Genomic DNA, 115,343 nt, shown 5'->3' on the forward strand with positions numbered 1-115,343 from the left:
AAAGCAACTTCGTGAAAAGTCATCCTGTCGGGCGCAATATGATCCAAAACATGACCCTATATAACTTGTGACTTATCTTTCTGATCCTGCCTGTCGCAACTTCCCTGATATGCCGCTTGATCAATTGACTACCCGGGCGGCAATGGCCATCTCATGGATGGCCATGCCTTCGCGCTAGAGTCGTCATCAAATCAGAACCGTCAGTCAATGAGAGCCATCAGCGGCGCGGCAGCTATCAGCGAAAGTAATGCTTCGCGAAGGTCGCCAGGTGGCCATGCTTCATGGCGACCGGCGCCTTGCGCAGGAAAAAGGCCAATGACAACGGCGAGAAACGACTGCCGGTGGCACGGGCAAACATGCGCCCCTTGGTGCGCGCCTTGGCCGGCGTGCTGTAGAAGTCGCTGCCGGAGGTGACCCCCGCATGGGCGACGATGCCCAGATTGGCACGCATCAGACGCGCGCCCTGACGACGCGCATCGCTCAGCACGATGAACTCCTCGCCGGAGGGCTGATCGGTGCCCAGGCCGAACTGCTCATCGAAGCGTGCATGGAACTGGCAGAGATCCAGCGCCATGTCGACCGAGCGCACGCGCGCCAGTGACATCAGGCTGTGGGTCTTGAAGGACACCGGCGGCGCGGGCCGATCCGGGTCTCGCTCATGCAGCGGGAAGGCCTTGACGTGGGGGAAGCTGATCGCGGCCGCTTCGGTGCAGGTGAAGGCTTCCATCACCAGCGCGACAGCCTGGGGATGCAGCTCAATGTCGTCATCCAGCACATAGGCGTAGCGCGTGGCACAGGCGGCCAGCGCCGTGTTGCGACTCTTCGACAGCCCCCGCCCGTCGATCGCCAGGTACTCGAAACGGCTGTCGAAATTGGCCAGCGCGTACTCGCGGTATTGCTCGCGGCTCGCGGGGTCTGACAGTTGATGCACGATCAGGAAACGCGCGCCGGGCAGCGCATCATGACGCGGCACGCTGTAGAGGCCGTCATCCAGGGTCGAGATCAGGAAGGTCAGCTCCGGCACCTGGCGACGCGTGCTGTCATCCACCTGGCGTGCCCCGACCAGCACGCGCGGGCGCGAATCGAGGGTCGGCTGCGCGCTTGCATCGGCATGGCGGGAAGCCGCCGTGGACTCGGTGGAAGGTGTCGCGGACGCCGCGACATCCTGTTCAACGATGTTTTGCATAACCGTTCACCGCGTAATGGACAAAGTTGCGACTGGCGCTGATCACATCCATCCCCAGCACCTCACGATACAGGCGCCACTGATAGGCGGCGGCCTTGAACTTGTTGGACGACACGCTGCTCTCGCGACGCGTATAGCGCGCCAGCGGTTCCGGCATGCCCTGCGCCGGGCCCAGCTGACCGATGATGATCAGCCACAGCGCCAGGTCCTGACGCTTGCGGATCGTCGGCATGTAGAAGCGCCCGTAGCGACCGGCGTCATAGATGGCGGTCAGGCAGCCGATGGAGTTGGAGCGCAGCATGTCGTCACGCGTCAGGCGCTCGGGCGGCGCGAAGTACGAGACGTGCTCGCCCTGCTCATCGACCATCTCGTAGCCGGTGTAGGAAAGCCCGGCGCCGGTGTCCTGCATGAAGGCGATCTGGCGTTCGATCTTCTCGGGCAGCCAGGCATCGTCGGCATCCAGAAAGGCGATGTAGCGGCCCTTGGCCTCGGCGATGGCACGGTTGCGTGCCCGGCCCGGGCCACCGTTGGTGTCGGTTTCCAGCACGCGGATCTCGACGCCAGCGGTGTCCAGCGCCGCGAAGTCGTCACGCAGACGACTGGCGGCACCATCCGGTGAGGCATCGTCGCTGATCAGGATCTCGCGTACCGGCTCGCTCTGGGCCAGTACCGAGTCGACGGCGGCGTGCAGGCGGCGGTCATAGCCGTAGTTGGGCATGATGACGGAGACATCAGCCATGGGCCTTCTCCTCAAGCGGCTGTCGCTGAACGCGACGCGAGTGTGTGTCTGGGCGCGTGTCTGCGGATGAGTCCTGATGCGCCCGCTCGGTAGTCGCCGCATCGCCGGGCGTCGGCGGCGCGAGACGCGAGATCAGACGCTGATATTGCGGCAGCACCGCGTGCGCGCTGTAGCGGTCAAAGCTCTGCCAGGCACCGCTTGAGAGGCGCAGCAGAAGCTCGTCATCGAACTCGAGGCGCGCCAGCTCGTGGGCCAGCTCCGCGATGATGGCGGCATCCTGACTGCCATCCGGTTCCGCGCTGAGCATCCCGTCGCGGCCATGCTCGATCAGCGCCAGCGGGCCGGAACGCACCGGGCGCGACAGGCATGGCAGCCCCTCACGCTTGGCCTCGATCACGTTCATCGGCAGGCATTCGCGCTCCGAGGTCAGCAGCAACAGGCGTGCACGCCGCAGCTCGTGGGAGACATCCCTGAGCGCGCCGGTGAACAGCACCTGAGTGCCGGCAGGCACCGTGCTGTCGTTGGCGCCCTGGAAGACGCGCAGGCCCAGCTCGTTGCACAGCGCCAGCAGGCGTTCACGCTCCGGGCCGTCACCGACCACCACCAGGCGACCGCGACGGTAGCCGGAATCCGCGAAGGCACGAATCGCCAGATCGAGGCGCTTGATCGGCGCCAGACGCCCGACCATCACCACATCGACCTGATGCTCGCAGCCGCTGCGTGCCTCGTCCGCCCGCTGGTCATCCAGATAATTGGGAATCACCGTCGGCGTGAGACCGCGGCGACTCCAGCATTCGGCATCGACCTCATTGAGCACCTGCAGCACGTCGAGGTGGCGATAGGCCAGCTGCTTGACGATGCGCTTGGCACGGCGGTCGTGATGATAGGCGCTGTGCTCCTGGGCGATGATGCGCGTGCGCGGACGCGGACGCCCCTCGCCATCGACGCCACCGGTACCGCGTGCCGCCAGCTGCGCCGCCAGATGGAAGGCGAAGTAGCCGCTGACCATCACCTCGATCCGCTCCTCCAGCATCAGGCGACGCAGGTGCGTCACCCAATGGCGGAAGTTCTGGCGCGTGCCGGTGGCCGGCAGTCCGAGGGTGCGATATTCGACACCCTCCAGACGCCCCCAGTACGGCTCGCCTTCGCGCACCGAGACCAGCGTGACCCGGTGGCTGGCGCTCAGGTCCCGCGCCAGACCATGCATCACCTTCTCGACGCCACCACAGGCACTGATGTCCTGAATCAACAGAGCGACATGTGCCATATCAGGCTCCTCGCACGACAGGCTCGCTGTCGTGAGCGGCAGTCGCGCTGTTGTCGCCGGCAGGCGCATCCGCGGCCATGGTATCGGCCGCTGCGGCATCGGCCGGCGCAGAATTGACTGGCGCAGCAGTGGTGGCAGTGGCCACCGGTGCCGGGAAGGCAGCGTCATTGAGCTTCAATTCACGCTGACCCCAGACGCCGGCACGTCCCGGTGCACGGCGCAGGAAGTCACGCGTGATGTCGGCGGTGATCGCCAGCTTCTCGGCGATGACCTTCTCGGCCAGCGCCGGGAAGGCCTTGTCGGCGACCAGCTGTTCGATATCGGCCACGATGCGCGCCGGGTCGAAGTTCTCGATGTCCTGCACGCTGTCGCCGAGACCGAAGTCACGCATGATGCCCGGCGCCTTGGGCCCACAGTAGGACAGCGCGTAGACCGGCGTGCCGGACATCAGCGCGAAGATGACCGAGTGGAAGCGGGTGCCGACCAGGAACTGGGCATCGCGGTAGAGATCGACCAGCGCATCCGGGCTCGGGTCGCCCTGCACCAGCTCGATACGCGTGGCGAGGTCTTCCCCGCCCGCCGTGGCCAACGCCTTCTGCAGATGATCGAACACCAGCTGGGAGATGCGCTGGTCATTCTCGATATCGGTCGGGCCCAGCACGTGCGGCACCACCAGCAGGCGCTCGATGCCCAGACGCTCGCGGGATTCCAGCAGTGAGCGCGACAGCACCTCGACACGCTCGGCGAAGGCTTGCTGATCCAGGCCCCACCAGTCGCGCAGGGTGATCACGGCGTACGGCGAGGCCACGCCATTCGGCGCCTTGACCGCGGCATGCTCGTCGCTGGCACGCGGGGCCATGGCGAAGGCCATGTCGGTGCCCAGCAGCGCGTGCGGCAGCTTCGGGTCGGCCTTCTGGGTCATGGCGTGGGTGATTTCCTCACGCGAGACCACCAGGCAATCGCTCAGGGTGCGCAGGAAGAAGCGCTCCTGGGCCGGGGTCTTGAACGGGCCGAAGGAGTGACCCAGCAGCAAGACGCGCTTGCCGGCCTTGCGGGCCAGCATCACCGGCGCCAGATAGCCGATCAGCGCCAGCCATGAGGACAGCGTCTTCTTGAAGCTGCCGTTGTGGAAGATATGACCGCCCTTGACGACCACCAGGTCCGCGGCGTCGATGATGTCGTTGCCACTCCTGCCCTGCTTGCCGAACATCATCTTGGCGCCCAGGCCAAGCAGCGAGGTCACGAAACGCAGCTTGTCACGCATCGGCGGCATCAGCGGCTGGCCGACGGTGACGCGTTCACGGTAGCGGCGACGAATATGGCGGAACGGGCCGCGCTCGGTGGCGAACACCTGATCATCGATGGGCAGGATGTCGATGCGGTGGCCTTCGGCCTTGGCCACACCGGCGCCGGAGACATCGCTGCGGCCCTGTTCGGCATCGATCAGCTGATCGAGGAAGTCGATGGTGCCCATCAGGATGGCGGAGTCGCCCTTGTTGTCGTCATGCCATCCGTGCGTCATGCATATCTTGGCCATGCTGTTCGTCCTTCTGTCCGTAATGTCGCGATTCGAACGCGCGATGCCTGAGGGCTGTGTCTGCATGCCCGGCATCGCCGTCATGTCATCAACCGGAAGGCACAGATGCTGACCTTCCGATTCCTGCTGCGCTCGTGAAGCCCGGTCAGGCACTCGCCGCAGCGTTGTCTTCGTGTGCCTTGCCGCCGCGGGAGAGGGATGGCTGGAAGAGGATCGCCATCGCCAGCATCACCACTTCGGCGGCGACCGGCACACACAGGAAGAGGCTGTAGAGATCGACGCCCAGAAGGCTGCCGGTGTCGCCGGACGCGTTGCCCAGCGAGTGATTGAGCGCCGCGATCGCAAGGCCCCCGCCGACCACCAGGGTGGCGCCGGTGCTCTGGCACAGCAGGCGCTTGCCGTTGAGGCGCAGCGCGGCCAGACGCGTGAAGGCGCAGGTGACGAAGGCGTGCACCAGATAGACCAGCGCGAAGGCGCGCAGCGTCAGGGTCAGGCGCGGGTAGGCGCCGCTCAGGAAGTGTTCCGCCAGCCACGGCGCGATCAGCGCCAGTCCTCCCGCCACCGGCAGCGCGAAGCCACTGGCGATGACCAGGTACTCCTTGAGGCGCGCACCGCCGTGGGTCAGCTTGGGCAGGTAGTAGCGATACAGGCTGGTGGGGAACACATAGAGCGCGAACACGATGGAGGTCACCACCGAGACACTGGCCACCTGAGCGGGCGCAAATGCCAGCCCGGCCAGAATCACCCAGGCCTGCAGGTAGGCGAACGACATCAGGTTGTTGTAGAGAAAGCCGCGACCGCGCGCGAAATCGGCCTTGCTCGGCAGGCGACGCTGGCCTGCACCCTCTTGCCCCACGCCCTCATCGCCCGCCGCCGCGTCGGCCTCGGCCCGGGCATCCGCCAGCGCATCTCGCGACAGCCACATGCCCAGCGCCATCACGATGACCAGCGCGATGGCGCTGACCATCACGAAGGTCGGCACCGGCGCCAGGCCGAACATGCCGGCGGGAGTGGTCAGGTCAGCGCTGAACTCGGCGCCGGTCACAAGCTCGACGCCCTGATGATAGAGCGCCGGCCCCGCGGCGCAGGCGACCGCGATCGCCACCGCCAGCGAGATCAGCACCGTCATCAGATTGACGCGACCCAGGCGCTCCTGACGCTGCAGGCGCGAGTTGATCATCTGCAGGCCGACCTGCTCCGCCGCGGCGCGCAGCGCACAGAAGGCGAAGATGAAGGCCGACAGGCCCAGCAGCGGCGCGATGCCGACAGCGAAGCCGATCGCCAGCAAGGCATACAGCGAGATACCGACGCCCATCCAGCGGCGCAGTGCCGACGCGCTGGCGCCGTCGCGGGTGACCAGCAACACCTCGTTGCCGCCCATGCGCGCCAGTACACCCAGCAATACCGCGTAGTTGAGGGCCAGCGCGTATTCACCGAAGGCCTCCGGTGCCACGGCACGCGCCAGCAGCAGGCCCGCGGCGGAGGACAGGCCGCGCGCCATCAGATTGAACAGCGAGAAGATCAGCGCTTCGCTCATGACTGGCCTCCGTTGCCGACGACCAGGGCTTCATCGCTGAGGAAATAGAACTCGTAGTTGTTCAAGAAATCGTGGTCCTGATTGCCGGCCGCCACCTTCAGCGACATGAAGAACAGCGCCATCATCAGCACGCCGCTGATCAGGCTGGGCAACAGCTTGTCGCGGAAGTGCTCGATCACGTCACAGATGACGAAGATGGCGAACGGCAGGAAATAATAGCTGGCACGTGCCACATGCTCACCGTACGTGATGAACAGGGTGTAGAGCGCCACGCCGATGAACATCAGGTTGAAGGCCCAGGGGTCCAATGACAGGCGGAAATGCTTCCACATCACCAGGGTGCCCAGGCAGATCAACAGGTAGATGACGTAGAGCTTCTCGCCACCGCCGGAGAAATCCTCGAAATAATGCGCATAGAGGCCCAGCGCACTGAGAATGCTCTTGGCCAGCGGCCCAGCCACGAAACACAGTGGCAGCAGCCCCAGGTAGAGCCAGAACGGGTAGGCACGACGCAGCAACGGATAGATCACCAGCAGGGGCAGATACAGTGCCAGGGTGTAGTGGAAGCTGGTACCGACGAGCATCAGCACCAGCGCGGGCAGCCGCATGCCGCGCTCCAGACACGCCATCGCCAGCATGAACAGCGCAATCGCCACGTGCTGCTTCACGAACCCGAAGGCCGACAGATAGATCAGCGGCAGGCAGACGAAGAACAGCAGGCACCAGGCCAGATTGCGACGGCTCATCACCAGTGCCGAGACGAAGCACGACACGTAGAGGATGGCGGTGATGATGAAGAACAGCTGCGGCTCGCCCCAGGCCCGCGCCATGCGTGCCAGGGCAGCAGGTGCGGGCTCGAGAAAGCTCAGGTCGACCTGCCAGGTGGCCATCTGGCGGTACGAGAAGTAGTCGTACCCTGCGTCGTAACGCAATGCCATGAACGCCAGACACAGCCCACCGGCCAACCAGGCACCCACCATGCGGGTGCGCTCGTTGGCGGCCAGCGGCAGGATTGCCACCAGCAGGGCCATGAAGCCGACGTAATAGCCACTGACGGTCAGCATGCTCAGCGTGCCCCGAAGCCGGTCAGCATGGTCTTGATGGTACGGCCGACGATCAGCAGGTCGAGCCACACGGAGAAGCGCTTGATGTAGTAGAAGTCGTGCTCGAGCTTCTCGCGGGTCTCGTCGGCGTCAGAGGCATAGCCCTGAGTGACCTGTGCCCAGCCGGTGATGCCCGGACGCACCACGTGACGGTAGTTGTAGAACGGGATCTGTTCGGCGAATTCGTTCACGAACTTGACCTGCTCCGGACGCGGGCCGATCAGGCTCATCTCGCCCTTGAGCACGTTGATGAACTGCGGCAGCTCATCGATGCGGGTCTTGCGGATCACGCGACCGATGCGGGTCACGCGCATGTCATTGGCCTGGGCGAACTGGGCGCCGGTCTTCTCGCTGTCGTGGCACATGCTGCGGAACTTGAACATGCGATACGGACGACCGCCCTGGCCGACACGTTCCTGGACGAAGAACACGCCACCCGGTGAATCGAGGCGGATCAGCACGGCGGTCACCAGGCAGATCGGCAGCACGAACGGTGCCACGGCGAGCACGGCCAGCATGTCGAACAGACGCTTGAACAGCTCATATTCACTGTTGGGAGCCAGCTGTCCGAAGCTGTTCTCACGCACCTGATCGAGCTCGACACGACCGGTCAGCGACTCGCGGACTTCGCTGGCGTCATAGACCGGAATGCGATGCAACACGCAGTTGGCCAGGAAACGCTGCCATTCTGCCGGCATGTCGGCTTCCAGATCGGCGACCACGCCGTTGTAGCGCTCTTCGCCGAGATCCGGCGCGCGCATCAGGTTCCAGCGTGCCCCACGGGTGGTGAACAGGCTGCGATAGTCACCGAAGGGCACCACGGCCAGCTTGCGGATGCGGGTGCGCTGCTCGGCCCAGAAGCCGATGGAGCAGATCAGCATCGCCGCCAGCCACGAGCTGCCGAGCACGATGCGGCTGAAGCGCAGATCCAGCGCGATCAGTACGCTCATCGCCAGCAGATAGCTGATGGTGATGGCCGGCAGCACGTAGGCGAACGCCTTGGCGCCGGGGTAGCGCGACATGTGACGAATCGCCTGCAATGCGAGCAGGAAGCCGCCGCTGGCGGCGATGACACTGTGCATGCGCATCTCGCTGACCCACGGGCGCAGGCCATTGATCAGCAGCAGCGGGACACCCACTGCCAGAATCAGACCGACGATGGCCTGACACAGCGAGTTGAACATCAGTCGCTCGTACATGCGGGAGTGGCGCTGACGCCCTTCCAGCCCGGAGCTTGCATGGTTCGTCGTGGTATTCATATGCCGTTACCCCCTTGGCTTGCGTTCGTGTTGTGGTTCCGTTCATCACGCTCGGAGCCGCTGGTGCCGTCGCTCGACGGCGTGCTACCCGATGCTTCACCCGTACTGCCTCGGCTCTCGCCTCGACTGCCGATCCCCACTGCCAACGAGGCACGCAGTCTCGGACATCGGGTTCGCGGGCTCTAATGCAAGTGGCCGCTAACCCTTGGCGCCACCCTGGTACTGATAATCGTGATAGCTGTAGCCGTAGCTGTAGGTCGTGGTGGCCTTGCGCTCGACGGCATTGAGAATCGCGCCATCGACGTGCACGCCACTGGAGGCGAAGCGCTCCAGCGCCGCTTCGATTTCCTTGGGCGAGTTATGCATGAAGCGCGTCACCATCACGCTGACACCGCACTGCTTGCCGACGATGGCGGCATCGGTGACGGCCAGGATCGGCGGTGTATCGACGATGACCATGTCGAAGTTGGCGCTGGCCCACGTCAGCAGGTCGCTGAAGCGTGACTGCAACAGCAGCTCCGACGGATTGGAGGGCGAGGTACCGCGCGCCACGTAGCACAGGTTGCTCGGCGCGCCATTGGCGGCCACCCCTTCGCCAAGCGCCGCAGAGGCGGTCTCGGACATCGCCAGACTCGGATCAGTGATGCCACGCACGATGCTGTCGCGGTCGGCCTTGCCGAGCAGGAAGTCGCTCAGGCCCGGCGCGGCGGCGTCGCTGTGCTGGACACCCGCCATGCTCTGGTGGACATGGCCACGGCGCATGTCGGCATCGATGACCAGCACCCGGTTGCCGGCCTGGGCACAGACGGCGGCCAGGTTGGCGGACACGAAGCTCTTGCCGATGCCCGGGCTCGGGCCACAGATCATCAGGCGATTGTCGGGGGCTTCCATCATCGCGAAGTGCAGGCTGGTGCGCAGACCGCGCAGACCCTCGATGGAGAGATCCGCCGGATTGCGGATCGCCAGCAGCCCCGGCGCGACATTGTCATTGGCCGCTGTGGCGACACCACGCCCGGTGAAGCGCTTGAAGCCACGCGCCAGACGACGGTTGAGGCGTGCCTGTTCTTCGGAGAGCGGCAGGGTCGCGTGGACATTGAGACCCAGGTCGGAAAGCTCCGACGGCGTCTCGATACCGCGATGCAGCATGGAGCGCAGCAGCACGAAGACCACTCCGAGCATGCCGCCCAGCAGGGTCGCGATCACCACGATCATCGCCTTGCGCGGGCTGATCGGATGCGGCTGTGCGACGGCCTCGTCCAGTATGCGGATATTGCCGATGGTGCTGGCCTGGGCGATGTTCATTTCCTGGGTCTTGTTGAGCAGCTGCACGTAGATCTGCTGATTGACCTCGACTTCACGCTCCAGGCGCAGGATTTCCTGCTGGGTGTCCGGCAGATCACCAACCTGCTTCTCCAGCTCCTTGCGGGTCTGCTGCAGGTCCGCACGCTTCTTGCGCAGCGCCACGTAGTTGGGGTGACTGGGGTTGAACTTGCCGGACAGCTCCGCTTCTTCCAGCTGGGTCTCGTTGATCTGATTGTCGATATTGACCAGCTGCTCGAGCACCGACTTGGTCTCGAGATCCAGATTCACGCTATCGCTCTTGCCGCGATAGGCATTGAGACGGTTCTCGGCCACTTCGAGGCGCTCACGCACCGTCGGCACCTGCTTCTTGAGAAACTCGAGCGACTTCTCGGCTTCGGCGGACTGACGCTCGATGTTCTGCTGCTGGTAGGTCTCGGTGATGCGCTGCAGGGTCTGCTGGGTGCGCAGCGGGTCTTCGCCAACCAGCGCCAGGCCCAGCACCCCGGTTTCCTTGCCCATCTCGGCCACCGCGAAGCGTGAACGCAGCGCATTCGTCGCTTCCAGGGTCGACTGATGCATCAGCGTGAATTCAGCGCCCCTGGCCGCGTCCAGTGCGCTGACCTTGAGCGTCACCTCGCCCAGCGGGCCATCGAAGCGTGAGGCTTCGCCGACCACACCGGTGCCCAGTGCATCGCCGTCGTACTGCAATTCGTACTCACCGCCCTCTCCCAGCGACACCAGCGTCAGCGGCACATCGTCCCAGGCCGCCGGCACTTCGAGACTGGCCACGTCGATCGACTCGCCGGCCCAGACCATGCTGGACCCGGCAAGCCAGCTCGGACGCGCGAATTCGTGGGTGCGCAGGAAGGTGCCGATCAGCGGGTACTGATACGGCTTGACCACCAGATCCAGCTGCTCCTTCTTGACCGTCTCGCCCAGCACCAGGCGTGAGGTGATGATCTGGATCTCGGACTCGGACGGCGGCGCCTCGCCACGCAGCAGGCTGGAGACATCACGCAGCGGGTTCATGTTGCCGCCGCCCTCCTCGACCTGCACCAGCGCATCGGCCTTGTAGATCGGAGTGGCCAGCAGCGCGTAGAGCACCGCCAGCACGGTGAAGGTGCCGGTGATCAACGCCAGCGTCAGACGGCTGTCATACAGCTGGCCCAGCATGCGGCCGAGATCAAGACTGGTGCGCGCGGGCACGCTTGACGACTCGCTGGCCGAGGCCTGACGCGTGGTGTGGGAATTGCGGTTCGACATCGTTGGGTCACTCTCCTGGTGTCCTGCCCGGCCACGGCGGTGCCGGGCAGGGACGCCTTGACGACCCCTCGCCTTACTGGCCGAGGGTATCGAGGTTGTCCTGGATTTCGGTGCTGTAGTAGATGGAACTCACCGTCGGCAGCAGCTGGGTAATCACACGGTTCCAGCGCGAGACCGGTGCAGCGGTGACATAGACGACGTCCTGCGGCTTGAGGCCGAAGTCCGCGCCCAGAATCAGCGCCGTGGAATTGCGTGCATCCAGCTGATAGACGGTGGCCAGCTTCTCGGGGTCTTCACGATCACGACGGATGACGAAGATGCCCGACGCATCGGCGGAGTTTTCCTTGATGCCGCCGGCACGCGCGATGGCATCGGTCAGCGAGATCGGGCTTCTGCCCAGCGGCAAGCTGATGGACTTGTCCACCTCGCCCATCACGAACACCTTCTGGGTACCGACGTCCGGCACGTAGAGGGTGTCGCCATCCTTGAGCAGGCGGTCATTGCCCGCCTCATCGTTGGCGCCATTGCGCTCGGCCAGCAGCTCATAGAGGGAGATGGTGGTCTCTTCGCCATTGCGCTTGAGTACCACGTTGTGCCAATCGGCGTCTTCGGACAGACCGCCCGCCGCCGCGATGGCGTCCAGCAGGCTCAGCGGCACATCGCTGATCGGTTGCACGCCGGGAGACTGGACCTCGCCGGTGATCCGCACCTTCTGACTGCGGAAGGCGGCGACCTTGACATCGATCTGCGGCGCATTGAGATAGGGCTGCAGCTTCTCGCCGAGATCACGGCGAATCTGGTCCAGCGTCATGCCGCTGACCTTGACGCGACCGACATAGGGATAGAACAGCGTGCCATCGGCGTGCACGACGTTGCCGGCTTCCTGCGCACTGCGCTCGGAACCCGTCGGCAAGGTCAGCTCGGGATGGTCATAGACAATGATGGTCAGGATGTCGCCGGGGCCGACACGGTACTGATAGTCCGGTGCCAGACTGGCGCGCGTGCTGCTGTTGAGCTCCTGGGCCAGCGCCTTTTCAAGCTCACGACGCTGCCTGTCATCGCCACTGGATTGGCGTGATTCGGCGTCTGCGCGCGCCTGGGCCTTGATCAGGCCAAAGGTGATCGGTTCCACATCGACGATGTCGTCCACCGGCGCAGCACTGGTGTCGTAGTCGATGTTGCCACCGGGGGCGAAGACGCACCCGGCGAGCCCGGTGAGGGCGCCGATGCTCAAGCTGGCGCCCAGAAGTCGTGCTATCAGTGCATTTTTCATCTGAAGTCCGTTGAGTCGACAGGCCCGGTGACCCGGCACCCCAGTGCCATGATCATCGCGCCTTCCCCCGCCGCACATGGCCGCCGGGATGGATTCGATAACGTCTTCAGTTCCTGCTGCGTCATGCGTGTCGCCGGCCTTGCCTGGCTGTCACGCGGCTGCCGAGGGTGGGCCCTCGTGCATTTAGGTACCGGACCCTGGCGGTCTCGGCGTCTTGGGACTGGTTGCTGCGACCTCATTCACGCTGCGCCAGTGTGACCCGCAACGCTTACAGCGATATTTCCGCCATATGAATCATGCACATGGCTTGTCATATCCCGCCGTCATCCCCAGTCAGAATGTAGGCGTATCGTTCAAGATACTCAGAACACGACCCTGAACCGCAACCGACGATGCTCAGACGGAAGGTGCATTCAATGTGCTTTCCACTTGCGGCTCTGACACCACTCTCTGCATGGCGGCCTTCATGCCACTCTTGCTGTCATTTGGGCAATATCTTCAGCGCCATTGCAGAGCAAACTTTCTGTAGTTTTTTTACCGAAATGCGGCACACCTCTTTCAACCACAGCCCACGACCCATGGAGCTGCCAGAGGATCTACCGCTGAATCAGTAATACCAATGCCGTGGCATCGCCGTGCATTGGATCACGCCATTCGTGGCGTTTTTGGCAAGGTGACCAAACCCTGTCTGCCGTGCATTTTACCTGATACACGCCTCCCGCCAATCAGCGCTCTGTTACAAAAATCCAATAAAAACATTGGTTTGTAGCGCCGCAAGTACGCTCGATGTCGCCACTTCCACGAAAGACGCGTTGCCGATGACAGACACCACGAGCCCCATTTCGTCGGCAATGCGACACACTAAAGCGCAGGATTCCAGTCGCCACGCGGACCCCGTCTGGCGTAGCGCCCGGTGGAACATCGACAGCCACGTCGCCAATCATCCACACCCCAATTACTCTTTTTTACATAAATAATCCTCAAGCGATCAACGCGAATAATACGCAAGGCTTCACGCTAGACAGTTCACATATTCTCGTTAACATGAGCCTCGCTTTGCCACGACTCATCGGCTTTGTGTCTGTGTGGAGAAGGGCTTCCTGCATCAACCGCTCTGCGGCTGACACCTGACAGGACTGTCAGGCGCAGACAACAAGGCGCAACGATGAATTTCGGCAAGCGCATGACCAGGGAATACGGTCATGACAGGAACACCTCAGGACGAGGTCGCGCCACGGAGGATGCCAAGGATGGTGTCAGGGACGGCGCTCTTCTCCTCTATCGATATCTTCAGCAGCAGGTTGGATGATCGCCAGCATCTGCTGGCAGCCTCTACGCCGATGCCTCAGTCCTTGAGTCATCACATCGTGGTCTGACATCCCTCCCTGGTCGGCTGACCGCCGACAATGCTCATCAAGGAGAGTTATCCATGCGCAAGACACACCTCGGAGCCATCATCGGCCTGACAGGTGCCCTGCTTCTCGCTGGCAATGCCATCGCGGAAGAAGAAGCGCCTCAGGGTGCGACTGGCACCACTGGTACGACTGGGACTACCGGCACGACTGGGACTACTGGCACCACTGGTACCACCGGCACGACTGGGACTACCGGCACCACTGGGACTACCGGCACCACTGGGACTACCGGCACGACTGGTACCACCGGCACGACTGGTACCACCGGCACGACTGGTACCACCGGCACCACTGGTACCACCGGCACCACTGGTACGACTGGGACCACTGGCACTACCGGCACTACCGGCACTGTGCCGACAGGTAGCGCAGCCGGCACCGGTACTGCCAGCCAGAATGCCACCGGCAGCGTGACGCCGAGCGCCAGCAGCGGCAGCGTCGCTGCAGGTGCGGCCACCGGCACCGTCGGCGGCGGCACCGGCACGACCGGTACCACCGGGACAACCGGCACCACTGGTTCAACCGGGACTCGCTGATGAAGACGGCACGTGCGACGCAACGCTTCACGTTCTCAAGCCCTGCGCGGGGCACGGCAGCTACCTCGGTGGTCTCCCGTGCTCTGCGCAGCAGGTCGTTGGCGGCCTTCGGTACCCTCGCGTGCCTGGTGTCGCTTTCCGGCTGTGCCCAGATCGTCTCCAGTTCGCTCGGTGACGTGATGGGCAAGGACGAGTTTGACGCCACACGTGCCAGCGAGCTGCCCTATGCCTCTCTCAAGCTGAAGCATGCCAACAGCACCGCGCTGGTGGTTCTGGCGACGCTGGAAGGCAATGGGCGCATCGCGCGTTTCGAGAGTCGCGACCGCGGCATCCTCGAATTGCGCGATGGCGTCCTGTCCGCCACTTCAGGCTTTGCGCGTGATGTGGCAGACAGGCGTGAGCAAAGTACTACCGGGCGCGCTCTGGCGCGTCCGGCCTGGTTGATGGCCAGTGGCACGACCTATCAGGTCAGTGTCAGTGCGCTGTCCCCCTACCCGCGTCGGCTGGAGCGTCAGGACGCCGCCTCCACCGGCAGCCAGCGCCAGGACGACGTCGCCGTGATGCAGGTACACGAGGCCACGGCGCGACTCGAATGCGAGACCGCCGCCCCCTATTCGCTGCCGCTGGCAGAACTGCCGCTGCAGCACTGCCGCGAGATTCTGAGCTGGGACGACGGCAGCACCACGCGCAATGACCTGTGGCGCGACGAGAATCGCGTCTGGGCGGCCGACATGACGGCCTGGCCCGATGGCCCGCGGTTCGGTTGGGAGGTCGCCAAGGCATGGTGACCCCCGTCTTCTCATCACTGGCCCGTCTGTCATCGCTGGCCCGTCTGAACAGCGCCGCCCGCCTGCTGCCACTCGGGCTGAGCGCAATGCTGGCCGCGCCCCTGTCGAGCGCCGCTGACACCCCACTGCCGTTCAGCGCCGCGAGCACGCCGCTGGCCAGTCAAGTGTTGCAAGCGCAATGGGATGGCCTGGCGCCGTCAAAAGCGCTGGATTGGCGCTACAGCTTCGTCAGCACGCCGCTGATTCGCCAGCAGATGGCCGCGCGGGCCAACCGCGTCAGCGCCGAGCTCGAACTGATCGCGGCGCGCTACGCCGTCGGCGCGAAGGACGCTAGCCCTCAGGCGCGTTACGCCGAGGCATTGCAAGCCTGGCAGGCCTATGTCGAGCAGGGCCGCGCGCCGGACACTGACGCCGTGGTGGCGCGACTGCACGGTCAGCTCGACCCGCGTCGCGACATGCGTGATGGCCCACAGGCGATCCGCATCGCCCCGGGCATGGTGGTCGGGGCCTGCCAGGCGCCGCGCAGCGTGGTGATTCTGGACGCCACCGGCGTTCACGAGCGCAAGTGGACGCCGAATCTCAGTCTGGACGCGCTGATCGATGAGCGCGCCGCTGCCGGCGGCATCGGGCCAGCCGTCGAGGTCAGCCTGGTGACGCCGCAGGGCCAGGTGCTGACCCGCCCGGTGGCGAGCTGGAATCGTCTGACCAGCGGCGATGCCGACCTGCCCGTTGCCCCCGGTGCCACCGTGGTGATCAGCACGCCGGGCATCGACACCGCGCAGCAGTGGGTGAACGAGGCGCTACCGGCCTGGCTCGCCAGCCGCCTGCCGGGCCATGCCTGCCAGAGCTGGCAGCTGGACGCCGCGAAGCTGCCGACGCCCCCGCGCTAGCCGTCGAGGCTGCCCCGGCGCAGCACACTGCGCCTGACCGCGAACCCAATCCCTTATTCACGTACGTGAGCCGCTGGCTTGCGTGCATGCGAGACGCCCATGTCGAGTCCTTTTCGCCCTGCCAATCACGTTACGCACTCAAGCCCCGAGCAGCGCCCCGCCCTGGCACGCAATGGCTGGCTGGCACTCGGCATGGCGGGCGGATTGCTGGGCGCGCAGATTGCCCATGCGGCGACCGGCGAATCCCAGAGCGACTTCGGTGGCGTGGGTCTGATGCAGACGCCCACGGCGCGTTTTGCGCCCCAGGGCGAATTGAGCTTCACCTACAGCCGCACCCAGCCCTACAAGCGCTTCAGCGTCAACGCGGCGCCCTTCGACTGGATGGAACTGGGCTTTCGCTATGTCTCGGTGGAAACCGTCAGCTATGGCGCGGCCGCCCCGGACCGCGACTACCTGGATAAATCCTTCGACACCAAGTTCCGCCTGCTGCAGGAAGGCCGCTATCAGCCCGAAGTCGCGGTGGGCCTGCGAGATCTCGGCGGTACGGGCCTGTTCAGCTCCGAGTATCTGGTCGCCAGCAAGCGCTTCGGCGACCTCGACTTCAGCCTGGGCCTCGGCTGGGGCTATCTGGGTACGCGTGGCGACTTCAGCAATCCGCTGGCAGTGGTGAGAAGCAGTCTCGAGACGCGCAGTGACTCGACCAGCGATGACGGCGGCGACTTCCAGCTCGGCAGCATGTTCAGCGGCAGCCCGGCCGTCTTCGGCGGCATCGAATACCAGACGCCCTGGGACCCGCTGACCCTGATGCTGGAATACGAAGGCAACGACTACTCCGACGAGCCACTGACGGTGGAGATCGAGCAGGACTCGCCGGTCAATCTGGGCGCGACCGTCAAGGTCAATGACAACCTGTCGCTGCATGGCGGCTGGGAGCGAGGCAACACCGCCATGCTGGGGCTGTCACTGTCGACCAATCTGGCCGGGCTCGCCCAGGCCAAGGACGACGGCACGCCGGAAGCGGTCGCCCCCAGCACCCACAGCCGTTATCGCAACGACCAGACACCCGAGGCCTTCCGCGTGCGCTCGCTCAACACGGACGCCTCCTCGGGCACGGCGCCCTCCGCCTCCACCGCCAGCGCTGCCCAACCGGCAGGCGTGACGGCAGAGCCGTCAGCCCATGAAGAGCCATCAGCGCATAAAGAGCCATCAGCTGATGCGAAAGGCACTCTGCTGACACTCGACTCGTTCGGCGGCGCACCCGCGGACTCCCCGCTCGAGCCGGGCGCGACTGACGGCCCAGAGACAGAAGATCTTCCGCGTCTTGCCGACGTCGACTGGGACGCGCTGGCCGATACCCTGCGTGCCCAGAGCGGACTTGAGGTGTCACAGCTGCGGGTCGAGGGCGACACCCTGATCGTCGAGGCCGAGGCGACGCGCTTCCGCGATGACCTGCAGGCCGAAGGCCGTGCCAACCGCGTGCTGCACAACCGCCTGCCCGCCGAGATCACCACCTTCCGCTATCGCCTGAGCAGCAATGGTCTGGCGCTGCGCGAAGATGAGCATCCGCGCCAGCCCTTCGTGGCCGCCGCCAATGACCGTCGCTTCGGCGCCGAATACGAGCACTCCATCACCGCCCATGCCGCCTCGCCCCGTGCCATCTCGCCCGATAGCGCCGATGATGCGGCACGCCAGGCGTCAGGGGATGGCATCAAGCTGGCGCGCGAGCCGTTCGGCTTCAGCTGGGGCTTCTCGCCGAGCCTCAAGCAGAACTTCGGCGGCCCCGATGGCTACCTCTATCAGCTCAACCTGCAGCTGGACGCCCTGTGGCGCACCGACCGCAATGGCTGGTTCACCGGCGTGGCGACCTATCAGCTCGCCGACAACTTCGACAGCTACGAGTACATCGCCGATTCCGAGCTGCCGCGCGTGCGCACCTACGTCGGGGAATACATCAAGGAAACCGACCTGGGCATCACCAGCCTGCAGTACAACCGCACCCACCAGTTCGGGCGTGACTGGTACGCCCAGGCCTACGGCGGCATTCTCGAGATGATGTACGCCGGGGTCGGCGCCGAGCTGCTCTATCGCCCGATGAACAGCTCGCTGGCGCTGGGGCTGGACATCAACCGCGTCCGCCAGCGCGAGTTCGACCAGCAATTCGGTCTGCGTGACTACTCGGTCACCACCGGTCACGCCACCGCCTACTGGCAGTCCGGCTGGCACGATGTGCTGGTCAAGGGCTCGGTGGGGCGCTATCTGGCCGGTGATGTCGGTGCGACGCTGGACCTGTCGCGCAGCTTCTCCAACGGGGTCAGCGTCGGCGCCTGGGCGACCCTGACCGATGCCGGCGATGACTACGGCGAGGGTAGCTTCGACAAGGGCCTCTACGTGAGCATCCCGCTGGATGCCTTCTTCACCACCTCCAGCAAGGGCAGCACCGGCTTTGCCTGGGCACCGCTGACCCGTGATGGTGGCGCACGCCTCAACCGCCGCTATCAGCTGTATGACATGACGCGCGATCGTGATCCCGAGACTTACTGGGAAGGCATCGACAAGGTCTACAAGTAATCCGTGCGTGAGTGTGTTTCACTGCCGGCTGAAGCGTGCCGATGTTGGCGCCTGACTCACTGTGGCTGACCCTGACCCGATGAATATTCCGATTACCGACGTATCGCCGGCCACTGCCGGCGCTGCGACACCTGCCAATCACGAGATCGCCTGCAGCAACTGCCAGGCCTGCTGCTGCCGGCTTGAGGTCATCCTGCTCACCGATACCGGCGTGCCGGACTACCTGATCGACGAGGATGAATGGGGCGGCGAAGTCATGCGCCGCCTCGACGATGGCTGGTGTGCCGCCGTCGACCGCGAGACGCTGATGTGCACCATCTACGACCGCCGGCCGCAGCTGTGCCGCGATTACGAGATGGGTAGCCCCGAATGCGAAGACGAGCGCCTGGAAAACGGCCTCGATCAGTAGGCCGCCTGCCAGCGCTCGTCCTGGTTGTTTCTCCCAAACACCCTGCCTGTGGTCGTCTCTCCCAAGCGCCCTGCCTGATGTGCGATCAGGCAGTGGCATCCGGCAGCGACGGGGCCTTCTCTTCAAGACTTGGCTCGGGTGCCGTGCGCATGGCGCGCATATGCCCCTTCACCTCTACCTCGCGATGCCAGCTCAGCGCCTGCTCCAGACAATGTGGCGTATGGCCGCCACGCTGGCACGCCTCCTCGAAGTAGGCGCGCAGCGCAGGGCGATAGCTCGGGTCCGAGCAGTTCTCGATCACCTGCACCGCCCGCTCGCGCGGTGCCAGGCCGCGCAGATCCGCCAGCCCATGCTCGGTGACCAGGATATCGACATCATGCTCGGTGTGGTCCACGTGGCTGGCGAACGGCACCACGCTCGAGATATCGCCGCCCTTGGCCAGTGACTTGGTGATGAACACCGACAGCTGGGCATTGCGCGCGAAATCGCCGGAACCGCCGATGCCATTCATCATCCGCGTGCCGCAGACGTGGGTGGAATTGACGTTGCCGTAGATGTCGAATTCCAGCGCCGTATTGACCGCGATCACGCCGAGGCGCCGCACGATGCCCGGATGATTGGACAGTTCCTGCGGGCGCAGGATCAGGCGGTCACGATAGCGCTCGAGGTCCTTCCACAGCGTGCGGCCACGCTCCTCGGTGACCGTGATGGAGGAGCCTGAGGCGAAATCGAGCTTGCCGGCATCCAGCAGATCGAAGGTGGAATCCTGCAGCACCTCCGAGTACATGGTCATGTGCTCGAAGGGCCCTTCCTTCAAGCCACTCATCACCGCGTTGGCCATGCTGCCGATGCCCGCCTGCAGCGGCAGCAATGCCGGTGTCAGACGCCCCAGCGCGACTTCCTGCTTGAGAAGTTCGACCAGATGGCCCGCCATGCGCTGGGTGCCGTCATCCGGCGGCGTGCAGGTCGAGGGGCTATCACTGCCGCGGGTCAGCACGATGGCGGCGATTCTGGCGGGGTCCATCGGGATATACGGCGTGCCGATGCGCGAATCCGGCGCGACCACTGGAATCGGCTGCCGGCTGGGGCGCATCTGCGGAATGTAGATGTCGTGCAGCCCTTCAAGTGCCGCCGGCGACTCGAGATTGAGCTCGATGATCACCTTGTCGGCGAGAATCGCATAACTGGCCGAGTTGCCCACCGAAGTGGTCGGCACGATGCCGCCATCGGCGGTGATGGCGCTGGCCTCGATCACCGCGACATTCATGTCGCTCAGCTGGTGATTGCGCAACAGCTCCACCGTCTCGGAGAGGTGCTGGTCCATGAACATGACTTCGCCGGCATTGATGGCGCGGCGCAGCACCGGGTCGACCTGAAACGGCATGCGCCGCGCCAGCATGTGGGCATCCGCCATCTGGCCGTCGAGGTCATTGCCCAGCGAGGCGCCGGTCATCAGCGTGATGGAGAACGGCTCGCGGCGCGCCTTCTCGACCAGCGCCAGCGGCAGAGCCTTGGCCTCCCCCGCTCGCGTGAAGCCACTCATGCCCACCGTCATGCCGTCATGAATCAATTCGGCGGCCTGGCTGGCGCTCATCTGGCGCGACTGCCAGTCAGGCCAGCGGCAGCGACGCGCGACCTCGGCGTGCTGCTCCGGGGTCAGCTCGCCGACCTCCATGCGCGCCAGCAGCGAGAAGACCTCGCTTGATGCAGCTGAAGCGGCAGGCGCGGCTGATGCCTCGGGAGATGGGGAGGCTGCGGAGACTAACGGAGCATGAGGCGTGACACTGGAGCGAGAACCGGATGAAGACACGACGGCAGGACCTCCTGATGGGCAAGACACCACGAAATGAGCAAACAAGGCGCTGGCAAGACGCTGACCAGACCAAGCATAGCCAAGCCTGAAATAGTCAGGGCTGTAATAAACAGGTCTGTAATAGCCAGGTCTGTAATCACCAGGCGCTGGCTTTCAGCATCCCACGCAGTACGCCGCCCCCGCATCAGGCCTTGGTCGCAAGGCGGCGGCAGCGGCTGGAACCAGGTGGTGCACAAAGGGCGACGGCGCATGCGGCGCAGATGGCGACGGTGAGACACGAAAAAGCCCGCTCATGAGGAGCGGGCTTTCGGGAGTCGCAGATGACGACGCGAGGCGTTACACCATGCTGTCGAAGTCCATGTTGTCGAAGCTTTCCGGCGCATCGGCGTAGCCGTAGAGCGTGTTGCGACGCTGCAGGCGGAATTCACCCAGCAGCTGCTCGTAGCGGCGCGGCACCTCGGCATTGTCACGCGTGACGATGTAGAGGTTCTCGTAGACGGCTTCGGTCAGCGGCATCTCGCGCACCTGACGCTGCCACGGCGAGGTCTCGAGCACCGTGCGCGAGACGACGGTGAAGCCCAGACCACGCGCCACGGCGTCCAACACCATGCCGATATCGTTGGTGAAGCCCTGCTGCGGGAAGTGGCTCATGGAGCGGAATTCACCGGCGAAGTTCTCACGCAACAAGGCACTGGCATTGTTGACGCCATCGGCGTAATTCATGAAGCCCAGCGCCATCAGCTCGTTGAGGCTGTTGCCGGCGAAATCGGCGGGCACCACCAGGCACAGCGGCTCCTGATGCCACAGCTCGAAGTTCAGGTCCGGATGCTTGACCGGCTCGGTGACGATGCCCAGGTCGAAGCGACCCGCCAGCACGTCCTGCACGATCTCGGAATTGAAGGCGAAGCTGTAGCTGACCGTCAGCCCCGGGTGCTGCTGCTGATAGCCCAGCGTGAACGGGTAGAACATCAGCCCGACGCTAGAGGGGCTGGCCACGCGACATTCGCCGCTGTCAGGGGAGTCATCATCCAGCGAGTGCATGAACTGGGTGTGCTCGGCGAACAGCTTGATGGAGTAGTCATAGCAGCGACGCCCCGCTGCGGTCAGCGAGAACTTGCGTCCCTGGCGATTGAGCAGCGAGCGGCCCAGATACTGCTCCAGCTTGCGAATATGCTGGCTGACGCCGGGCTGGGTCATCTCCAGCTTGCGCGCGGTATGGGTAAAGCTGCCGGTCTCCACCAGTGTGATGAAGGTACGAAAATACTGGGCGTTGAACATGAAGGCACTGACCACTCACGAACGGGGGACGCGACTCGGCGCATCGTGTTGCCGGCGACGACCTGCATGACGCAACTGCCATGTCTGCACAGGTGCCACCGACCCGCAAAGCACATGATTCTACCAGAGCTGGCCGCCATGCGCAGCGCTGCGCCCCGCCACTCTCGCGTGTTAGCATCATGGACAATGCCAGCTGCCACCTTGGCTGCGTCTGCCGTGTTCAACGCCACGGCGACGCGCCAGGGCCCGGCGCTTTACCCCTGTCCTGGCCAATCTTCGGACTGGCCCGAAACACGAGATGCTCTAGATGTCTGATGCTCTGGCTGCACGCGGCGAAGCCATTCACAAGGCGCTGCTCGCCATGGAAAGCGACTGTGCCGAAAATGACCTGTTCCCGCTGGGGTACATGATCCCCCAGGTGGAACTGGTGCTGGAAAACGCCGATTACGATCCCGAGGATGTGGTCGCGGAAGACTTTGACGCCACCTTTGAAGAGTGGATGCAGCACGCCTTTGCCCAGGACAGCATGAGCGTGGACGACCGCGAGCGCATTGCTGAACTCTGGGCAGAAGCCCGGAAACGCGTCCAGACCACCGTGGGCGCCTGACACAAGGAAGACAGTCATGAATTCTGTCACCAGCGAAGCGACGACCTATTCACGTGATGCCAGCTCCATGCTGGTCTCGACCATCATCTCGCCGGAAGGCAGCCTGGAAGTGCTCTCCCAGGATGAGGTCAATCGCCTGCGCGATACCTCCTCCAACGGGTTGCATGACATCCTGCGCCGCTGTGCGCTGGCCGTGCTCAACTGCGGCAGCCAGACCGATGACAGCGTCGCGGTGCTCAACGCACACAAGAATTTCGAGATCGAGGTGCTGCAGCAGGACCGCGGCATTCGCCTCAAGCTCGACAATGCGCCCGGCGATGCCTTCGTCGACGGCAAGATGATCCGCGGCATTCGCGAGCATCTCTCCAGCGTGTTGCGTGACATCGTCTATGTGGCCAACGAGATCCAGAACACTCCGCGTTTCGATCTCACGACCACCGAAGGCACCACCAATGCGGTGTTCCATATCCTGCGCAACGCCGGGGCGCTGAAGTCCTCGCGTGAGCCGAGTCTGGTCACCTGCTGGGGCGGGCACTCCATCAACCGCGAGGAATACGAGTACACCAAGGACGTGGGTTACCACCTCGGCCTGCGTGATCTCGATATCTGCACCGGGTGTGGCCCGGGTGCCATGAAGGGCCCGATGAAGGGCGCCAACGTCGCGCACGCCAAGCAGCGTCGCACGGAGGGTCGCTATCTGGGCATCTCGGAGCCGGGCATCATCGCCGCCGAATCGCCCAACCCGATCGTCAATGAACTGATCATCATGCCGGACATCGAGAAGCGCCTTGAAGCCTTCGTGCGCACCGCACATGGCATCATCGTCTTCCCGGGCGGCGTGGGCACCGCCGAAGAGATTCTCTATCTGCTCGGCATTCTACTGCACCCGGAAAACAGCGAGCTGCCGTTCCCGGTCATCTTCACCGGCCCGGCGTCCAGCGCCGAGTACTTCAAGCAGATCGACGAGTTCATCGCCTACACCCTGGGCGAGGAAGCGCGCTCGCGCTACACCATCATCATCGACAATCCGGTCGAGGTGGCACGCACCATGCGCGGTGGCATCGACGAGGTGGCGGAATTCCGTCGCCAGCATCAGGATGCCTTCTACTACAACTGGCGCCTGCATATCGCCCCGCACTTCCAGCAGCCCTTCGCGCCGACCCACGCCAACATGTCGGGCCTGGCACTGCACCGCAACCAGCCGGTGCATGAACTGGCGGCCAATCTGCGTCGTGCCTTCTCGGGCATCGTCGCCGGCAACGTCAAGAAGGAAGGCATCGAGGAGATCGAGCGCGACGGCCCCTTCCGCCTGACCGCCGAAGCCGAGCTGATGGAGCGTCTCGACGCCCTGCTCACCTCCTTCGTCGCCCAGGGCCGCATGAAGCTGCCGGGCAGCGATTACGTGCCCTGCTACACCCTGTGCAAGTAAGTGGCCCGGTGATGGCACGCTGAGGCGTGTCGTCACCTCATCAGCCATCACAAGAGCGCCATCACAAGAACGCCCCGATCATTGCTGATCGGGGCGTTCTTGTTGGTAGGGATGATCTTTTTACAAGGTCAGGCTAGCGGACCTGACGGGAATATCTTTCTGACAGCATCTCATGAGCCGCAAGAATCGAGGCTCAGCCTTCCTCACCACGGCGGCGCTGCATCCACATGCTGATCACATGCGCCAGCAGGCCCAGCGTCAGGCCATCGACCAGCACCTCGAGTGCACCTTCCTGAGGGCGGTTGAGCATCGGCGCGGCAAAGTTGAAGGCTGCCATCGCCGCCAGCCCCACCACCAGCCAGACCAGCAGACGACGCATCATCGTCGGCACCTTGGCCTTGGCGTTCTCTGACAGCTGGCGATAGATATAGATGCCCAGCGCGCTGACGGCGACGGCAAAGCCGACGATCAGCATCAGACGCGTATTCTCGCCACTCATCAGGAAACGCGGAATATTGGCGACCATTACCACCGCCAGACCCGCCAGCACGGAGACGCGCTGCGGCGTCAGGTTGCGGGCACGCGGATGATCAGGATTCAGTTTCGGCATGTGAAGCAGTCTCGATGAAAGAACGGACAACAGAAGAAGCAGGCGGCGGGTCAGCCCACCGCCGCAGAATCAGGCCGTGGCCGGCAGGGTCGGAATCCAGCTCTCGACCCACGGCAGCGCCGCGTCATCGGCCATGAAGGTTTCCATGGCGTCGATCTCGAGGCGCTCGCCGTGGCGCGTGGCGCCCAGGTCGGCCAGACGCTCATCCAGATGACGCCCCGCGCCACAGTAGGTCTCGCCGTAGGAGCTGTCGCCCAGGGCGATCAGACCGTAACGCAGCCAATCCAGCGCCGGGGACTCGGCAGACAGCGCATTGAGGAAGCCGGTCAGATTGCCCGGCACATCGCCACTGCCGGTGGTGGAGGTGACGAACAGCGCCAGATCAGGGCGCGCATCAGTCAGGTCAGCCAGTGTCGGCTGGTCGAGCACCTCGACCGTATAGCCGGCCTGCTCGAACAACGGCTGAACCTGCTCGGCCACATCCAGTGAACCGCCATACATCGTGCCGACAAAAATCTTCAGAAGCGCCATGCATCCTTCCTTATTCGAACGATCACCCGCCAGTGGCGGGAACGTGAGTGCAGTGCGAAGAGTCGCGCAGACGCTCTCCGACATTTGGTCGCGATGGTAGCACAGCCCGCCTGCGAGACGCAGGCGGGCCTGGCCCGATGAATCGCTAGCACAGCGTGGCCGCGAGACGCAGGCAGCAGGCGGGCCTGGTCTGATGAATCGATAGCACAGCGTGGCCGCGAGACGCAGGCAGCCCCTTCTGTGCGCCCCGCAAACGAAACAGCGCCACCGTGAAGAACACGATGGCGCTGCGAGGGTCTTGCCAGTGAAGCATCCTGCGTTGCGAGCCTGGATCACGATCGCTGGCGATGACACCCTGTCAGGTGCGAACTTGCGGGCTCAGAGCCTTCTGATCAGAAGCGATACGCCACTGACAGACGCACGTCACGCCCCGGGCTGGTGATGGCGCCCGTCGTGATGCCGCGTGCGCTGTTGGGTTCCAGGAAGTAGGTGTTCTGGTCGGTATATTCCTTGTCGAACAGGTTGTAGATACCGGCCGTCAGGGTCAGGTCCTGCATGTCACGCGGCACCCAGCTGGCGTAGACATCGTGCGTGGCATAACCGGCGCGCTCGCTCTGATCATCCGGCAGGTCGGTGAGGCGCTCGTAGGCGGTCACGGTCCAGCCGATCGTCATCTGCGGGTCAACGAAGGTGTAGCGGTTGTCCAGGCTCCAGCGATCACCGGTCTGGTTGCCCAGGCCCATGTCGTCGACCACGGTCTCGCCCTGGTTGTCTTCCAGGTCCATGGTCAGGTAGCCCAGCGTCATGTCCCAGCCGCCGATGCCGTAGGTGGCACGCGCCTCGACACCCTTGCTGGTGACGATGCCTTCCATGTTGTAGATGGTGGTTTCGCTGCCGACGGTCTCATCGGTGATGTAGTTGTCGAAGTGGGTATCGAAGTAGGTGACTTCCAGGCCAGCGCGGTCACGCTGAGTGAGGAGGTCATTGCCCTTCCAGCGCGCGCCGACTTCGGTGCTGCGCGAGGTCTCGGCCTCGAGACCCGGCTCGACGGTCAGCGTCTCGCCGACACCGACGCCATCGTCGGCCAGGATGGCTTCACGGCCCTTGTTGCCGCGCACTGCCGTGGAGTAGCCGGTGAACAGCTCGACACCGCCGCCGACACGCCAGTTGAGGCTCGCGTTCGGGCTGACATCGGTGTCATCCAGCGTCTCGCCATTGGCATATTCGGTCTTGTAGTCATCGACACGCGCGCCGAAGGACAGGTCCACCGCGCCGAGCGTCATGCGGTGCTGGGCGTAGAGCGCGAGGTTGCGGGCCTTCTCGTCGAAGCTGCCGGTGCTGGATTCGTCGTAGACGTAATCGCTACCCAGCGTCAGACGGTTGTTCATGTCCTCGGGGCCGAAACGGAAGGTGTTGTTCAGGTCACCGCCGTAGCTCTCGACATCGGCGTTCAGCTCAGCGCCGGTGGAGACGGTGGTGCGATCCAGCTCGGTCTTGGTGTGGAAGACGTTGGTGTGCACGTCCACCAGACGCGAGCCCGGCTCATAGTCATAGTTGGCGGTATAGGTGTCGCGGCTCAGCTCGGTGTCGACCTTCACGTTGTTGAACGGCTGACATTCCATGTTGGGACGCGTGCAGTAGATGCCGCTGTCCTCGTTGTGCTCGGCACTGATGCGCAGGCTGTGCGCGCCCTGGTCGAGCAGGCTGAACTTGCCGAAGTAGCTGCGCTGATGGCCGCCGGTACCTTCCTCTTCATCACCGCCGCCGGTGCGGTAGTCATCGCTGTTGCGTGCGCTGGTCGAGAACAGCAGGCCCGCGTTCGGCGCGACTTCACCGTAGACGGACAGCGTGCCCTTGACGGCATCTGCTGCGGACTCGGTGCTGCCCTTGACCATGCCGCCGAAGGTCTCACCCGGCTCGAGCAGGTCCTGGGCATCCTTGGTGACGAACTTGATGCTGCCGCCCAGGGCGTTGGGGCCGTTGTCGGCGGCGCCCGGTCCGGCCTGGACTTCGGCGCGCTTGAGCAGCTCCGGCTCGATGTTGAAGCTGGAGCTGTGGTGGAACAGATAGCCGTTCTGGCTGGCACCATCGACGCTGATGTTGAGGTTGGTGTCTTCCAGACCGCGCACGTAGATCATCTCCGACGAGGCGGTGGTGCCGCCGACGGTGACGGACGGCGTATCACGGAACACATCCTTGAGATCATGCGCCTGATGCAGCGCGATCTCTTCGCTATCGATGACCGCGGTCGCGTTGAGGCGATCGTCCTCGATCTGCAGCGTGTCCATCTGCAGCGTCTCTGCATTGGCAGTACTGGCACACAGCAGCGCAATGGCTGCCACCAGCGGACGCGGAGTGAAAGCAGTGGCGCGGGAAGCGCTGGCTGCCACGCACGGAGAGAGGCGATCGGTCATGAGCGGAGGGTTCCCAAGATTAATAATAATAATGATTCTCTTTGCGAACGAGATAATGCACGCGTTTGCACATTTGCGTCATCAACACTTCCCGCAACGCCGCTCTGCAACTTCTGCAATCAGGCCGCGTCATTTCTCGCCTCTTGCAGCGCCGGATTGTGCCTCAACTGCCAGAAACGGCCCGATTTGCACACTTTTTCACCCGTGCAGCCACCAAATTCACTTTTTTATCACCTGTCTGTCATCAGATACGGAACCATCGCCAGCCACTGACGTCTTAGCCGACATGCCTCGACAAGTGCCTGGCCCACGCAAATTTCTCGCTTCACGGCAGAGTTTCATCCTGCGGAGATCGGATTTGCGCAATGCATGCGACTTTGGATGCAACACTACGAGCAGAGTGATATAGTTAGCGTGCTCAGATTAAGGGCGCTTGCTGTCACGCCAAGGCAGTGCCCTGTCATGGCTTCGGCCCTGAGGATATCTGCAGTAGATGCAAGACCTGTCGCCGCGCGCTGAGGTGCTCGGCTGGCAGTGACGGTTGTTGATCGATGAGCGCGTCTTTGCCCGGGGAATCCCCCTGCGGCCCGAGGGGCACGGTCATCGACAGGCAATCCGTTGTGCAGCGACTGGCGCTGCAACGGGCCCGTTTGGCCCGTACAAGGTGGGTGTTTCCCTGACGGCGCACCCCGACCCTCTGAACAACCGGACCTATTCGATGAGCGATATCGACGCCTACAACACCTTCCTGATGGTCGCAGACCTCGGCAGCCTGTCCCGCGCAGCAGAACGTCTGCGCCTGCCCAAGTCCACCGTCAGCCGTCGCCTCGACGCCCTTGAGGGCCGTTTCGGCACTCGCCTGGTCGAGCGTGGTCATCGTGGCATTCGCCTGTCAGAAGCCGGCGAGACCCTTTACCGTTACGCACGCTCGATGGCCAATCTCGATGATGAAGCGCACCGCGCCATCGAAGACCGCCAATCAGACCTCACCGGTACCATCCGAATCCACGCCACGCCGTCGCTGGGTCGTCACTTCCTGGGTCACGCGCTGACCAGCTTCCTGTCGGAGCACGAAGGCGTCGATATCAAGCTGAAGCTGTGGCACAACGGTCGCGAGATTCTCGAGAATCAGCCGCACCTGGTAATCGGCTTCCCGCATCTGGCCGGCAGCACCCACGTCTTCCGCCCGCTGACCCACTGGCATCAGGCGGCCTACGCGGCCTCTCACGTCGAGAACCCGGAAGAACTGCCGTGGGGCGAGCTGGAACCGCTGGTGTCCGGCACCTCCCTCTCGCGTCACCCGGAAGACCCGCGCCCGAATCACATCCAGTCAGATGACCTCGAAGTCCTCACCGACTACGTGGCCGATGGCCTGATTCGTGCCGTGCTGCCGACTGACTGGGTCAACACCCTCAGCGAGCGCAACGGCCAGTCCTTCAAGCGTCTGGAATGCAGCGAGATCCCGCCGGTCGAGATCGGCATGCTGCTGCCGCGTGGCCCGATCCCGACCCGCGTGCGCATGCTCGCCGACTGGCTCGCCCGCGAGATCGGCAAGTCAGAGCCGGAGCGCGTCACCGCCAAGGCCGCCCGCCGCACCGTCAGCGAAGCCGCCACCACTGCCGGTTGATTCAAGCTTTGCAGCGCTGACCCTCACCCTCGCGGTGACATGAATCAGCGCGGCACGCAGCAAAAAGGCCAGCCCTCAGGGGCTGGCCTTTTGCGTTCTGGCTTGTCATGTTTAGCATGTACTGAATCAACGACAGGCAGGGCTTCTCATGTGGCAACGCGACACGCTCACCCTCTCCGCCCGCAAGCGCGGTTTTCACCTCATCAGTGACGAGGTGGAGCAGGCATTGGCCGAAATGCCGCCGGTCAGTGTCGGCCTGCTGCATGTGCAGCTGCTGCACACCTCCGCCTCGCTGACGCTCAACGAGAACGCCGACCCCGACGTGCGCCACGACATGGACGCCTTCCTGCGCCGTCTGGTGCCCGGCAATCTGCCCTACTTCCGCCACACACTGGAAGGCGATGACGTACGGGTTATATGAGTGTGCCTTTCCGGATATGGACATATACCTCCGTATGGACACATCCAACCCCCTTCACCTCAGCTTCCTGGCTAGAAGCCGCCTCCCATGAGATAACAGCCAAGTGATCGTGCCTACTCTTCATTTCTGGCCAAGAAAATAAACCTCGGCTATTTTCATTAGGGTGGCTGAATGTAGAAAAGCATTACACTATCCCTGCATACGTCACCACCTACGAGCAATCCACTCATCGCAAAAAAATTGTTAAAAAAGAGGTTTGATATGGCTGTCAAACACACACCTACTGGCGTGGTGCACAAAGGAACAAAAGGTGGAACCACAGGATGCGGATTTAACACCCGAGAAAACTCTCATCATTGGGTTTCATCATCTCAACGGATAACGTGTGACAAAAATGGCTGTAAAAACTAAAACCTAAGCCCTCAAGCCCTCTCAGCCATCACACCTAATGACTGAGAGGGTCGGTTTTTTAAAGCACAACAACACTAAGTTCGCAAATTTCTAAAAAATCTCAGACATACCTAAACGGCTTCTTTTTCTTCCAAAAGATCAGTTAACAAATACTCAAACCCACCATCATCAGTTCCCAGCACCATGTTAAAGATGATGCGGCTCAGGGAAGACTGAGGAAGACTATAGTTCCTGTTAAACGGCTTCACATCCCAGCCATTGGCCAAAGCCCGCTCCATGTTCCGTGAGATGTTTCCTACGACCGAGTTAGCTGCCTGCCTTTTGCTGATAGAACCTCTCATATAATAGGCGGCTGCGTCCTTAGCGGCTCGCCAAATGAAGTTGTAGACCTGGGCCACACTGAACTTCTCTAAGCACTGGCTTAGAACCTGCCGAGTTTTCTCCCCCGGCGACAGGTACAGTTGATGTTCCTCCAGAACAGTCTTCAGAAAACCGAGGCATTCATTCAGTTGGACTTCCTTGCATAGCGTTATGAATTCCGGCGCCTGTCGGAAGCTTTGTACGGTTTCCTCATCGAAAAAATCATTGATCAGCGCCGTGATCTGATCAGCGCCTAAAGCAAGGTTAAACGCGCACTCACCAAGATCGATACTGAACCGATCATCTTCCTGAAGTTCGACCGCCTCAAGACGCGTATCCAGGCAGATTAGCAGTAGGTGGCCGTCAATCAAATGCCGAAGAACTTTGTGGTCATAGACAAAATCGGGCGACAGAGTACAGGCGGGGTAATCATCTAGCGGCTCAATGATACTGAAGTTTTCATCGCCTAACGCCTGAATCACAGCTAAAAGGTAGATTTTGCTGGTCAGGTCTAGCATTGCTGGGTCTGGCGTGTTGTTTTCCGCCGACTGCCGCATTTTCAGGATCAAGTCCCTCTTCTTGTCGGCGATGGCTTGGCGCTCAGCACCCATACATGCTTTGCAGACCCGATCCTGAAGCCACCGGCGCTCCTGATACTGGCTGCGGGTGCCAAAGCGGTACGGCTGTTTGCAACGCCCACAGCAGATGTCTTCCAGCCATATGAAGGCGTGCTGCTCGACGAACCTACTGACCACATGGGGCTTCATTCCATGAGTGGTCGCAATCTCGCGTATCTTGAGCGCATACTCGCCTTCCTCAGTCTGTCGCCAGTAGTCCGCGCAGATGCGAGCGTTCTGCTCATCATCAGTGAGAATCTCCAACTGCATCCAGGCCACTCCAAATGAGAATTATAGTCCGTGGAATTGTATGCAGTGGGCCGTGATAGTTCCATCCTTTGGATGGAGCGGGACAGATGCGGAACGAGAAGCTGGTGGCATTCGGCCAGAGGGTCAGAGAGCTCCGCAAAAACAGAGGGTTATCTCAGGAGGCCATGGCTGCACTGGCCGGAGTGGACCGTAGTTATATGGGCCACATAGAGCGCGGTGAGAAGAACATCACCCTGACCAAGGTCTACCAGATCAGCGAAGCCCTCGGCATCGAGGTCGCCGACCTCTTCCCCCGCACCGCAACCCCTAGCGTGTCTTCTTCGGATTGACGATCCCTCGTCGCTTCTTCCTGAGCTGCGCTTTCATCCAGTGGCCCGCCTCACGCATCTCATCACGGAGATCCTGAAGCTCCTGTACGCTGAGACGCCGAAACTGACCGTGTTTCCCGGCCTCCAGCTCATCTGATCCGTGCGCCATACCTGCCCCGCTCAATCGATCAGTCGGCCTGCCATGTCATCCAGCCTGGCCTTGACGCCCTCCCACTGTGGCATCACTTGCCCCATCAGGCGATAGAAACGCTCGCTATGGTTATGCTCCGCGATGTGACATAGCTCATGCAGGATGACGTAATCCACGCATTCCCGAGGAGCCTTCACCAGGTGCGGATTCAGCGTCAGACGCCCTTGCGGCGAGCAGCTTCCCCAGCGCGTTTGCATGGCCTGCACCCGCATCGGTGGCTGCTCAGAGACCCAGAGCGCCTGTTCCAGCATGGCGTCGAGCCGCCGCCCAAACACCTCACCCGCACGCTCCCGATACCAGCGTGCCAGTAGCTGTTTGACCTTGTCAGGCCGCCTATGGCGAACGCGTACCTCCAGCCGACCGCGTAGCAGCTTGACACCTTGTCGCTCCGTCAGCGTCTCGATCACTTTCAGAAGGTGCTGCCTGCCCAGGTAGTAATGGCTTTCGCCACTCACATAGCGGCGTGGGATCACGTATTCATTCTGAGCGCGAAACTGGCGTAGCTGTTGATAGATCCACCGCGCCCGCTGCCGAACAGCATCGAGCACCTCATCGTCACTGGCTTCCCGTGGAGCCAGGGCTTCGACCCGGGTATCCGGATGGACCTTGATCAGCACCCGATTGATGCCTTGGGACCGGTCCAGGCGCCGGATGGTGATACATTCGTCGCCATAACGAAACACCAGCTCGCGACCATAGAGAGCGGCATCAGCGATCATGACGCTCATTATGTTGCCAATCCTACTCGGGTGATCTGAACAATGCTCTCCACAATCTGTTTCGCCTGATCCATGCCCGCGCCAACGGACTTGCACTGCCTGAAGACCACCGGCAACAGTTGCTTGCGTATCGCGGCTTCGATGTTCTGCGGATTGATGGAGTGAACGGCTACCGCGTCGTCGACCACCTCACAGGTCTCGAATGCCAGATTGATCCAGAGTTGCTGAACCTGGGAATCGTCACTGGACAGCACCTTAGGCAACGCCTGCTTGAAGACACCATACACCGCCTGCGCATGCCGATTGCCCTGAAAAGCGTCGGGCAGTTCATCTAGTCGGCGCTCGCTGACCTGCTGCTCGAACTCCTTGAACAGAAGATATTGTTTCAAGGGGTGGTCGAACAGCTTCTCGGCCTCCTCGATGGCCTGGCGCAGAAGAGCCGAGAAGGCTTCCTGGGCGTAAGGGTCATCCTTGAGGTCCTGCTCAATCATCTTGGTGACCCGAGTCTTGATGATATCCGTCTCGTTGCGGGTCTTGTCCTCGCTCCAGACTTCTGGCGCCTGCGGTGCTCCCATACGGCTAACTTCGTAGGCCCCGTCCGCTTCCTGGATATCGATACCTACCACATGGCGATCCAGCAGCTTCTTGACCTGCTCCACGTAGTCGTCGTAGTCCACGGACTCGCCAGCGTCCTGCTTGACCAGCTGGCGAAGGCTGGAAAACTGCTTGAGAGTCTCCTTGTAATGACGACGATCGTCGTCAGTGAAGCTCTTGTCTTCGAAGAAGGTGGCAGACTGAAGCGCGACTTTTAGGCAGCTGGCAAACGCCGTCAGCGCCTCATAGAAGTCTTCACGCACCTTCTGATGCACATCAACCAGCTCGGACTTTCCTCCCGACGAGGCGGGCTCCAGAGTCTCCATACGTGGGACTAGCACCTGGCGTAACTGCTCGATATCCTGCTTGTTCGTCACCCCTTCGAAGATGGACCACAGCTGGGTGTAGAGCTGAGGCAGCCGCTTATACTCCGTACCCATGGAGTGATAGAGCCCCTCGATATCGTTGATATCGAAGCCCCCCTGGGTGCGTGAAGCCAGGTCCTGATACTGGGCGATGGTGGTATCCAACTCGGCCAGAATGCCGCGATAGTCGATCAGGAAGCCAAAACGCTTCTTGTCGTGCAGGCGGTTCACGCGAGCAATAGCCTGGATCAGGTTATGGGACTTAAGCGGCTTATCGATGTAGAGCACCGCATTCTTAGGCTCATCGAACCCGGTCAGCAGCTTGTCGACCACGATCAGCAGCTTGAGGTCATCATTCTTGTTGAAGCGTTCTATCACGCTGCGGGTATAAACCTGTTCTTCCTGGTTGCCGACATTGTCTTTCCACCACTGCTGCACCTCCGGCAAGGTGGTTTCATCCACCTCGGTGTTACCTTCACGGGTGTCCGGTGGGCTCATCACCACCGCCGACTCGAACAGTCCGGCCTCGTCCAGGTACTTCTTGTACTTGATGGCTGATCTCTTGCTGTCGCATGCCAGTTGGCCCTTGAGGCCCTCCGGCACGTGCTTGATGAAGTGGTTGGCGATATCGAGTGCGATCAGACGAATACGGTCATCGGCACTGTAGATTTGCCCCTTCCTGGCCAGCTTGCGTTTGAGGTCTGTCTTCTGAGCATCTTCCAGCCCTTCGGTGATCCGCTCGAACCAGGCATCGATGGCCCGTTCGTTCACATCCAGATCAGGGATACGCTCCTCATAGAGCAACGGGGAAACCGTCTTATCCTCTACAGCTCGCTGCATGGTGTAGGCATGAACGATGGGGCCGAACTTGTTAGTGGTTCGGTCCTCCTTCAGCAGGGGGGTGCCCGTAAAAGCCACAAAGGCGGCATTGGGCAACGCCTGCTTCATGCGGATATGGTTCTCGCCGCCTTGGCTGCGGTGCCCCTCATCGATCAAGACGATGATGTCAGAGCTGTCGTTGTGGCACTCCGGAAGCTTAGTCGCGGAGTTAAACTTTTGAATCAGCGAGAAGACAATGCGCTCGTTGCCCTTACCAATCTGCTCGGCCAAGCGTGTACCTGAGGTGGCCATGGCCGCAGCCTTGTCCTTCTTGGTAGCCAGCTCGCCACCGGACGTAAAGGTGGCACTCAGTTGGCTCTCAAGGTCGACTCTATCGGTGACAATCACCAGGCGGCACTGCTTGAGCGATTCATGCAGGATCAGTGCCTTGCTGAGAAACACCATGGTGAAGGACTTGCCGGAGCCCGTGGTATGCCAGATGACACCACCTTCTCGTCCACCATCCGGACGCCGGGTATTGATCCGCTCGATCAGCCGCTTGATACCGAACACCTGCTGATAGCGAGCGACGATCTTCCCGGCCTTCTTGTCGAATAGGGTGAAGAAGCGCGTCATCTCCAGCAGACGCCCCGGTGAAAGCAGACTGATCAGGAGCCTGTCCTGGCCAGTCACGGCCAACTCGCCAGCCTGCAGACGCTGTTCGTACCATTCGCGGTCTGCTGGGGGACGATGACTTAAGAGCGCATCTAGTTGCTGCGACGAGAGAGGCGCATTCTTGAGCGAATGCATGTCGGCATCCGGAATGTCCTCCTCGCTCCAGGTCGTCCAGAACTTCTCTGGTGTATGGCAGGTGCCATAGCGCCCCTCGTGGCCATTGATGGAGAACAGAAGCTGGCTGTATGCGAAGAGATGGGGAATCTCGTCGTAGCGCTGATTACGTAAGCACTGAGAAATCCCTTCCTGAAGAGTTGGCCCCTTGTGAGACTGGCCGTCAGGCCGCTTGGCCTCAATCACCGCCAAGGGGATACCATTTACGAAGCAGACGATATCCGGCCGGCGCGTATCCACGCCTCCCGAGCGAGCAACGCTGAACTCCTCTGTGAAGTGGAAGCTATTGTTCTCTGGGATCTCCCAATCGATCAGAGCCACTGTCGGACTAGCCTTACGGCCCTCCACAAATTCTGTGACCGAGATGCCGTAGAGCAAATGGTTATAGAGCTTCTCGTTCGCTGTCAGCAGCCCTTCATTCAGGGCGGGCGTAGATATCTCATCAATCAGGTTATCAACCGCATTTTTGGAAAGAGGGTAAGATTTACCTCCAAAGAAAAAGCGACGTTTTTCAAGTTCCTGACGCAAAATATTTCGAAGCACCACCTCATCAGGCTGCTGATCACGTGCACCCAATGCCTGCTCAGGTGTAATAAACGACCAGCCTAATTGAGACAATAACGAGAGAGCAGGAATTTTAGCACTGTATTCTTCCTGAAACTTAGGTGCGTTCTGAGCCATTTCTATCTCATTAAATTTTAAAAAATTTGCTGACACTAACTATGGAACATAGTGATAACAACAGAGATCACCATCCAGAGACCAGATGAAAACCTCAGACATTGAGAAACGTTCAACACATTTTTCAAACTCTTTAATAATACTCAAGTCACCAAAACTAGTCCCTTCACCTGTTTTTTCAGGACTCTTGTTACAGCCAGCATGATTAGGAAATTCATGAAGCCACCTGAGCACCTCGGTAGCAGCAGGAAAATCACTCGGACGATAAGGTGCAGCTCCAGAAAAAGCACCTTCCACAACCTCACAGAATCGACCAGCGACGCTTCGCCTTTGGTTTCCATCGCCATTCTGTGCGATATGATTTCCTGTTTCGACAATAGTAGCCATTGGCAAAATAAAAGTCATCCCAAGCTCGGCGTACTCGGAATAAGATTCAACAACCTGTTCCTTTTCAGCATTCTTCCCAGGAACATTCAAAAGGTTTAAGAAAACACTAGTATCAATAAGACAGACAGAACTCATTGGTCATCCCCCTGCATTTTGGCCAACCAGTCCATCGCATTTTGCCTTTTATCTTCTGGCGTCGCAGGAGTCTTGATAAAGCGATCAACCACACCGTTAGTTACTAGCTCACCCAACGGGCCTTGTGATACAAGCCCAACATAATCATCAAGATCAGACAACCTAACCAAACAACTATCGCCAACTTCTGGATTACGATAACAGAAGACCACATCACCTAGTGATCTATCTGGCAAAGCATCCATTAGCGCTGGGTTATGTGTAGAAAGCAGAAGGTGCACATTGCGACTCTCAGCCTGCTCGCGCATTGTAGCCAACAGCTGGCGAGCCCTAGAGGGATGCACACCATTATCGACTTCTTCAATGACTACAGTAGAGCCCTCTGGTGCAGACAGAATGGCAGCAGCAATTGCTAGTACTCGCAAAGTTCCATCAGATAGCAACTCAACGGGATACTTTCTCGCCTGCCCACCAAAGCTCTCTATAAGCTCCAGAGCCACTTGACCACGGCGATCTTCGAAAAACTCAATATCTTGAACATCCTGCTCGGGCAGGCTTTTAATAAATTCAATGACAACAGGACGGGCATCATTGTCTTGCCACAAGCTATATAGGACACCTGACAAGTTGGCACAGTCACCACGCAGCTGTTTTTCTGGATAACTTTCACCTCTCATCAAGGAGGGCACCGGATCTAAAAACAGAGTGTTTTCTAGCAGCTTCTGAAATCGCCCGGTTACCTTGGGAATTTCAACTTGAGCTTTTTTATGTCCAGACTGAAACATAGCCGAGCTCGCCAACTGGCTCATAATCAAAATCTGGTCTGTACAAGTTACCTGCGGCTTTTTCCCGCCTTTAGCAAAATTGTTATACGCCACCCTTACGTCCGTGCTCAGGCCTGAGGAGGGCTGTTCAACTCTGTAAAGCGGAAACCCTTCACTGGGAGACACAATACATTCATTAGATATATGTAACTCAGAATCTCGCAGTGTCACCTCGACATCAAACTGATTCCAAACTGAATCATCTGTCAGGCACCCCAGCTGAAAACTCTCCGAACCTAGATATCCCAAGTCCTTAACTTGACCGCGTAAAACCTGCTCGGAATCATCAACCCGATGCTTCAAGACAGACAATTTCTGCCCTTGGCTCAACCAGCATAAAAAGCGGAAAGCTTCCAGTGCATTACTTTTACCAGAAGCATTAGCTCCGATCATCAACGTCAGCGGCGAGAGGTGCAAGACCTGGCTTTTGTAGCTTTTAAAATTATTGATATGTATTTGCTTCAGCATACGACATCCTCAATACACACTCTACGTTTACCTGACAACAACTGTTGCGCTAAGGCTTTCTTCTCTTGCCTTAAGGCATTGACCATCTTCTTAAGGGCATTCAAATCTTGATCAGAAGAAGATAAAACAGCTGCGATTTTCTGTTGCTCTTCTAAGCTTGGGTATGGAATTTTCAAAAAAGAGAAGTCGCCATAACTAATTTGCTTTCCATCTCTTATACCAATCACCGCAACAGCAAGGTGCCCAATAAATTCATGGGACTTATAATACTGCTTATAAAACTCATCCTCTATTTTTTTAATAGGCTCCAAAACTGTATATGCAGGACTGACGACCCCCCTGAATTTAGAATATTCTAGCCCACCCTGAAATGAACGAAGGCTAATAACAAAATTCCCCGGAACAACCAGCTTGTAACCGTTGGTAGAGCCATCAGGCATCACTACCCGTCGTTCTAAAAATGAACGCGGCAGAACACCTTGATCCTGAGTTACTGCAAGCAACTCTTCATTATCAGAGTTATTTTTTTTGGATACTGTCCTAAACAACTCGCTCGCTTTAAGCCACTTCCACTCTCCACCGAACCTTACCCCATTCTTATCATGTAAGCGTTCCTTGCCAGTCAGCAGTTTTTGCATCAGGGCTTTTTTCTGCTTCTGGCTATTGGCGAGAAGCTGCTCAGCCTTGGATATAGCTTTATCCCAGGTAGTCAAAATTTTGGCTATCTTCTCCTGTTCTTCTACAGGAGGAATAAGCAGCGGGATTTTCTCAAGCGATGCTTTATTTAATTTATAGCGACCAGCACCTTGACGACTCAGAAAGCTAAATATGTCACGATGCATAAAATAGTAATAAAACCATTCTCTAGTAGCCTTTTTTGTCCCTTCAATGATGTGCGCGTGATTATTGACGGTACATTTCCCATCGACCAATTGCGTCATCGACTGCACTTTGTACTTCAAGAAATGATCGCCATCCTCACCGATCAATGCATAGCTTCCATCCTGCTCAAAGGTGCCTATGTAGCCCTGAACCTTTGTCGGCCCATAATATGGATACGATCCGGGATTATTTTTCCTTTCTTCTTCGCTTATCGGCTTGCGCAAGTTGTTTTTAATATTAAATATTTTTCCGACATAACCAAAGCCCCAACCTTCAGGCACGAATTTAACTCGTGCCTGCATCAATTCAAGTTGCGAATAACCTTCGTCATTCACCATATCCAAGCTCCTGAAGATACTTGTCCATTACACCTTCCAGCTCGAACAGCTGATATTTCAGCTTTTCTCGCTCGGCCCTCACGGCGACCAAATCAATCTCCTCTTCCTCCTCAAATGTATCCACATAACGCGGAATATTGAGGTTGTAGTCATTTTCCAAAATCTCTTCACGAGTTGCTAGATAAGCGTACTTATCGACATTAACACGCTCGCGATAGGTCGAAACGATCTTCCGGATATTATCATTAGTCAGTAGATTCTGATTCTTTCCAGGCTTGAATTCACGACTGGCGTCGATAAAAATCACCGAATCATCTGACTTCTTTCTCTTGAAAATAAGGACGGCCGCAGGGATACCCGTACCGTAGAAGAGCTTTTCCGGCAGGCCGATAACAGCGTAAAGCAGGTTTTCGTCAATCAGCTGCTTACGGATCTTGCCCTCGCTAGAGCCACGGAAAAGCACACCGTGAGGCACCACTACTCCCATGCGGCCAGAAGACGGCTCCAGCGTTTCAACCATGTGCTGGATAAAGGCGTAGTCCCCCTTTGTCTTGGGCGGGATGCCTCGACGGAAGCGACTGAACTTGTCATGGCTCGCATCGTCATGGCCCCACTTGTCGAGACTGAAAGGGGGATTCGCCGTGACGATGTCGAACAGCATGAGTTCGCCGTTTCGGTCCAGCAGCTTCGGATTGCGAATGGTGTCGCCCCATTCGATCTTGTGGTTGTCCTCGCCATGAAGAAACATGTTCATCTTGGCCAGTGACCAGGTCGAACCGATGGCTTCCTGGCCATAGAGGGCATACTCACGGCTATCATAGTTTGCCAGGACCTTGCGACCACACTTCATTAGCAGCGAGCCTGAGCCACAGGCAGGGTCACAGATGGTGTCACCCGGCTGCGGATTCAGCAGCTCTGCGATCAGATCCGACACTTCCGGTGGCGTATAGAATTCACCGGCCTTCTGGCCACCGTAGGCGGCGAAGTTCTTGATCAGGTACTCATAGGCATTGCCGATCACGTCCAGTGAACCGACGCGGCTGGGCTTGAGATTCAGCTCCGGCTTAGCGAAGTCCTCCAGCAAGTGGCGCAGAATGGTGTTCTTCTGTTTCTCTTCCCCGAGCTTGTCGGTATTGAAGGAGATGTCCTGGAACACGCTTTTGCCCGCGTCCTTGAGCTTAGTACCGTTGGCTTCCTCGATGGCGTGCAGCGCCTGGTCGATCCGCTCACCATTACCTGGTTCGTGACGGTGCTCCCAAAGCGTATAGAAGCTGGCATTGCGCGGCAGGACGAAGCGCTCGTTCTTCATCAACTCTTCGATCAGCTCCGGCTCATCGCCATAGTCGGCTTGGTAGCTATCGTAGTGGTCCTGCCATACATCCGAGATGTACTTCAGAAACAGCATCGTGAGGATGAAGTCTTTGTAGGTGTCCGCGCTGATGGTGCCGCGAAACGTATCGCAGGCCGCCCACAGGGCCTTGTTGATACTGTCCTGGTTGATTTGCTCGCTCATTGAGTCATGTCCTGTCATGGGTTGCGTTCATCCTGATGGCCCAGCAGATCAGCGGCCAGTGCCGACTGCAATGCCGAATTAGCGGCCAGTTGTTCATGCAGCAGCCTGCGCTCCTGCGACAGCGTATCGATCAGCCCGACCCACTGGTGCTGCCGCTTGAGCGGAGGAACGGTAATGGGAAGCGATTCCAGCACACGACGCCGGATGCTCTTGGTCAGGCTGCCTTCGGCATTCTGTTCCAGGAAGCGCTGGCAAGGGCGCTGGTTGATCAGCCAACAAAGGTATCGAGGGAGAATCCGCTCTAGCTGGGCTTTCACCACGTAGAAGTGCGGCGCCGCCACGCAATGCTCCTCGGCCTGAGTATCCACCTCGATTGCGTAGTAGTGACTGCCTCGTGCAGCCACAAGCAGGTCGCCCGGCTTGAGCCAATTCGGCGCTCGCTTGCCGGTGAGTGCAGTGCGGGTGCAAGAGGCCCATTCGATGCCGTCATCCGCGATGTCTCGCATTTGCACCACCAGAGCTTCCCCTTCCGGCACGTCGGCAATCTTGCCCCGGAACGGGTAGCCCGCCTGGATACTTGCTAGGTCGCCCAGCTGCATATTGATCTCGTTTCATCGTCAATGATGCAGAATACTGGTTTGCCTTCTCACTCCTGTCAAGCTATTTTTGTCTCATCGCCATTGATGCAATAAAAAGGTGCATGGTAGTGAAGGCTTCACCGACACAGGTGCGCGTTGAGATACTGCGCAAGCTGGACTGTTACCAGCCGACCGTCTCCCAAAGTCCCAGCCCCGAGGCATGGCGGTGCTCCCCCCGTGATGGGCGGCCCTTCTGGGCGGAGCGCCTTCAGAGCCATTTCCGGGACAATTGCTACCACTACCCGGTGGTGCTGGATCCGGACGGTAGCCCCTGGCAAGAAGCCAACCGCTACCTCTTAAGCCGGCTAGCTGACATCTCGCCGATCAGCCATCGCACCCTGGAGTCTATCGCTGGCGACCTCGCTCACTTTCGCCAGTGGCAGCTCGATGACGATATCGATTTCCTCAACGTCCCCGGACGCCCTCGTGCTCGCCCGACCTATCGCTACTGCGCTTTCCTGCATGACCTCGTGGGCTTTCACACCATCAAAGCCAGCACGGCCAAACGCCGCATGAGTACAGTGCAGAATTTTTATCGCTGGCTGGAGCATGATGGTGTTCGTTTCCCCCACCCCCTTTGGGTCGAGAGTGACACGCGCCTCAGCTTCAAGGATGCGAAAGGCCTCCAGCACCAGAGGCAAGTCAAGAGCACTGACTTGACCCGATCGTTCCGCACAGCGCGACAAAGTCACGATTTCAGCGAATACCTGGAAGACGGCGGCAAACTGCGGCCACTGCCGAAAGACGAGCAGATAGCCTTAGTCGAGGCACTCCAGCGCATTGGCAATACCGAGATGACGCTGGCGTTCCTGCTCGCCTTGACGACAGGTGCCCGACTACAAACCGTCTTCACGCTTCGCTCGAAGCATGTGGCCTCACCACCACGTGACGGCACCGTATCGAAGCGAATCAAGGTCGGGCATGGCACATTGGTCAACACCAAGTATGGCAAGCAAATGACGCTACTTGTGCCAGTCTGGCTCTACACCAGGCTCCAGATCTACAGCCAATCACCGCGCAGATTGCAACGGGTGGCGAAAAGTCAGCACACCTATCCGGAGGTTGATGAGCAGTATCTCTTTTTGACCCGAGCAGGTCAGCCTTACTACATGGCCACAAGCGACCCTTTTGCGTTTCTATATCGCTCTCCGCCACGCGGTAATGCTGTGACTCAGTTCATTCATCAACAACTGATGCCAAACCTGAATCAGCATGGACATGATTTCACCTTTCGATTCCACGACCTCCGTGCCAGTTTCGGCATGAATCTTGTGGAGAGCCTGCTTGACCAACATAGCGAAAGACACGCTACCGATGAACAGCGGCCCGAGTTCTTTCAGGCATTGATGTACGTGCGGGAGCGAATGGGGCATAGCCAACTCAGCACAACTGAGGGCTACTTGAATTACCGGAAGAAATTCAAGATCGCTAGCCACCTGCAAAGCGACTTTGAATCCTTCTTGGAACGAATTGTTAACGAAGAGTGACTCTATGGCCTGGATGGAGCGCAACACTACAGTATATAAACTTTCGGACCTCCCCTTCGATACGCAAGGCAAGCTTACCCTGATTGCCCCGCACTTGGTTCGTGTCTACATTCCCGGTTACAAATTCCCTATGGACGTTGGCTCCTGGTGTTATTCGGTCCGCAGACGCAAAAGTGGCGATAACACAAGGGAGGAAAGCGTTATCAACCTTGTGGATACGGACAGTTACCGTACGGGTCGAAGGACTTTTATCACAAACTACCTTGACTATCTGAGTCAGCATATACGACTAGGAAAATCACCAGCCAGCCTAAAAACATCAGTCGGTCAATTTCAACGCTTTGTTAATTGGTGTGACGATAGCTACGTGCAAGGCCTGGACTCCCAACAGCATTATATAGATGCAGTTGGAGTATTCACAGAATATTTAATTGACCTTGTACGAAAGAGTCAGATGAATATCAATACCGCTGCCACTCTTCAGCTAGTGCTATTCACTGCTGGTAGAAACATCTACTCTGATCGTTATGGTGATCTTTTCAGAGGCGTTAGAAAAATCAGTCGCTCATTTAGAGCGGTTAACATCACTGAAACACCTGAGCAGAAACAAGCACGATCAGCACTAAAGTTCTACACATTATTATTCCACCAACTGTCTGACTTTATCATTGACTTTGAGCGCTTCCCTAAGAGGCTAGACTTTGAACATGGCTACTATTGGTTTTTCCCTACTCAGATGCCATTTGCGGGCCCCTCGAATATCAAGAAAAAAACTCAGAATGGGAAAAACTATAAAGCTTACGACTATATCAATGGAACGATATTCGGTGTTGAAGAAATAGCACGAAAAATGCCACGGCACCGCTCCCAAGGACAAAATGCAAAGGTTGCTCGAAATAGAGCATTAAAAAGAATCGATCAAGCCAATAATGATAAATACAGTATCCATAGGATGAGGGCCGCATCAATGGCCTTTCAGGCTTTCATGATGCTATTTTCTTCCAGCACGGGTATGAGCCTCGGGCAGTTCGCCTCTTTAGAGTGGTCAGACGACTACCAGGTCGGCATCGACCGACAGGGATTTCGATCAATCAAGTATAGGGCAGGCGGAAGACCGGTTGAATTCTACATTGAGGCTAGGTTTCTCAACCTTTTCAGGAAAGCATTAAGGTTGCGAGACCACTTAATCAAAGGAACCGGAAGGGAAAGCTTTAATTATCTCTTCTTCTCCTTCAACGGGAAAGATATCTACCCTCTATCCATGAACCTATCAACGGACTTCCATCGAAGGCTTGAAATATGTTTCGACTTCAAAACCAAAATCACAACGCGCATGTGGCGAGCCCACAAGAGCAACTGGCTACTTGAAAAAGCTGACTTAAGCACCACCGCTACGCTATTACAGAACACACCGGAGACGGTGATAAAGCATTATTCTGAAGGCTCTGACCAGCAAGCCAGCAAGGAGCTGACGGACTTTTTCACCAAGTTTAAAAACGATATCATAATCTCCAATAAAAAGCCTACCAACTCTATCGCCACAGGGCAGTGTGTAGAGCTTCACTCACCCACCCCCTCTTCAAGCTCACATATCCAGCCAGACTGTAAAACACCGGAAGGGTGTTTGTTCTGCAAAAACTTCCGTGTTCACGCAGACACTATAGATTACAGAAAAATCTTAAGCCTCAAATACATACTTGAGCAGTCAAAGCATTTAGCTTTCAATGACCATCACTTCGAGGAAATGCTTCAACCGGTCGTAGATGCCATCAACAGCATAGCTTCACAGATAGAGGCATCGGGCAAGCTCTCCAAAGTTGATGCACAAGAAATACAAAGCTCAATAAAAGACGAAGAGTTGCTATCCAAATACTGGGCCAAGAAGCTTAAACTTATGGATGACCTGGAGTTAATATGATGAAAGCACAGGCCTACTATCCAAACTTTTCATCACTGGCCCAGGACATCGCCAGTGCGCCTGCCCCATTTACTCCAAATGAAGTGGGCCAACGCCCTCTTCCTGATTTTGTTGTATCAAAGACTCTTGAGGGCAAAACACTATCTATCTATTCAGATGATGTATGGGATTTTAGACCCTATCGCCTGAGTGGCAACACTGGTAATGCAAGATTCAATTTCAAGATCTTCAGCAACAGCACAAAAGAAGAAGTCAAATGGCTGATGTTCCTCTTATTATTTATGGTAGATTCTGGGCGAGCATCGGGTATCAGCATTAGCACCACGATGACATATTTCAAAGCAGTCAGAAGTCTGGCCAAATACTGTGAGAACCATGGACTAACTATCAAAGAAGTGCTTCAGGCGGAAGACGAACTAACCAAATTTGTGGGCAAGATTACAACGAGAAGTCTTCTTGCTGGTCTATCTTCCGTGTTATCTCACCTAATCACGCTACCAAGCGAAGCGTCGGGGTATAAAATATTATCCAATTTTAAGTTCGAGACGGTAAAAAGAAGACTACACAGCTTGGGTGAAGACAACCAGCATCCGGTGATCCCCAACAGAATTTACTCAGAACTGATACAGCAGCTGGATGACTTCTTTCAAGATCTCCATGAGATCAAAGACCAGCTGCAAAGGTTCATTGAGTCAATCCTTGCCTGTGACCGTTATGCACGCTCTTCAGCTTTACAAACAAAGATTGGCTATCGCACAAAAGATTTCAAACCTTTTTTCAAGGAAGCTGCACAGGAACACGGCATCTGGGAGTACCTAGTCAAGTACAAAGTTAAAAACATGCCTTCTCTGTCAACTTTCTTAACGCGAATTCAGCATGGCGCTCGTATTATTTTACATATCTACACAGGAATGCGAAGCTCCGAATCGCTGAGCCTTCTAACTAATTCGCTGAAAGTATCTAATGGAACTTACAAGCTTTTAGGGACAACCAGTAAGTTTGTGGGTCAAAAAAAGGGGGTTAGCTGGATCACCAGCCAAGAAGTAGAAAGAGCTTACGAGATAGCCGGCATGCTTGCCAAGCTCGTTTCACAGAAGATCAAACTACTGTATCACGAAACCCCGCTATTCATATCAATAGGGTATCTTTCACTTTTCACCCGGGTTGACTATGATGGAATCAACATAATCATGGGTGATGCATCAAGCAAATCTCATGAAATCTACAACCTTCTGGATCAAGATGCATTCAGGGTTACTGAAGACGATCTCAATGAGCTTGAAAAAATAAACCCTTTCCGTGCCTGGGAAAGTGAGAAAGCCTTTGCAGTGGGCAGCATATGGCGATTTACAATCCACCAGTTCAGACGTTCGCTTTCTTTCTATGTCGCCCAATCGGCTCTAGTTTCTCTCCCCTCGCTCAAAAGGCAGCTAAAGCACGTCAGTCGAGAAATGACCATCTACTACTCTCAATCCAGCAGCCAAAACTATGATGCCACTGGTCAAGAGCACATTGCTCAGCTGATCAAACGGGAAAAACCAGAAGCAGACGCCATTGCCTACATTAGTGATGTTCTGAGTTCTGGAGAGCCTCTGTATGGGGCACATGGTACCTTTATTGACCGGAACAAACCTAGCAGCAACAAACAATTGGTCTTTTCGGATAGCAGAGAAGAGCTAATAAAACAGTTCAAAAAGGGTGAAATCGCGTATACTCAAACACCATTGGGTGCCTGCACAACGGTTGCGCCCTGTGACCAGAAGCTGCTTCGTTCGATGACCTCCTGCCTAACATGCTCTAGGTCTGTTATTAAACAGAGCAAGCTTGATCGTGTCATTGCTAGGCAACAATTGTTCATCGACGAGCTGGAAGACACCGCTCCTGATAGCGTAGAGTTTCGCACAGAAAAGGAGGAACTCCTCCATCTCCTCGAATACAAAGACCGCGTCATGAGCAAGGCAGGTGATCAATGAGTGCATTGAATGATTATTGGGAAGCGTTAAGTAGACTGCGTTCCAATACGCCGGCCATAGTTCCCAAGAGCAGCCCCATCAATAAAGATACTGTTGCGCTTGAGGCTGGCCGAAAGCGGGGATCCATCAAGAAATCTCGCGCTTCTTTTTCTGAGCTGATCGAGGCTATTGACGATGCGGCTGATAACATCAATCACTCATATCAGTCCAATGACAATAGGCTGAAAGCTGAGAAAAGCGCAAAGAACAATTACCGGGAACTCTACCACCAGACTCTTAACCGTGAATTGATGCTTCTGGAAAGACTTGCTCAGCTTGAGAAAGAAATTGAAACCCTAAAGAAGGTTGTTACACTTCGAAAATAGGAGATGAATTATGTGGATCCAGAAAGAAATTACTTTGAAGCCCCGCTCTCGAGGCTTTCACCTGATCACCGATGAGGTTGCACAGGCTATCGGCGACATAAAGAATATAAAAATAGGCTTACTGAGTGTTTTTATAAAGCATACTTCAGCTTCATTGACGATCAACGAAAATGCCGACCCGACTGTACGAAACGACTTCGAAAGCTTCTTTAATAGTGCAGTGCCTGAAAATGAACCTTATTACCAACATATACTTGAAGGGAGTGACGACCTTCCCGCACACTTAAAAAGCAGTATCCTAGGTCCCAGTGTTCAGATTCCTATCTCTGATGGCCGAATGAACATGGGCACCTGGCAAGGTATCTATCTATGTGAACACCGCAACCATGGCGGCAGCCGGCGCATCGTCATTACTGTGCATGGGGAGTAACAGAGATATGGACAAAATCGTGTGCGAGCTGTCCACACGCCAAGGAGTCGACATGGACAGCCAGAAAATCCCTTCTCCCAGTAACCATGGGAAGTACAGACGTCCATACGGCGTCCATCTCAGCCGTATGCGTGACATGCCTGCCCACGTGCTCGCCAGCCTGCTCGGCACTCAGCTCACGCTACCTGTCGAAGCCCGCCGCGGCGTCAATCGCCTCGCCCTCGGCACCTGGCAAGGCATCTGGTTGGGTGAACACCGCGACCACGGCGGCAGCCGCAGATTGTGTCTGACACTGAGTGGGGATCGATAATGACTACATAAATCTTATTTTTCTATCTTCAGTAAAATTAAATCACAATATATTGTACACCAGAGAATATTTGCCACCAGAGAAATATTAAACAAACACATAACACTTCACTACGCTTTATACAAATACATTTGAAGCCAACGGATATCAGGAAGACAACAAAAATGACAGCAAATAACATAAAAAGCCTATCACTACCTAAACAAGGCTCTATAGCAACAATAAATACTACCAATCAAAGCATACTACTAATTGGAGCTAATGGCTCAGGAAAAACTCGACTCGGCACTTGGATAGAAATAGAGTCACCAACAAAAAATTTAGTCCATCGCATATCAGCTCAAAAATCTCTAGCTATGCCAGATACTACTACTCCTACATCTAGCGAGCTTGCCGAGAAAGATCTTTTATTTGGTTATACAAGAGCTGACTACGACAGTGGCCATGTTTACAAAGCCGGTAATAGATGGTCTAACAGACCAGCAACCACTATGCTTAATGATTTTGAAAAACTTATGGTCTATTTATTCTCTGATGAAACAGAGTCAAATGCGAAATATAAGGCTGAACAAAAATCAAACCTAAATCGTATCGAACCACCAATAACCAAGCTTGATATAATAAAAAATCTATGGGAGAAAATACTGCCTCATAGAGAGCTTATTGTCGGTGGATTGAGAATACAAACTAAAATTAAAAATAGTTCGTCCGCGATATACAACTCTTCTGAAATGAGTGATGGTGAGCGAGTTATATTCTACTTGATAGGCCAATGTTTAGCAGCACCCAAAGATGGTGTAATAATTATAGATGAGCCTGAAATACATCTTCATAAATCGGTACAGATACCACTATGGACTGAAATCGAGGCTCTTAGATCAGACTGTTTATTTGTTTACCTTACTCATGATATCGACTTCGCTGCATCCAAAGAAAATTCTCAACGAGTCTGGCTAAAGTCATTTTGAAGTGGACCCCATCCTTTGGACCACCTGACGGGTCGTCTAAGCTCGGATCAGGTCATCATCGGCGTCAGGCTGCCTGGGTCAGTGGTTGAGAGAAGTACACTTCATCAGGTGTAGCATCGTCTAGCCCTTGGTGGGGCCGCTCCGTGTTGTACCAAGCGAAGTAACGCTTCAGATCCCCTTGCAAGTGGGCGCCGCTCTCGAAAGCCTTCAGATAAACGCACTCATACTTCACACTGCGCCAGAGTCGTTCCACGAATATGTTGTCCTGATAGCATCCCTTGCCGTCCATGCTGATCCGGACATCATGGGCTTCCAGAACTTCGGTGAACGACTGGCTGGTGAACTGACAGCCTTGATCTGTATTGAATATCTCGGGCTTTCCATAACACGCCAGGGCTTCCTCCAAAGCATCGATACAGAAGTCCGTATCCAGGGTGTTGGAGACCCGCCAGGCCAACACGCGACGGCTGTGCCAGTCCATGATGGCCACCAGGTACATGAACCCGCGCGCCAAAGGAATATAGGTGATATCGGTCGCCCAGACCTGATTGGGGCGGTCGATGACTCGCCCCCTCAGCAAGTAAGGATAGATCCGATGTCCTGTGCCTGGCCGGCTGGTGCATGGCTTCGGATAAATAGCCTGTAGTCCCATCCCGCGCATCAATCGCTGGACGCGCTTGCGGCTCACTGCGTGCCCCAAGCGATTGAGATAGGCTGACATCCTTCGTGAGCCATAGACCGGTGTGCGCAGATGTTCCGCGTCGATCAGACGCATTAACTCCAGATCATAGGCCCGTAGTGCCTTGCGCTGATAGTACATCGAGGAGCGACTGATACCGAGTAGCTGGCATTGACGTCGGAGGCTGATGCCGGGCGCTTGCGGCTCGACCATTGTCAGGCGCTGGGCCCGACTCAACGATCGAGCCTGCGTGACAAAAAATCCCGTTCCACCGTCAGCTTGCCGATCTCGCGATAGAGCGTATCGATCTCCTCCTGGGTCTTCTGGGCGGTTTTACTGGAACTTTTGCCCTCGAAGACGCCGGTGGCGTTGTCCAGCAGGTCGCGCTTCCACTGACTCACCATGGTTGGGTGGATCTCGAAGCGGGCTGCGATCTCTGACGTGGTCTGTTCCCCCTTGAGGGCGGTAAGGGCTACCTTGGCTTTGAACTCACTGCTGTACTGTCGACGTTTCCTGCTCATGATCAAGCTCTCCTGGTCGGTATGATCAGAGCTTAGCGCCTGGTCCGAATTCTGGGGTCCACTTCATTTGACGGCGAAACTTGGGATTGGGAAAAAGTTGTAGAAGATAACAAACTACCTAATAGTTTATTACTAGAGATAATTGGAAGCCGAAAACCCGTTGTTTTTGTTGAAGGAGATAATGGGAGTCTTGATGTAGCACTTTATCGAGCAATCTTGCCTTCATTTTTAATAATTCCACGTGGTAGCTGCACTGAAGTCATTCAAAGCGTAAAAGCTCTTAAAAACAACTCGCAGCTACATCATTTAGAAGCATATGGAATAATCGATAGAGATAGAAGAGTGCAAAGGGAAGTTGATTCTTTAGAGGAGTCTTCAATTTTCGTCTTAAAAGTTGCCGAGGTAGAGAACTTATTTTGTACAAAAGACCTATTGAAGATAGTAAGCAATAGGTTAGACCGAGACCCAGAAGCTGACTTAAGACTTGTTTCTGACGCTATATTTAAAAGATTAAACCAAGAGCTAGAAGTACAAACATCGTTACAAGTAGCGAGCGAAATAAAATTTAAATTAAACTTATTTAATGAAAAAGCAAAAGGTTTGACAGGCCTTAAGAACGCATTAGACACTCTTTACGACAATATTAATATTGCTAGCTTATACAATTCAGAAACAGAAAGATTCAATTGCATAATTGAAAACAAAGACTACGATCAACTACTTCTGACATATAATCGAAAATCATTAACTCTAGAAGCTAGTGCTGCGCTTGGATTAAAGAATGGTGAATTACAAGAGTTTGTTGTGCGATTAGCCAAAGGAAGTTCAAAATTAGAAATCACCCAAGCTTTGATGCCATATTTTGGAAACTTTCAGTCAATTATAGAGTCTAACACCTTATAAACCTACGCTCACTTTATGGACAACCATTCGATATTATCTTACAAGTTCGCGACAGTTTATATCGATGCAAAACAAGCGACAGTATAAGAAAGCGCTTCGCTTGGCGACCAAGGCGACCGCCGCAGATTATGTCTGACACTGAGCGGAGAATGAAAAAAGGCCGCGAGTGATCGCGGCCTTTTTGGTCTTCCGGTGCTACTGAAACACGGGCTTATCGCGTCGAGTCTTCGTCCCCTACCGTGCCGCCCATCGGGTCGATGGCTTTGCTGGAGGGGTATTTGTAGGAGGCGAAGCGCACGGCGAGTACCGAGAGGGCGAGGAAGAAGATGCCGCCGCAGAGGTAGAGCAGGCCGATATCGGGGGCCTTGTGGTGAGAGACATCGCCGATGAGGTAGCGCGTCAGCGCGGTGATGGCGATGTAGAGCAGAAAGCGGATCGGCAGGTGGTTGGTCTTGAAGTAGATACCGACCATCGCGCCGAGTTCGAGATAGATGAACAGCAGCAGGATGTCATCGACGCTGGCCGAGCCCTTGGCGAACATCTCGAAGAAGGCCGATACCGAGGCGATGGCAATCGCGCCGCCGATGGCGAACAGGCCGAGATAGTGAAAGCCTTCGACCAGGAAGTTGCCGATCGAGTTGGCTTGCTTGTGCATGCGCTCCCGATGCTTGTCTAACCTGTTCATGCCGCGTGTCCTCAGACAGAGATGATGGAAAGAGACTGCAATATCGGTGCCGCGGTCGTGATGAAGGCAAGATTGGGCCACCAGGCCCGCGCAGGCGCTGCCCTACCAGCCGAGCGTCTGCTTGACGAAGGGAATGGTCAGCTTACGCTGGGCGGAGAGCGAGGCGTTGTCGAGTTCGCTCATCGCCGCGAACAGGCCCGGCAGGCTGCGCGGCCCGCGATGCAGGATGTAGCGGGCGACTTCGTCGGGCAGTGCAAGGCCGTGGTCACGGGCACGCAATTTGAGCGCTTCGAGGCGCTGGGCGTCATCCAGCCCCGAGAGATGGAAGGTGACGCCCCAGGAGAGCCGCGAGGCGAGATCCGGAAGGATGGCGGGCAGCAGACGCGGTGCGCAGCTGGCGCTGACCAGCAGATGCCGCCCGCCGTCGCGCAGGCGGTTGTAGAGGTGGAACAGCGCCTCTTCCCAGCGCTGACGACCGATCACCACATCCAGGTCATCGATAGCGACCAGGTCCATCTCGTCCAGCCCTTCGAGCATGTGCGGCGGGAAGTGACCCAGCTCATTGAGCGGCAGATAGAAGGCACGCTTGCCCTGCTCCCCCGCCAGATGACAGGCCGCCTGCAACAGGTGGCTACGTCCACTCTGCTCGCCGCCCCACAGATAGACGAAGGGCTCCCCGCCGTCGGCAAGCTGCCCCTTGAGGGCCTCCGCCAGCGAGGTCGAGGTGAAGTGGTAGTTGTCGAAGGTCGCGGCGTCACGTACCCCGACGCCGAGTGCCATCTGTCCCTGAGTCATTGCCATCCGTCATGCTGATTGTTGTTGCCGTGATCTCGTCTCTCGATCACTGGGTATCCTCTGCCGCCGGCGGCGCTGGCTGATCTGCTGCCACCGCGGGGCGAGAATCACGCTGTTGGTCATATAAAGTACTGTTTTTATAGCGATCATGCAGATAACGCAAGAGCACCATGATCACGGCCGCCACCGGCAAGGCCAATAGAATGCCGGTAAAGCCGAACAGCTGGCCGCCCGCCATCACCGCGAAGATGACCGCGACCGGATGCAGGCCGATCTTGTCGCCCAGCAGCAGCGGCTGCAACACCACGCCTTCCAGCAGCTGGCCGAGCGCGAAGACTCCACCGACCGCCAGCAGCGCCCACCACTCGCCGAACTGGAAGAAGGCCACCGTGGCCGCGATCAGGATACCCACGATGACACCCAGGTAAGGCACGATGCTGGCAAGCCCCGCCACCAGGCCGATCAACAGCGCGAACTTGAGCCCGATGATCGCCAGGCCAATGGCATAGACGATGCCCAGACTCAGCATCACCAGCAACTGCCCGCGCAGGAAGGCACCCAGCACCTCATCGCAGTCATGCGCCAGACGCGTGGCGGTGGGCTCCATATGGCGCGGCAGCAGGCCCTGCAGCTTCTCCTTCATGCGGTCCCAGTCGAGCAGCAAATAGAAGGTGACGACAGGAATCAGCGCCAGATTGCCCAGCCAGATGGCCATCGCCAGCCCGGACTTGGAGACGGTGCCCAGCAGCGCGGCGGCGAAGGTGCCGGTCTCTTTCCAGTTGCCCAGCAGCAGCGAGCGGACCTGATCGAAGTCGGCGCTGAAATCCAGCCCGGTGAATGACTGGATTTCCGGCAGCACCGTCTCGCGTATCCAGTTGAAGACCACCGGCATGAAGCTGATCAACTGCGCCAGCTGACGCCCGAGCAACGGCACCAGCACCAGCAGTGCGATCAACAGCACCACCGAGAGCACACTGAACACCAGCGTGACCGCCAGATGGCGCGACAGGCCCTTGTCTTCCAGCCAGTCGGCCAGCGGATCACCCAGATAGGCGAGAATCATGCCGATGAAGAACGGCATCAGAATCGGTTCGAGCATCACCAACAGGCCGAGGAAGGCCACGCCTGCGGCCAGCAACCACCATTTACGCTGCATCTTCACTCCTTGAGACAAGCCGTGGGGCACTTGTGACGGCTGACTGCCGACGGCGCACGCATCACCCATTGTTGCCTGTCGCCGAGTCACCCACAAGACACGCGCCGCTCATGCGTCTGACATTGCCTCCCCCGGCGCCGCCCAAGGTGCGACAAGGCCTGCCATGACTGGCGTGGCGGCCTTTTCACATTTTGATGCGGTTTTGTGAATCGGCACAGTGTCAGCCGCGAAGCGCAATGCTACAATGGCCGCCTTTCTTTTCCCGCGATCGATCGTGTCTCACCGCCCAGGCCGCACCGACAGGAACCTCACATGACGCAACGCCCCCAGGACTCCTCGCCCAGCAAGACTTCCTTGAGCTACAAGGATGCAGGTGTCGATATCGATGCAGGCAACGCCCTCGTCGAACGCATCAAGGGTGTCGCCAAGCGCACTCACCGCCCGGAAGTGATGGGTGGTCTGGGTGGCTTCGGCGCCCTGTGCGAACTGCCGGCAGGCTACCGCCAGCCCGTGCTGGTCACCGGCACCGATGGCGTGGGCACCAAGCTGCGCCTGGCCATGGATCTCAACCGTCACGACACCATCGGCATCGATCTGGTCGCCATGTGCGTCAATGATCTGGTGGTCGCTGGTGCCGAGCCGCTGCAGTTCCTCGATTACTACGCCACCGGCAAGCTCGACATCGACATCGCCGCTGACGTCGTCACCGGTATCGGCGAAGGCTGCCTGCAGTCCGGCTGCGCGCTGGTCGGCGGCGAGACCGCTGAAATGCCGGGCATGTACGAAGGCAGCGACTACGACCTGGCCGGCTTCTGCGTCGGTGTGGTCGAGAAGTCCGAGATTCTCGACGGCAAGAAGGTCGGCGCAGGCGACGTGATTCTGGGTCTGGCCTCCTCTGGCCCGCACTCCAATGGCTACTCGCTGATCCGCAAGATTCTCGAAGTCGCCGATGCCTCTCTGCTGGAGCAGGAAATCGACGGCCAGCCGCTGGCTGACGCCCTGATGGCGCCGACGCGCATCTACGTCAAGCCGCTGCTGTCGCTGCTCAAGGAAAGCGGCCTGTCCGTGCATGCCATGTCCCACATCACCGGTGGCGGCCTGCTCGAGAACATCCCGCGCGTGCTGCCGGAAGACTGCACCGCCGAGATCGACGTCGCCAGCTGGAAGCGTCCGGCGGTCTTCGACTGGCTGCAGCAGCAGGGCAACGTCGAAGAACACGAGATGCACCGCGTGCTGAACTGCGGTGTCGGCATGGTCGTGGTGGTCGCTGAGTCCGACGCCACCGCCGCGCGCGCTCACCTGGAAGCCCAGGGCGAGACCGTCTTCACCCTCGGCAGCATCCGCGCCCGCAACGGCATGGAAGAGCAGGTCCAGCTGGAGAATCTGTCCGCATGATCGAACCGAATACCAACGCCTCCAACGGTGACACTCTCGGCGGCTTCGGCAACGGTTTCGAGGCAGACGATGCGCCGGTTCGCCCGCGCGTCGTGGTACTGATTTCCGGCAGCGGCAGCAATCTGCAAGCGCTGCTGGAAGCACAGGAACACGACGAGCTGGGTGGCGACGTGGTCGCGGTCATCTCCAACAAGGCCGATGCCTACGGTCTGGTGCGTGCGCGTGACGCCGGCGTCGATGCCGTGGCGCTGCCGCATGAGGAGTATGAGTCCCGCGAGCATTATGACGCCGCGCTGATCAAGGTGATCGAGCGTCATGAACCGGACCTCATCGTGCTGGCCGGCTTCATGCGCATCCTGTCGCCGCTGTTCGTGCAGTACTTCTTCGGGCGCCTGATGAACATTCACCCGTCGCTGCTGCCGGCCTGGCCGGGGCTTGATACCCATCGCAAGGTATTGGAAGCCGGCGAGAAGGAACACGGCGCCAGCGTGCACTTCGTCACCGAGGAGCTCGACGGTGGCCCGGTCGCGATCCAGGCCGTCGCCAACGTGCTGGAAGGCGATGACGAAGCCAGCCTCAAGGAGCGCGTGCATACGCGTGAGCACCTGATCTACCCGATCGCGGTGCGCTGGTTCCTCGAAGGCCGCCTGAAGCTCGACGGTGAAGTGGCCAAGCTCGACGGCCACAACCTGCCGGTGGGCGGTCTGCGCCTCTCACACGCCGATGTGGAAGAAGAGCTCAGCGATGAGCTGCCGGAAGGCGAAGAAGACTGATCAGTCTGCTGGCAAGGCCGACTGAGCTGACAGCAAGCTGAAAACAGAAGACCCCGCGACATGCCGATGTCGCGGGGTCTTCTTGCTTTTAAAGCTTCACTCCTCTCTCAGCGGCTTTCGCTTTCAGAAGGTGTAACTCACCCCCACCTCCCCGCGCGCCGTCACCTCATCCCAGGTCTCGATGCCGGCCCCCAGATGCAGCATGGCATTGCGGCCCAGCTGCATGCGCCAGCCGCCATCGACACGCAGGTAGTTGTCGCTGCCGCGATCGAGATCTTCGGCGCGGTAGGCATTGGTCGGCAGGCTCGCCAGGCGCACCTCGGCACTGTCAGCATCGTCATCCAGACGCTTGCCGTAGGCCAGCTCACCATAGAGGCCGAAGCCCTCCGCGATGGCGCGGTCGACCATGAAGCCGGCCTCGACACGGCGATCGCGCAGCGTCTGATCCGAGACGCTCAGGGCGTTGGCGGCAGAGCCGGATTCGGTGTAGCCATCGATGTCGGACTCGGTATGGCGGTAGGCCACGAAGGGCGCGTTGTACCACAGTGAATCGGCGGCGGTGAGGCGATAATCGAGACGCGCCTCGGCGCTGAAGCCATCGCCATCGGTCTCACCGGACAGGGTGCGCGATGACTGACCCAATGCGACATGGCGGTCGAGGTCGTAATCGAAGTCGCCGTAGCTGGCCACCGCCTGGACGCCAAACCTGCCCAGCTGCTGACGCGCGAACAGGCTGAACACCTGGCCTTCCAGCTCCAGCTCGCTGCCATCATCGACATCGAAGTCCGCATTGCGCTGACTGACGGCGACGCCACCCCAAGCCTGGCCGAGGGCGTTGTCCAGCGGCAGCATCACGCCGACACCCGCACCGCGCTGCTCGCTGTCAAAGCCCTGCTGGCCGCTGGAGGTCTCGCCATCCCCCGTCCCACCACTGGCCGAGCCGATGGCGAACACGCGCACGCCCTCCCCGGAGCGCCTGTCCTGCGCGCCGGGGCGCAATTCATCGCCTAGGCTGCGCTGACTGGCATTGAGCGCGCCCGTGCCCAGCTGCGGCGCCAGCCCCAGCACCGAGGGCGCGGCGAGCATCGCATAGGCGTAGTCGGCCAGAATCTCCTGGCCGGCGGTGGTCGGGTGCACGCCATCATTGAACAGCAGCTTGTCGGGGTCTTCCGCAGCGCCGCCCAGCCCGTAGGGCGTGACGTTGCAGCTGTCCGAGAAACACACCTGGGTCAGCGGCACGTCGCTGGCGAAGCCGAACTCGGCCGGCGAGGCCAGCACCTCCTCGAGAATGCCGACGGTGTCCAGGCGGATGATGTTGACCTCACCATCCAGCGCCGCCAGTCGCGCGCCCAGCGCATCATTGAAGACGTCTACCAGCGCGGAGGTCCCTGCCGCCTGCGCCGCGCCCGCCGACTGGCCGGCCGGGGTGCTGCCGACATCCGGCAGGTTGGAAACCATGATGGTAGTGGCGCCCGCCGCTGCCAGCGCCTCCACCGCGGAGGCCAGATTGCCGGCGGAGGCGACCGCCGTGGCCGGCGAGGTGATCACGCCCTGCAGGAAGTCATTGCCACCGCCGTTGACGTAATAGAGGGCGTCCGGGTCGGCACTGCCGCCGGTGCTGACCAGATAGCCATCCTCGACCCTGAGCACCGTGCCCGCACCGGTACTGCCCGGCGGGATGACCACCTCGGAGCCATCCTCGTCGGTCACCGAGGCCAGAATCTGCGCCGTGGTGTAGCCGCCCACCGCGTAGTTGGTGCCGTCACTGAAGCCGGCCAGCTGATAGATCACCGAGGTGGAAGGCTCTGCCGCCAGCCCCAGTTCCGCGGCCAGCAGCTGGGTCGAGACGCTGCCATAGGCCGAGTCCTCGTAATCCGGGCCGCTGCGGTTGGTGAAACGCAGGCTGTTGAGGCCACCCAGGGTGGTATCGGGGAACTGGCCGGAATCGCTCAGGCTGTCGCCGAAGAGATAGAGGTTGGAATAGGCCTGCGCGGGAGTCGCCAGCAAGGTGGTGCTGATGGCGAGGGCGAGACCGCTGAGGGTAAAACGTCGGACCAGGCCGCTGGCGCTTGCCGGCGGGAATACAGCGCGATGTGAACGCGATGGCATGGCGTGCCCCTTGCTTGTGGGAGGTATCCGTCCTGCAGCCACTCTGGGGGTGGCCTGCAGACAAGCATAGGCAATAAAACGAGTGATTGAATCACATGTTTCGTTCAACTTCCGGCTAAGACTCACCGCCTTGCGAGCGTGTCACGCTCTCGCTACCTGCCACCGGCGTCTCTCTTGCCACCGACGTCTCTCTTGCCACCGTTGTCTCTTTCTTGCCACCGTCGTCACACATCGCCACGAGCAGGTACAAACAAGCACAAAAAAAAGCGCCTCCCGAAGGAGGCGCTCTTGGCTTGCCACTCTCTTGTCTTGCCGCGTGCAGGTCACTTGCGTGAACGCAATACCCAGGCGCGCAGCAAGGGGTATCAGGTACGCGGCAGAGTCACGCCACGCTGGCCCTGATACTTGCCGCCGCGATCCTTGTAGCTGGTCTCGCAGACTTCATCGGACTCGAGGAACAGCATCTGCGCCACGCCTTCGTTGGCGTAGATACGCGCCGGCAGGTTGGTGGTGTTGGAGAACTCGAGGGTGACGTGGCCTTCCCACTCCGGCTCCAGCGGCGTCACGTTGACGATGATGCCGCAACGCGCGTAGGTGGACTTGCCCAGGCAGATGGTCAGCACGTTACGCGGAATGCGGAAGTACTCGATGGTACGGGCCAGCGCGAAGGAGTTGGGCGGAATCACGCAGGAGTCGCCCTTCACGTCCACGAAGCTCTTCTCGTCGAAGTGCTTGGGGTCCACCGTCGCCGAATGGATGTTGGTGAAGACCTTGAACTCATCCGAGCAGCGCACATCGTAGCCGTAGCTGGAGGTGCCGTAGGAAATCACACGGCGCTCATCGTGAAAGCGCACCTGATCGGGCTCAAAGGGTTCGATCATGTCGTGGCTTTCGGCCATGCGACGGATCCACTTGTCGGATTTGATGCTCATCGAGCGTACCTGACTGACTGATGGGGAGAGACGCGTGAGCGCCATGAAACGCGGGCCAGCATGATACCGGCCCGCTGTGTCGCTGGAAACCTCGGCACGCGCGGCTTGCGCCTGGCGCGTCGGGCTCAGCTGAAGCTGATGCTCGGGCCTTCGTCCGCACCGGCACTTTCCAGTGACTCGGAGACCTGACGGGCGATGGCGCGGAAGCTCGCGGCCACTTCGCCGTCCGGCTCCGCGATCACGCTCGGGCGACCGCCATCGGCATTCTCGCGAATGCTCAGGGTCAGCGGCAGCTGGCCCAGCAGACGAGTCTGGTACTCATCGGCGATACGCTCACCACCGCCCGCGCCGAAGACCGCTTCGCTGTGGCCACACTGGCTGCAGGTGTGAGTGCTCATGTTCTCGACCACACCCAGCACCGGCACCTTGACCTTGCGGAACATCTCGATGCCCTTCTGGGCGTCCAGCAGTGCGATGTCCTGCGGCGTGGTGACGATGACGGCACCGGAGACCGGCACCTTCTGCGACAGGGTCAGCTGGATGTCACCGGTACCCGGCGGCATGTCGATCAGCAGCACATCAAGCTCGCCCCAGGCAGTCTGGTTGAGCAGCTGCTGGAAGGCACCGGCAACCATCGGGCCACGCCAGACCATCGGGTCCTTCACGTCGACCAGATAGGCCATCGACATGGTCTTGATGCCATGCGCCTCGATGGGGCTGAAGACCTGCTCACCGGCCATTTCCGGACGCTGACCGGTCGGCACGCCGAACATCTGCGCCTGACTCGGACCATAGATGTCGGCGTCCAGCAGGCCGACCTTGAGACCTTCCGCCGCCAATGCCAGCGCCAGATTGGCGGTGACGGTGGACTTGCCGACGCCACCCTTGCCGGAAGCGACCGCGACAATGTGCTTGATACCTTCCATACCTTGAAACTCCTGTGACGGCCTGCGCGGCGCGATGAACGTGGCGCGCAGGCGTCTGAACTGTCAGCGAAAAAAGCCGTGGAACACGATGGGCACAGTATGCCTGCCACCGCTACACGGGCCAAGCCGATGAAGCATGTCCATGGGAGCCATGCCTCAGGAAGCCATGGCCTTGGGAGCAAATCAGAAGCGCACGTCTCAGAAGCGCACGTCGACCGGCAGGAAGCGCCACTCGCCCGGCGCCATGCGACCGAGCAGAATCGCGCCCAGACGCAGACGACGCACCTCGATCACCTTGAGGCCCTGCTCCTCGACCGCGCCGCGAATCCCCCCCACCGGCACCCGCTTCATGGCGATGCGCAGACGGGTGTCGCTCTGCCAGCTGATGCTGACCTTGGGCTTGCGGCCGCGGATGTCGGCGCACAGCGCGAAGCCGATGCGCTTGAGGCCTTCGTCATCCAGTGTCCCTTCCACTTCGACGACGTATTCCTGCTCCAGCTGGTCCAGGTCATCACCCAGCTTGCGGATCACGCCACGGTTCTGTGACCACACGGCGAGACCGGATTCGTCTTCGCCGAGCTCGGCCAGCGGCTGCTGGGACAGGAAATGCACCTTGAGCCAGTCGGCACCGCTGTTGTCGAGCGCACTGCGTGGTGCGCCGTCACGCAGGGTCAGCGGGTCCGGCAGCGCCGTGCCCGGCGGCTGATACCAGACCAGGGTCAGCGGCTCGATGGGTGCCATACTGGCGCCGTCATCGACGGTGACTTCCTCATCGGTGACCTTGAAGAAAGGCGCTTCCACGATCTCGCCCGCGACACGTACCACCCCCTTGGCGATGAGATGCTCGGCCTCACGGCGCGAGATGCCCTGCTGATGGGCCAGAAACTTGGAAAGACGGACGGGTTCGGTCATGGGGACTCTCGAGGCAGCGACGCAGGCAACAGGCAGAGCAGCAGCACGCAGAAGCGCAGATAAAAAGAAGTGGGACAGCCTGACAGGGTCATCAAGGCTAGCCCGCCATGATAACGGCATGCGCCGAGGATGGCACGGACGAGACGCGCTGAAGATGCTAGGCTGCGTGGCCACAAATCGGCGCAGTGTGCTTCAGCAGATCATTTGATGCTCATCACCAGGCCCTTCGATGCTCTCCGCCAGCGCATCTGATCCACTACGCCTGGTCATCCGCCCCTCTGGCGCAAGCGATCTGGCTGCCTCTGACCCGCCTGATCATGCGCTGGCAGGCGCGATGCGCTACCCGCGCCATCGTCATCGTCATCACTACGCAACCGCGTGGTGACACTTGCGGAACCCTTTGCGCAGCAAAGCGTCAGAGTTGCGTTGAAGCTCACTCTGAGCCATACAAGGTCAGGGTCAGGCAAACTGATGCGCTTGCGCGTCGACTGTCGCTACCGAGGAGGCCGGTGGCCAACGCTTCAGTCTCCGTCAGTGACTCGCCAACCGAAGGTGTGCGATCGACCCGGATTGACCCTGCGCGCCATCCCGCCTTGCTGCGCTTCCCAGGCCACGTTCACAGGTATCTTGCATGCGTTTACCCCTCACATCGCGCCGCCCACTGACTCACACTCGGCGCTACGCCATCAGCAGTGCACGCACGCTTCGTCATCTGGTACTGATCTTCGGCCTGACGCTGGCCGCGGGCTGCTCCGCGCCGCACGCCTCGGACGCGCCTGCCGCCCCGACCACCGCGGCCAAGGCAGCCGTCAAGGCCGAACGGCTGGAAAGCCTGCTGGTGCAAGGCGAGAGCGATGTGCCCGAGAGCCTGTTGCTCAGCAAGGCTGGCGCCAAGGCGATCGACCCCAACGGCCAGCGTCCGGTGGACGACCCGCTGACCTGCCTGGCGCGCGCCGCCTACTGGGAAGCCAAGGGCGAAGGCAGAAGCGGCATGCAGGGCATCGTCAATGTGGTGATCAACCGCGCCGCCGACCCGCGCTTCCCCGATAGCCTGTGCGGCGTGGTCAAGCAGGGTGGCGAAAGCGGCAGCTGCCAGTTCTCCTGGTGGTGTGACGGGCGCTCAGACCGCATTCGCGAACCCGCCGCCTATGCCGAGGCACGCGACGTGGCCCGCCAGGCGCTCAACCATCAGCTGGAAGACGTCACCGACGGCGCCCTCTACTTCCACGCCCGCTACGCCACACCCTACTGGGCCAAGCGCTTCGTGCGCACCGCGCGCATCGGTCAGCACCTGTTCTATCGCAACTGACTCACCCTTTCACCAGGGCATGACGGGTAGAACCATCACCAGCAAGTTGCCTGACATCCCGCATGCCAGCGCCATGTCGCGTACAAGACCGTGACGGGAAGACCGTACAGGAAACAGACAAACCAGAAGGCCCCTGATGATTCACTCATCAGGGGCCTTCTGGGGCATATCATCACTCAATCTTCAGAAATGGGCCGAGTCCGACTACTTCGCTACCACTGTCTTCAGATACTGTCCTATCTCGGAATGGTGCAGGATGGACGAGACCGGCAAGATGTCGTTGGCTGGCCCCCATGCAAAGACGTTGACTGGCGTATGGGTGTGCGTACCAGTCCCCCAGACGGTGTTTTGCTGTGTCGCCAATGCCCGCGCCAGCAGGTTGCCGCGATCGTTATAGGGGAAGAAGGCGTCGAAGTCGTGAACTGCCGGCACCTCGCTGACCCCGAGGTAACTATGTCCATCCACATGATAGGGGTTGGGCTTGTTGGCCAGTACTTCAGCTGCCTGGGCTTCGGTAATCTGGAAGTCACTATTGCTATTGACAGCCGCCATCAAGCGCGCCGGTGTGCGCTCACCTTGCGGTAGTGCCTCGAAATCACTGAGCAGCTCGTAATAGGTCTGCTTCTGCTCATAGAGACTGTCCAGAATCGAGAAGTCACCAAAATTGAAATTGGGAGCGTAATCCTGATCTGCGAATGCAGGGCCTGATTTCTTCTGCGCTGCCGGTAAATTGGCGCTGGAATAACTGAAGCCGAATGCTCCCGTCTCATGGTCGGCCGTTACCAGGATTATTGTATCGTCTCGCTCTCGCGCCCAGTCATAGACACCTTGCACGGCCTCATCGAACTTGATCAGTTCATTGAGCATGGTGCCCGCATCATTGGAATGCGCGGCCCAGTCGATCTGGCCACCCTCGACCATCAAAAAGAAACCATCATCATCCTGTTCCAGCATTGACAGTGCTTTCTGGGTCATCTCATGCAGGGTCGGCTGCTGACGCTGTGGGTCATCATGGCTATCTCGATAGCTGATACCATCCGCCATACCCGAGTTGGCGAATAGCCCCAATACCTTGGTGCCATTGAGTGCGGCCATCTGATCACGCGTAAAGGCTAGCCCATAGCCTTGATCTGCAGCTTCCTGGAGCAGATTTCGTTCATCCTTGCGCTTGGAGGTTGGCGACCAGGCACCTTGCATCAGCGTCTCGACACTGCCCGCGCTTTCCCCCGGCTCACTGACGGACTGTGGCACGAAGTGACGCAACCCTCCCGACAGCATGACATCCGGCCCGGTCATGAGCATGTCTTCGGCAATGGTATTTTCCAGTGAACGATGCGGCTGGTGGGCGGCGAAGGCCGCCGGAGTCGCGTGGGTCAGGCGCGTATCGGACACCAATCCGGTGGCCTTGCCGACTCGTTTGGCAAGCTCGAGGACGGTTTCCACCCGATTACCCTCTGAATCTATGCCGATCACCTCGCCCCCGGTGAAGATACCCGTCGAGAGCTGAGTCGCTGAACAGGCCGAATCCACTACCACGGCATCTTCAGGGTGAGTCAATGAAGCGCCCACCACGCCTTCCTTCGCCAGCTGGTAGAGTGCCGTCGAACGCCCCTGATATATCGAATCCGGCGCACGATTGGCGTATGTCTCCAGCATGCCAACCTGCTGGGGCCCCATGCCATCGCCAATCATCAGAATGACATTCTTGATCTCTGCCGCATTGGCCAGCGGCATCCAGCTCATGCTTCCCGTCAGCGCAACGACGGCCCACCCTTTTCGACACCATCGTCCTTGCTGGTTCTGATGAGGCATCATCATGGTCATCTTCCGTGTTCCCTTGTCATTGATGGCATCCGTGTTACCCGGGCACATACAGTACTCGTGCAAGTCTGTACGTCTGTGCTCGAACGGAGCGCTTGTTGGTCAGAAATGAATCGCGATCTGCTCACATGGCGGCACCCAAGGTGCCAACTGGAGCATGCGCTTCACTATTGACGACGCAAGCAGAGCCGTCCATATCAATGGCCCGGCTACGGGACAATTCATGACGAAAGGATGACATAAAGATGTCATTTCAATGGCAGCCGACACTGCGGCCCGAAGCCGCAAACACGACGCCCCCGCTGCCATTGGCAACGGGGGCGTCTGCTTGGGGATGCCTGAATAGCGGTGTCTGGACAGGGGCGTCCAGGCAGGGACGCTCGGATAGGGGAGAGTATATAAAACTCCTGACGGATCAGGTGTCTGGCTGTGCCGCCAGCTTGGTGCGGATGAACTCGCTGTGGCTGACATGCAGCAGGCCGGCAAGACGGCGGATGCGGTGCTCCTCCTGCGGGTCCAGCTCGCCATCGGCGTAGGCCAGTTCCCAGAGCATGCCGATCAGCTCGCTGCGCTCCTCAAGGCTCATGTGCTCGTTGAGCTGCTTGACGAAGCGGAAGTGGTCCGTGGCCTGCTCGGCATCCTGCTCGGCCTGGGTCAGCAGGCTGGCAAGTTCCTCATCCCCCAGCGAGAAGCGCTCGGCCAGCTGGCGCGCCAGGGCTTCACGTTCGCGCACATCGAGATGATCATCGGCGCGTACCACCTCGAACATCAGCACGGCCATGGCGAGTTCCGGGCCGGGCTCCTCGTTGGGACGGGAGTTGCTGCCGGGCATCATCACCTGGCGGATGAGACGATTGATCTGACCGGCGACGGATAGCTGTGCTGGCATGCTGACCTCCAGGAACGGAAAATGTAGTGTCCTTGAATCCTTCATGAGGGCAGCGGCACGGGTTGCAACCTCGCAGTTGCGCACGCCAGCGTTGCCGGTGACGCGACGCGCCCTTCGCGCCGCCCGCACCTTCGCGATATAGTAGCGCCCATCCCGACGGGGCGATGCGTTCGCCCCTTATCACGAGTCATCCCGGCGAGTGGCTGCGCACTGCGCAGCAGGCGCCCTTTACCGTCAAGACGAGGCCTCATGTCAGCGCGCAAGATTCTGGTTACCAGTGCCCTGCCCTATGCCAATGGGTCGATCCACCTGGGTCACCTGCTTGAGTACATCCAGACCGACATCTGGGTACGCTTCCAGAAAAGCCGTGGCCACGAATGCCATTACGTGTGCGCCGATGACGCCCACGGCACCGCCATCATGCTGCGTGCCGAGCAGGAAGGTATCACCGCCGAGCAGCTGATCCAGCGTGTGAGTGACGAGCACCAGGCCGACTTCGCCAAGTTCGGCGTCGGCTTTGACAACTATCACTCCACCCACTCGCCGGAGAACCGCGCCCACAGCGAGCGCATCTATCTGGCGCTGCGCGATGCCGGTCATATCGCCACGCGCGATATCGAGCAGATGTTCGATCCGGTCAAGGGCCTGTTCCTCGCCGACCGCTTCATCAAGGGCACCTGCCCGAAGTGCAAGACCGAAGACCAGTACGGCGACAACTGTGAAGCCTGCGGCGCGGCCTACACGCCGGCCGAGCTGATCGATCCGGTCTCGGCCATTTCCGGCGCCACGCCGGAAATGCGCACGTCCACCCACTACTTCTTCAAGCTGCCGAACTTCGCCGAGTTCCTGCAGGAGTGGACCAAGAGCGGCCGCGTGCAGAGCCAGATTTCCAACAAGCTGCAGGAATGGTTCGAGGCGGGTCTGGCCGAGTGGGACATCTCCCGCGATGCGCCCTACTTCGGCTTCGAGATTCCCGACGCGCCGGGCAAGTACTTCTACGTGTGGCTGGACGCGCCGATCGGCTACCTCGCCAGCTTCCAGAACCTGTGCGAGAAGCAGGGCATCGACTTCGACAGCTACTGGAAGGCCGATTCCGACGCCGAGGTCTATCACTTCATCGGCAAGGACATCGTCTACTTCCACGCCCTGTTCTGGCCGGCGATGCTGGAAGGTGCCGGCATGCGCACCCCGACCGGCGTCAACTGCCACGGTTTCGTGACCGTCAATGGCGCCAAGATGTCCAAGTCGCGCGGCACCTTCATCAAAGCCGACACCTACGCGCAGTTCCTCAACCCGGAATACCTGCGCTACTACTTCGCCGCCAAACTGACCTCCGGCGTCGATGACCTCGACCTCAACCTCGACGACTTCACCGCCCGCGTGAATTCCGACCTGGTCGGCAAGGTGGTCAACATCGCCAGCCGCTGCGCCGGGTTCGTCAAGAAGTTCGGCGACGGCAAGCTGTCCGCCACCTGCGCCGAGCCGGAGCTGGTCGAGCGCTTCATCGCCGCTGGCGAAGGCATCGCGGCAGACTTCGAAGCCCGTGAATTCGCGCGCGCCATGCGCAAGGTGATGGAACTGGCCGATGAAGCCAACACCTACATCGCCGACAAGGCGCCGTGGGCGATGGCCAAGGAAGACGGCCGCGAGCAGGAAGTGCTCGACGTCTGCTCCGTGGGCATCAACCTGTTCCGCCAGTTGATGGTCTACCTGGCGCCGGTAATTCCGGAGCTGACCGACAAGGCACGTGACTTCCTGAACCTCGAGAGCCTCGACTGGGCCAGCCGTGAAAGCGTGCTGACCGATCATGCGATCAACAAGTTCAAGCCGCTGCTGACGCGCGTCGAGCCGGAGCGCATCGACAAGATGCTCGAAGCCTCGCGCGAAGTGCTGGTCGAGGAGCAGAAGATCAAGGACGGCACCGCCAAGGCCGAAGCCGCGGCCGCGCCGAGCCCGCTCGACGCCGACCCGATCGCCGACGAGATCGACTTCGATACCTTCATGAAGACCGATCTGCGCGTGGCGAAGATCGTCAAGGCGGAGCACGTCGAGAAGGCGGCCAAGCTGCTCAAGCTGACGCTGGATATCGGTGGCGAGACACGCACCGTGTTCTCCGGCATCAAGTCCGCCTACGCGCCGGAAGCGCTGGAAGGTCGTCTGACAGTGATGGTCGCCAACCTGGCGCCGCGCAAGATGCGCTTCGGCGTGTCCGAGGGCATGGTGCTGGCCGCCGGTGACGACGAAGGCATCTACCTGCTGGAGCCGCACACCGGTGCCAAGCCGGGGCAGCGCGTCACTTGATCCACTGATGATGCGCCGAGGGCTCTTTGCGATACCACGCTGAGGGCTCTTCAGCACAACGCCCCGCCAGAGACTCTCTGGCGGGGCGTTGTCGTTCATGCGTCACATCCGGCCAGCGGGACGGCTACTCGTAGCGACGACCGGCATGCTCCAGCCAGCCATCCACATGGCGGCCACCGGGATCATGATGCGTCCAGTGGATCACGCCGCCCTTGTCGGTCCACTCATATTCCCCGTAGAAGCCGATGCGATCACCGACCTGAAGACTGTCGATGCGTGGCGCGAGATCGATGTTGTGCGCCACCAGAATGGTGGTGCCGCCCGCGACCCGGATCAGGAACTTCTGATGACGGCTGCCCTTGAGATCATCCCTGAGCAGACGCGTCACCTCGCCCATGCCCCGCACCTGCACATCACTCTGCTGGGCACTGATGGCGCGCCTGAGTCGGCTCTCGTCCGCCGAGGAAGCGCCTTCCCCCTGCGTCGCCTCGGCCTGCGGCGGCTGGAAGTCATTCCACAGCTGGGAGAGCGAGAAATTGCCATTGCCCGTCAGCTGCGAGATACCCGCCATCGCCACCACCAGGATGATGACCCATAACGGCCGACGGCCGCGTGTTCCTGTCCTGCGCATATCCCGCTCCTTGTGCCACCCCTAGTGACGTGAAAGTCGCTGATCACGCCATAATCAATAATAGTAATAAAGGAATTCTTCTTTATTACTTCAAGAACCAAGCAAAACGCGAAACAATGGTCGTCTCATGCTGGCAACACTATGCCTCGCTTGCCACGCTACAGGCTGTCGGCCAGCAGCATCTTGCGTATAATATCGCCGCGCTCGACGATCCCCTGCCCTGCAGCTTCCTGACAGCTTGCGGCAGCAACAGCCCTGATCGCCTGCGAGTGCCGGTTAATGCATGCCGCGAGCACGGAAGCGCCTTCGAAACACCCTGACCGAGCGACGCCCCTGATGAGTGAATACCTTCTTATCCTGATCAGCACCATCCTGGTCAACAATTTCGTACTGGTGCAGTTCCTCGGCCTGTGCCCCTTCATGGGTGTCTCCAACAAGCTGGAGTCCGCAATGGGCATGTCGCTGGCCACCACCTTCGTGCTCACGTTGTCGTCGATGTGCGCCTACCTGACCTATCACTTCATCCTCGCGCCGCTGGGGCTCGAGTACCTGCGCACCATCGCCTTCATCATGGTGATCGCCGTGGTGGTACAGTTCACCGAAATGGTGGTCAAGAAGACCAGCCCGCTGCTCTATCAGGTGCTGGGCATCTTCCTGCCGCTGATCACCACCAACTGCGCGGTACTCGGCGTGGCGCTGCTGACCCTGAACCGCAATTCCAGCTTCATGGAAGCCACGCTCTACGGCTTCGGCGCGGCCGTCGGCTTCTCGCTGGTACTGGTACTGTTCGCTGCCATGCGCGAGCGTCTGGCCGTCGCCGATGTGCCGCGTCCCTTCCAGGGCCCAGCCATCGCGATGATCACCGCCAGCCTGATGTCGCTGGCCTTCCTCGGCTTCTCCGGACTGGTGCAGATCTGACATGCTCGAATTCTTCAACGACCATACGCTGATCTCCGCCATCGTCGCACTGGTGGCCATGGCCGTCGTCTTCGGCGGTCTGCTCGGCTTTGCCGCCGTGGCCTTCAAGGTCGAGGGCGACCCCATCGTCGAGCAGATCGACCAGCTGCTGCCGCAGACCCAGTGCGGCCAGTGCGGCTATCCGGGCTGCAAGCCCTACGCCCAGGCCATCGCCGAAGGCGACGAGATCAACAAGTGCCCGCCGGGCGGCGAGAGCACCATCGCCTCGCTGGCCGACCTGCTGGGCCGTGAGGCCACGCCGCTGGATGGCGACAGCGACAACACGCCCAAGGTGGCGGTGATTCGCGAGGACGAATGCATCGGTTGCACCAAGTGCATCCAGGCCTGCCCTGTCGATGCCATCCTCGGTGCCGCCAAGCACATGCATACCGTGATCGCCGACGAATGCACCGGCTGCGACCTGTGTGTCGAACCCTGCCCGGTCGATTGCATCGACATGGTGCCGGTCGCCACTGACGTGCGCAGCTGGCACTGGCCGCAACCGGCGGGCCCGACCCGCGACAATGCCCGCTTCAGTGGCAATCTGATCGTGACCGATGCCGCCGATTCTACTGCCACATCTGCAAGGAATGTCGCCTGATGGTTCTGTCGTTACTCAAATCCATGGTGACTTCCTCACGTTCCGCCGCCACGGCGGAGGCGGAACACACACAGAAGGGCCAGGACGCGCCGCGCGTGTTCGACTTCCACGGCGGTATCCATCCGCCGGAGCACAAGGCGCTCTCCAACCGCGCCCCGCTGGTGGCCGCCCCGCTGCCCCGTGAGGTGGTGCTGCCGCTCAGCCAGCATATCGGCGCGCCCGCCCAGCCGCTGGTGGAAATCGGCCAGCGCGTCAAGACGGGCGAACTGATCGCCCGCGCCCAGGGCATGATCTCCGCCCCGGTGCATGCCAGCATCACCGGCGTGGTCACCGCCATCGAGCCGCGCCAGATTCCCCACGTCTCAGGCCTGGAAGACCTGTGCATCGTGATCGAGCGCGACGGCGAGATCGATGAATGGGCGCGCCTGGAAGCCTGGCGCGACTGGCGTCAGCAGGAAGCCCAGGACCTGATCCAGCGCCTGCAGGATGCCGGTGTGGTCGGCCAGGGCGGTGCCGGCTTCCCCTCGGCAGTGAAGGCGCGGGTGCGTGAGCGCCACGCCATCGACACCCTGATTCTGAACGCGGCGGAGTGTGAACCCTACATCACCGCCGATGACCTGACCATGCGCACGCATCCGGAAGCGCTGATCGAAGGGCTCGAGATTCTCGCCAGCCTGATCGGCCCCGAGTGCATCCTGATCGGCATCGAAGACAACAAGCCCGAGGCCGTTATCGCGCTGGAACAGGCGATTCGCGCCCGCCGCGCCGACAAGCGCCTGCCGCCGCTGGATTCACGCCTCGAAGTCGTGGTGGTACCGACCAAGTATCCCTCCGGTGGCGAGAAGCAGCTGATCAAGCTGCTGACGGACCGCGAAGTACCCAGCCGTGGCCTGCCCGCCGATATCGGTGTGGTGGTGCACAACCCGGGCACCGTGCGCGCCGTGCAGCGTGCAGTGTGCTTCGGCGAGCCGATGATCTCGCGCGTCGTCACCCTGACCGGTGAGGCGCTGCAGCACCCGCACAATGTCGAGGCGCGCCTGGGCACCTCCATCGCAGACCTGCTGCGTCTGGCGGCGCCGGCGCCGACGGGTATCGCACGCCTGGTGATGGGCGGGCCGATGATGGGCTTCACGCTCGAGAGCGACGCCCTGCCGATCATCAAGACCACCAACTGTCTGCTGGCCTCCTCCCCCGAGTCACTGCCGCCCCCGGCGGTCGAGCAGCCGTGCATCCGTTGCGGCATGTGCGAGCAGGCCTGTCCGGCCGAGCTGCTGCCGCAGCAGCTCTACTGGTTCTCCAAGGCACGCGAGTTCGACAAGGCCGAGCTCTACAATCTGGCGGACTGCATCGAATGCGGCGCCTGCTCCTATGTCTGTCCCAGCCAGATTCCGCTGGTGCAGTATTACCGCTTCGCCAAGGGCGAGATTCGCAGCGCTCAGCACGAGGCGCGCAAGTCCGAACGCGCGCGTCACCGCTTCGAATTCAAGCAGGCGCGCATGGCGCGCGAGGAAGCCGAGAAGGAAGCCAAGCGCCAGCAACGCGCTCAGGCGGCACAGAAGTCCGCCGCCGCCAGCGCCGATGCCAGCGCCGATGCCAGCGCCGCCGCTGACACGACCTCGGCCTCCACAGCGGCCGCCGCTGCCCAGCCGGCACCGGCCACCGACATCAAGGCCTTCAAGACGGCGCGCGCCGCGGCCAACATCGCCGTCAAGAAGGCCGAGAAGGCCCTCAAGGCAGCGCAGGATGGCGGTGAGAGCTCCGAGAGCGATATCGCAAAGCTCGAGGCCAACGTGACCGCGGCCAAGACCAAGCTTGCCAGCGCCGAGAGCGATCTCAAAGCCGCCAGCGAGGCAAGCGAGTCAGCTGCCCCGGCGGCTGCCGGCGCTTCGACAGCCAGCACTGCGACAACCGGCGCGACTGCCCCCGCCGCCGATCTCAAGGCACTCAAGACGGCGCGCGCCGCGGCCAATATCGCGGTCAAGAAAGCCGAGAAGGCCCTCAAGACCGCCCAGGACAGCGGTGAAGGCGATATTCCCGCCCTCGAGACCAGCGTGGCAGAGGCCAAGACCCGACTGGCCAAGGCCGAAGCCGACCTCAAGGCTGCCAGCGAGGCCAGCGAGTCAGCTGCCCCTGCGGCGGCCAGCGCTTCCGCGACAGGCGCGGCTGCCCCGGCAGCCGATCTCAAGGCGCTCAAGACGGCGCGTGCCGCGGCCAATATCGCGGTCAAGAAAGCCGAGAAGGCCCTCAAGACCGCCCAAGACAGCGGTGAGGGCGACATCCCCGCCCTCGAGACCAGCGTGACGGATGCCAAGGCGCGCCTTGCCAAGGCTGAGGGCGATCTCAAAGCGGCAACCGACGCCGCTGGCGCTGATAAAAGCCCTGTGGCAAGCGCTGCGGCTGGCTCTTCTGCCAACGCTTCTGCACCGGCAGCTGCGGCACCCAGCGCCGATATCAAGGCACTCAAGACGGCGCGCGCCGCGGCCAATATCGCGGTCAAGAAGGCCGAAAAGGCCCTGGCCCGTGCCAGCGAGAGCGGCGAAGGCGATATCGAGGACCTGCAGACCCTGCTGGCCACGGCCCAGGAGAACCTGCGTGCCGCCGAGGTGCGCCTCAACAGCGCGCAAGCTGGCAGCACTGACGCGACGCCTGCCGCCAAGGGTGCGGGCGAATTGATTCCCGAGGCGCCCAAGCCCGCTGCGGGTTCTGTCGGGCGCGGCAGCATGGCCAGCAACGTGACACTCTCTCAGGCCGAGATCGAGGCATCACGCGCCGAGAACCTTGCCAAGCGTCACAAGCAGGTCAGCATCGCGGTCAAGGCGGCCGAGGCAGCCCACCGCAAGGCAGAGGCGGCATTGAGCGAGGCGGATGACGAAAACCGTCAGCGCCTGGCGACCAAGGTCGACCGCACGCGCCGCAATCTGGAACACGCCCGCGAGTCATTGGCCGAGGTGCAGGCACTGGTGGACGCCCAATGAGTGACCTGAGCCCAATTACCGCGCCAATGGCGACTCATCCTGAAGCACGCCTCGTGTCATTGCCCATTTACCGCAAGGATCTGACCGTCTCATGAGCCTGATGCATGCAAGCTCCCCCCATGCCCACGGACCAACCGCCACCTCGCGCGTGATGGCCTGGGTGCTGGCCGCGACGCTGCCGGGTATCGCCGTGCTGTGCTGGCACTATGGCTGGGGTGTGCTGTTCAACCTCGTCTTTGCCTGTCTGGCGGGTGTCGCCCTCGAGGCGCTGCTGCTCAAGCTGCGTGGCCGCCCGGTCAGCTTCTTCCTCAAGGACAATTCGGCGCTGGTGACCTGCGTGCTGCTGGCAGTATCGTTGCCGCCGCTGGCGCCCTGGTGGCTGGTACTGACCGGCGTAATCGCGGCCATCGTGGTCGCCAAGCAGCTCTACGGTGGCCTGGGCCAGAATCCGTTCAACCCGGCGATGGTCGCCTATGCGCTGCTGCTGATCTCCTTCCCGGTCGAGATGTCGCGCTGGTCATCCCCCGATGGCTTCGCACTCGGCTTCGCTGACAGCCTGCAGCAGTTCTTCGGCGTGATCGCCACACCAGACGCCCTGACCGGCGCCACGCCGCTGGACGCCTTCCGCAACAAGGGCGAGCTTTCCAGCAGCGAGTTCTGGGCAGACCCGAGCCTGCTGCCCGCCGCCAACCTGCTGGCCTGGCAGCAGACGGCCATCGCCTGGGGCCTCGGCGGCCTGGTGCTGCTGGCGCGTCGCCTGATCACCTGGCATATCCCGGTGGCGATGCTGGTCAGCCTAGCGGTGATCTCCGCCATCTTCGCCTTCGTGGATGGCGAGCAGCATGCCAGCCCCCTGTTCCACCTGCTGTGCGGTGCGGCGATCTTCGGCGCCTTCTTCATCGCCACGGACCCCGTCACGGCGGCGACCTCCAACAAGGGCAAGCTCTATTACGGCGTCGGCATCGGCGTGCTGATCTACCTGATTCGCACCTTCGGCGCCTATCCTGACGCCATCGCCTTCGCGGTGCTGCTGATGAACTTCAGCGTGCCGTTCATCGATTACTACACCCAGCCACGCAGCTATGGTCACAAGAAGGCCCGTCGCGGCATCAAGCTGGAGGACAAGGCATGAGCCTGACGCCTGATCAGCCCGAACAGCAAGCCCAGGCCGCGCAGGGTCTGAAGCACACCATCGCGCGGGCCGCGCTGGGCCTGGCGGTCTTCGCCGTCGTCACCGCCGGCGTCGTCGCCGTGACCCAGATGACCACCGCCGAGACCATCGCCGACAACGAGCGTGCCGCCCAGAGCGCGGCGCTGGCCGAGATCATCCCGCCGTCGCTGCACGACAATGACCTGCTCGACGCGGCCTTCGCCCTGCCGCCCTCTCAGGTGCTGGGCCTGGAGAGCGCCGATACCGGCTGGCGCGCCACCAAAAATGGCAAGACCGTCGCGGTGCTGCTGCCGGTCGTGACCGGCAAGGGTTACAGCGGCGACATCCGCCTGCTGGTCGGTATCCGTGCCGATGGCAGCGTGGCCGGAGTGCGCGCCGTCAAGCACGCCGAGACCCCGGGGCTGGGCGACAAGATCGAAGCGCGCAAGTCCGACTGGATTCACGAATTCGATGACCAGACGCTCAGCTCGGTGGAATGGAAGGTGAACAAGGATGGCGGTGATTTCGACCAGTTCACCGGTGCGACCATCACCCCGCGCGCCGTGGTGGGTGCTGTTCGTCAGGCATTGATCTACTTCATGGCGCACCGCACGGCACTGCTGGCCGGGGACAGCGAGACGCTGACCGCGACCCGCCGCGCTGCCAGGGCCCAGCAAGACACGCAAGCTCCCACCGCTGATGGCACGCTCACGCCATCAGCGCCTTCTGAACACGGCGGAGACGAACCTCATGAGTGATATCTCGCTTGGCAAGATCAGCCGCGACGGCCTGTGGGACAACAACCCGGCGCTGGTACAGCTGCTGGGCCTGTGTCCGCTGCTGGCCGTCACCGCCAGCGTCGTCAACGCCATCGGGCTGGGGCTTGCCACGCTGCTGGTGTTGATCGGCTCCAACGTGGCGGTGTCGCTGATCCGCAATCTGGTGCCTTCTGCAGTGCGCCTGCCGGCCTTCGTGATGATCATCGCCTCGTTCGTGACCTGTGCCGAGCTGCTGATGAAGGCCTACACCTATGAGCTCTATCAGATTCTCGGCATCTTCATTCCGCTGATCGTCACCAACTGCGCGATTCTCGGGCGTGCCGATGCCTTCGCCGCCAAGCATCCCGTGCTGCCGGCCGCCACCGATGGCTTGATGATGGGGCTGGGGTTCATGGCCGTGCTGGTGCTGCTGGGTGGCATGCGTGAGCTGTTCGGCCAGGGCACGCTGTTTGCCGGCATGGAACTGCTCGTCGGGCCGATGGCCGCCGACTGGCAGCTGACGATCTTCCCGGACTACTCCTTCCTGTTCCTGGTGCTGCCGCCGGGCGCCTTCTTCTGCATGGGGCTGATCATCGCGGGCAAGAAGACCATCGATGAGCGCCTCGAGCAGCGCCGCAAGGCAGCCAACGCCGATGCGCCCAAGGTGTCGCGTCGTGTACGCGTGACCGGCACCATCTCCTGAGCCCCTTTCACACAGGCTGTCAGCCCGCTGGCTGACAGTCTGTGTCGACGACGCCTGCTCCCAAGCCCTTACCGCCGCCGCCGAGATATCATGAACGCCCAGAAACGCCTCGAGATCTTCACCCGCCTGCGCAACGAGAATCCTGAGCCACGCACCGAGCTTGCCTGGTCAACGCCCTTCGAGCTTTTGATCGCGGTGCTGCTGTCGGCGCAGGCGACGGATGTGGGCGTCAACAAGGCCACGGCGAAGCTGTATCCGGTCGCCAATACGCCGGAGAGCATCCTCGCGCTGGGTGTCGAGGGCCTGAAGGGGTACATCAAGACGATCGGCCTGTTCAACACCAAGGCCGAGAACGTCATCAAGACCTGCCGCATGCTGATCGAACGGCATGGTGGTGAGGTGCCGCAGACCCGCGAGGCGCTGGAAGCGCTGCCCGGGGTGGGCCGCAAGACTGCCAACGTGGTGCTCAACACCGCCTTCGGCCAGCCGACCATGGCAGTGGACACGCACATCTTCCGTGTCTCCAACCGCACGCGCATCGCCCCGGGCAAGAACGTGCTGGAGGTCGAGCACAAGCTGATGCGCCATGTGCCCAAGGAGTTTCTGGTCGACGCCCACCACTGGCTGATCCTGCATGGCCGCTACACCTGTGTGGCACGCAAGCCGCGCTGCGGCAGCTGCATCATCGAAGACCTCTGCGAGTACAAGGACAAGGTCGATCTGTAACGCCGCCAGGCACGAGGATTTGATGATTTCTTCATGATCAGGGGCTTGATGACTGGGGCTTGATGACTGGGACTTGATCACCAGGCGCCTGGCGAAAGCCCCGATCCTGCGTAGACTTCCTGCGTGGCATGCAGCGTGGGCTGCATGCGTGATCGTTGATTGAGCATGGACCCCGCTTCCCCGCCTATTCAACCGAGCGGCCACGTAGACTGAGAGCACAGACCGTCGCCTCAGGAACCTGCCATGACCGCACCTTCCGATGCCGGGGATCGCCGCTATCCGCGCCCAGAAGGCTCCGACGATTTCCGCCAGCCTGATGACAGCAGCCTGCACTCGCGCCTGCTGGAGATGTCGTCGCGTCTCGAGGCACTGGAAGCCGAGAACCACCTTTTACGCACCTTGGTCGACACCCACCCCGACATCATGTTCATCAAGGATGCCAAGGGGCTGTTTCGCTACGCCAACCGCACCCTGACCGACTTCTATGGCACTTCACGCGAGGACATCGTCGGACGTGATGACAGCCATTACACCGGCAATACCGAGCAGAGCCACTTCTTTCGGCGCAGCGTGGAGCAGGTGCTCAGCAGGTTCGAGCGCGAGACGGTCTTCGAGGATGCCACCGACGGCACCACCGGCGAGGTCAACCACTTCCGCTCCATCAAGTAGCCCTTCCATGACATTCACGGCCAGCCGCTGGTCGCCGTTCTGGCGCACAACATCACCATTGAAGTCCGTGAGCATGAGCGCAAGACCCGCCAGATCGACCACATCTATGACACCTCGCTGGAAGGCTTCTGGGACTGGAATATCCTGACCAGTTCCGTGACGCACAATCGCCGCTGGTCACAGATTCTGGGCATCCCGGAGAGCGAGCTCAGCAACAGCCTGGAAGAATTCGCAAGCCTGCTGCACCCCGAGGACAAGCCCGAGACGATGATCGCCATCCAGGACTGCATGGCGGGCAAGACGGCCTACTATCACCGCCACCGCATGCTGACCCGCGGTGGCGACGTCGTCTGGGTGATCGACAAGGGCGATGTCATCGAGCGGGACAGCGAAGGCAATCCGTTGCGCATGATCGGCTCGATCACCGATATCACGCGTATCGTCGAATCAGAGGCCCTGCTGCACCAGCACAGTCGCTTCGACTCGCTGACCAAGCTGGCCAACCGAGCCACGCTGATCGACAGCCTGCAGCAGGCCATCATCATCACCGACGCCCGTGGCACCCACGGCGCGCTCATCTTCATCGATCTGGACCACTTCAAGAAGATCAACGACCTGCTGGGGCATACCACCGGCGACCATCTGTTGATCGAGGTGGCCCACCGCCTGAGCTCCACGGTGCGTGACAGCGACCTGGTGGCGCGCTTCGGCGGGGACGAGTTCGTCATCCTGGTACAGCCCCTGAGCCATGATCCGCAGACTGCCTGTCGCGAACTGGATGAGCTGATGGAACGCCTGCAGCAGGCGCTCAACCAGCCGTATTCGCTCTCAGGCCCGCAAGCGCAGCCACTGCAACATCACAGCTCGGCGAGCCTGGGCAGCATCATGTTCCATGATCGCCATCTGAGTGCGGAGGAACTCATCCGGCGCGCGGATATCGCGATGTATCGCGCCAAGGAAGCCGGACGCAATCAGACCGTCCGCTTTGATCCCAGCATGCGCGTGGAGCTTGAGCGCGCCGTGCAGCTGGAAAATGACCTGCGCCGCGCCATCGAGAATGAAGAGCTCTACGTGGAACTGCAGCCGCAATTCGATCGGGGACTCAAGCTGGTCGGCGCCGAGTGCCTGTTGCGCTGGCGACACGCCAAGCTCGGCAATATCTCGCCCTATGAATTCATTCCACTGGCCGAGAAGAGCCAGCTGATCGACAGCCTCGGCGACTGGGTACTGGAGCAGGCCTGCAAGCTGCTGGAGGACTGGCAGAAAGGCACCGTCTTCGCCAGGATCTACCTGTCGGTCAATGTCAGCGTCAAGCAGCTGGACTCCCCTCACTACGTCGGCAATGTCGCCAAGGCACTCAGCCAGCACACGCTCGACCCGCAATATCTGCAGCTGGAGCTGACCGAAAACGTCTTCGCCACCGACATGCCCGCCACGGTGGCACGCATGCACGAACTGCGCTCGTTGGGCCTGCGTCTGTCGCTGGATGATTTCGGCACCGGTTTCTCCTCACTGACCTACATCAAGCACCTGCCCTTCGATGAGCTCAAGGTCGACCGCAGCTTCGTCAATGATCTCGAGAACGACGAGATGAATCGCCGCATGGTGAACTTCATGGTACAGCTGGGGCGTGAGCTGGGCATGTGCGTGGTGGCGGAAGGCGTCGAGACCCCCAGACAGCGCGAACTGCTGCTGGAGATGGGTTGTGATGCCCTTCAGGGCTATCTGATGGACAAGCCGATGGCGATCGAGGCATTCACCGCCAAGTATCAGCTCGGATGACAGCGCATCCGCGTCTTTCATGGCACACTGGGGCCTCTTTTCTGTCTGGACATCATGCGTTATGGAAGACTTCTTCAACTGGATCGGCACGCAACTGGGTGCTGCCATTCGCTTCATCGTCGAAGGTCTGGGCGGTTTCTTCGCCAACTTCGATGATGCCCTATCGGGATTCTTCAATGGCCTCACTGGTGAGCTGGGGCTCAGCACTTCGCTGTTCAGCCTGCTGGGATTGATTCTGGGACTTTACCTGCTCTTCAAGGGCATCACGTCACTGTTGAGAGGCTCCATCATCGGCGGGCTATTGATGACCTTCATCGGCCTGACCTTCCTGGGCTGGATGATTGCCTGACGCGCGATGCCCCTGAAAGCGATGACCCTGAAAGCGATGACCCTGAAAGCGATGACCGTGTACGCAATGATCGTATACGCGATGGTCTTGAAGGCGATGCCCTGACGGGACTTGCGCCAGGCGCGTGACATGAAAAAGCCCCTGCCGATTGGCAGGGGCTTTTTCATGTCGGCGGCAGTCACCGCATCGCGCGATGACTGCCGTCTGTCTTCAAGGGCCAGCTCAGCGGATCAGGCCAGTGCCTTCTCCACGACTTCATACAGGTTGTTCGAGAGCTTCTCGCCACGGATACGCTCAAGCTCTGCCTTCATCAAGTCCTGACGCTTGGCATCGAAACGCTTGTAACGCGTCAGCGGCGTGATAATGCGCGCCGCGATTTCCGGATTCAGACGATTGAGCTCGATGACCACATCCGCCAGCAGACGATAGCCTTCGCCATCGAGACGGTGGAAGTTGACGCGGTTCTGGCCGGCGAAGGCGCCGATCAAGGCACGCACCTTGTTGGGGTTGGTCAACGAGAAGGCCGGGTGCTCCATCAGGAAGCGCACGCGGTCCAGCACATCGGCCTGCGGACGCGTGACCTGGATCGAGAACCACTGGTCCATCACCAGCGGATCATGCGACCAGCGCTCGGCGAAGGACTTGAGCGCCGGGTCACCCAGATCGGTGCGTGAGGAGTGCACCAGCATCGTCAGCGCGGCACGCACGTCAGTCATGTTGTGGGCCGCCGCCAGCTGGGCCTGGGCCAGGCGCACGCCCTCCTCGTCTTCGATGCTCATCAGATAGCTGAGCGCGGCATTCTTGAGGCTGCGACGCGCCATCTGCTCGAAGGTCGGCACGTAGTCGCCCTGCTGCGCATTGGCGTGATAGAGCGCCACGAAGTCGTCGCGCAGCGCACTGGCCAGCTGCGCCTTGGTGGTCTTGCGCGCCCAGTGGATGGCATCGACATCGACGACACTCTGCTGCTCGGCGATATAGGCCTCCGAGGGCAGCGTCAGCATCTCGGCCAGCACCGCACGATCGGAAGCCTCGCTCTGGAGCAGGAAGCGATAGGCGGCCAGCAGGCGCTCATCCAGCTGGGCCTCCTGCTCGCCACGCTGCCAGGCCGCCATCAGGTCTTCAAGCGCTGCCATGGCCAGACGCTGACCGGCATCCCAGCGGTTGAAGCCATCGCTGTCGTGCTGCATCAGGAAGGCCAGCTGCTCACGGCTGTAGTCAAAGGCCAGCTTGACCGGCGCCGAGAAGCCACGCAGCAGCGACGGCACCGGCTCGGCATCGCCGGCAAGGCCGGTGAAGACGAAGGTCTGCTCGGCTTCGGTCAGCTCCAGCACGGTTTCCGTGCCCAGCGCTTCGCCGTCGAGGGTCAGCGCCAGATCGCTGCCATCGGCGCCGACCAGCCCCATGCGCACCGGAATCACCAGCGGCAGCTTCTCCGCCTGCCCCGGTGACGGCGGCGTGGACTGACGCAGCGTGAGGGAATAGGTGCCTGCCTGGGCATCGAAGGTGCCGCTGGCGGCGATGTTCGGCGTTCCGGCCTGTGAGTACCAGCGCATGAACTGGCTGAAGTCGCGACCGGAGGCTTCGCTCATCGCGCTGATGAAGTCCTCGATGGTGGCGGCGCTGCCATCGTTGCGCGCGAAGTAGAGGTCACTGCCACGACGGAAGGCCTCTTCCCCGAGCAGGTTGGCGACCATGCGCACCACTTCGGAACCCTTCTCGTAGATGGTCAGGGTGTAGAAGTTGGAAATCTCGATATAGGACGCCGGGCGCACCGGATGTGCGGTGGGGCCGGCATCTTCGGCGAACTGCGCGGTACGCAGCATGGCGACGTCTTCGATACGCTTGACCGGCGCCGAGTTCATGTCGGCGGAGAAGGTCTGGTCGCGATAGACGGTGAAGCCTTCCTTCAGGGACAGCTGGAACCAGTCACGGCAGGTGACGCGGTTGCCCGACCAGTTGTGGAAGTACTCATGCGCGACCACCCCTTCGACGCGCTGGAAGGCGGCGTCGGTGGTGGTATCGGGGTTGGCCAGCACGCAGGCGCTGTTGAAGATGTTGAGGCCCTTGTTCTCCATCGCGCCCATGTTGAAGTCGTTGACCGCGACGATCATGAAGATGTCGAGGTCATATTCGCGACCGTAGACTTCCTCGTCCCACTTCATGGAGGCCTTGAGGGAGTTCATGGCGTGCTGGGTCTTGTCGAGATTTTCCGGCTCGACCCAGATTTCCAGAGCGACGTCACGGCCACTCATGGTGGTGAAGCTGTCGTCATGCTTGACCAGGTCTCCCGCCACCAGCGCGAACAGATAGCACGGCTTGGGATGCGGGTCCTGCCAGGTGACGAAGTGACGACCGCCCTCGCGCTCGCCACGCTCGATGGGATTGCCGTTGGAGAGCAGGATCGGGTAGCTGTCCTTGTCGGCGATGATGGTGGTGGTGAACACCGACATCACGTCCGGGCGGTCCGGGTAGTAGGTGATGCGACGGAAGCCTTCGGCCTCGCACTGGGTGCAGAACATGCCCGAGGACACATAAAGCCCTTCCAGCGCGGTATTCGCGGCCGGATCGATCACCACCACCGTCTCGAGCTCACAGTTGGCCGGCAGGCCGGCCAAGGTCAGGTGAGTCTCGTCGAGCTTGTATTCATCACTGGCGAGCGCTCGCCCATCGACACGCACGGACTCAAGCGTCAGATGCTCGCCATTGAGCACCAGCGGCGGCGTGGCATCACTGCCCACGGCGGCATCGGGATTGGCCTCGAGGGTCAGCACGGTCGTCACACGGGTCGCTGACGGTGCCAGATCAAACGTCAGGCGGGTGTCCAGCACACGCCAGGCGGGTGCCTGATAATCGGCAAGATGAATCGCTGCAGGTTGTGACATCAAAGACTCCGCAATCAGCGCCGCGGGAGAGGACTCCTCACGGCAGGAAGACAGCGGACAGCGAGGGAGCAGACACCTCACCTGCCCGCGATGAAGCGCTCATTCGCGCGGAAGGGATTCGCCACTGACGGCCAAGTTTGCCCCCTCGCCCTTGGGCTCCGGGCGCGTGGCCAGCCAGAGTGCCAGCAGCGACAGGAAGACCAGCAGCGAGACCTTGACGGCTAGCACTGAGACGGTGAACAGGATGATCAGCATCGAGACGGCCAGCATGCTGACCGCCATGATGCGCGCGCGCAGCGGAATGGCGCGTTCGCGCTCCCAGGCCACCAGCGTCGGCCCGATCTGGGGGTGTTCCCGGATATAGCGTGCAAAGCGCGGTGAACCTCGGCTGGCACAGGCCAGCGCCAGCAGCATGAAGACGGTGGTGGGCAGCAGCGGCAGAAACATGCCAGCGAAGCCGATGCCGAAGAACAACCAGGCCAGGCCAAGCCAGCAGATACGCTTCATGCGCCGAAAGATCATCATGTCGGTTCCTCACCACCTGCGGTCACACACCGTGTGCTTCCTGCTACCAGTCAAACGCCAAGTCGTTCATGGGAAAAGTACTTTCTGACTATCCGCCTGATAGCAACTGCGTGCATGGTAACGGGCTTGCCGATATCGCGAAAGGCCACGCCCCCCCGCCATGGGGGCCGTGGGCCGCTGTCTGCGGCCGGATTCGACGCCGCGATCCGTCGAGCCGGGCGTGGTTTAGCTGCGGTCAGTCGGGCTGCGATCAGCCGGGCTGCGTTCAGCCGGGCTGCGTTCAGCCGCGCTGCGCCAACTGCCAGAGACGCATGATGGCCTCGCAGCGGTCAGCCAGCAGCTCCGAGGTGCGTGCCAGCGCCTGCTCAAGCGGCATCGCACTGTCACACAGCGTGAAGACGGCACTGACCCCCTCATCATGGGCGGCTTGCCAGCCCTCGGCCAGTCGCCCCGCCAACACGATGGCGGGAACCCCGGCGGCTCGCGCGGCTCGCGCCGCACCGATGGGGGTCTTGCCGCCCAGGCTCTGGCCATCCAGACCGCCTTCCCCGGTGATCAGCAGATCACAGCCCGCCAGACGCTCGCTCACGTTGAGGCGCTCCATCACCAACTCGATGCCCGGGCGCAACTCACCATTCAACCAGGCCGCCACCGCGTAGCCCATGCCGCCTGCGGCCCCTGCACCGGCCAACTGCTGCTGGTCTGCGCCCAGCACTTCCGCGCTCAGGCGCGCGAAGTGGCCCAGTGCCGCATCCAGTTCCTCGACCACCGCGGCATCGGCGCCCTTCTGCGGGCCGAACACGGCGCTCGCGCCGCGCGGACCACACAGGGGGTTGTCGACATCGACTGCGGCAGACACCTTGAGATCGGCCAGGCGTGGGTCCAGCGCACTGACGTCCAGGCTCGCTAAACGCGCGAGGGCCGCGCCACCTGCGGGCAGCTCATTGCCATCAGCGTCGAGCAGACGCAGCCCGAGCGCGCGCAGCATGCCGCTGCCGCCATCGTTGGTGGCACTGCCGCCCAGGGTGACGATCAGTCGCTCGGCACCGGCGTCCAGCGCCGCCAGGATCAGCTCACCCACGCCATGCGTGTCGGCGACACGCGCGTCGCGCTCATCAGGGCTGACCAGATGCAGACCACTGGCTTCGGCCAGCTCGACGATGGCCGTGCGGCTACCCGGCTGCCAGCCCCACTGGGCGGTGACGTCACGCCCGAGCGGATCACGCACCTGAGCGCTGCGCGCCTCGATGGGGTCTGCTTCACTGGCCGCCGCCAACAACGCCGCCAGCGTGCCCTCACCGCCATCCCCCAGCGGGCAGAGATCGATCTGTGCCTCGGGCAGTACCCGGCGAACACCACGCGCCATGGCTTCGGCGGCATCACTGGCTGCCAGCGCTTCCTTGAAGCTGTCAGGAGCAATCAACAGACGCGGCGAACCAGCAGAAGCGGAGGAGGCAGCAGAAGCAGAGACAGTCATGCAGACATTCCTTGTCGAAAGTGAAGGAGCGATTGGGGGCAACTCAGCACAAGATACCCCCATGATACGCTGTCATTGGTGCCATGCGGCAGCCTGAAACGCAAACTGCCACCCGTCGGTCTCCCGAGGGTGGCAGTGGCAGCACAGGCTGACAGCAGTGACTTACTTGACCAGACGCGTCTCGGTGGGCGCCAGCGTGACCTTGCCTTCGCGCTTCAGGTGACCGATGGCGCGCTTGAAGTTGGCCTTGCTGGCACCGAAAGCTTCACTGATGGCTTCCGGTTCGCTCTTGTCACCCAGCGGCAGCACGCCCTGACTGGCTTCCAGCGCGGCCAGAATGCGGTCCGCCAGCTGCAGATGGCCAGCCGGACCCGGCGCCTGCGGCGTGAGATCGACATTGCCGTTGCCGTCATTCTTCAACACCCACAGACGCAGACGATTGCCGATGCGAAGACGCGTGAAGATACGGTCGTGGTGCACCAGGCCCCAATGGGCGTTGTCGATGATGATCTTCATGCCCAGGTCGGTGCGCGCAGCGACGAGACCGGAGACTTCCTGGCCCACCGCGTAGGTAGCCGGAGTCTTGTCGAGCCAGCGATCCAGACGCATCGAGGCGACCATGCGGTCACTGTGCTTGTCGAGACCGACGTGCACCATGGCGAACTGGCCGGCCTTGAGCTCACGCTTGCGCTCGCCGTAGGGCAGCAGCAGGTCCTTGCCCAGGCCATTGTCGAGGAAGGTGCCGATGTCATTGACCTCGACCACCTTGAGCGCGGCGAATTCACCGGCCATGGCACGCGGATAGCGCGTGGTGGCCAGCAGGCGGTCTTCATCATCCAGGCTGACGAAGACTTCGACTTCGTCACCGATGTCGGCCCCCGCCGGAATGAAGGGCGTCGGCAGCAGGATTTCCCCGCGATCCCCACCATCGAGGAAGACGCCGAAGCCGACCCGCTTGGTGATCGTCAGGGTGTTGCGCTGGCCGATAGCGAGCGGAGCAGACATATAACCTCTCTTTGCGCGTTGTCGGGTGCCGAAGCGGCCCGCATGGCGCAGATATTACGTACGAATAGGGTGAAACGCTTTGAAAGCGACGCGTCCGGTCGTCTCGAGTGAAGCACCGAGCTGGACAAGCGTAGCGCCAGCGACGAGACATGACGCTTTCAAAGCGAATCTGTTGATCCAGAGAACATGCGAATCAGTGACTCTCACGACACCGCAAATCAGCGAATCAAACGAAGACAGCACCGCACGCCGATAGCGAACGGTGCTGAGAATGGCGATCGCCAGTCACTTGCGCGCTGGATCAGTCGCGGAAGTTGTTGAACTGCAGCGGCAGCTCGAGGCTCTCATCACCCTTGAGCAGCGCCATGGCACCCTGCAGGTCGTCACGCTTCTTGCCGGTGACGCGGACCTTCTCGCCCTGGATCTGTGCCTGGACCTTGAGCTTGGCATCCTTGAGCGCCTTGACGATCTTCTTGGCGGTCGGCTGGTCCAGCCCCTGACGCAGCACCAGCTGCTGACGGGCACGCACGCCAGCGGTGTCGGCGTCCTTCTCTTCCAGGCAGCGCACATCGATGCCGCGCGCGATCAGACGGCCCTTGAGCAGTTCGATCATCTGACGCAGCTGGAAGTCGGCGTCGGCTTCCAGATTGACGTTCTCTTCCTTCTCGAGTTCGAAGCTGGCAGTCACGCCCTTGAAGTCAAAGCGCGTCGCGAGTTCGCGATTGGCCTGATCGACGGCATTCTGAACTTCGTGCTTGTCGAGTTCGGAGACAATATCGAATGACGGCATGGGAGCGATTCCTTTGAAGCCATGAAGAATAAACAGCGCATCCTAGCCCATGGGGGCCACGCGCGCCATGCCCCTGGCTCAGGCGGCGCCGGCATTCACCGTTGGGGGCGACCCCGGGTGCGCTTCACCGGCATCACCGGCCGCGAGTTCCTCAGCCACCGGCACCGGTGAATCCAGCGTCAGCGCCTTGCGCATCTTCCAGGCGGCGGCCCCGTCGGCATAGTAATCGCGCAGGCGACCACACTTCTCGAAGCCGTGACGCTCGTAGAGCGCGATCGCCGCGCCATTGCCGGTGTGCACCTCAAGATCGAACTGCGTACAGCCCTGCGCGATAGCCAGCTGCTCAAGCGATGTGAGCATGCGCTGGGCAAGGCCGCGGCCACGCGATTCCGGATGCAGGCAGAAGGAGTAGAGTCGCGCCCGGCGTGAATTGCGCCGAAACAGCACGGTGCCGTAGCCGAGCACGCTGCGCAGCGGCGTGGCGTCATCGCGCTCGACGCTACCGGCTGGCCACAGCGCGGCCATCACATCGTCTACCGCTGGTGCGGCCGGGATGACATCGTCATCGGGCTGGATGATCACCAGGGTACGGGCATGGGCACGCAGAATCAGATGGGACAGCTGACGACGACTGAACCAGTCGCTGTCGAAACTGACTTCCTCGAGCTCTACCAGAGCGTCGAGATCGGCCCGGATGGCCGGGCGCAGAATGGGGGTCATGGTGCAGGCTCTCCCGCCTGTCAGCGCCCTGACGCCGTCCGAGGATCAGCGTGTCGCGGGGCAGTAGCAATGCGCTGCATTCTGGGCATGCAGACGCGTCTTGTCTTGGTCTCTTTGCATGAAATTATTTCACTTTCCAGCCTATTGCGATGACGGGGATTGTTTCTCATGATGCGCGCATTCGGCACCGCTTCGGTGCCCGCCTTGCGAGGCTTCGCAATGTCCCGCCTGCGTATCGTGGTTGACCGTGTTTCTGACTGGCGCGCCTTCTATCCCAGTGATGATGTCATCAGCGCCCATGACTTTCTTTCCGAACTCTCAAGCGATGCGCCAGCCCAGCGCGCCGACGATGCGCCGCAGCCCGCCACCCACGTGATCAACCTGTGCGGCGGGCTGGATTACCTAGGCATCGGCTATTACGTCTCGTTGCTGGCCCAGGCGCGCGGCCAGAAGGCGCTGCCGTCGGTGGAGACCCTCAATCAGCTGTCACGCAAGTCACTGATCGACATGGAACTGGGCGGCATCCGCGTGCTGCTCGAGGAACTGACACGCAAGGGCGCCCTGCCCGCCCCGCAAGGCGTGACGCATGGAGCTGGCAAGCCGCCACGCCTCGACCTGCTGCTGACCTTCGGCGAGAGCGCAGACCCCGCGCTTGCGCGTCTCGCACGCAAGCTGTTCGAGCGCCTGCCCTGCCCGCTGCTGGAGGTGCGTCTTGAAGACCGTGGCGATCATTGGGTGCTCAAGCGGGTGCGCCCGCAATCCCTGAGCCACCTGGCAGCGGCGGATGAAGACCGCTTCGCCCAGGCGCTCAATCGCCATTCGCGCAAGGTGTGGCGCACGCCCAAGGCACGCCGCCATTACCGCTTCGACCTCGCCATGCTGGTCGACCCGGACGAGGCGCTGCCGCCGTCGAACCGCACCGCGCTCAAGCATTTCATCCGCGAAGGCCGGCGCCTGGGCATCGATGTCAGCCTGATCACCCGGCGCGATGAAGGCCGTCTGGCCGAGTTCGATGGCCTGTTCATCCGCGAGACGACCAGTCTGGATCACCACACCTATCGCATGGCCAAGCGTGCCGAGCACGAAGGGCTGGTGGTGATCGATGACAGCCAGTCGATCCTGCGCTGTACCAACAAGGTCTTTCTGCATGAGCTTCTCAAGGCACGCGGCTTGAGTGCCCCGCAGGGTCGCCTGATCCATCGGGGCGAACTGCGCCAGCTGGCCGAGCGCGGTCAGCACATGCGCTACCCGCTGGTGATGAAGGTGCCGGATGGCGCCTTCTCCCGCGGCATCGTCAAGATCGATGGCCCCGAGACACTGGTGCGCGAAGCCGAGCGGCTGTTCCATGACTCCGCCCTGCTGCTGTTGCAGGAGTGGCTACCAACCGAGTTCGACTGGCGCATCGGCGTGCTCGACGGCAAGCTGCTGTTCGCCAGCCGTTACTACATGGCACGTGGCCATTGGCAGATCTACGACCACAGCGGCGCGCGTACTCGCTCCGGCGGCTTCGCGACGGTCGACCCGAGCGAGGTGCCAGCGGCCGTGATCAAGGCGGCCCTGAAAGCGACCCGCCTGATCGGCGACGGTCTCTACGGCGTCGACTTGAAACAGCTGGAGGACCGCGTGGTGGTCATCGAGGTCAACGACAACCCGAATCTGGATGCCGGCGTCGAGGATGTGGTGCTGGGACGCGAGCTCTACCGGCGCGTGATGCAGGTATTTCTGGCCCGCATGCAGGCGCGCCGCCAGCCCGTGCTGGGCTGACACGCCCCGAGTCTGCAAGCCTGTAGCAAGCAGCGAGAAACCAGAAACCAGAAACCAGAAACCAGAAACCAGAAACCAGAAACCAGAAACCAGAAACAATAAGCACTGAAACGACAGCGCCCACCCTCCGTGACGGAGCGTGGGCGCTGTCGTGTGTGCGGTGCTGAGCTCTTGGCTATGGCTCAGCCGCGGCTCATTGCTCGCCGAGCTGGGCCTCGATCTCATAGCCGGTGAACTTGCGCAGATTGATCACGCCGCTGTCGAGAATCAGATACTGGCCCTTGAGCCCTTCGAGTACGCCTTCCACCACTGGCGTCTTGTCGAAGTTGAACGAGGTGACCTTGGTCGGCGCGGTGCGCACCGGAAACTCGAAGGCCAGCGCCGTGGTGTCCAGCACCCGGATGGCGCCTTCGCCGCAATGCGCCTGAAGCGCCGCCAGGCCCTCTGACATCTGGGCCAGCAAGGCATCCCGCTCGGCTTCCAGGTCCAGCTCGGCCACATCGCCCTTGAGCATCGCACGCCAGTTGGTGCGGTCGTTCAGCGCCTGCTTGAACAGCACCTCGACCAGCCCCGACTGCAGGCGATTGGACACCTCGACGATGGGCAGCGCCTGGATGGCACCCTGATCGAACCAGCGCGTCGGCATCTGGGTCTTGCGCGTGATGCCGACCTTGAGGCCGGAGGAGTTGGCCAGATAGACGATATGCGGCTGGAAGCAGTGCTCCTCACCCCACTGCGGATCACGGCAGGTGCCTTCGGCGTAGTGGCAGGTCTCCGGCTTCATGATGCAGCCATCGCACTGCGGCAGCTTGCGAAAGCACGGATAGCAATGCCCCTGCGCGAAGCTCTTCTTGGTCTTGCGACCGCAATGGCTGCAGTGGATCTGACCGGTGAAGCTCAAACGCACCTTGTGGCCGATATAGGCATTCAGCGGCTGGGTAATCTCGCCCAGACGCAGACCATAGTTGGCCGCCAGCGGCTCGCGCATGACCGACGGCGCATCAAACGAGGTATCGATCGCAAGCGCCTCACCGGCGGGCACGATGGACATCTTGTGGAGGTTGCCACTCAGCGTGATGGGCGCCGCATCCTGAGCACTGGCTTCCTGAGCCGTGCCGGAGGTTTCATCCGCACTCAGGGCATCATCCAGCGTCAGTTGACCCACTTGATCTGCTCCGGCTCATCGCTTGCGGCGCTGTCGTCATCACGCGGCCCACAGGTGCCGTTGTCGATGAAGCCGACACGCGACTCGGCAGGCACGTTGTTGTGCGCTTCGTACTTGATGACGGCTTCCATGCACAGCTCGACCTGCTCTTGGGTCAGCACGCGGCCATCCGGCCATTTGCGCAGCTGCATGGACTGCTTGAGGCTCTCGTAGATGGTCGGCGTCATCTGCTCGACCATGCCGTCAAAGGACATGTTGCTCATCACATACTCTCCTGATACGGGTCCACGACTGCCGAAGGCGGACCATCGGAGTCACTGGGGATGGCCGCCATTCTAGCATTGTCGTTTCGCGCAGTGTCATTTCCGGCAGTGGCATCCCCGGGGCCGAACCGCCCAGGCTCAGGCTGCGCTGCGCCTGGGAAGCAGCCAGCCCAGCAGCAGACCGGTCAGCAGGCCGCCAAGATGCGCCTCGTTGGCGATGGCGCCCAGGCCGATGGCACTCGAGAGCGGCGTCATGCACAGCACCAGATAGATCAGCATGAAGATCATCAGCGAGCGCTGCATCTGATAGCCCAGCGCCGGGCGGCGGCGTGCGGCGATGAAGACATAGCCGATCACGGCGAAGTCGATCCCCGACAGCCCACCGAACAACACGCTGCCGGTGACGTATTGCGCCAGATTGGCCGCCACGCCGCTCAACACCACGACCAGCGCGAAGCGCCAACCGCCATCGATGGCCTCGATCTGGCGCCCGAACACCCACAGCCACAGCAGGTTGAACACCAGGTGCAGTACCCCGAAGTGCATCAATGACGGCGACCAGAGCCGCCACCACTCCCCCGCCAGCGTCACGGACAGCGGCTCGGGCGCGATGTGCTGACTGCCGACAAGCTCGAAGGGCACGATGGCCAGCCACTCGAATACCGCCGCCTGGCCCAGCGCATACTGGAACAGCACGGTGACGCAGCAGGCCAGACCGACCAGCCAGGTCAACGGCGTCTGGCGCATCAGGGCGATGACGGACTGAGAACTGCCGCCGCCACGCGTCGCGGCGCCTGCGGAGGCGTCCCGCAGCGGTTCACCGCGTGACTGGCGCTCGAGCATCGCGATGACGCGCGGCAGCTGCTCGGGGTCAGCCAGCCACAGCTCCTGGCCGCCCTCGTGGCTCTCGGCATCGTCGCCAGACGCAGCCTCTGTCGGGCGAGCCTGGCTCAGGGTGATCTGGTGACCGATCTTCTCGGCCCACAGGGCTTCGCGCAGGGGGCGGCTGTCGAAGGATTCGGGCAGCGTCAGAACCTTGAACATGCTATGCCTCTGAAGATGACACGCGACTGAACAGACTCAGTACACGTTGATAAACAAGGAGAAGTCAGACCAGCCTGTGAAAATCTACCACAGCGCCGCAGGCGTCTGGCCTTTGTGACAGACATAAAAAAAGCCCGGTGGGGGGCACCGGACTGAGCAAGGATCATTCAAGGGAACACTTACTCAGAGTGCGCAATCTGGCTTTGGTTCACTGACACGTGATTGTAAAAAACAATCGTCATTCACCACCAGCATCACTGACACTATTGGGGCGTACCAATGACCAGTGCCAATGGCCAGTGCTACTGACCAGTGCCAATGACCAGTCCTATTGACTGGCGCCATTGGCGAATGACTGGTTCGACAGGGTGTCGCGGGACAGCTCTTCCGGCACGGGGCGTCGGGAGGGCTCACGCGGTACCGGCACCCAGACGAAGTTGGCAGCATCCAGCGTGGCTTCACCACTGAAGCGATATGCCACCAGGCGTCCGAACTTGACCGCGCTGTAATCCAGGCAGGCGATGTTGGGGGCCGGCAGCGCCGGCAAGCCCTCGCACCAGTAGTGCCCGAGGAACAGGGGCGGCTGCTCTGGTCCGTAATAAGGCAGATTGGCCAGCTCCTGCTCGCTCAACCAGCGCGATTCCAGCTCGCCGGGCAGGTTGTCGGGCTGAAAGACCACATCGCCGTAGGTGCGGGGCTCACGTGCCCAGAAGTGCGTGCGGAAGCTTCGGCGCGTGAAACCATCGCCGGAATGGATTTCGACCCCTTCCGGCAAGCGCAGATTCGCGCCGCGCGTCATGCGGTCCAGCACGCGATAGGCGAAGCTGTCGTGCTCGATGGACTCATGCAGGAAGTCTTCATCGATGCAGCCATCGGGGTAGCGCTCCAGGAAGGTACGCACCAGTGGCTCGTCCCAGCAGGCGTGCACCACGCGCAGCCCGCTCTGGCCGGGGGCCAGCGGCGGAAGCTCCAGACACAGCGGCATGCGCATGAACCAGCGCAGCGCCTCGTCCCACTCATCGGGATGATGCTGATATTGATCAAGCGTCTCGCGGATGATGCGGTTATGACGTGAGGTATGCGAGCGCAGGAAATCACGATGCTCGCCGCCCGCACGCGGGCGTGCGCGCCGACAATACGCCAGGGCGTTGTATTCGTGATTGCCCATCACGATCAGCGCTTCGCCGGCATTGACCATGCTGCTGGCCAGCTGCACCGCCAGGCGGATGCGCGGGCCACGATCGATGATATCGCCGAGAAAGATGACCTTGCGGGTCGGGTGGCGATAGACGCCATCGACGATGTGATAGCCAAGCGTCTCCAGCAACGTCGCCAGAGTGGCGCCGCAGCCGTGTACATCGCCGATAAGGTCATAGCCATCCTGTGGCGCCACGAATGCTTGCATGCTGTGAGCCTTGAGGTCATTCGCCGAGGCGATTGCTCCAACCGAGCTTGGTGCGACAGATCTCGAAATAGTTGTGCTCCAGCGGATGAATCAGCGTCAGACGCTCACTCTTGCGCCGGATCTTGAGCACATCCCCGGGCTTGGCCACCACCTGGGTCTGGCCATCGCAGCTGATATGCGGGTAGGTCGAGTTGCTGGCACTGATATGCAGGATGATCTCGCTGGCCGCATCGATCACGATCGGACGACTGGAAAGGGTATGCGGGAACATCGGCACCAGGGTGATCGCCTCGAGACGCGGATGCACGATGGGGCCGCCACCGGACAGCGCATAGGCGGTCGAGCCGGTCGGCGTGGCGACGATCAAGCCATCCGAGCGCTGGGAGTAGACGAACTGGCCATCGATGAACAGCTCGAACTCGATCATGCGCGCCGCCTTGCCGGGGTGCAGCACCACGTCATTGAGGCCATCGGCCGCCCCGATGCGCTCGCCTTCGCGGTAGACCTCGGCCTCGAGCAGGAAGCGTTGCTCGCTGAGATAGTCACCGCCCAGCACCTCGGCCACCTTCTCCTCGAGCTCATCGGGGCGAATGTCGGTCAGAAAGCCGAGTCGCCCACGATTGACGCCGAGCACGGGCGTGCCGCTGCGGCACAGCGCGCGCGCGGCGCCCAGCAGGCTGCCATCGCCGCCGACCACGATCACCAGATCACACTGCTCGCCCATCTGACGGCGGCTGGCCACCTGCAGACCGTGGTCCAGCAGCAGCGTGGCCGTGCGTTCCTCAATCACCATGGCCAGGCCACGGGAATCCAGAAAGCGAATCAAGCGCTTGAGCGTATCCACCACCTGGGCACTACCCAGTCGGCCAATCACGCCGATCGTATTGAATTGCTGCTTCATCACGCCTCCCAGGCTGTCATGCCGGCCATTATGCGGACTCACCGCGCGAGCAGCAATGCAGCCGCGCCGCGCTTTTCCCATCGGATGTGAAGTGACTGACTGACGCCACGCCCAGACACGTCTGAAAACCGGACGCGAACATCCAAGGCGGGAAGCGGGACGTTACCTGACTATCCCCCCGCAATTGACGCACCGCCATCCCGATCGTCACGGGCGTTGATTCTTTCCCGAACAAAGGCCTCTATCATGCAACTTGCCATTCCCCGGCGGTGCACTTACCGTCAGCTGATCAATGGACCCCCTGCCAAAGGAGCCGGCCGCCCCATGCCAGCACAGAAGCCGTCAGTCAGTCCGCCAGACGCGGAAAGCTTTGACCACGCCAGTGCGATAGAAGCCTGTGCACGCGGAGACGAGGCCGCGTTCCGCAGCCTCTATGATCTTGAATCGGGCCGCATGCTGGCGCTCGCCATGCGCCTGTTGAACAGCCGCGACCAAGCGGAAGATACCGTCCATGACGCCTTCATCAAGCTGTGGTCCAACGCGGGCCAGTATCGCCGTGAACTCGGCAATGGTCGCGCCTGGCTGTTTACCATCCTGCGCTATCGCGCCCTGGATCAACTGCGCGCCCAGGGGCGGACGCCTCGCGGCGACAGCGATGCACTCGACACGCTGGCCGATCTGCTCGCCAACCCGGAAACCGCGGCCGATGACAGCCAGACGGCGCACCAGTTGAGCGACTGCCTGGGTGAGCTGGAAGTGCCGCGACGCGAGCCCATTCTGCTGGCCTTCTTCAAGGGACTGACACACGAACAGATCGCCGAGAAGCTGAGCGCACCGCTTGGCACCATCAAGGGACGCATCCGCGCCGGTCTCAAGCTACTGCAGGAGTGCCTGTCACGATGAATAGCCCCCTGATTCCCGAATCTCCCGAAGAACAGAACCTGCTGCTGGGTGAGCATGCCCTCGGGCTGCTGGACCCTGAGCGCGAGGCCGAAGTGCGCGCCTGGATCGAGCGCGATGACAATGCCGCACGCATGGCCCTGCGCTGGCAGCAACATTGGCTGAGCGTGAGTGATCGCCTACCGCCGGAGCCCGCTTCCGACTCACTATGGAAGCGCATCGACGCCAGCCTGGTGCGCCTCAAGCAGTCCTCCGCCACCCGCGATGACGCCGCTCGACATGACGCAGATCAGGCAAGCACCTCTACCAAGGCGCCCTGGCTACTGCGCTGGCTCGGCGGTGGCCTCGGACTGGGTCTGGGGGCAGGTCTCGCCCTGGCGCTGGTCATGCAGATGGGGCCCTTCTCTCCCAGCGCGCCGCTGGAAGGCACATCACCGGAGATGGCTACCCAGGCGCCTGACGGCGACGCGCAACGCATGGTCGCTATTCTGCAGACACTGGAAGATCCGGGCACGCCGACCTGGGTGGCCAATGTCACGCCCGGCGGTGGCCTGCAGCTGACACCGAAGGTCTCCATCGAGCGCCCGACGGATCGCGCCATCGAACTGTGGACCCTGACCGACCCGCAAGAAGGGCCGCGCTCACTGGGGCTGGTCGACCCGATTGCGGGCATCGAACTCAGCGCCGAGCAGATCGGCAGCATGAGCCCGGGCCAGCTGCTGGAGATGACACTGGAGCCAGAAGGCGGTTCGCCGACCGGCAAACCGACGGGCAAGATTCTCGCCATCGGTCGCCTGGTGGACCTCAATCAGCGTGATAGCTGATAGCCCTCGAGGTAGCCCTCAGGCATGACGGCTGCCGATAGTGGCGCTTTCTGACGCTGTAATCTCACAGCGAGTCTCACGGGAAAGCGCCCTATCGGTCTGCTCAAGGCCTTCTCAAAAGAGGGAGTTCGTCGTCTAGCGTCAGTCAAACGCCAGACATGAAAAAGCCCCGCAATCGCGGGGCTTTTTCATGTCTGGCAGCATCAGCTAGCTGGCAATAAAGCCAGTGCTCAGCTTTCAGTGCGCTCGAGCCAGGATTCGACGGTTTCCGCACCGTGCTCTTCCTTCCACTCTTTCAGCTGCTTGTGGTTGCCACCACGCGTCTCGATGACTTCACCGGTGTGCGGGTTCTTGTAGACCTTCAGCTTGCGCTTGCGACGCACGCCACCGGTCTTGCTTTCCGGTGCAGCAGCAGCCGGCGCCTGGGACGCTTTCGGGTCCAGCAGGGTGATGACGTCACGAGTGGACTTGCCGTACTCGCCCATCAGCGCGTCCAGCTTGTCCTTGAATTCGAGTTCGTTCTTCAGACGGTCATCATTGCGCAGGCTTTCCAGCTGCTCTTGAAGTTTCTTGAGCTCTTGCTCTTTCTGCATGAAATCAGTCAACAGGGACATGAGTATCTCCAGGATGTCGGGACAGACAGTTGAGTCACGAAAACACGATGCTGAAAGAGGCTCGGCGATATTCATCTGCCGTACATGTTTAACAGCGTGTTTTCATAAAGACTTGTGCAGGACACTCGGGACAGTTAAGCGCCCACACCAGATCAAGGGCGATTATAGACCGAGTCAACTGCGAGGTGAAGTCTTAAATAACATGTTTCCAAAGTATGCAATCTTTCCGATCAATGCAATAGCCAGCAAAAAAACGGTACTCACTGCCCAGGCACTTCATTATCCCCTGTCACAACTGAAGACAGGCCTGCCAAAAGTGTCTCTGCAACTACACGAAGACGTCTTTACCACGATCTGATATCAGGCTTGAGGGCCCGCCATCACTGGACCTCCAATATTCACGGGATATGCACAATTCATGACAACAACCCACAACGAAGTATTATGCAACCACTTCCCCGTTGGCGTGGCGGCGTCAGATTGCAGACTTTCGATGTAGGGCTGTCATTGCCTGCGCACCTCGAAAAGCATGCACCTGAACGAACAACAGAAGTCCATACTAAAGCAGGTGGCGAACTAATAGTGGTGCAAAATGCAACACTTTCTCCAGAAAGCGTCACTTCAAAAACACCGTCAACCTGATAGAATGGTCAAAGTTGACAAAGATTGAGCCGTCATCACGCCATTCCACTCTCCCGCCACTCGCAGAGACACTCCATGCCATTCTCCCAGATGCCGACCCGCGATACGGACTCACTTTCTCTCTGGCACCCTTATACCCAGATGCAGGACATGCCAGCGCCACTGGAGGTGGTCGGCGGCACGGGAGCCCGCATGACACTGGCGGAAGGTGAGACACTGCTGGATGCGACATGTTCCTGGTGGTGCATGATCCATGGCTACGGACACCCGCGCCTCGTCGCGGCCATTCAGCAGCAAGCGGCAGAACTCTGCCATGTGATGCTGGGCGGCATTCGCCATCGACCGGCCAAGGAGCTTGCCGATGCGCTGGTGCGCGTCACCCCCGAGGGCCTGAATCATGTCTTCTTCTCGGATAGCGGCTCGGTGGGCATGGAAGTCGCCATGAAGATGGCAGTGCAATATCAGCAACAGCGCAAAGACCGCGATGACACTCGCGGACGAACGCGCATGCTGTCATTGATGAAGGCCTATCACGGCGATACGGCGGGCTGCATGGCAGTGTGTGACCCCGAGGAAGGCATGCACTCCCTGTTCGCCGATTTCCTGCCCAGACATCATTTCGCACCGGCGCCGACTGCCGGTTTCAGCGCCAGTCGTGACGAGGTAGCAGACGATATCAGCGCATTGCGCGCCTGCCTGGAAACACACCAGCATGAGATAGCGGCATTGTTGATGGAGCCTCTCTTGCAGGCGGCAGGTGGCCTCAACATGTACTCGCCCTACTATCTCGAGGCGGCGCGCGAGTTATGTGATGAGTTCGGAATCGTATTGATCTTCGATGAAGTCGCGACCGGTTTCGGTCGGACCGGCAAGATGTTTGCCTGTGAACACGCCAGTGTCTCTCCTGACATCATGGTGCTCTCCAAGGGACTGACGGGGGGATATCTGGGACATGCCGCCACCCTGGCCCAGAGTCATATCTTCCATGCATTTGATGGTGAGGATGCCAATAGCGCCTTCATGCACGGCCCGACCTTCATGGGCAATCCGCTGGCCTGTCGGGTGGCACTGGAAAGTCTCGCGGTATTCGAGGAAGAGAATTATCTGGGCAAGATTGCCGAGCTCAATCAATTGTTGCGCGATACCCTGCTGAATTTCTCCCACCCCGCCATTCGCGATATACGCGTATTGGGTGCCACTGCGGTGATAGAAGTGCACGATGCCAGCAGTCTGGCAGGCGCTCAGGCCCATGCCCGTGAACTGGGTGTCTGGTTACGTCCCTTCGGTCGCTGGCTCTATACCATGCCGGCCTATATCACCTCGCCGCAGGACTTGCGCCAGATCACCCATGCGATGACCAGCTACTTCGAGACTCTGGAACACTGATGCACTGATTGCACTGACATACAACACGACTGCCCCTGGCGATGTTCATCAAAGGCGATAGCCATCAGCAACAAGCGCCATCAGGGGCAGTCACTTTCGAGCGCCACCAGTCTCGCAAGCTATCACCATCAGAGGCATTCATCCCCACAGACGAGCTTCGAGTGCCTGATAATCCTCTGGCGAGAGCTGACCGCCCTTGACCAGCTTCTTGAGGAAGTGACGATAACGACGCGCGACCTTGCGCCGCGCCAGCCAGGCGACACTGGTCGCCAGCGGAATGAAGTCAGGATTCGAGATACCGTCGATCAGCCACAATCTGGGCGGCTGGTCGTCGCTGAACTGGACCACGATATTGCGATCATTGAGATCAGACGGAATCAACCAGCGTTTCTCGAGATAGCGATAGAGATTGGCCAGCTCGCTCACCAGCACCTCGGCGCTCAGGCGCTCGGGGGTCTCGAGATGCACCTCGCGCAGTCGGCGTGACGTGGAGCCGTCACTGTCGAGAATCAGATCGAAGACCAGCCCGAGCCCCTCGGCGGTGGCGACACTGCCGTGGTAGGCAGGCACATAGGACCAGTCGCGCATGCCACGTCTGACCAGGCCCTCGAAATAGCGTTGCTCGCGTTCATTCTGGCGGCTGCCCTTGTCAGGGTAACGCGGGACCTTGATGCAGCGATGGGGGTCGTTCGGGTCCTGATAGACACGCCGATCATTTCCCATGCCGATGACGCGGGCATTTTCCAGCTCCAGCATGCGCACTCCTGTTGAATAACGCCTGCGACTGCAGCCGCCGGGCAGCGTGGCATTCTACAAAAAGCCGTCATGGCACGCCAACTTGTGGCATTTGGCAGCGCCCACGTTCATCGGCCATTCAGCTTGCGTTGCCCTTCTGGTAAGATAATGCGCCGTTTTTGACGGCATTCAGGAGGAAGCCGCAGGAACACTGCGACAGCAAGGCATTCGTCACGAATGTACACGTCATGCGAGGCATTGCCCCGGGATCGGGTGGCCACGCACCCACAGTTCGCCCGCTCTGTCCGCAACACTCCCAAAGCTGGCACAACCCCACATAGAGGTACTCGCATGAATGCGGTAATTCTGGCCGTCCTGGTCATGGTCGGCCTGTCGTTGGCTCGCGTCTCGGTCGTCTTCGCGCTGGTCGCCGGCGCCCTGGTCGGCGGTCTGTTCAGTGGCCTGTCTCTGACCGACACGCTCGGCGCCTTCAATGACGGTGTCGGCGGCGGCGCCAAGGTCGCGCTGGCCTACGCCACCCTCGGTGCCTTCGCCGTCGCCCTGTCTCGCTCCGGTTTGCCGGACCTGCTCGCCGCACGCCTGATCGGCCTGCTCAATGGCGAAAGCACGCCGCGCCGCCAGACGGCCATCAAGTACGGCCTGCTGGGCAGCGTGACCCTGGTCGCGATTTCCTCCCAGAACCTGATTCCGGTCCACATCGCCTTCATCCCGATCCTGATTCCGCCGCTGCTGGTCGCCATGAACCGCCTGCGCCTGGATCGTCGTGCCGTGGCCTGTGCACTGACCTTCGGCCTGACCGCGCCCTACATGCTGCTGCCGGTCGGTTTCGGCTCCATCTTCCTCAACGACATCCTGCTGGCCAACATCAATGAGGCCGGTCAGTCGCTCGGTCTCGACGTGACCCGCGGCATGGTGCCGATGGCGATGGCGATTCCGGTCGGCGGCATGTTCCTCGGCCTGCTGACGGCGCTGTTCGTCTCCTACCGCAAGCCGCGTGACTACGCGACCCGCGAGATCAAGTCCAGCAACGTACCGCACCACACGCCCATGCACACGCCGTCCAAGAGCGGCCTGATCATGGCAGGTATCGCCATCATCGCCGCCCTCGGCATTCAGCTGTATTCCGGTTCGATGATTCTCGGCGGCCTGGTCGGCTTCGCCATCCTCTCGCTGGGTGGTCTGTTCAAGTGGAACGAAGCGGATGACCTCTTCACGTCCGGCATGCGCATGATGGCGCTGATCGGCTTCATCATGATCTCGGCGGCAGGTTTCGCTTCCGTGATGAAGGCCACCGGCGACATCCAGACCCTGGTTGACGCCTCCTTCCACATCATCGGTGACAACAAGCCGCTGGCCGCGCTGGTCATGCTGATGGTCGGCCTGTTCATCACCCTGGGTATCGGCTCCAGCTTCTCGACCATTCCAATCATTGCCGCCATCTACGTGCCGCTGGCGCTGCAATTCGGCTTCTCGCCGCTGGCTACCGTCGCACTGATCGGCACCGCCGCCGCGCTGGGGGATGCCGGCTCACCGGCCTCTGACTCGACCCTCGGCCCGACTGCCGGCCTGAATGTCGATCAGCAGCACGACCACATCTGGGACAGCGTGGTGCCGACCTTCATCCACTACAACATCCCGCTGATCGTGTTCGGCTGGGTGGCCGCGATGACGCTGTAATCCGCTGAGCGACAGTCTCGCGCCCAAGCGAGATGCCAGACATGCCAACGCCCGACAGAGAGGACCTTCCTCACTGTCGGGCGTTGTCGTTGCGCAGCCGGCTCAGGCGCAATGAATGGGCACAGCCACTGGACAGCCATCCAGTCTTTTAGCATGATGCGCGCATGCGCAAGATCCTCCACGCCGACTGCGATTGCTTCTATGCCGCCGTCGAGATGCTCCGCCATCCCGAGTGGCGCGAGGTGCCCATCGCCATCGGTGGCCGCACAGAGCAACGCGGTGTCATCGCCACCTGCAACTATCCCGCGCGTGCCTTCGGCGTACGCTCGGCGATGTCGACTGCCCGCGCGCTGCGCCTGTGCCCTCAGCTGATTCTGGTGCCACCGGACTTCGAGCGCTACCGCGCCGTTTCCGCCGAGATCCAGTCACTCTTCCATGAGCTGACGCCCCTGGTGGAGCCCCTCTCGCTGGATGAAGCCTATCTGGATGTCAGCGCCGTGACTGACTTTCAGGGCAGCGCCACCTGGATGGCGCGCTGGTTGAAGGAAGAGGCGCTAAAGCGCACCGGCATCACGCTTTCCCTTGGCGTGGCCGCCAACAAGTTTCTGGCCAAGATCGCCAGTGACTGGGAAAAGCCCGACGGCCTGACGGTAATCACGCCCGAGACCAGCGACGCCTTCATCCGCCAGCTGCCCGTCGGCAAGCTGCACGGGGTCGGCCCTGCGACGCTGGCACGTCTGACGCGCCTGGGCATCACCACCTGCGAGGACATGCGCACCACGCCGTTGACGACCCTGGCCGAGCACTTCGGCAAGTTCGGCACCCGCCTGCACGAACTGGCGCACGGCATCGATGAGCGACCGGTGCGTGTCGAGCGCGAGCGCAAGTCGATCAGTGTCGAACACACCTTCGATCACGACCTGCCTGATCTGCCGGCCTGTCTCGAGCGCCTGCCCGCCCTGCTCGAACGCCTGACCAGCCGTCACGCCCGCCATGACCAGCCGGTACTGGCCAAGCAGTTCGTCAAGATCCGCTTCAGCAACTTCGAGAGCACCACGCTGGAAAGCCTGCTCCCCGCCTCGACCACCACACTGCCGAGCGCCAACAGCTTCGCCCTGCTGATGGAGCAAGCCTGGCAACGCGGCCATCGCCCTGTCCGCCTGCTGGGCGTCGGCGTGCGCCTCAAGGCCCGTGAGGACGCCCAGCAGCTGGGATTGTTCTAGCTCGCGCCAGGCGCTCACCCATCCCGCAAACAACAAAGCCGGCACCTGAAACAGGTACCGGCTTCTTCGTCACGACCTCAGGTCGGTGACAGACTCATGCGCCGAGCAAGCGTGGCTCAGGCAAAGACGATGGTCTTGTTGCCATGGATCAGCACGCGATCCTGCAGGTGCCAGCGCAGCCCGCGCGCCAGCACTTTCTGCTCGACATCACGGCCGATGCGCACCAGTTCCTCGGCGGTATGGCAGTGAGTGACGCGGTGGATGTCCTGCTCGATGATCGGGCCGGCATCCAGCTCTTCGGTCACGTAATGGCAAGTCGCCCCGATCAGCTTGACCCCACGCCCGAAGGCCTGGTGATACGGCTTGGCGCCCACGAAGGAAGGCAGGAAGCTGTGGTGGATGTTGATCAGGCGACCGGCATAGCGCTCACACAGGCTCGGCGGAATGATCTGCATGTAGCGCGCCAGCACGATGCAATCGGCTTGGGATTCTTCCACCAGACGCTCGACTTCGGCAAAGGCCGGCGCCTTGTCATTCTTGTCGACCGGCACGTGATGGAACGGAATGCCGTGCCATTCCACCAGCGAGCGCATGTCATCGTGGTTGGAAATGACGCAGGGAATCTCGCAATCCAGATCACCGGACTGCCAGCGATGCAGCAGGTCCACCAGGCAATGGGAGTCCTTGGAGACCATCAACACGACACGCTTCTTGGCAGCGGTGTCATGCACGCGCCACTGCATGCCGAACTCTTCACCGATCGGGGCGAAGCGCTTGCCGAGCTCAGCGGCGCTCAGGCCGATGGTTTCGGGGTTGATCTCATAGCGCATGAAGAAACGACCGGCGCCAAGATCAGAATGCTGATTGGCTTCGGTGATCCACCCGCCCTGCTCGGCGATGAAAGTGGAAACTCGGGCAACAATTCCGACCTGATCAGGGCAGGACACCACCAGGCGATAGGCGTGAGACATCGTAAGTTCAACCATTGTGATAGCGGGAATGATGTTCAGCCGGCGAAGCGCCGGCCTGCGCGAGGAATCATGACACCGCCCGTAAGCAGCCCCTCGGCAAAGGTGGGCTATTGTAGCTGATCACGCGGCCTGAAACAGTGCTGCGCCCCGATTCTGTCCATATGGTCAATACGACATTGCGATCAGCGGCCATCACGCCGGCCCACCTCAAGGCGTCACGCGGACGGCTGGGCCGCTCTCGAATTGACGCGACCGGACAACAGCGCCATTTGTGGCGCTTCGCGGGATTCCCGTATAGTTGAGCCACATTTTATAGATGGCATGACATCCATGTTGAAACCCCGCGTTCAAGTCCGTCAGAGACAACGTCCGCCGCTGCACCTGCTACCACTGGGTGGCTGCGGCGAGATCGGCATGAACCTGACGCTGTATGGTTATCAGGATCACTGGATTGCCGTGGATTGCGGCATGATGATTCGCCAGGACCTGCCGGAGGGCCCGCTGCAGGTGCCGGATATCGAGTCCCTGGCAAGCCTGGGCATCAGCCCGCAGATGCTGGTGATCACCCATGGCCACGAAGACCACATCGGCGCAGTCGCCTGGTTGTGGCCGAAATGGCGCTGCCCGATCATCGCCACGCCCTTGGCGGCTGGCCTGCTGCGCGCCAAGTTTGCCGAGCGCGAGCTGGAAACCTCCAGCCTGCAGATCATCGAGGTGGATGAAGGCTTCGAATCCGGCCCCTTCGCGCTGCGATTGCTGCCGCTGACCCACTCCATTCCGGAAAGCTGCTCGTTGCTGATCGTCACGCCGGAATATCGCGTGATGCATACCGGCGACTGGAAGCTGGACCCGGAGCCGTTGATCGGCGAGCCCACCGATCCGGAGCGCTATCAGGCACTGGCGCCGGTCGATCTGGTTGTCGGCGACTCCACCAATGCCCCGCTGGCGGGTCATTCGCGCAGCGAGGGCGAGGTGGCACGCGCACTGGAGAAGACGCTGGCCGGCTGTCGCGGACGCGTCGTCGTGACCTGCTTTGCCAGCAACCTGGCCCGCATCCTGGCACTGGGGCGCGCCGCCGCACGCAATGGTCGCCGGATCACGCTGCTGGGTCGCTCGATGGAGCGCATGGTGCGCGTCGCCCGCGGTCTCGGCTATCTGGAAGACTTCCCACCGCTGGTACCGGTGAAGGACCTGGGCTATCTGCCCCCGGAAGAGGTCATGGTGATCGCCACCGGCAGTCAGGGCGAGCCGCGCGCCGCACTGTCACGCCTGGCCAATTCCCGCCATCCTGACTTCGAGCTGGCCGCCGGCGACACCGTGATCTTCTCTTCCAAGGCGATTCCCGGCAATGAGCTGGCCATCGGCAAGCTGCACAACGCCCTGACACGCCTCGGCGTCGGCATCATGGAAGAGAAGCAGTTCCCGGACCTGCACGCCTCCGGGCACCCGGCGCAGGAAGAATTGCGCACCTTCTATGGCTGGCTGAAACCGGTACGTCTGCTGCCGGTGCATGGCGAATATCGCCACCAGCTCGCTCACACCCAGGTGGCACAGTCCCTGGGCATCGAGGCACCGCTGATTCCCGTCAATGGTGACGTGATTCGCCTCGATGCTCAGGGGCTGTCGGTGGAGAAACGCCTGACACTGCACGAGCGCATCATCGAGCATGACAAGGTGCGCCCGCTGGATTCCATGGACCGCCGTGCCCGCGCGCGTCTCGGCCGGCATGGCAGCGTCTCGCTGGCGTTGCCCGTCACGCTGCAGGAGGCCGGCTGGGTTCGCATCGGCCGCTTGATGCTGGATATCAGCGGCACCTCAAGCCTGGATGAAGACAGCTTCGCCGAGTGGCTGGATGACACCCTGGCAGGCTTGGATGCCAGCAATGAACGTGAACTCAAGCAGCAACTCGATGGCCGCATCAATCGCTGGCTGCGCAACCACCTGCGCCATGAGCCGGTGCTATTCCTGCATATCATGGCCATGAATCAAGAGTGAGTGTCGCGCCATCATCGAAGTGATGGCCGCCTTGAGCTCACTGCCCTGCACAAAGCAGCGCATGAAAAAGCCCGCCCGGGAAATACCGGGCGGGCTTTTCTGCTGCTGGGAGGCGCTCAGGGACTGGTGATGGCGAGATTGCCGACTTGCCGGCTGGCAATCTCGATCTCAAGCGCTTCAGCCACCTCCATGGCGTCAGGCCGAAGGTCTCAAACGGACTTGTTCTTCGGCGGACGGCCACGACGCTTGGGCTGATCACTGACCAGATCATCCACGGAAAGGCCAGCTTCGATCATCGCATCACGAATCTCGGCAAGCTTGCGCTCCTTGGCGATTTCTTCTTCGCGGCGCTGCTCGTCTTCTTCGGCTTTCTGCTCGATCACCTCATTGATGACCTCGGAGAGCTTGTGCAGTTGTTCCATGGACAGCTGACGCGCTGCTGCACGAGCAACATTCTTGTTACGAGCGATCTTTTCGAGAGAATCGGCTGTCATTTCGCTACCTCCACCATATGCACTGAGCTGGAATCCCTGCGAGTCATCGCATTGGATGTGATAATGCAGCAAAGTATAAGCGCTAAATATGAACTAACAAGCCTTGTCAAAAGCAAGGCAGTGTTTCCATAGGATAGACCAACAAAAACCCCGCTTGATAGCGGGGTTTTTGTGAGCACCGGTGAGTTATCCGGGCTGGCTCGATCAACATGAGCGCCGCGACTGATGACGAAAAAGGACTCAGCCTCCCGTCATGTTCATGAAGCGAACGATCTGGACATCACCATCCGTCGTGAAGTGATGACGCTCGGGCTTGAGGTGCATGGCATCGATGATCGCGGCCTTGAGCGGCTCGATGTCACCCGGGTGGCGACGCATGATGTCACGCAGGTCAAGCGAGTGCTCATTGCCAAGACACAGCAACAGACGCCCCTCTACCGTGACGCGAACGCGGTTGCAGGTCGAGCAGAAGTTATGACTGTGCGGTGAGATGAATCCCACCCGTGATTCGCTGTCCGCCATGCGGAAATAACGCGCCGGCCCCAGGCTGTCTTCAAGCGTGGGAATCAGCGGATAACGCGTCTCGATGCGCGCCTGGACATCATCACTGGAGCAGAAGGTCTCATCACGACCGTGGTCCGAGACCTGGCCCAGCGGCATCTCCTCGATGAAGCTGATGTCCAACCCTTCCTCACGCGCGAATTCGACCAGCGACACCACTTCGTGATCATTGCGTCCTTTCAACACCACCGCATTGAGCTTGATGCGGAAACCTTCCTCGCGCGCAGCACGGATGCCGGCGATCACCTTGTTCAGGTCGCCGGTACGCGTCAGCGCCTTGAAGCGCTCCGGGTCCAGAGAATCAAGGCTGATATTCAGCCGTGACATGCCGGCGGCCTTCAACTGAGCGGCGTGCTTGGCAAGGCCCGCGCCGTTGGTGGTCATCGAGAAGTCCTTGAGCCCCTCGAGCGCGCCGATTTCATCAACCAGCTTGCCGATATCACGCCGTACCAGCGGCTCCCCGCCGGTCAGACGAATCTTCTCGACCCCCAATTCCACGAAGGCGCGCGCCAGCAACGCGATCTCTTCGAGGCTCAAGACCTCGTCGCGCGGCAGAAAGGTCATCTCTTCGCTCATGCAATAGACGCAGCGAAAATCACAGCGGTCCGTCACTGACAGGCGAACATAGCGGATGCGACGACCGAAGTCATCGACCAGGGTTTCCATCATGACTCTCCCGAAAACTTGGGTGTTGCCAGCGCTGATTGTCTCTCTTCGCCGCTGGACTCGGCCAATGAGTCATCAGCCTTGTGTTGCTCGGCAAGGGGGGATACCGCTTCACCGTCTGCCGTCACCGCGGACTCTGGATGCCAGCGCTCGAGTGCCTCGCGATCGCTCGAGCGTTCCCGCACCCAATAATCTCCCGTGGCGGTGTGCTCCTTTTTCCAGAAAGGCGCCCGCGACTTGAGGTGGTCCATCAGGAAGTCACAGCCGGCAAACGCCGCCTGACGATGCGCACTGGCGACCAGCACCAGCACGATATTGTCGCCGGGCTCGAGCCGTCCGACACGGTGAATGATGCGCACCCCGGTGAGCGGGAAGCGCTCGCGCGCCTCTGTGATCAAGCGCTCGAGGCTGCGCTCCGTCATGCCGGGATAGTGTTCCAGCGTCAGCGCGACGACATCCGGTCGCTGGTTGAAATCACGCACCAGCCCCGTGAAGGACACCACGGCACCGATGTCGCCGCGCCCACGCGTCAAAATGTCCTGCTCGACACGCAGATCAAAATCGCTGGCCTGAATGCTGACCGAAAAGGCCTGCGAGGCTTCGTTTGCGACCTGGGTCATGTCAGCCCCCCGTCACCGGTGGGAAGAAGGCGACTTCATCACCGGCATTCAGTGGGTGGTCATCGCGCACCATGTCCTGATTGACGGCGCACAGCACGCGAGTGTCATTGAGCGCTTCAAGCTGAGGGTCACGCAGCGCCAGGGTGCGCTTCAGGCCCCCGACCGTCGCTTCGGACAGAGTCGTCAGATTCAGCGCCAGGCTGTCGAGATCCAGGCGTTCCCGCAGCTCCGCCAGGAAGAGGACCCTCACGGTGGCATCACCGCGTGCCGCCGGAGCGGCCTGTCCTGCTGTCGCTTCGATAGGCTCAGCTCTCGCAGCACGGCTTGGTTCAGTCCGGCTTGGTTCAGTCCGGTTTGGCTCAGACGACGTCTGCTCGACAGCGGCGGCTTCCTCCGGGCGCTGCCAGTCACCACTCTTGCCGCCGGTCTTGGTCTCGAGCTGGATATCGCCGATCACGATACCCTTGTCGACCGCCTTGCACATGTCATAGAGCGTCAAGGCCGCCACCGAGGCCGCCGTCAGCGCCTCCATCTCGACACCGGTACGCCCATTGAGGCGACACAGCACCTGAATTTCCACGCAGCTGTTGGCGCTATCCAGCGTGAAGTCGACCGTCACCTTGGAGAGCATCAAGGCATGACAGAGCGGAATCAGCTCATGAGTGCGCTTGGCCGCCTGGATACCGGCAATACGCGCCGTCGCCAGCACATCCCCTTTGGGCAAGCCACCTTCGGCGAGCAGGGCGAGCGTGGCAGGCAGCATGCTGACGCGTGCGCTGGCTCGCGCCTCGCGGCGGGTTTCCTGCTTGTCCGCAACATCCACCATATGGGCTTCGCCGCGTGCGTTGAGATGAGTAAGGCTCATGAGCTGTCTCGTATCCGTATCGGGTGCGCCTGACTGGCGGCAATCTCTGAAATACCAATGCCTGAAGAAGCAGGCAGGCAAGCCCTGATGGACAGGACTGGCCAAGAAATTAGCAGACTATCTTTTCATGAATCAGCTGACATGACCACTGGGCGGGCATCGCCTAGATGATGCCGCGACTGCCCAGCCACTGCACCATGACCGGCTCGCCGGCGTGAAGCGTGGCGCAGCCGGCGGGAATCTCGATCAGGCATTCGGCCAGCAACATCGAGGTCAGAATCCCCGAGCCCTGCCGCCCCGTGGTCATCACCACCTGACGCCCCTGGTCATCCAGCACGATCTGGCCGCGATGATAGTCGACACGCTCGGCACGTGAGCGCAGCGTCTCGCCGGCGATCAGCTGCAGGCGCGGGGCTTGCCACTGCGCCAGTGTCGTCGCGGAGGCGCTCGCCTCATCCTTCGCCAACCGCTGCTGTCCCGACAACAGGCGCAGCGCGGGCAGCACGAACTGCAGGAAGGTGACCATGGTCGCCACCGGATTGCCCGGCAAGCCGAAGAACGGCACCTGGCCAGATGACGACGCGGCGTCGGCGGGAGTGGCACGCAACATGCCGAACGCCAGCGGGCGCCCCGGACGCATGGCGATGCGCCACAGAGCGAGCTCACCACAGGCAGCGAGAGCGCTGCGCACATGATCGGCCTCGCCCACCGACACGCCGCCGGAGGTAATGACCATATCCGCACGCGTCGCGGCATCACGCAGGGCAGCACTCACGCTCGCCTCGTCATCGCTCAGGATGCCAAGATCAAGCACCTCGATGCCCTGATCGCGCAGCAGCGCCACGAGGCTGAAGCGATTGGCGTCATAGATGCCGCCGGCCGGCAGCGTCTCGCCGGGGGCCGTGACCTCGTCACCGGTGGAGAAGATCGCCACCGTCAGTGGCCGATAGACGGCGACCTCGGCGAGTCCGAGCGACGCCAGCACACCCACGGCGGCAGGCGTCAGCCACTGGCCCGGCGCCATCACCTGGCTGCCGCGCGCGATGTCCTCACCGGCCTGACGCACATTCTGGCCACGGCGAATGCTGGTCACGCCCTCGATCACCACCCGCTCGCCTGCGTCGCCGTCGACCAAGCCCTCGCCCAGCCCTTCGCCCTGCGCGGAGCGATATTCGAGCTGCTCCTGCATGATGACGGTGTCGGCGCCTGCGGGCAGGGCCGCACCGGTCGTGATGCGCATGGCCTCCCCCGCGGCGAGCGCCCGGCCCGTCCAGGGATGGCCCGCCAGCGAGCTGCCGATCACGCTCAGCTGGCAGTGATCGCTCAATTCGCCGCGATCGCTCAGGGGCTCGCCGCTCTCCGCGTCTGGCAATGAAGCCCGCGCCAGCGCGATGCCATCCATCGCCGCGTTGGTCTGCGCCGGGACATCCAGCGGCGAGGTGACCGTCTCGGCGAGCACACGTCCGGGCGCCTGCGCCAGGGCGACACGCTCGCTGCGCGGCGTGCGCATCGCGCCCGCCAGGCTCTCCCCCAGCACGCTCAAGGCTTCATCGACACTCAGCATGCGCTCGCCGAAACGTGGGTCGAAACACGACAGGCTCATGCGCCCACCTCGCCACGCGGCTTGCCGCCTTCCAGACGCCAATGCACCGGCCAGGCGGCGATCCAGGCGGCCAGCGACTGAGGATCGTCAAGGTCCAGCCGCTTGAGGTCCTGCGGCACATCATCACGAGGCGGCAGCTGCGCCGCCGGTGTCGCCAGCGCATGGATCCAGGGGTCCTCTGGGGCTCGCAGCGGCTTGCCCACGGCCTCGCGGTACAGCTCAAGCTTGGGCAGCGGCCACTGCTTGAAGCCCTCGACCAGAATCATGTCCACCTCCAGCCCCTCGAGCTGCGCCACCAGCTGCTCCAGATCGGCCTCCGCCTGGTCCGGAGTTTCCATCATCAGCGCAAAACGCTTGGCAGACGCCACCAGCATCGGCACGGCACCGGCCGTTCGCAGACGATGGCTGTCCTTGCCCGGCGTATCGACATCAAAGGCATGATGCGCATGCTTGATCACGGCGACACGGAGGCCGCGCGCTCTCAACTCGGGCAGCAGCTGTTCGAGCAGCGTGGTCTTGCCGGTGCCGCTCCAGGCCGCGATGCCCAACAATGGACACGCTGACGCCGCCAGACGTGCCTGCCAAGCGGGCGACATCCCGACTTCATGAGAAATATCACCACGCGGCGCGGGAGCATCACTGCGGGGGGAGGAATGTTCAGCACTGACAGCGGTATCAGCACGCTGGTCAGTCGTGGAAGAAGACTCAGGCATGAAGGTTCTCTTGATGATTCCGGCGTAAGGCGGCCTGTCGACGGGCTCACCGCAGCGCTCCCGCGCCCGCAAGGGAAAAGATGACGGTGACAATGCGGGCTGAGCGGGTGCCATGAAGGTGACCACGCACGGCGCTCATTTCAATGGGGCAACGACTCGATATGAGCAAGGGTTCAATGGGGGCTGCGACGCAGAGTGGCAAGACAGCCGCCAGAACCGCCAGACACGACACTTTCAAGGTGCAACGCCAAGGCCATCAATACCGGGCAGGCAAAGACAATAACCCGCCAGACTCCTGAAGAGACGCCCCCGGCGATGACGACCTGCATCACAATGACACACCATGAGCGTGCAAGCGGGAACGGATGACACGCAAAGGACGTCAGGAAAGAAGCACGCTCAGCGCGAGCCGGCTTCCATCTCACGGCATTCTTCAAGGGTATTGAGGTTGGCGAAGTCCTGCTCACTGCCCGCCTGCACCTTGAGCCAGACATGCTGATCGAACCAGCGGTCGATCTTGCGCTCGCCAGCGGCCAGCGCCGCCTGCAGCGAGGGCAGCAGGCCACGGTGCATGAGACAGATCACCGGATGGTAACGGAACTCGTCTGCCGCCACGGCCAAGAGCGCAGGCCCGGCATCACCAGCGTGACCGCCTTCGACAGTGAAGCCTTCCAGCTGATCGCCGTTGGCATGATCGATCAGCGCCACGCTCAGCGTCTCGACCAGTTCATTGGGCAGATGCGGCACATCGCAGGCCACCATCATCACCCAGGGCGTCCGCGCTGCCGCCAGCGCACTGGCCATGCCCATCAGGGGGCCGTGGTAACCCTGCTCGCTGTCTTCGACCAGCGGATGCCCATAGGCGGCATATTCGGCGTGCGAGCGGTTGGCATTGATCAGCAGCTCGCCCACCTGAGGGGTCAGGCGCGCCAGCACATGCGCCACCAGCGGCACCTCATTGAGCATGACCAGTCCCTTGTCGACGCCACCCATGCGCCGCGCCTGGCCCCCGGCCAGCACCACCCCGGTGATATTGGCGGGCGTGAGCGAGGCCTTGAGCTGCTCGGCATCGCTCGGCAGTGGCGTGGCGTCAGAGGTGTGATTGGAGCTCGGCATGAAGGCGTATCCCGGTCGAGTGCGCAAAGGCGCAGGTAATGTCATGCAGCAGGGCCGCTGGCAGGGCATCCAGTGCAAGCGGCTGATGAACAAGGCTTTCTCAGCCCTGAAGCTTGAGGTGCTTGCACTGAAGGCTCAGCCCATGAAGACGACTCAGCCCGCTGTGGGCTCAGTGTGCAGGCTGGCAGCGCTCAGCGTCCAGCGCGCACTCGAGCCCTGACTCAAGGCATTGTCCTGATGCGAGGACAGGATCACCGCACACCCCTGCTGGCACATCTGCTCCAGTCGCAGCGCCAATTGCTCGACGGCGGCCTGATCCAGATTGGCGGCAGGCTCATCCAGCAACAGCACCGGCGGACGCGACAACCAGGCGCGCGCCAATGCCAGTCGCGCCCGCTCGCCACCCGACAATGAGCGGGCGGGCTGTCGGGCCTGATCGCTCAGCCCGCTCCAGCGCAGCATCTCCTCGACCTGATCACGCTGCTGGCCGGCAGAGCCACTGTCGGGTTGCCAGCGAGCCGCCAGCACCAGATTGCCGGCCACGCTGGTGTCGAACAGATACGGCTGCTGGTGCAGGTAGCGCACCGGATGAGCGTCACGGGTCTGCCATTCAAGCTTGCCGCCAGTCGCGGGCTGCATGCCAGCCAGCACGCGCAACAGCGTGGTCTTGCCGCTGCCGTTGTCGCCCTTGAGGTGCACCCAGCCGGACGCCGGGGTCGGCGCCCAATCCAGCGCCGCCACATGCCATAACAGGCGACCTTGCGCCTCAACGCCCTCGCCGGATGCCTGCGCCGCAGCCGGCAAGCGATATTCGAGGCCGCGCACACGCAACAGAGGGGCAACGCTTGCGTCGGCAGCGAGCGCCTGGGCAGCAGACGGCGAGGCTTGCGCGAAGCCAGTCCCCGTCACCGGGCAGGAGGGGTCGCCCGAGGGAACAGACGAGGACGAAGAACTAGGGGGGAACATCATGACTCCATACGACGATTCAGCCTGACGCGATCAGTGCTGGTGTGCTTGTCTCAACGGGCTGGCAGGCGGCTTGCAGACTGCGGAAGCAGAACGTGACTGGCGGCGAGGCCGCGGGTCACGCCTGCACCACCAGCTGACCACGACCGCGCAACAGGCCCAGCATCAGATTGAGCGCCAGTGCCAACACCAGCAATACCATGCCCAGGGCGACCCCCTGGGCGTACTCGCCCTTGAGGGTTTCCAGCGCGATGGCCGTGGTGATATTGCGCGTGAAACCGGCAATGTTACCACCCACCATCATGGCGCAACCCACTTCAGCGATGATTCTACCAAACGCGGCCACCAACGCCGCCATCACGCCGAAACGGGCCTCCATCACCAGCCGCCACAGCGCCGCCCGGCGCGACGCCCCCAGCTGCAAGGCCGTCTCCCAGGCACGCTTGTCGACGCCCGCCAGCGCGGCATGCAGCATCACCACCATAATCGGCAGGGCGAGCAGAATCTGCCCAATCACCATCGCCGGCTGGGTGAACAGCAGATGCCAGTCGCCCAGCGGGCCAGCGCGCGACAACAGGATGAACAGCAGCAGCCCCACCACCACGGTGGGCACGGCCATCAGGGTATTGATCAGCGAGATCAGCAGCCAGCGCCCCGGGAAGGCACAGCGAACCAGCACGAAGGCGATCAACAATGCCGGTGGCACCGCGATCAACATCGCCATCAGCGAGACACGAAACGACACGCCGATGATCTCCCACAGCGCGCCATCCATGCTCAGCAGGAGGCTCATGGCCTCCTGCGTGGTTTGCCACAAGCTCACGAACGCGGCTCAGTCTGTGCGCCCTGCGCCTTCACCGGCGTGCGCTCAGAGGAGCGGTCCGCTGTCTGGCGAGCATCGAAGCCGGTCTCGCCGTGGCTGGCATGAAACAGCGCCTTGCCCTTGAGACGGTAATCATCGATTGCCTGCTGCCCTTCGCTGGAGATCAGCCATTGGGCCAGCTCACGCGCACCACGGGTATTGAGCCCGTCATGATTGGCCGGGTTGACCAGAATCACCTGATAGGGATTGAAGAGGCGCGCATCGCCCTCGACCAGAATCTCAAGCTCGAGCTTGTCTTCCATCGCAAGCCAGGTGCCGCGATCGCTCAAGGTGTAATCCTGCAGCTCACTGGCCATGCTCAGCACCTTGCCCATGCCCTGGCCGACGGCCTTGTAGCCGGAGAAGTCAGGGGTGACATCGGCACTCTGCCACAGGGCCAATTCCTTCTTGTGGGTGCCGGAGTCATCGCCGCGCGAGATGAAGCCGGCATTGGCGCCGGCGATCTTGCCCAGTGCCGCGTCCACATCCTGCATGCCGTCAATGGCCGCCGGGTCCGCCTCGGGGCCGAGCAGAACGAAGTCGTTGTACATCACGCCATGCGGTTCGACACCGTAGCCGGCATCGACGAACTTGCGCTCGGCGCCCGGGGCGTGGGTCATCACCAGATCCACATCGCCATCCTGCCCCATGCGCAACGCCTTGCCGGTACCGACCGCGATGACCTGAATGGTGACATCGTGAGCCTCTTCATACTCCGGCAGCAGGTGATCGAGCAGGCCTGAATTGTAGGTGCTGGTCGTGGTGGCCAGACGGATGATGTCGTCGGCTGCCTGGGCCGGCAAAATGCTCAGCGCACCGAATGACAGGCCTGCGAGGGTGGCCAGCAGGCGACGAGAAGACAAGGTATGGCGTTGCGGCATGGGGGGTGCTCCCTGAATATTTTTTCTGGCGTGACGGTCTTGATGACATCAGCGTGAATGCTGACTCTGCAAACGACATGCCGAAAGCGCTGTGGTGACGAAACGGACTATCCAATAAAGGCTTTCAAGGCTTTGCCAGACAGCGCTGATACATGGACTGGCACGCAAGACAGCCGGCGATGATACCGGAATCTTCTCCAGCAGGCAGACTTGCCGGCACCCGCCTCCTGCCGTCCCTGTCGTCCCTCTCGCCTCTGCAGCCCCTGACGCCCTGCTGACGTCGCTATCCCTACTGGAGCGAATGGCGCTGCTGGAATGGCACTGCCGGAATGGCCGAGAAAATACTGACAATAACTCCAGGCATGACCACCACTGACCCATGACGACCCGATTGCCGAGTCATCGCCGTGCCTTGCGTAGCGCAACGGGACAGCCTGCCAACCCTGCCCGCCAGCGCCGCGTGCTGACAAGGCTGCAAGGTCCTGCCTGTGGCCAGCACAAGCAGAAAGAGGCAGCAATGTGGCATCCAGCGCTAGATTACCAGTGAGCAGCACGCCACAATGCCCGCATGATAGAGATGATCTCCCCTGCGACCATTACTGCCCTGTTGACCCGAGGAATGCCATGACTGCCCACGCCCCCTCCACACCCCGTGAGACCCGGCGTAGCGGCAGCGACCCCCTCCCCACAGCCTCGGTACTGATCGTCGATGACGAGCCCGGCATGCGCCGCTATCTGGAGAAGGCACTTTCCTCGCGCTTCGCGCTGATCGAATGTGCCGACAGTGTCGAACAGGCCGAAGCCCTGCGCTCGCGCCTGCACTTCGACCTCATCCTGCTCGACATTCGCCTGCCGGGACGCGATGGCCTGGATTGGGGTGAGGCGCTTGCGCCCTCTTCGGTCAGCGATGTCATCTTCATGACCGCCTACGCCGATCTCGAGACCGCTGTGCGCGCGCTGCGGGCCGGGGCCTGTGATTTCATCATCAAGCCGTTTCGTCTCGAACAGTTGCAGGCCGCGCTGGACCGCTGCCTTGAGCGCCGCCAGCTGACGCGGGAAAACTTCCTGCTCCGGCGCGACAATGCCCGCCATCAACAGGAAGAGGCCAGCCTCAAGGGCGAGAGCCCTGCCATGCAGGAACTGGGGCATATCATCGCGCGCGTTGCCCCTGCGCCCTCACCGGTGCTGATCCTGGGGGAGTCCGGCACCGGCAAGGAGCTGGCGGCGCGTGACCTGCATCGCCTGTCCGGTCGGCGCGGCGCCTTCGTGCCGGTCAACTGCGGCGCCATCAGCCCGGAGCTGTTGGAGAGCGAGCTATTCGGCCACCTAAAAGGTGCCTTTACCGGCGCGCATCGAGGCCGTGATGGCCTGTTCAGCTTCGCCGATGGTGGCACGCTGTTCCTGGATGAAATCGGCGAGATGCCCCTGGCGATGCAGGCCAAGCTGTTGCGAGTGCTGGAGACGCGCCGCGTGCGCCCCGTCGGCGGTGAGCAGGAACAGGCGGTGGACGTGCGTATCGTGGCCGCCACTCACCGCACACTGGAGACGGAGGTGGCCGCGGGCCGCTTCCGCGAAGACCTCTACTATCGCCTCAACGTGCTGAGCCTGACACTGCCGGCCCTGCGCGAGCGCCCGGAAGACATCCCGGCGCTGGCCCAGCATTTCTCGCGCCAACTGTCGCGTGAGCTCAACCTCCCCGCCGTGCCCTGGCAGCATTCTGATCTCACTCGCCTGTGCCACTATTCCTGGCCCGGCAATGTGCGGGAACTCAAGAACGTCATCGAGCGCGCCTTGCTGCTCGGCCGCCTGCCCGGCGATACCCTGCCGGTCGACAGTCAGGCCGCACAGGCACCAGGCCACGAGATATGGGACGACAGCGGAGACGCGACCACCTCCACCGAGGAAGAGGCCACCAGCAGCGGCTATCCACTCGAGTGGTCATTGGATGCGGTGGAAAAGGCCCATCTGTGCGCGGTACTGGAGCGACATGCCAACAACAAGTCCGCCGCCGCCCGACAGCTGGGCATCTCGCGCAAGACGCTGGATCGCAAACTGACCACCTGGCGCGCCGAGCAGCAAATCAGTGAGGACAGCGGCGCTGAGAATGCCACTGAGAGTGGTACTGAGATTAGTACTGAGAGCGGCGCTGAGAGCGATCAACCCGCCCCTGCCGCCACGTCCGCCGCTCCCTACGGAACCGACGGCAGCGCATGATCAAGCGCCTGCGCCATTACTTCGCCGGTTCGCTGCGGCGCAGGCTGCTGCTGCTGACACTGGCGCCGCTGCTGGCGCTGATGCTGGCGCTGGTCGGCCTGACCGCCTACTGGACCACGGCCTATACCGACCGCCAGCTGTACATGAACGTGCGCAGCGACCTCGATGTCGCCAGCCGCACGCTGCAGAGCCAGCATCAGCGCCTGCGTGATGGCCTGGAGGCGATGCGTCGTAACCTGCGTCAGCTGGTGGCACCCGATGAGCAGACCGCGCAACTGTTGCCACGGCTGGTGCCGCGCCTGAATACCATGCGGGACACCCTCAATGCCGACTGGCTGCGCTGGCTGCCCACCGAGCAGTTGCGCCAGACGCCCGGCGTCGCCGCGCTGATTCCGCAACTGGCGCGCGGCGAAAGCCTGGATGGCCTCGACATGCTGTCCAGCGACTCACTGGCGACGCTGGATCCAGCGCTTGCCGAGCGCGCGCGCCTTGCGCTGCGCCAGACGCCCTACGCACAACCCAGTGCCCGCCGCGAGGAAAACCGCGGCATGCTGCTGCGGGCACTGGTGCCCATCCTCGATGGCGAGGGCAAGCTGCTGGGCGCGCTGGATGCAGGCCGCCTGCTCAATCGCGACCCGCGTCTGGTCGATGAAATCCGCGATCTGCTCTATGGCCCCGGCACCCTGCCGGAAGATGGCACCGGCACCATCACCCTGTTTCTCGATGATGTTCGCATCGCCACCAATGTCACCGATGCCAGCGGCGAGCGCGCGCTGGGCACGCGCGCCTCGCTGGAGGTGAAGC

97 protein-coding genes and 1 pseudogene (1 of these 98 cut by a window edge) are annotated in these 115,343 nt (G+C 61.0%); 41 read left to right on the forward strand and 57 right to left on the reverse strand.

Going from position 1 to position 115,343, the window contains the following annotated elements; genetic code table 11:
- Positions 1-235: 235 nt before the first annotated feature.
- From R1T44_RS13010 to R1T44_RS13050, 9 genes are all read right to left on the reverse strand, one after another.
- On the reverse strand, positions 236-1,186 hold the full coding sequence (locus R1T44_RS13010; RefSeq protein ID WP_284726785.1) for a glycosyltransferase family A protein: 951 nt from the start codon (positions 1,184-1,186) through the stop codon (positions 236-238).
- On the reverse strand, positions 1,170-1,925 hold the full coding sequence (locus R1T44_RS13015; protein ID WP_043334128.1) for a glycosyltransferase family 2 protein: 756 nt from the start codon (positions 1,923-1,925) through the stop codon (positions 1,170-1,172). Before R1T44_RS13015 ends, R1T44_RS13010 begins: the two co-directional genes overlap by 17 nt.
- Complete coding sequence (locus R1T44_RS13020) at positions 1,918-3,192, reverse strand: glycosyltransferase (protein WP_317292167.1); 1,275 nt, start codon at positions 3,190-3,192, stop codon at positions 1,918-1,920. Before R1T44_RS13020 ends, R1T44_RS13015 begins: the two co-directional genes overlap by 8 nt.
- A gap of 1 nt (position 3,193) precedes the next feature.
- Positions 3,194-4,729: a polysaccharide pyruvyl transferase family protein gene (locus R1T44_RS13025; protein WP_284726787.1), complete on the reverse strand. Its 1,536-nt coding sequence runs from the start codon at positions 4,727-4,729 to the stop codon at positions 3,194-3,196.
- A 145-nt stretch (positions 4,730-4,874) separates the two neighbouring features.
- Positions 4,875-6,266 carry a polysaccharide biosynthesis protein gene (locus R1T44_RS13030; RefSeq protein WP_317292168.1) on the reverse strand — a complete coding sequence of 464 codons (1,392 nt, stop codon included), beginning with the start codon at positions 6,264-6,266 and terminating at the stop codon, positions 4,875-4,877.
- Complete coding sequence (locus R1T44_RS13035) at positions 6,263-7,330, reverse strand: EpsG family protein (protein ID WP_131432419.1); 1,068 nt, start codon at positions 7,328-7,330, stop codon at positions 6,263-6,265. Before R1T44_RS13035 ends, R1T44_RS13030 begins: the two co-directional genes overlap by 4 nt.
- Before the next feature lie 2 nt (positions 7,331-7,332).
- Positions 7,333-8,628 carry a sugar transferase gene (locus R1T44_RS13040; RefSeq protein WP_052384635.1) on the reverse strand — a complete coding sequence of 432 codons (1,296 nt, stop codon included), beginning with the start codon at positions 8,626-8,628 and terminating at the stop codon, positions 7,333-7,335.
- Between the two features lie 198 nt (positions 8,629-8,826).
- Complete coding sequence (locus R1T44_RS13045; protein WP_317292169.1) at positions 8,827-11,193, reverse strand: GNVR domain-containing protein; 2,367 nt, start codon at positions 11,191-11,193, stop codon at positions 8,827-8,829.
- Between the two features lie 73 nt (positions 11,194-11,266).
- Positions 11,267-12,466 carry a polysaccharide export protein gene (locus R1T44_RS13050; protein ID WP_213114537.1) on the reverse strand — a complete coding sequence of 400 codons (1,200 nt, stop codon included), beginning with the start codon at positions 12,464-12,466 and terminating at the stop codon, positions 11,267-11,269.
- Positions 12,467-13,895: 1,429 nt separating this feature from the next.
- Between R1T44_RS13050 and R1T44_RS13055 the strand changes: the two genes are divergently transcribed.
- The 5 genes from R1T44_RS13055 (at position 13,896) to R1T44_RS13075 (ending at position 19,072) form a co-directional block, all read left to right on the forward strand.
- Positions 13,896-14,417, forward strand: coding sequence for a hypothetical protein (locus R1T44_RS13055; RefSeq protein ID WP_284726790.1), 522 nt, complete (start codon positions 13,896-13,898; stop codon positions 14,415-14,417).
- Positions 14,417-15,205 (forward strand): YjbF family lipoprotein, encoded by a 789-nt coding sequence (locus tag R1T44_RS13060; RefSeq protein ID WP_284726791.1) that lies wholly within the window; start codon positions 14,417-14,419, stop codon positions 15,203-15,205. Before R1T44_RS13055 ends, R1T44_RS13060 begins: the two co-directional genes overlap by 1 nt.
- Positions 15,199-16,095, forward strand: a complete 897-nt coding sequence (locus tag R1T44_RS13065) for a hypothetical protein (protein ID WP_317292170.1) — start codon at positions 15,199-15,201, stop codon at positions 16,093-16,095. Before R1T44_RS13060 ends, R1T44_RS13065 begins: the two co-directional genes overlap by 7 nt.
- Positions 16,096-16,194: 99 nt before the next feature.
- Entirely contained in the window at positions 16,195-18,663 is a 2,469-nt protein-coding gene (locus R1T44_RS13070; protein ID WP_317292171.1) for a YjbH domain-containing protein, read from the forward strand.
- 79 nt (positions 18,664-18,742) lie between these two features.
- Positions 18,743-19,072 (forward strand): YkgJ family cysteine cluster protein, encoded by a 330-nt coding sequence (locus R1T44_RS13075; RefSeq protein WP_054556269.1) that lies wholly within the window; start codon positions 18,743-18,745, stop codon positions 19,070-19,072.
- 85 nt (positions 19,073-19,157) lie between these two features.
- Here R1T44_RS13075 and R1T44_RS13080 read toward each other — a convergent pair whose 3' ends face one another.
- Complete coding sequence (locus tag R1T44_RS13080; RefSeq protein ID WP_284726794.1) at positions 19,158-20,882, reverse strand: acetyl-CoA hydrolase/transferase family protein; 1,725 nt, start codon at positions 20,880-20,882, stop codon at positions 19,158-19,160.
- A gap of 339 nt (positions 20,883-21,221) precedes the next feature.
- Entirely contained in the window at positions 21,222-22,163 is a 942-nt protein-coding gene (locus R1T44_RS13085) for a LysR family transcriptional regulator (protein ID WP_043334148.1), read from the reverse strand.
- Positions 22,164-22,470: 307 nt separating this feature from the next.
- Between R1T44_RS13085 and R1T44_RS13090 the strand changes: the two genes are divergently transcribed.
- Together R1T44_RS13090 and ppnN are read left to right on the forward strand one after the other, a co-directional pair.
- Complete coding sequence (locus R1T44_RS13090; protein ID WP_284726795.1) at positions 22,471-22,770, forward strand: hypothetical protein; 300 nt, start codon at positions 22,471-22,473, stop codon at positions 22,768-22,770.
- Between the two features lie 16 nt (positions 22,771-22,786).
- Positions 22,787-24,199, forward strand: coding sequence for a nucleotide 5'-monophosphate nucleosidase PpnN (ppnN, locus tag R1T44_RS13095; protein WP_277876238.1), 1,413 nt, complete (start codon positions 22,787-22,789; stop codon positions 24,197-24,199).
- A 193-nt stretch (positions 24,200-24,392) separates the two neighbouring features.
- Here ppnN and R1T44_RS13100 read toward each other — a convergent pair whose 3' ends face one another.
- The 3 genes from R1T44_RS13100 to R1T44_RS13110 form a co-directional block, all read right to left on the reverse strand.
- The gene (locus R1T44_RS13100) at positions 24,393-24,809 is read right to left on the reverse strand and encodes a hypothetical protein (RefSeq protein WP_317292172.1); all 417 of its coding nucleotides are present in this window, start codon (positions 24,807-24,809) and stop codon (positions 24,393-24,395) included.
- Positions 24,810-24,878: 69 nt separating this feature from the next.
- Entirely contained in the window at positions 24,879-25,340 is a 462-nt protein-coding gene (locus tag R1T44_RS13105) for a flavodoxin domain-containing protein (RefSeq protein WP_043334117.1), read from the reverse strand.
- A gap of 392 nt (positions 25,341-25,732) precedes the next feature.
- A complete protein-coding gene (locus tag R1T44_RS13110; protein WP_107336348.1) occupies positions 25,733-27,754 on the reverse strand; it encodes a TonB-dependent receptor domain-containing protein in 2,022 nt (673 codons plus the stop codon).
- A gap of 718 nt (positions 27,755-28,472) precedes the next feature.
- Between R1T44_RS13110 and R1T44_RS13115 the strand changes: the two genes are divergently transcribed.
- Positions 28,473-29,381 carry a LysR family transcriptional regulator gene (locus R1T44_RS13115; RefSeq protein ID WP_043334115.1) on the forward strand — a complete coding sequence of 303 codons (909 nt, stop codon included), beginning with the start codon at positions 28,473-28,475 and terminating at the stop codon, positions 29,379-29,381.
- Positions 29,382-29,529: 148 nt separating this feature from the next.
- Positions 29,530-29,787, forward strand: a pseudogene (locus R1T44_RS13120) (secondary thiamine-phosphate synthase enzyme YjbQ); the annotation flags it as partial.
- 536 nt (positions 29,788-30,323) lie between these two features.
- On the opposite strand, the gene R1T44_RS13125 reads toward R1T44_RS13120, so the two are convergent.
- Positions 30,324-31,460, reverse strand: a complete 1,137-nt coding sequence (locus R1T44_RS13125; protein WP_317292173.1) for a hypothetical protein — start codon at positions 31,458-31,460, stop codon at positions 30,324-30,326.
- Positions 31,461-31,546: 86 nt separating this feature from the next.
- Between R1T44_RS13125 and R1T44_RS13130 the strand changes: the two genes are divergently transcribed.
- Positions 31,547-31,789, forward strand: a complete 243-nt coding sequence (locus R1T44_RS13130; RefSeq protein WP_317292174.1) for a helix-turn-helix domain-containing protein — start codon at positions 31,547-31,549, stop codon at positions 31,787-31,789.
- Positions 31,790-31,948: 159 nt separating this feature from the next.
- Here the strand turns inward: R1T44_RS13130 and R1T44_RS13135 are convergent, their stop codons facing one another.
- Genes R1T44_RS13135 through R1T44_RS13165 form a run of 7 tightly spaced genes read right to left on the reverse strand, consistent with a single transcriptional unit; the run spans position 31,949 to position 41,152 of the window.
- Positions 31,949-32,698, reverse strand: coding sequence for a M48 family metallopeptidase (locus tag R1T44_RS13135; protein WP_317292175.1), 750 nt, complete (start codon positions 32,696-32,698; stop codon positions 31,949-31,951).
- An 8-nt stretch (positions 32,699-32,706) separates the two neighbouring features.
- Positions 32,707-36,006, reverse strand: a complete 3,300-nt coding sequence (locus R1T44_RS13140) for a type I restriction endonuclease subunit R (RefSeq protein ID WP_317292176.1) — start codon at positions 36,004-36,006, stop codon at positions 32,707-32,709.
- Positions 36,007-36,045: 39 nt separating this feature from the next.
- Positions 36,046-36,528 (reverse strand): hypothetical protein, encoded by a 483-nt coding sequence (locus R1T44_RS13145; protein ID WP_317292177.1) that lies wholly within the window; start codon positions 36,526-36,528, stop codon positions 36,046-36,048.
- Positions 36,525-37,820, reverse strand: a complete 1,296-nt coding sequence (locus R1T44_RS13150) for an AAA family ATPase (RefSeq protein ID WP_317292178.1) — start codon at positions 37,818-37,820, stop codon at positions 36,525-36,527. The genes R1T44_RS13145 and R1T44_RS13150 overlap by 4 nt, the downstream gene beginning before the upstream one ends.
- A complete protein-coding gene (locus R1T44_RS13155) occupies positions 37,814-39,040 on the reverse strand; it encodes a restriction endonuclease subunit S (RefSeq protein ID WP_317292179.1) in 1,227 nt (408 codons plus the stop codon). The genes R1T44_RS13150 and R1T44_RS13155 overlap by 7 nt, the downstream gene beginning before the upstream one ends.
- Positions 39,030-40,553, reverse strand: coding sequence for a type I restriction-modification system subunit M (locus R1T44_RS13160; RefSeq protein ID WP_317292180.1), 1,524 nt, complete (start codon positions 40,551-40,553; stop codon positions 39,030-39,032). Before R1T44_RS13160 ends, R1T44_RS13155 begins: the two co-directional genes overlap by 11 nt.
- A 14-nt stretch (positions 40,554-40,567) precedes the next feature.
- Positions 40,568-41,152: a restriction endonuclease subunit S gene (locus R1T44_RS13165; RefSeq protein WP_317292181.1), complete on the reverse strand. Its 585-nt coding sequence runs from the start codon at positions 41,150-41,152 to the stop codon at positions 40,568-40,570.
- A 107-nt stretch (positions 41,153-41,259) separates the two neighbouring features.
- Here R1T44_RS13165 and R1T44_RS13170 point away from each other — a divergent pair, with 107 nt between their 5' ends.
- The 7 genes from R1T44_RS13170 (at position 41,260) to R1T44_RS13200 (ending at position 48,642) form a co-directional block, all read left to right on the forward strand.
- Positions 41,260-42,678: a hypothetical protein gene (locus R1T44_RS13170; RefSeq protein ID WP_317292182.1), complete on the forward strand. Its 1,419-nt coding sequence runs from the start codon at positions 41,260-41,262 to the stop codon at positions 42,676-42,678.
- A 4-nt stretch (positions 42,679-42,682) separates the two neighbouring features.
- The gene (locus R1T44_RS13175; RefSeq protein ID WP_317292183.1) at positions 42,683-44,596 is read left to right on the forward strand and encodes a hypothetical protein; all 1,914 of its coding nucleotides are present in this window, start codon (positions 42,683-42,685) and stop codon (positions 44,594-44,596) included.
- Positions 44,593-46,569 carry a site-specific integrase gene (locus tag R1T44_RS13180; protein WP_317292184.1) on the forward strand — a complete coding sequence of 659 codons (1,977 nt, stop codon included), beginning with the start codon at positions 44,593-44,595 and terminating at the stop codon, positions 46,567-46,569. Before R1T44_RS13175 ends, R1T44_RS13180 begins: the two co-directional genes overlap by 4 nt.
- Positions 46,566-46,934, forward strand: coding sequence for a hypothetical protein (locus tag R1T44_RS13185; protein ID WP_317292185.1), 369 nt, complete (start codon positions 46,566-46,568; stop codon positions 46,932-46,934). The genes R1T44_RS13180 and R1T44_RS13185 overlap by 4 nt, the downstream gene beginning before the upstream one ends.
- A 10-nt stretch (positions 46,935-46,944) precedes the next feature.
- The gene (locus R1T44_RS13190; protein ID WP_317292186.1) at positions 46,945-47,364 is read left to right on the forward strand and encodes a secondary thiamine-phosphate synthase enzyme YjbQ; all 420 of its coding nucleotides are present in this window, start codon (positions 46,945-46,947) and stop codon (positions 47,362-47,364) included.
- Positions 47,365-47,416: 52 nt separating this feature from the next.
- Positions 47,417-47,674 (forward strand): YjbQ family protein, encoded by a 258-nt coding sequence (locus R1T44_RS13195; RefSeq protein WP_317292187.1) that lies wholly within the window; start codon positions 47,417-47,419, stop codon positions 47,672-47,674.
- A gap of 164 nt (positions 47,675-47,838) precedes the next feature.
- Entirely contained in the window at positions 47,839-48,642 is an 804-nt protein-coding gene (locus R1T44_RS13200; protein WP_317292188.1) for an AAA family ATPase, read from the forward strand.
- A gap of 64 nt (positions 48,643-48,706) precedes the next feature.
- On the opposite strand, the gene R1T44_RS13205 is transcribed toward R1T44_RS13200, so the two are convergent.
- Positions 48,707-49,842 (reverse strand): IS3 family transposase gene (locus R1T44_RS13205; protein WP_394805758.1). Its coding sequence is split into 2 segments (ribosomal slippage): positions 48,707-49,584 and positions 49,584-49,842, totalling 1,137 coding nucleotides; the frame shifts between segments, so codons are not numbered across the junction.
- A 141-nt stretch (positions 49,843-49,983) separates the two neighbouring features.
- On the opposite strand from R1T44_RS13205, the gene R1T44_RS13210 reads away from it, so the two are divergent.
- A complete protein-coding gene (locus R1T44_RS13210; protein WP_317292947.1) occupies positions 49,984-50,745 on the forward strand; it encodes a DUF4435 domain-containing protein in 762 nt (253 codons plus the stop codon).
- Between the two features lie 211 nt (positions 50,746-50,956).
- Here R1T44_RS13210 and R1T44_RS13215 read toward each other — a convergent pair whose 3' ends face one another.
- From R1T44_RS13215 to R1T44_RS13225, 3 genes are all read right to left on the reverse strand, one after another.
- The gene (locus tag R1T44_RS13215) at positions 50,957-51,430 is read right to left on the reverse strand and encodes a phosphate-starvation-inducible protein PsiE (RefSeq protein WP_107336345.1); all 474 of its coding nucleotides are present in this window, start codon (positions 51,428-51,430) and stop codon (positions 50,957-50,959) included.
- A 102-nt stretch (positions 51,431-51,532) separates the two neighbouring features.
- Positions 51,533-52,231: a DnaA regulatory inactivator Hda gene (gene hda, locus R1T44_RS13220; protein WP_317292190.1), complete on the reverse strand. Its 699-nt coding sequence runs from the start codon at positions 52,229-52,231 to the stop codon at positions 51,533-51,535.
- A gap of 40 nt (positions 52,232-52,271) precedes the next feature.
- Entirely contained in the window at positions 52,272-53,381 is a 1,110-nt protein-coding gene (locus R1T44_RS13225; RefSeq protein WP_043334110.1) for an AI-2E family transporter, read from the reverse strand.
- A gap of 312 nt (positions 53,382-53,693) precedes the next feature.
- Between R1T44_RS13225 and purM the strand changes: the two genes are divergently transcribed.
- Together purM and purN are read left to right on the forward strand one after the other, a co-directional pair.
- Complete coding sequence (gene purM / locus R1T44_RS13230; protein ID WP_054556274.1) at positions 53,694-54,776, forward strand: phosphoribosylformylglycinamidine cyclo-ligase; 1,083 nt, start codon at positions 53,694-53,696, stop codon at positions 54,774-54,776.
- Positions 54,773-55,549, forward strand: coding sequence for a phosphoribosylglycinamide formyltransferase (gene purN / locus R1T44_RS13235; protein WP_054556275.1), 777 nt, complete (start codon positions 54,773-54,775; stop codon positions 55,547-55,549). The genes purM and purN overlap by 4 nt, the downstream gene beginning before the upstream one ends.
- 123 nt (positions 55,550-55,672) lie before the next feature.
- Here the strand turns inward: purN and R1T44_RS13240 are convergent, their stop codons facing one another.
- The 4 genes from R1T44_RS13240 to R1T44_RS13255 all read right to left on the reverse strand — a co-directional run bounded on the left by R1T44_RS13240 (position 55,673) and on the right by R1T44_RS13255 (position 60,428).
- Positions 55,673-57,658 carry an autotransporter outer membrane beta-barrel domain-containing protein gene (locus R1T44_RS13240; RefSeq protein WP_317292191.1) on the reverse strand — a complete coding sequence of 662 codons (1,986 nt, stop codon included), beginning with the start codon at positions 57,656-57,658 and terminating at the stop codon, positions 55,673-55,675.
- 365 nt (positions 57,659-58,023) lie between these two features.
- Positions 58,024-58,590 carry a dCTP deaminase gene (dcd, locus tag R1T44_RS13245; RefSeq protein ID WP_043334107.1) on the reverse strand — a complete coding sequence of 189 codons (567 nt, stop codon included), beginning with the start codon at positions 58,588-58,590 and terminating at the stop codon, positions 58,024-58,026.
- Positions 58,591-58,715: 125 nt separating this feature from the next.
- Positions 58,716-59,552, reverse strand: coding sequence for an iron-sulfur cluster carrier protein ApbC (apbC, locus tag R1T44_RS13250; protein WP_276315243.1), 837 nt, complete (start codon positions 59,550-59,552; stop codon positions 58,716-58,718).
- Positions 59,553-59,714: 162 nt separating this feature from the next.
- Positions 59,715-60,428 carry an RNA pseudouridine synthase gene (locus R1T44_RS13255; protein WP_317292192.1) on the reverse strand — a complete coding sequence of 238 codons (714 nt, stop codon included), beginning with the start codon at positions 60,426-60,428 and terminating at the stop codon, positions 59,715-59,717.
- A gap of 631 nt (positions 60,429-61,059) precedes the next feature.
- On the opposite strand from R1T44_RS13255, the gene R1T44_RS13260 reads away from it, so the two are divergent.
- Complete coding sequence (locus tag R1T44_RS13260; protein WP_317292193.1) at positions 61,060-61,737, forward strand: cell wall hydrolase; 678 nt, start codon at positions 61,060-61,062, stop codon at positions 61,735-61,737.
- 204 nt (positions 61,738-61,941) lie between these two features.
- On the opposite strand, the gene R1T44_RS13265 is transcribed toward R1T44_RS13260, so the two are convergent.
- Entirely contained in the window at positions 61,942-63,561 is a 1,620-nt protein-coding gene (locus tag R1T44_RS13265; RefSeq protein WP_317292194.1) for an alkaline phosphatase, read from the reverse strand.
- Positions 63,562-63,973: 412 nt separating this feature from the next.
- Positions 63,974-64,447 (reverse strand): tellurite resistance TerB family protein, encoded by a 474-nt coding sequence (locus R1T44_RS13270; RefSeq protein ID WP_317292195.1) that lies wholly within the window; start codon positions 64,445-64,447, stop codon positions 63,974-63,976.
- 249 nt (positions 64,448-64,696) lie between these two features.
- On the opposite strand from R1T44_RS13270, the gene metG reads away from it, so the two are divergent.
- A complete protein-coding gene (gene metG, locus R1T44_RS13275) occupies positions 64,697-66,748 on the forward strand; it encodes a methionine--tRNA ligase (protein WP_317292196.1) in 2,052 nt (683 codons plus the stop codon).
- A gap of 124 nt (positions 66,749-66,872) precedes the next feature.
- On the opposite strand, the gene R1T44_RS13280 is transcribed toward metG, so the two are convergent.
- On the reverse strand, positions 66,873-67,379 hold the full coding sequence (locus R1T44_RS13280) for a DUF3465 domain-containing protein (protein WP_317292197.1): 507 nt from the start codon (positions 67,377-67,379) through the stop codon (positions 66,873-66,875).
- Positions 67,380-67,715: 336 nt separating this feature from the next.
- Between R1T44_RS13280 and rsxA the strand changes: the two genes are divergently transcribed.
- The 10 genes from rsxA (at position 67,716) to R1T44_RS13330 (ending at position 78,049) form a co-directional block, all read left to right on the forward strand.
- Entirely contained in the window at positions 67,716-68,297 is a 582-nt protein-coding gene (rsxA, locus tag R1T44_RS13285; RefSeq protein WP_043334102.1) for an electron transport complex subunit RsxA, read from the forward strand.
- Position 68,298: 1 nt separating this feature from the next.
- Positions 68,299-68,937, forward strand: coding sequence for an electron transport complex subunit RsxB (gene rsxB / locus R1T44_RS13290; protein WP_043334101.1), 639 nt, complete (start codon positions 68,299-68,301; stop codon positions 68,935-68,937).
- Positions 68,937-71,912 carry an electron transport complex subunit RsxC gene (rsxC, locus tag R1T44_RS13295; RefSeq protein WP_317292198.1) on the forward strand — a complete coding sequence of 992 codons (2,976 nt, stop codon included), beginning with the start codon at positions 68,937-68,939 and terminating at the stop codon, positions 71,910-71,912. The genes rsxB and rsxC overlap by 1 nt, the downstream gene beginning before the upstream one ends.
- A 91-nt stretch (positions 71,913-72,003) precedes the next feature.
- Positions 72,004-73,044 carry an electron transport complex subunit RsxD gene (gene rsxD / locus R1T44_RS13300; protein WP_317292199.1) on the forward strand — a complete coding sequence of 347 codons (1,041 nt, stop codon included), beginning with the start codon at positions 72,004-72,006 and terminating at the stop codon, positions 73,042-73,044.
- Positions 73,041-73,820: an electron transport complex subunit RsxG gene (gene rsxG / locus R1T44_RS13305; RefSeq protein ID WP_317292200.1), complete on the forward strand. Its 780-nt coding sequence runs from the start codon at positions 73,041-73,043 to the stop codon at positions 73,818-73,820. The genes rsxD and rsxG overlap by 4 nt, the downstream gene beginning before the upstream one ends.
- Positions 73,813-74,523, forward strand: a complete 711-nt coding sequence (locus R1T44_RS13310; RefSeq protein ID WP_043334099.1) for an electron transport complex subunit E — start codon at positions 73,813-73,815, stop codon at positions 74,521-74,523. The genes rsxG and R1T44_RS13310 overlap by 8 nt, the downstream gene beginning before the upstream one ends.
- A 90-nt stretch (positions 74,524-74,613) precedes the next feature.
- Positions 74,614-75,249 carry an endonuclease III gene (gene nth / locus R1T44_RS13315; RefSeq protein ID WP_317292201.1) on the forward strand — a complete coding sequence of 212 codons (636 nt, stop codon included), beginning with the start codon at positions 74,614-74,616 and terminating at the stop codon, positions 75,247-75,249.
- 243 nt (positions 75,250-75,492) lie between these two features.
- Complete coding sequence (locus R1T44_RS13320; RefSeq protein WP_317292202.1) at positions 75,493-75,918, forward strand: PAS domain-containing protein; 426 nt, start codon at positions 75,493-75,495, stop codon at positions 75,916-75,918.
- A 156-nt stretch (positions 75,919-76,074) separates the two neighbouring features.
- Positions 76,075-77,700, forward strand: a complete 1,626-nt coding sequence (locus R1T44_RS13325; protein ID WP_317292203.1) for a bifunctional diguanylate cyclase/phosphodiesterase — start codon at positions 76,075-76,077, stop codon at positions 77,698-77,700.
- Between the two features lie 61 nt (positions 77,701-77,761).
- The gene (locus tag R1T44_RS13330; protein ID WP_043334097.1) at positions 77,762-78,049 is read left to right on the forward strand and encodes a hypothetical protein; all 288 of its coding nucleotides are present in this window, start codon (positions 77,762-77,764) and stop codon (positions 78,047-78,049) included.
- 230 nt (positions 78,050-78,279) lie between these two features.
- Here R1T44_RS13330 and pepN read toward each other — a convergent pair whose 3' ends face one another.
- From pepN to R1T44_RS13360, 6 genes are all read right to left on the reverse strand, one after another.
- On the reverse strand, positions 78,280-80,931 hold the full coding sequence (gene pepN / locus R1T44_RS13335) for an aminopeptidase N (RefSeq protein WP_317292204.1): 2,652 nt from the start codon (positions 80,929-80,931) through the stop codon (positions 78,280-78,282).
- Between the two features lie 99 nt (positions 80,932-81,030).
- Positions 81,031-81,456 (reverse strand): YbaN family protein, encoded by a 426-nt coding sequence (locus tag R1T44_RS13340; protein WP_225996323.1) that lies wholly within the window; start codon positions 81,454-81,456, stop codon positions 81,031-81,033.
- 280 nt (positions 81,457-81,736) lie between these two features.
- Positions 81,737-82,933, reverse strand: a complete 1,197-nt coding sequence (locus R1T44_RS13345; RefSeq protein WP_317292205.1) for a glycerate kinase — start codon at positions 82,931-82,933, stop codon at positions 81,737-81,739.
- Positions 82,934-83,095: 162 nt separating this feature from the next.
- Entirely contained in the window at positions 83,096-83,938 is an 843-nt protein-coding gene (locus R1T44_RS13350) for a CvfB family protein (protein ID WP_317292206.1), read from the reverse strand.
- A 301-nt stretch (positions 83,939-84,239) separates the two neighbouring features.
- Positions 84,240-84,728 carry a YajQ family cyclic di-GMP-binding protein gene (locus R1T44_RS13355; protein ID WP_054556286.1) on the reverse strand — a complete coding sequence of 163 codons (489 nt, stop codon included), beginning with the start codon at positions 84,726-84,728 and terminating at the stop codon, positions 84,240-84,242.
- Between the two features lie 78 nt (positions 84,729-84,806).
- Entirely contained in the window at positions 84,807-85,448 is a 642-nt protein-coding gene (locus R1T44_RS13360) for a GNAT family N-acetyltransferase (protein WP_317292207.1), read from the reverse strand.
- A gap of 168 nt (positions 85,449-85,616) precedes the next feature.
- On the opposite strand from R1T44_RS13360, the gene R1T44_RS13365 reads away from it, so the two are divergent.
- Positions 85,617-87,212, forward strand: a complete 1,596-nt coding sequence (locus R1T44_RS13365; RefSeq protein ID WP_317292208.1) for a RimK family protein — start codon at positions 85,617-85,619, stop codon at positions 87,210-87,212.
- A 193-nt stretch (positions 87,213-87,405) separates the two neighbouring features.
- Here R1T44_RS13365 and R1T44_RS13370 read toward each other — a convergent pair whose 3' ends face one another.
- The 5 genes from R1T44_RS13370 to R1T44_RS13390 all read right to left on the reverse strand — a co-directional run bounded on the left by R1T44_RS13370 (position 87,406) and on the right by R1T44_RS13390 (position 91,990).
- On the reverse strand, positions 87,406-88,200 hold the full coding sequence (locus R1T44_RS13370; protein ID WP_317292948.1) for a DUF2797 domain-containing protein: 795 nt from the start codon (positions 88,198-88,200) through the stop codon (positions 87,406-87,408).
- A 164-nt stretch (positions 88,201-88,364) separates the two neighbouring features.
- A complete protein-coding gene (locus R1T44_RS13375) occupies positions 88,365-88,640 on the reverse strand; it encodes a YeaC family protein (RefSeq protein ID WP_043334093.1) in 276 nt (91 codons plus the stop codon).
- A gap of 138 nt (positions 88,641-88,778) precedes the next feature.
- On the reverse strand, positions 88,779-89,684 hold the full coding sequence (locus R1T44_RS13380; protein ID WP_317292209.1) for a rhomboid family intramembrane serine protease: 906 nt from the start codon (positions 89,682-89,684) through the stop codon (positions 88,779-88,781).
- 328 nt (positions 89,685-90,012) lie between these two features.
- Positions 90,013-91,089: a metallophosphoesterase gene (locus tag R1T44_RS13385; protein ID WP_052384625.1), complete on the reverse strand. Its 1,077-nt coding sequence runs from the start codon at positions 91,087-91,089 to the stop codon at positions 90,013-90,015.
- Between the two features lie 16 nt (positions 91,090-91,105).
- Positions 91,106-91,990 carry an NAD(+) kinase gene (locus R1T44_RS13390; protein ID WP_043334090.1) on the reverse strand — a complete coding sequence of 295 codons (885 nt, stop codon included), beginning with the start codon at positions 91,988-91,990 and terminating at the stop codon, positions 91,106-91,108.
- Positions 91,991-92,314: 324 nt separating this feature from the next.
- Here R1T44_RS13390 and R1T44_RS13395 point away from each other — a divergent pair, with 324 nt between their 5' ends.
- Together R1T44_RS13395 and R1T44_RS13400 are read left to right on the forward strand one after the other, a co-directional pair.
- A complete protein-coding gene (locus R1T44_RS13395; RefSeq protein WP_317292210.1) occupies positions 92,315-92,893 on the forward strand; it encodes a sigma-70 family RNA polymerase sigma factor in 579 nt (192 codons plus the stop codon).
- Positions 92,890-93,714 (forward strand): anti-sigma factor, encoded by an 825-nt coding sequence (locus R1T44_RS13400; protein WP_317292211.1) that lies wholly within the window; start codon positions 92,890-92,892, stop codon positions 93,712-93,714. Before R1T44_RS13395 ends, R1T44_RS13400 begins: the two co-directional genes overlap by 4 nt.
- Before the next feature lie 230 nt (positions 93,715-93,944).
- Here R1T44_RS13400 and R1T44_RS13405 read toward each other — a convergent pair whose 3' ends face one another.
- Entirely contained in the window at positions 93,945-94,328 is a 384-nt protein-coding gene (locus R1T44_RS13405) for a histone-like nucleoid-structuring protein, MvaT/MvaU family (protein WP_043336770.1), read from the reverse strand.
- 717 nt (positions 94,329-95,045) lie between these two features.
- Here R1T44_RS13405 and bioA point away from each other — a divergent pair.
- Positions 95,046-96,356: an adenosylmethionine--8-amino-7-oxononanoate transaminase gene (bioA, locus tag R1T44_RS13410; protein ID WP_317292212.1), complete on the forward strand. Its 1,311-nt coding sequence runs from the start codon at positions 95,046-95,048 to the stop codon at positions 96,354-96,356.
- A gap of 138 nt (positions 96,357-96,494) precedes the next feature.
- On the opposite strand, the gene R1T44_RS13415 is transcribed toward bioA, so the two are convergent.
- Positions 96,495-97,112, reverse strand: a complete 618-nt coding sequence (locus R1T44_RS13415) for a YrbL family protein (protein ID WP_043336773.1) — start codon at positions 97,110-97,112, stop codon at positions 96,495-96,497.
- 330 nt (positions 97,113-97,442) lie between these two features.
- Between R1T44_RS13415 and R1T44_RS13420 the strand changes: the two genes are divergently transcribed.
- A complete protein-coding gene (locus R1T44_RS13420) occupies positions 97,443-98,789 on the forward strand; it encodes a Na+/H+ antiporter family protein (protein WP_213114862.1) in 1,347 nt (448 codons plus the stop codon).
- Positions 98,790-98,953: 164 nt separating this feature from the next.
- Positions 98,954-100,012, forward strand: coding sequence for a DNA polymerase IV (dinB, locus tag R1T44_RS13425; RefSeq protein ID WP_054556292.1), 1,059 nt, complete (start codon positions 98,954-98,956; stop codon positions 100,010-100,012).
- Positions 100,013-100,128: 116 nt separating this feature from the next.
- Here the strand turns inward: dinB and purU are convergent, their stop codons facing one another.
- Positions 100,129-100,983, reverse strand: coding sequence for a formyltetrahydrofolate deformylase (gene purU / locus R1T44_RS13430; RefSeq protein ID WP_054556293.1), 855 nt, complete (start codon positions 100,981-100,983; stop codon positions 100,129-100,131).
- A 414-nt stretch (positions 100,984-101,397) separates the two neighbouring features.
- On the opposite strand from purU, the gene R1T44_RS13435 reads away from it, so the two are divergent.
- Positions 101,398-102,978, forward strand: a complete 1,581-nt coding sequence (locus R1T44_RS13435) for a ribonuclease J (RefSeq protein WP_043336797.1) — start codon at positions 101,398-101,400, stop codon at positions 102,976-102,978.
- A gap of 209 nt (positions 102,979-103,187) precedes the next feature.
- On the opposite strand, the gene R1T44_RS13440 is transcribed toward R1T44_RS13435, so the two are convergent.
- The 10 genes from R1T44_RS13440 to R1T44_RS13485 form a co-directional block, all read right to left on the reverse strand.
- Complete coding sequence (locus R1T44_RS13440; protein ID WP_043336782.1) at positions 103,188-103,472, reverse strand: H-NS family histone-like protein; 285 nt, start codon at positions 103,470-103,472, stop codon at positions 103,188-103,190.
- A 240-nt stretch (positions 103,473-103,712) separates the two neighbouring features.
- On the reverse strand, positions 103,713-104,702 hold the full coding sequence (moaA, locus tag R1T44_RS13445) for a GTP 3',8-cyclase MoaA (RefSeq protein WP_054556294.1): 990 nt from the start codon (positions 104,700-104,702) through the stop codon (positions 103,713-103,715).
- Complete coding sequence (locus R1T44_RS13450; RefSeq protein WP_394805759.1) at positions 104,699-105,319, reverse strand: molybdenum cofactor biosynthesis protein MoaE; 621 nt, start codon at positions 105,317-105,319, stop codon at positions 104,699-104,701. The genes moaA and R1T44_RS13450 overlap by 4 nt, the downstream gene beginning before the upstream one ends.
- A gap of 1 nt (position 105,320) precedes the next feature.
- On the reverse strand, positions 105,321-106,184 hold the full coding sequence (gene moaC / locus R1T44_RS13455) for a cyclic pyranopterin monophosphate synthase MoaC (RefSeq protein ID WP_317292213.1): 864 nt from the start codon (positions 106,182-106,184) through the stop codon (positions 105,321-105,323).
- 163 nt (positions 106,185-106,347) lie between these two features.
- Entirely contained in the window at positions 106,348-107,787 is a 1,440-nt protein-coding gene (gene moeA, locus R1T44_RS13460; RefSeq protein ID WP_317292214.1) for a molybdopterin molybdotransferase MoeA, read from the reverse strand.
- Positions 107,784-108,383, reverse strand: coding sequence for a molybdopterin-guanine dinucleotide biosynthesis protein B (gene mobB, locus R1T44_RS13465; RefSeq protein WP_317292215.1), 600 nt, complete (start codon positions 108,381-108,383; stop codon positions 107,784-107,786). The genes moeA and mobB overlap by 4 nt, the downstream gene beginning before the upstream one ends.
- A 516-nt stretch (positions 108,384-108,899) precedes the next feature.
- On the reverse strand, positions 108,900-109,616 hold the full coding sequence (gene mobA / locus R1T44_RS13470; RefSeq protein WP_192837625.1) for a molybdenum cofactor guanylyltransferase: 717 nt from the start codon (positions 109,614-109,616) through the stop codon (positions 108,900-108,902).
- A 153-nt stretch (positions 109,617-109,769) separates the two neighbouring features.
- Complete coding sequence (locus R1T44_RS13475; RefSeq protein ID WP_317292216.1) at positions 109,770-110,582, reverse strand: ABC transporter ATP-binding protein; 813 nt, start codon at positions 110,580-110,582, stop codon at positions 109,770-109,772.
- Positions 110,583-110,700: 118 nt separating this feature from the next.
- Positions 110,701-111,375, reverse strand: a complete 675-nt coding sequence (locus tag R1T44_RS13480; RefSeq protein WP_317292217.1) for an ABC transporter permease — start codon at positions 111,373-111,375, stop codon at positions 110,701-110,703.
- A gap of 26 nt (positions 111,376-111,401) precedes the next feature.
- Positions 111,402-112,325 carry a substrate-binding domain-containing protein gene (locus R1T44_RS13485; protein ID WP_317292218.1) on the reverse strand — a complete coding sequence of 308 codons (924 nt, stop codon included), beginning with the start codon at positions 112,323-112,325 and terminating at the stop codon, positions 111,402-111,404.
- A gap of 624 nt (positions 112,326-112,949) precedes the next feature.
- Here R1T44_RS13485 and R1T44_RS13490 point away from each other — a divergent pair.
- Both R1T44_RS13490 and R1T44_RS13495 read left to right on the forward strand, forming a co-directional pair.
- Positions 112,950-114,539: a sigma-54-dependent transcriptional regulator gene (locus tag R1T44_RS13490; RefSeq protein ID WP_317292219.1), complete on the forward strand. Its 1,590-nt coding sequence runs from the start codon at positions 112,950-112,952 to the stop codon at positions 114,537-114,539.
- On the forward strand, positions 114,536-115,343 hold the start of the coding sequence (locus R1T44_RS13495) for a sensor histidine kinase (protein WP_317292220.1). The gene runs 1,463 nt beyond the window's last position; 808 of the gene's 2,271 nt are visible here — the first part of the coding sequence; the start codon lies at positions 114,536-114,538; the stop codon falls past the right edge of the window. Before R1T44_RS13490 ends, R1T44_RS13495 begins: the two co-directional genes overlap by 4 nt.

The organism is Cobetia amphilecti (assembly GCF_032923285.1).
GTDB classification, from domain to species: domain Bacteria; phylum Pseudomonadota; class Gammaproteobacteria; order Pseudomonadales; family Halomonadaceae; genus Cobetia; species Cobetia amphilecti.

Coding starts and splice junctions, on each gene's coding strand:
- R1T44_RS13390 (WP_043334090.1), bottom strand. CDS start 91,990: ATGAAGCAGCAATTCAATACGATCGGCGTGATTGGCCGACTGGGTAGT.
- R1T44_RS13140 (WP_317292176.1), bottom strand. CDS start 36,006: ATGGCTCAGAACGCACCTAAGTTTCAGGAAGAATACAGTGCTAAAATT.
- R1T44_RS13440 (WP_043336782.1), bottom strand. CDS start 103,472: ATGACAGCCGATTCTCTCGAAAAGATCGCTCGTAACAAGAATGTTGCT.
- purM (WP_054556274.1), top strand. CDS start 53,694: ATGACGCAACGCCCCCAGGACTCCTCGCCCAGCAAGACTTCCTTGAGC.
- R1T44_RS13255 (WP_317292192.1), bottom strand. CDS start 60,428: ATGACCGAACCCGTCCGTCTTTCCAAGTTTCTGGCCCATCAGCAGGGC.
- rsxG (WP_317292200.1), top strand. CDS start 73,041: ATGAGCCTGACGCCTGATCAGCCCGAACAGCAAGCCCAGGCCGCGCAG.
- R1T44_RS13450 (WP_394805759.1), bottom strand. CDS start 105,319: ATGACCCAGGTCGCAAACGAAGCCTCGCAGGCCTTTTCGGTCAGCATT.
- R1T44_RS13405 (WP_043336770.1), bottom strand. CDS start 94,328: ATGTCCCTGTTGACTGATTTCATGCAGAAAGAGCAAGAGCTCAAGAAA.
- R1T44_RS13365 (WP_317292208.1), top strand. CDS start 85,617: ATGATGCGCGCATTCGGCACCGCTTCGGTGCCCGCCTTGCGAGGCTTC.
- R1T44_RS13030 (WP_317292168.1), bottom strand. CDS start 6,266: ATGAGCGAAGCGCTGATCTTCTCGCTGTTCAATCTGATGGCGCGCGGC.
- R1T44_RS13185 (WP_317292185.1), top strand. CDS start 46,566: ATGAGTGCATTGAATGATTATTGGGAAGCGTTAAGTAGACTGCGTTCC.
- R1T44_RS13435 (WP_043336797.1), top strand. CDS start 101,398: ATGAACCTGACGCTGTATGGTTATCAGGATCACTGGATTGCCGTGGAT.
- R1T44_RS13330 (WP_043334097.1), top strand. CDS start 77,762: ATGGAAGACTTCTTCAACTGGATCGGCACGCAACTGGGTGCTGCCATT.
- R1T44_RS13225 (WP_043334110.1), bottom strand. CDS start 53,381: ATGCAGCGTAAATGGTGGTTGCTGGCCGCAGGCGTGGCCTTCCTCGGC.
- R1T44_RS13240 (WP_317292191.1), bottom strand. CDS start 57,658: ATGCCATCGCGTTCACATCGCGCTGTATTCCCGCCGGCAAGCGCCAGC.
- R1T44_RS13040 (WP_052384635.1), bottom strand. CDS start 8,628: ATGAATACCACGACGAACCATGCAAGCTCCGGGCTGGAAGGGCGTCAG.
- R1T44_RS13105 (WP_043334117.1), bottom strand. CDS start 25,340: ATGGCGCTTCTGAAGATTTTTGTCGGCACGATGTATGGCGGTTCACTG.
- R1T44_RS13115 (WP_043334115.1), top strand. CDS start 28,473: ATGAGCGATATCGACGCCTACAACACCTTCCTGATGGTCGCAGACCTC.
- hda (WP_317292190.1), bottom strand. CDS start 52,231: ATGGCAATGACTCAGGGACAGATGGCACTCGGCGTCGGGGTACGTGAC.
- R1T44_RS13370 (WP_317292948.1), bottom strand. CDS start 88,200: ATGCGCGAGCCGCTGGCGGCCAACTATGGTCTGCGTCTGGGCGAGATT.
- R1T44_RS13160 (WP_317292180.1), bottom strand. CDS start 40,553: ATGAGCGAGCAAATCAACCAGGACAGTATCAACAAGGCCCTGTGGGCG.
- rsxD (WP_317292199.1), top strand. CDS start 72,004: ATGAGCCTGATGCATGCAAGCTCCCCCCATGCCCACGGACCAACCGCC.
- mobB (WP_317292215.1), bottom strand. CDS start 108,383: ATGTCGCCCGCTTGGCAGGCACGTCTGGCGGCGTCAGCGTGTCCATTG.
- ppnN (WP_277876238.1), top strand. CDS start 22,787: ATGAATTCTGTCACCAGCGAAGCGACGACCTATTCACGTGATGCCAGC.
- R1T44_RS13100 (WP_317292172.1), bottom strand. CDS start 24,809: ATGCCGAAACTGAATCCTGATCATCCGCGTGCCCGCAACCTGACGCCG.
- R1T44_RS13010 (WP_284726785.1), bottom strand. CDS start 1,186: ATGCAAAACATCGTTGAACAGGATGTCGCGGCGTCCGCGACACCTTCC.
- rsxB (WP_043334101.1), top strand. CDS start 68,299: ATGCTCGAATTCTTCAACGACCATACGCTGATCTCCGCCATCGTCGCA.
- moaC (WP_317292213.1), bottom strand. CDS start 106,184: ATGAGCCTTACTCATCTCAACGCACGCGGCGAAGCCCATATGGTGGAT.
- R1T44_RS13110 (WP_107336348.1), bottom strand. CDS start 27,754: ATGACCGATCGCCTCTCTCCGTGCGTGGCAGCCAGCGCTTCCCGCGCC.
- R1T44_RS13375 (WP_043334093.1), bottom strand. CDS start 88,640: ATGAGCAACATGTCCTTTGACGGCATGGTCGAGCAGATGACGCCGACC.
- mobA (WP_192837625.1), bottom strand. CDS start 109,616: ATGCCGAGCTCCAATCACACCTCTGACGCCACGCCACTGCCGAGCGAT.
- R1T44_RS13075 (WP_054556269.1), top strand. CDS start 18,743: ATGAATATTCCGATTACCGACGTATCGCCGGCCACTGCCGGCGCTGCG.
- R1T44_RS13280 (WP_317292197.1), bottom strand. CDS start 67,379: ATGCGCAGGACAGGAACACGCGGCCGTCGGCCGTTATGGGTCATCATC.
- dcd (WP_043334107.1), bottom strand. CDS start 58,590: ATGAGCATCAAATCCGACAAGTGGATCCGTCGCATGGCCGAAAGCCAC.
- R1T44_RS13125 (WP_317292173.1), bottom strand. CDS start 31,460: ATGCAGTTGGAGATTCTCACTGATGATGAGCAGAACGCTCGCATCTGC.
- R1T44_RS13150 (WP_317292178.1), bottom strand. CDS start 37,820: ATGCTGAAGCAAATACATATCAATAATTTTAAAAGCTACAAAAGCCAG.
- R1T44_RS13475 (WP_317292216.1), bottom strand. CDS start 110,582: ATGTTCCCCCCTAGTTCTTCGTCCTCGTCTGTTCCCTCGGGCGACCCC.
- dinB (WP_054556292.1), top strand. CDS start 98,954: ATGCGCAAGATCCTCCACGCCGACTGCGATTGCTTCTATGCCGCCGTC.
- R1T44_RS13490 (WP_317292219.1), top strand. CDS start 112,950: ATGACTGCCCACGCCCCCTCCACACCCCGTGAGACCCGGCGTAGCGGC.
- moaA (WP_054556294.1), bottom strand. CDS start 104,702: ATGATGGAAACCCTGGTCGATGACTTCGGTCGTCGCATCCGCTATGTT.
- R1T44_RS13145 (WP_317292177.1), bottom strand. CDS start 36,528: ATGAGTTCTGTCTGTCTTATTGATACTAGTGTTTTCTTAAACCTTTTG.
- R1T44_RS13400 (WP_317292211.1), top strand. CDS start 92,890: ATGAATAGCCCCCTGATTCCCGAATCTCCCGAAGAACAGAACCTGCTG.
- R1T44_RS13180 (WP_317292184.1), top strand. CDS start 44,593: ATGATGAAAGCACAGGCCTACTATCCAAACTTTTCATCACTGGCCCAG.
- R1T44_RS13035 (WP_131432419.1), bottom strand. CDS start 7,330: ATGCTGACCGTCAGTGGCTATTACGTCGGCTTCATGGCCCTGCTGGTG.
- pepN (WP_317292204.1), bottom strand. CDS start 80,931: ATGTCACAACCTGCAGCGATTCATCTTGCCGATTATCAGGCACCCGCC.
- R1T44_RS13165 (WP_317292181.1), bottom strand. CDS start 41,152: ATGCAGCTGGGCGACCTAGCAAGTATCCAGGCGGGCTACCCGTTCCGG.
- rsxA (WP_043334102.1), top strand. CDS start 67,716: ATGAGTGAATACCTTCTTATCCTGATCAGCACCATCCTGGTCAACAAT.
- R1T44_RS13345 (WP_317292205.1), bottom strand. CDS start 82,933: ATGACTGTCTCTGCTTCTGCTGCCTCCTCCGCTTCTGCTGGTTCGCCG.
- R1T44_RS13385 (WP_052384625.1), bottom strand. CDS start 91,089: ATGCAAGCATTCGTGGCGCCACAGGATGGCTATGACCTTATCGGCGAT.
- R1T44_RS13190 (WP_317292186.1), top strand. CDS start 46,945: ATGTGGATCCAGAAAGAAATTACTTTGAAGCCCCGCTCTCGAGGCTTT.
- R1T44_RS13200 (WP_317292188.1), top strand. CDS start 47,839: ATGACAGCAAATAACATAAAAAGCCTATCACTACCTAAACAAGGCTCT.
- R1T44_RS13360 (WP_317292207.1), bottom strand. CDS start 85,448: ATGACCCCCATTCTGCGCCCGGCCATCCGGGCCGATCTCGACGCTCTG.
- R1T44_RS13155 (WP_317292179.1), bottom strand. CDS start 39,040: ATGGTGAATGACGAAGGTTATTCGCAACTTGAATTGATGCAGGCACGA.
- R1T44_RS13025 (WP_284726787.1), bottom strand. CDS start 4,729: ATGGCCAAGATATGCATGACGCACGGATGGCATGACGACAACAAGGGC.
- R1T44_RS13060 (WP_284726791.1), top strand. CDS start 14,417: ATGAAGACGGCACGTGCGACGCAACGCTTCACGTTCTCAAGCCCTGCG.
- R1T44_RS13310 (WP_043334099.1), top strand. CDS start 73,813: ATGAGTGATATCTCGCTTGGCAAGATCAGCCGCGACGGCCTGTGGGAC.
- R1T44_RS13055 (WP_284726790.1), top strand. CDS start 13,896: ATGCGCAAGACACACCTCGGAGCCATCATCGGCCTGACAGGTGCCCTG.
- R1T44_RS13270 (WP_317292195.1), bottom strand. CDS start 64,447: ATGCCAGCACAGCTATCCGTCGCCGGTCAGATCAATCGTCTCATCCGC.
- R1T44_RS13070 (WP_317292171.1), top strand. CDS start 16,195: ATGTCGAGTCCTTTTCGCCCTGCCAATCACGTTACGCACTCAAGCCCC.
- R1T44_RS13015 (WP_043334128.1), bottom strand. CDS start 1,925: ATGGCTGATGTCTCCGTCATCATGCCCAACTACGGCTATGACCGCCGC.
- R1T44_RS13265 (WP_317292194.1), bottom strand. CDS start 63,561: ATGACCATGATGATGCCTCATCAGAACCAGCAAGGACGATGGTGTCGA.
- R1T44_RS13395 (WP_317292210.1), top strand. CDS start 92,315: ATGCCAGCACAGAAGCCGTCAGTCAGTCCGCCAGACGCGGAAAGCTTT.
- R1T44_RS13130 (WP_317292174.1), top strand. CDS start 31,547: ATGCGGAACGAGAAGCTGGTGGCATTCGGCCAGAGGGTCAGAGAGCTC.
- R1T44_RS13090 (WP_284726795.1), top strand. CDS start 22,471: ATGTCTGATGCTCTGGCTGCACGCGGCGAAGCCATTCACAAGGCGCTG.
- R1T44_RS13045 (WP_317292169.1), bottom strand. CDS start 11,193: ATGTCGAACCGCAATTCCCACACCACGCGTCAGGCCTCGGCCAGCGAG.
- R1T44_RS13175 (WP_317292183.1), top strand. CDS start 42,683: ATGGCCTGGATGGAGCGCAACACTACAGTATATAAACTTTCGGACCTC.
- R1T44_RS13195 (WP_317292187.1), top strand. CDS start 47,417: ATGGACAGCCAGAAAATCCCTTCTCCCAGTAACCATGGGAAGTACAGA.
- R1T44_RS13050 (WP_213114537.1), bottom strand. CDS start 12,466: ATGAAAAATGCACTGATAGCACGACTTCTGGGCGCCAGCTTGAGCATC.
- R1T44_RS13085 (WP_043334148.1), bottom strand. CDS start 22,163: ATGTTCAACGCCCAGTATTTTCGTACCTTCATCACACTGGTGGAGACC.
- moeA (WP_317292214.1), bottom strand. CDS start 107,787: ATGAGCCTGTCGTGTTTCGACCCACGTTTCGGCGAGCGCATGCTGAGT.
- bioA (WP_317292212.1), top strand. CDS start 95,046: ATGCCATTCTCCCAGATGCCGACCCGCGATACGGACTCACTTTCTCTC.
- R1T44_RS13135 (WP_317292175.1), bottom strand. CDS start 32,698: ATGATCGCTGATGCCGCTCTCTATGGTCGCGAGCTGGTGTTTCGTTAT.
- R1T44_RS13340 (WP_225996323.1), bottom strand. CDS start 81,456: ATGATGATCTTTCGGCGCATGAAGCGTATCTGCTGGCTTGGCCTGGCC.
- R1T44_RS13350 (WP_317292206.1), bottom strand. CDS start 83,938: ATGTCTGCTCCGCTCGCTATCGGCCAGCGCAACACCCTGACGATCACC.
- R1T44_RS13065 (WP_317292170.1), top strand. CDS start 15,199: ATGGTGACCCCCGTCTTCTCATCACTGGCCCGTCTGTCATCGCTGGCC.
- R1T44_RS13215 (WP_107336345.1), bottom strand. CDS start 51,430: ATGAACAGGTTAGACAAGCATCGGGAGCGCATGCACAAGCAAGCCAAC.
- R1T44_RS13260 (WP_317292193.1), top strand. CDS start 61,060: ATGCGTTTACCCCTCACATCGCGCCGCCCACTGACTCACACTCGGCGC.
- R1T44_RS13480 (WP_317292217.1), bottom strand. CDS start 111,375: ATGAGCCTCCTGCTGAGCATGGATGGCGCGCTGTGGGAGATCATCGGC.
- rsxC (WP_317292198.1), top strand. CDS start 68,937: ATGGTTCTGTCGTTACTCAAATCCATGGTGACTTCCTCACGTTCCGCC.
- purN (WP_054556275.1), top strand. CDS start 54,773: ATGATCGAACCGAATACCAACGCCTCCAACGGTGACACTCTCGGCGGC.
- R1T44_RS13380 (WP_317292209.1), bottom strand. CDS start 89,684: ATGTTCAAGGTTCTGACGCTGCCCGAATCCTTCGACAGCCGCCCCCTG.
- R1T44_RS13415 (WP_043336773.1), bottom strand. CDS start 97,112: ATGCTGGAGCTGGAAAATGCCCGCGTCATCGGCATGGGAAATGATCGG.
- metG (WP_317292196.1), top strand. CDS start 64,697: ATGTCAGCGCGCAAGATTCTGGTTACCAGTGCCCTGCCCTATGCCAAT.
- purU (WP_054556293.1), bottom strand. CDS start 100,983: ATGTCTCACGCCTATCGCCTGGTGGTGTCCTGCCCTGATCAGGTCGGA.
- R1T44_RS13320 (WP_317292202.1), top strand. CDS start 75,493: ATGACCGCACCTTCCGATGCCGGGGATCGCCGCTATCCGCGCCCAGAA.
- R1T44_RS13420 (WP_213114862.1), top strand. CDS start 97,443: ATGAATGCGGTAATTCTGGCCGTCCTGGTCATGGTCGGCCTGTCGTTG.
- R1T44_RS13485 (WP_317292218.1), bottom strand. CDS start 112,325: ATGCCGCAACGCCATACCTTGTCTTCTCGTCGCCTGCTGGCCACCCTC.
- R1T44_RS13355 (WP_054556286.1), bottom strand. CDS start 84,728: ATGCCGTCATTCGATATTGTCTCCGAACTCGACAAGCACGAAGTTCAG.
- R1T44_RS13020 (WP_317292167.1), bottom strand. CDS start 3,192: ATGGCACATGTCGCTCTGTTGATTCAGGACATCAGTGCCTGTGGTGGC.
- nth (WP_317292201.1), top strand. CDS start 74,614: ATGAACGCCCAGAAACGCCTCGAGATCTTCACCCGCCTGCGCAACGAG.